Consider the following 115,343-nt stretch of genomic DNA (forward strand, 5'->3'; position numbering starts at 1 on the left):
CATGAACCTTCGGAGGTCGTCCTCCGAAGGGGCCGGGACACGCGTCGGCGCAACGGCTTTGTCCGGAAGTGGGTCGAGGGCATCCGCCACCGCAAGGATCCTGTCCGCCCAGGCGTGAGCCCGCGCTTGATCGTTCGCCTCTCGTGTCGAAGCCAGGCGACGGACCTCTGCCGCGTAGGTCCGCATCTGGCTCGCCTCGTGCCATCGCCGTGACTGATCGCGAGCCTCTTCGTCGATCATGTGCTCTCGGTGGGCCACCGCGGCGCGTTGGCGTGCAATCTGCAGGCGCTGCTGGCGTTCGACTCGTGCTTGCTCTTCCCGCAGTTCTCGTTCGTACTGCTTCTGGCGCAGGTCGGTCAGACTTCCGTGGCGCAGCCGCATTTCCTCCAGCATCTGGGCCAGGTCGTCCTCCAGCCGGTGATCGCTGGTGTCCTTCCACCTGCTTGCCCAGAACTGCCCACCCGGTCCGTCGAGAACGATGCCGAGGTGGTCGTCCGGGACCTCGTCGAAGTCGGGGAACAGGTGACCTCGACGCGCCCTGGCGAGTTCCTGCTCAGTCGGTTCATGGGGGCGTTGCAGCATGGCCTGGGTGAAGCGAAGCTGGAAGCTGTCCTGACCGAGACTGAACACGACCTCGTCCTGAACGCGGTAAGCCGCTCCGTACCCACCTCGGGCCTGCTGTCCGACCGCCACCGTCATCCCGGCTTCGCGTGCGCCGACTACCAGCGCGTCGAGCAACCGGAAAGCACGCTCTCGCGGGTCTCCGACGACAGGGAAGTTCTCTTTCTCCATCAGGGTGCGCACGACATCGCTCGGCTCCGGTAACTCGTGCACGACGTGCAGCGGACCGAGCACCTTCGTCTGCCAGGCGGGCAACGGTTCCAGGGTGAGCGTCAGCTTGGGCCCGTCGTCTTCGTTCACGTGTCCGAAGGTGATGCGGAGGCCGTCCGGAACCCGTTCGAGGTTCTTCGCGATCCCGGCGAGTCTGCGATATCTGCCGGCTTCGGTGTAGGGCACGACCAGCCGCTGATCGGGAGCTTCCGCGAGCGAAGTCATGAGCTCGTCGACAGGACCGTGTTTGCGTGCTTTGGCCGGGCGAGTGGCTTTCGCCAGTCCGCCGTTCTCAATGACGTCAGCCTCGGGAAACTCGCCGTGTTCGAGGTAGTGGGTGCCGCCACTGGTTGTCTGCGCCGACCATGACGCGCCGTGGCCCTTGACCGTGACCAAGCCGCGGTTGTGCAGGGCGCGAGCGACCAGCCGGTGTGCCGTCCCTTCGTAGACACCGTCCGCGCAGCCATCGCTGATCCATCTCAGAACGGCGAGCTGCTTGGGATTCAGTGCCGTTCGCATCTTCGGTGCCCTTCAGAGCGTCCTGTACGAACCGGATGCGCAGTATCAGCTATCCAGCGGAGGCGCGTTGTCGCGACCTCGCGGCGGCGACGAGATGGCCGGCCTTCTCGTAAACCTGGGTAGCTTGCGCGTAGTACCGGCGGGCCGCTGACGGATCTGTGGCGGCGTGCACATCTCCGAGTGCGTCGAGGACCTGAGCGCGGTCGAACTCACGGCCGATCTCGGTCATCAACGCCAGCGCACGGTCGAGGTATGACTTGGCCTCGCTCAGGTCGCCCTGTTCGCCGAACTTGCGTCCCTGCCAGAGCAACACCTTGCCGAGGTTGTGCTGTTCAGGTCGGCCCAGGGCGCGGAATCCGGTCTGTGCTTCGGCAAGCAGCCGCAACGCTTCCTCTGGCCCGGCCGGTTTGGCGGCGTGCATGTACGCCAGGGAGGTCCTGCGCGCGTCGCCGATGCGCTCGGCGAGCTCGACGTTCCGGTTGAGCAGGCGCCGGGCGCCGTCGAGGTCACCGCGATCGAACAGGGCGAGCCCAGCGCCTTCGACCGCCGTCGCCACCAGCTCCGCGCTGCCTTGCGCCTTTGCCAGGACCTCTCCGTCCGCGAGCAGCCGAGCAGCTTCGTCGAACCGCGATCGAGTCCGTTCCGCGTATCCCTGCTGCACCAGCAGGAGCGCCTTCACAGGGAGGTTCCCGAGATGCTCGGCGGCTTGGACACCCAGGACGTGAGTGGCGACGAGGTCGTCGGAACACTTCTCGGACTCGTAGAGCCACCACTGGGCCACGCACAACCGCTGCAACGCCTCCAGCTCGCCGAGGGCGTCCGCGAGCGCTGCCACCGAACGGAGCGTACCGCGTTCAGCGAGCATCCACTCGCGCGGTTGGCGATGCGCCGGATGCTCGGCGTCCACGACAACATCTGGGAACAAACCGCGCACCCACGGCCGGGCCGGTTGCAAGACGGCGTCGGCTGCCAGCGCGCCCTTGACGTACCAGGCTACGAACGCCCGCTTCCTCAGCTCGCAGACGTCAGAACCATCGACGTCGTCGGCGATGTTCCTGGCGTGATCACGCACCAAGGCGTCGAGACGGAACCGTCCATCGATCTTGTCGACCATGCGCTTGCCTTCCACGAGCTCGCGCAGGATCGGTCGCAGCTTGGGCTCAGGCATCTTCAGCACCGCCGCCAGGGCCGCGGTGGACGCGCCCTCTCCCCCGGGATGCAGTCCGAGCGTCCGGTAGACCCGCTGGGCTGATTCGCTCAGACGGCGGTACCCGGCGTCGAGGACCGCGGCGATCGCCGGTTCACCATCGACGGTCACGCGCGTGATACCGCCGCTGAACTCCAGTTCCTCCAGCAGCTCGCTGATCAGCAGGTCCGGGGCCTCGCGCAAAACCCGGCCCACCACGCTCAGCGCGACCGCCCTGCCTCCACACAACTCGACGAGAGCAGCCCTCGCATCGGGTTCAACGTCGACTCGGTCACCGGCGAACGCCCTGAGCAACTCGACAGCCATCTCGTCCTCGAGAGGCTCGACGTCGATGAACGTCGCATCGTTCTCGGCAAGCGCTCCGAACCCACCTTGGCCGGTCACGACCACCATCGAACGACCTAGGCCTGGCAGCAGGGACTTGACCTGCGAAGCGGTGACCGCGTCGTCCAGCAGGATCTGCAGCGACCGGCCCCTCGTGAGCGAGCGGAACAGGTTCACCCGCGACTCCAGGTCGGCAGGGACGTCCGCCTGCTTGACGCCGAGAGACGTGATGAAACCGAGGAGCACCTCGGAGGGCGCCGTCGCGTGATCGGCCCACGCGCCCAGATCGGCGCGCAGCTGCCCGTCTGGAAAGCGTTCGTCGTGGTGCTGCAGCCAGTAGACGGCCGCCGTGGATTTGCCGCTGCCGCGCGCGCCGACGAGCACGACAATCGCCGGCTTGTCGTTGAGCCTGTCCAGGACGTCGTCGAGTGCGTTCAGCACGTGCTTCTGGTTGACCAGCGTGCCGATGGGTCTGGGCAGCTGAGCGGGAATCGGCAGCGCGAACCGGTCCATGTTCAGGTTCATGACACCGATGGACCCGGATTGAACGACGTTCGCCGCAGATCCTTTCACCCGGTTGTCGACGTTGTACCCGTCCTCCACGCTGAGCCTCCCCGCACGCGCATTGGCCAAGACAGCACCCTATCGCCTCCGTCACAACCCTCGCACCGCGTGTGATCGGAGTTAGGATCGCCGCTTGTGTTCAACGTCCAACGACCGGAAGTGCTCGACTCGAATTCGCCTTGGGTGACGTGCCGGGCGGATCGAATGGTGCTGGCCGTCGTGCACAACGTCACCGCCGCCACACGCTTGTTCGACGTACTGCCGATCCTGGCAACAGATCCTCGCATCCAGGTGCACTTCACCTGCCCTGAATCGTCGCCGTTCCACGGACAGATCACCGAGTACCTCGCCGCACGCGAGGTAACCCCGATCACGTGGGAGCTGGCGCTCAGCACTCCGTTCGACCTAGCCATCGCCGCGAGCCACGGCGGGCCGTTGCACGAACTGAAGGCACCATTAATCGTGCTGCCACACGGAATGGGGTATAATAAATACTTGGACCGGAAACCGGAAACCGGAAACCGGAAACCGGAAACCGGAAACCGGAAACCGGAAACCGGAAACCGGAAACCGGAAACCGGAAACCGGAAACCGGGTATTCGGTATGTCGCCGGAATGGCTCATGCACGAAGGCAGGGTCATCGCGACCTCGCTCGTGCTCTCCCACCCGGAGCAGCTCGCCCGGCTTCGGCTGTCGTGCCCGCAAGCCGCCGAGGTAGCCGTTGTCACGGGCGATCCCGCCTTCGACCGAATGCTGGCCAGCATTCCCCTGCGTGACCTGTACCGTGACGCCCTCGGGATCCGCGGTACACAACGACTCGTTCTCGTCTCGTCCACCTGGGGCCCCGCCTCCCTGTACGGCCGCCAGCCGAACCTGGTCCAGCGACTGCGCGCCGCGCTCCCCCTGGACGACTACCAAGTCGCCGTCGCACTCCACCCGAACACGTGGTCCGCCCACTCCCCTTGGCAGATCCGTCGTTGGCTGGAGGCATGCACACGGTCGGGTGTCATCGTGTTCCCGGCAGACGAAGGCTGGCGAGCCGGCCTGGTGGCAGCGGACCTCGTCATCGGCGACCACGGCTCGGTGACCTTCTACGGAGCATCACTCGGCCGGCCAGTGCTCCTCGCAGAATGCCCGAACGACATCGTGGACCCCACTTCCGCGATCGGAAAGTTCCTCGATGTCGCCCCGCTGCTTCATCGCACCGATCCACTGCGCCTTCAGGTCGAGAACGCTCTGGCGAGCGGACTGAGCAGTGAGTTGCAGGAGATCGCCGAGCTCACCACCGTGACTCCTCTCAAGTCCCATTTCCTGTTGCGCACCGAGTTCTACCGACTGTTGAACCTCGCGGAGCCGGGAGCACCCGCAGAAGCCTCAGCCCTGCCCATACCAGCGGTCACCGCAGGAAACGCTGCCACACAATCAGTTCAGGTCACTCTCAACCACGAGGACGGCGCTCTGCGGGCGACCGTCGTCCGACTGCCTGCCGAACTCCTCTTGCGTGGCAGGCCTTCCAACACCAACACGCACCTCGCCGTGAGCACGAACGAGCCTTCCGAGACCGCGCTGCAACTGGCCGACGTCATCGTGCACGAAGAACCCGGCGACACAATGACGTGGATCGCCCGAACTCTCGCGTCTCTGCCAGGCGCCGCAGTGTCGACGAGGCCGTCCATCGACGGGTCGTGGATCATCGGAACCCGCGACGGGCATCGCGTTCAGCTCGACTGCTCAGGCGTGTCCGGCTTTGTCCTGGCATCAACAGCCCTCGCGTGGGTCGCCGCGGGCAACCCGCTCTGTTCACTGCCCGAACACATCGACCTGCTGCTCGGCGGTGCACGCTACGAGATCACAGCAACGATCACCGTCTGCCCGTGAGCGAGCGTTGATCATGCCGATGCCCTCCGGCAGACGATGTCAGCTTCCGTCCTTCCAACGGGTTGTGCCGTACAGCGGCCCCGCGGAGAACAGGAGCTGGTGCCGGCATATTTCTTCCGTGCTTTCGGTTCGGCATGCGGGTCAGGGGCGTCGCCGAAGATCAGCTCATGCAGGCGGCCGATCCCTCCGCTCCTTCCGGCAAGCGGGCCTTTACCAACCACGGATTCATCAGTTCATGCCACGTCGTCAAGTCCAGGCAGGTGCAGCGGCTTGCGGTCCACGGCGGCCGCGCGCGCCTTGACCCGCAACCACTCCGCGAAGTCGCCGTCCCGCTCCAGCAGGTAGACGATCTCACGCAGCTCGGCGAGCACAATCGTCTTCTGCGCCAACGCCTGGCGGCACTGGTCAACGCTCGTGTCAGCGAAGCCCGAAGCCGAGATGATGAGCCCGTGCACGCCCGCGCGGCTGTACACGCGCACCAGGTGCTGCGCGACGCCGTCCACACCAAGCGCGTCCTTCCACCACTTGACCTCGACGAGAAATGGCTGGTTCTCCAACTCGATCAAGCCGTCGATCTGCTCGCCGATCTGCCCGGAATCGGTAGTGAGCGTGAAACTCTCGCGAACGCCCAGTCCGTCCAGCTTGAAGATTCGGTTGAGCAGGCCCTCCAGCTTGAGTCCGCGAAGCCGCGGGGCCTTCATGCCGAACAACGTCACAAGCTCGTCGTAGAGCGCGCGACGAGCCGCTCGCTGACGCGCGGCCTCCTCTACTGCTTCCCGCTGGGGTCGCAGACGCTCTTCACATTCCCGATCACGCTCCTGCTGCATCCGAGCGAAGGCATCCTTCGCGTCAACAAGCTGACGCACCCTGGTTACGTGGCCGCGCGCCGCAGCAGCCTTGTCGGCCCAGCAGGTCGAGAAGTCTTCCCACTCGACCACGCGGCGGATGATCTCGCGACGGGCGCGCAGGCCGGAGTCGCCCTCCTCGTTGACGCGGGCGATGATTGTGCGCGCGATCTCGTACTTGCTGATCGAATTGCGGTCAGCCGCCAACCGGCTCTGAAGGTCCGCCAGGTGAACTTCGGCGATCCCGCACTCGCGGAAGAACACGATCGTGTCGTTCTTCGACCTGCCGAGCAGCGGGATGGTGTCGATCAGCGCACTGATCAGGTCAGGCGGGTAGTGGTACGGATTAGTCGCCATTGGTCGCCGCCTGGACACGGATCGTGGCACCTTCAAGCACCTCTTGTAGATCACCGATGGAGAACCGGTAGGCGTCGAGCCCGAACTCGGCCTTCTGCTTGCGCCGCACGACGGACCGGTAGGCCGCCAGCATTCGTTGGTAAAGAGCAAGCCTTGGCATGTGGGAGTTGCCACGCTCGTTCTCCTTGGCGAAGTGCGGAGCCAAGGTCTCCCAGCGTTCGGTGCCGACCAGGTGCTGTGCGTAACCGAGCAATCGAGACTCACGGGGGTCGCCGGACAATACGAACCGCTCACGGAACCGACCGGTCTGACGCGGATTCACCGCGTAGACCCGATATCCCGCCGCGATGAGCGCTGTGACCCACGGGCCTCGATCAGTCTCGATCGCGATCAACACGTCGTGTGGCGCGACACCGTCGGAGTGGTCGGCGGTCAACTCGTGCAGTCGCGTGATGCCCTCGACGCCCTCCGGCAGGCGAACCGCGGCCAACGTGCGGCCGGTCGCGTCCATGATCTCGATGTCGTGATGACCTTCAACCCAGTCATCGCCGACGAACAACACGTCACGCACCTCCACGCCTCGGCAGCACTTGATCAGCGGGAGAACGCCGGCAGTCAATGGAAACCCAGCAGGTGGAAGAGCAATTGACGGTTGGTCCACCTCGTGCCGTTCGACTTGTGGCGCAGCTCGGCTGTGGTGGCCTGCGCGAGCAGTTCGTGGAACGTCGCTCGCGCTCGATCCAGCTCGTTGTGCACCGCTCCGGTGTCCACACGTTCATTGCGCGCCCGACACGTGCGGAAGCACTACGCAGTCGACTCAGGGCGTGACGCGGGCTTCGTCTGCGCTCGTCTCCGGCTTCCGCACCCTCGGCGACGCCACGCGGACACTGGCCGATCAGCGATCGCTGATCGGGCCCGCGTCGTGCAACTGAGTTGCACGAGGTTTCTGTCCTCTTCGAACGGCGTCACGCACGATCACATACTGCTCGGCCCGTTCGACATCCTTTGGTCGTGGTGCGTCTGGCAGCCGTCGGAGCACCTCTTCTGGCGAGCACACCCGCACCGGCACACCCTCCACCTGTACAGAGCTCGCATCGGGCCTCAGTTCGGCGTAGGTGCCGGTCAGCTTCGGCGTGACATCGACCATTCCCAGGCGGGTCACGAAGAGGTGGTCCAACTGCTCTGCTGTGGGCGGATCGGGCCGCCACTGCAAGCACTCCTGCCGTGTGAGTGCCTTGGACCACGACGGCTCGTGGGCTGGCACAGCCTCCAGCTCGACCAGCAGATCAGCGAGCCGACGCAGATTGCCTGGATCGGGCGAGGGCACCACGTCGAGATCGTTCGGACGCAGGTCCGCACCGTACAGCGCGAGCACAGCCGAACCGCTGAGCACCCAGTCGACGCCGCGGTCGTGCAGCAGGCGCAGCAACGGGATCAACTGCAAGGACGGACGAGTATCTGGATCAAGCACTCGGCCGACGGTACTCCGCGAGCGCTACCCGAACACCCGCGCGAGCAAGAGCGCAGCAGTGCGCTGACGAGTGCGCCGGTGATGACCAGCGCCCGTTCATGCGCGGCCTCGGTTCCGCCCGAAACGGGGCAGGACGAGTTGCCGGTGTGCTCGGCCCGCCATCCACACCGCGGCCATGGCGGAGAGCAATGCGGCGACCAGGTAGAGCAATGCGTTTGCAGCACGGTCGAGGACAGGCCTGGCCGCGGTTCGGGTACGGCGGGCCCCACCGCCGTGTGGCCACCTTGAGTGACCACACGGCCTTCCTACTGACAACCGCGTTCAGGTTAGCTTCGTGTGATCACCTGCTGACGTGAGGCGAGGCGGAGACGACGGCTACGAGTACCGAGAATGATCGCGGCCAGCACGGAGGCGACGGCGGATGCGAGCAGGACCGCGCCTTTTGCGTCGGTCAGGTGTGACTCGGTGGTGAAGGACAGATCGGCGATGAGCAGGGACACCGTGAACCCGATCGCGCCCAGGACTCCGATGCCGGCGATGTCGGCCCAGCCGAGCTGGGGGTTGAGGTGTGCGCCGGTGAAGCGGCTGGTGAGCCACGAAACACCCAGGATGCCCGAGAACTTGCCCAGCAGCAGACCCGCGATCACGCCCCAGGTGATCGTGCTGGTCCAGAACCCGCCCGCACCGGCGAGCGAGACCCCGGCCGAGGTCAGGGCGAACACCGGTAGCGCGATCCCTGCCGAGAACGGGCGCAGCGCCTGTTCGGCCTGGTGCGAAGGCGACATCGACTCGCCGACACGGGAGTGGGTGCGCATGAGCAGGCCCATCGCGACACCAGCGACCGTGGCGTGCACCCCGGAGGCGTGCACCAGCGCCCAGATCACCAAGGCCAGCGGACCGAACAGCACCCACCCCGGAACCCGCGACCGCGTCCAGGTCACCGCCCGGCCACGTCCGTTCTGAAGGTACCCGAACACCGCCAGCCCGATCGCGGCGAAACCCAGAGCGACCAGGTTCAGGCCCGCGGTGTACGCGACGGCGATCACCACCACCGCGCACATGTCGTCCACAGTGGCCAGTGTCAGCAGGAACGTGCGCAGCGGAGCGGGAAGAGACCGGCCGACCACCGCGAGCACGGCCAGCGCGAAGGCGATGTCGGTCGCCATCGGAATGCCCCACCCGCCGGCCGCCTCGCCACCCTCTGCGAGGGTGAAGGCCAGGAACACCAACGCGGGAACTACGACACCGCCGATCGCCGCCGCGATCGGCAGCGCCGCACGCCGCGGATCGCGAAGCTCGCCGTGTACGAGCTCCTGCTTGAGCTCGTTGCCGACGATGAAGAAGAACACCGCGAGAAAGCCATCAGCCGCCCACGTCTCCACCGACAGTTCGAGGTGCAGAGCGTCAGGGCCGAAGCTGAACGAGCGCAACGCCTCGTAGGAGCCGGACAAGGGCGAGTTCGCCCACACCAAAGCCACGATCGCGGCGCCGATCAGCAGCGAACCGCTGACCGCGTCCGAACCCGAGGCAGCGCGAAGCCGCGCAAGAACAGACATGAAGAACGTCTCCAGAAACGGTACGAGAAGCGACTGGGGACACACCGGCACCACCGGCGGCTGGCCTCCGCGCACAGCGGCAGGCTCAACCGGCCTTCGGTGGACAGACGCTCGTAACCGCACCCCGCGTGCTCACATAGCCGTTCGTGCCGATCGGCAGGAACACCAACGGCCGCATCGGGACACACAGCACCGGAGAGACAAGACCATCCGCCACGGACGTCTCCCTTCTCAACACGGCCTGCGATCCCGGACCAGTCTGAACAAAGCACGACCGGAACCTGCTCGCCGCTACACCGCGGAGTGCGTCCGCGGTGATGAGTCTCATCCGCCGTACCCAGTGTTGTGGTCGGGCTCGTCGTGCCCGCACCAGATCGCCCGCGGCGAACGAGCGGGTGCAGATCCTCGGCGCGATCTGTGTAGCGCCAGATGTCCCTTCGCGCTCAGAGGCCAGGTGTCGGGAGAACGTTGCCGTGCGCGGCCGAGGAGGAACGCGAGGGCGGCGCCATTCCGGGCTCACGACAATGATCGCCCGCATACATTACTCTAACGTGAGAGTAGACTCTCTGCGCGAACCTGAACCGGAGATGGCTTTGACCGATGTGCGGACTCAAGACGAAGAACAAGAGCGGGAGCACCTGGCCGCGACGCTACGTCTGCTGACGGAGGAGTTGGAACAGCTCAACGGCTCCATCGACAAGTCCGCCAGGACGATCAAAGAGCAGAAGGAGCACATGTGGACGTATTGGCGGGACATGGACAGCGCCGAGAAGGCGAGCTTCCGCACTGAGATCAACTTGTCGGTCCTTCAGGGCGACCACGCGGTGAGGCGGCGACAGCGGATCGCGAGGCTGCTCGAGTCCCCCTACTTCGGGCGCGTCGACTTCCGCCGCAGCGACGACGACGCGGCCAGGGCCTACTACATCGGCGTGCACAACCTGTCGGAGCCCGGGACCCAGGAGATCGTGGTTCACGACTGGCGTGCACCTGTATCGAGTCTGTACTACGACTTCGAGTCCGGGGAGGCGCGCTTCGAGGCGCCGAAAGGCACGGTGCACGGCGAGATCACCGGCAAGCGCCAGTACAAGATCCAGGGTGGGCGTCTGGAGTTCATGTTCGAAAGCGCGCTCAACATCGGTGACGACGTTCTGCAGCGCGAGTTGGGCCGGTCCGCCGACGACAAGATGAAGAACATCGTCGCGACGATCCAGCGTGAGCAGAACGCGGTGATTCGCAACGAGACCGCGGACGTGCTGATCCTGCAGGGGGTGGCCGGCTCCGGAAAGACGTCGATCGCGCTGCACAGGGTGGCGTTCCTGCTCTACCGCTTCAAGGACACCCTGTCGTCCGACAACGTCATGATCCTGTCCCCCAACAAGGTGTTCGGTGACTACATCGCCGACGTGCTTCCCGAACTGGGCGAGGAGCAGATCAAGGAGATCGACTTCGACAGGATCGCCGGCAGGTTCCTGGCGAAGGTCACCGGGTACGAGACGTTCAGCGAACAGGTGGTGAAGCTGCTCGACCACGCGGACGAGGCCGCCGCCCAACGCATGCGCTACAAGGCAACACCCGAGTTCGTGTCCTGCCTCGACGCCTGGGTCACCTCGCGCGCGGACGAGGAGTTCTTGGCCGCGGACATCGAGTCGAAGGGCACGAGACTCACAGCCGAGTGGGTCGCGGACATGTTCCACGAGTCGCCCGGACTTCCGGTCTTCACCCGACTCGATCGGGTGGCGAACAGTGCTGTTCACCTGCTCAAGCACAAGGTGGTGGACAGGGGCGGCAAGTGGACCGCCGCCGACACAGCGCGCGTTCGCAAGCAGGTCGACGCCATGTTCCCGTACAGGGACGCCTATGCGGTGTACAAGGCGTTCTACGACGATCCGGACCGCAGGGGTCTGTTCAAGCCGCTGGGACGCAAGAGGATCGAGTACACCGATGTCTTCCCGTTGATCTACACGATGATCAGGACGGCCCGGCAGGACACCTACGGTCACATCCGCCACCTGCTGATCGACGAGATGCAGGACTACACGCCCGTTCAGTACGCCGTGGTGCGCGAGTTGTTCTCGTGCAAGATGACGATCCTCGGTGACGCCAACCAGTCGGTGAACCCGTTCAGCTCCTCGTCGCTGCCGACGATCCGCAACATCTTCCCCGAGGCCGACTGCCTGGAGCTGTGCATGAGCTACCGCTCCACCACCGAGATCACCGAGTTCGCTCAGAACATCTCGCGCAACGACAAGTTCGTGCCCATCGAGCGACACGGACCGCCGCCTCAGGTCATCGCCTGCACAGACCAGACGGCACGGATCCTGAAACTGATCGAGGAACACGAGAACAGCGATCACCGCTCGCTCGGCATCATCTGCAAGACGGTCGCTCAAGCGGAGAAGCTCTACGGTGCCTTGTCGAAGGCCGGTGTCGGACTGACTTTCATCGACTACGACAGCACGGCGTTCGCCGGCGGCGTCATCATCACTTCGGCGCACATCTCCAAGGGACTGGAGTTCGACGAGGTGGTCGTCCCGGACGTGGACGACACGAACTACGCCACCGAGATCGACAGGTGCATGCTCTACATTGCCTGCACCAGGGCAATGCACGAGCTTCACCTGACCCTTGCCGGGCCGGTCTCACGCTTCCTGGAGTTCACTTCGCAGTCCCGTGTCGCGTGACGGTGAGCGCCGGGACGTCCACCCGGTACCGATCATCAGGCCCAGCTAAACCTACACTTACGTTAGAGTAATGTGAGGTGGTCGCGGTTCCGCATCCTGCAGGAACTGCGTGTCTCAGCGACCGCGGAACGGATCTCCACGATGACCTCAGCACCTGCTGCTCCCAGCCACGACAAGGCACTCGGGCTGCTGCTCGGTGGCGCGCTGGGCGATGGCCTGGGTGCCCCTTTCGAGGGCCGGGAGGTGGTTGAGGAGACACAACTGGCCGCGTGGGAAGCGGCAGCTACCCCGCTGGTGCACACCGATGACACGGCACTGGCACTGGTCCTTGCCGCACACGTCGCGGAGCGCCGCGACGAACACGGGCTTGATCGTGACGCACTGGCACCCGAGTTCGCGGTGGCGTGGCGTGCCGAGCCCTGGCGTGGCTATGGCTCGGGTACGCCGCACGTGTTCGGCTTGATCGGGGCCGGAGTGCCGTGGCGCAGCGCGGCCCGCGCGACGTTCGGTGGGCAGGGTTCCTACGGCAACGGCGCGGCCATGCGCGTGGCGCCGGTCGCGCTGGTGGCGACCAGCCTGCACCATGCAGCCGAGTTGGGGCGGCAGAGTGCCGAGGTGACGCACGCGCACGAGCACGGCCAAAACGGTGCCGCTTGCCAGGCGGCAGCGGCGTATCTCGCGCTGCGCAGCGATCGCAGGCACCGGCTCGACGCCGTTCGGTTCCTTCAGGACCTGACCAGGGTGGTCCGCTCCCGGCTGTGGCACGAGAAGTTCGACCGCATCGCCGAGCTGATCCGGCACGAAGCTGGGCCTGCGCATGCCGCCCGCGCTCTGGGCAACGACGTGTCCGCACTGGGGTCGGTCCCCTTGGCACTGCTGGCTTTCCTGACGCGGTGCGACGATGCGTCGATGGCGATCCGCTATGCGGTGCTCGGCGGAGGTGACACCGACACCATCGCTTCGATGGCCGGGGCACTCGCGGGTGCGCGCAACGGTGCGCGAGCGTTCCCCGAGGCGTGGACCGCTCGACTCGAGGCAGCCGAGCCGCTGGGCCGTCTGGCGGATCAAGTGACCGGTCCGCTCGCAGCACGGCCTTGACTGCAAGGCGCATCCGGTCATCGGACGAGGAGGATCATGCCGGTTCAGGTGCCGGCGGGGCGCAACGCCGTGCGGTCGCTGGTGGCCTCCGACTGCCGATTCCTGCTGTCGAAGACCGATCCAGCGCGGACGACCGCCAGCACTGTGCTGACGGCCAACGGTGACGATTTCGTGGTCACCGTGTCCAGTGACGACTGCACGGCGGAACTGACATTGCGCTGGGGCAAGCATCTCCTCGAAGAACTCGGCGGGGAACCCACGGTGATGTGCCGTCGGGCCCAGGAGTGGGCGGACGAGCTTGCCCAGGGCCGCATCCCTTAGCGCTTACCCGGCAGGCACTCCAGCCGTCTACACAGGACAGATGTTGCCAGGTGCACAGCGTGGGCGGTGAGCTCGTCCGGCCCTCGACGCACGCGCGCTGCTGACCATCGGTCAGGACACCTGCCTTGCGTCGGCAGGATGTTCACGGCGGCCATCGTCGAGGCTGCCTGCGCCTCCGGCGAAGATGCGGTAGTCGCCGGCCGGGAAGATCTGCGGATGTCCGTCGATGGTTCCGGTCGCAGCTTCTCCCAACCGCAGGCGCAACGCGCCGCTGGTCGCTCCGTCGCCGCAACGTCCGTCGAAGCCGCGCCGGCGCAGCCGCATGTGATCGCCGTGCGGTTCGACGACGAGCAGGCGGGCGCATGCCTCCGGCCCGTCCGCGAGCCGATACTGGATCGCGCCGTCGAACTCGATCCGTTTCACCACATGGTCACGCGTACCGTCGGCGGTCTGGATGCGCAGCGCGGACACCGGCCGGCAAACAGGAGATCATCGCCGCAGCGATCCGGCAGGAGAGCCGCACCGAGTTGGTGAGCGTGCTCGAACGGTTGCCGAACAGGCACTTCGGGCACGTTCGCGACCTGTGGGCCCACCTGCCGGAACTACCCATCGGCGATTGAGCGGACCCAAAGGCCCTGGCAGGCAGCGGCTTTCATGACCGTTGCCCGCCAGGTCGTCCACGGCGTCGAGCCCGCCAGTCCAGTTCAGCACCGCGCAGAACTTCGGCCGCGACGTCGCTGAGCGCCTCCAGGTCACCGCCACCGGCCAGGAACACCTGGACCGGCGAGCAATCCCGACGCTCGCCGTTTATCGGCGTCGAGACGGGTTCGTCGACATCATCCGCGGAACCGGCATCCATCACTCTCGCCTCCTGAGTTCCTCAAGGCCTCGACCGGGGAGTTCCCCGCCTGCCGTCTCAGGCGACCTGGCAGCCGTGATCCATTTCGCCACAGGTTGTTCCACGGCGCGGGTGAGCAGCCAGCCGAGAACGATCGAGACAGCGATCATGACCGCGCATTGGGTCACCGGCGACGCCCCGGCCTGGTGCAGCTGGTACATCACCGTGTAGCCGATGTTGTGGTTGACCAGGTAGACGCCGTAGGAGATGCCGGCCAGCCAGGTGAGTGGACGCAGGGCGGGATGTGACCAGTCCGGGCCGGTCGCGGCGGTGGCGATGAGGCCGCACGCCACACCCAGCGCGAGAGACGAGGGCAGGTCTTCGGTGTGGAAGTGGTGTGCCGCCACGGCTGCGGGATCAGCAGCAGGAGCGCGTGGCCTGCGCGACCGGTGGCCCACAACCACAGTGCGGCGCCTGCGGCGAAAAGGTGCGTGCGGTGCACTCCGAGGTCGCCATGCAGCGCCGCCAGACTCCCGCTGCCGTCCAGCGGAAGCACCACCGCGCTGATCGCGATCGGAGCGATGACGGCCGCCCACAGCACAGCTTGCAGGCACCATCCGTCCCAGGATCGGGTCCGCCACAGCAACGCCGCGGTGATGAACGCCATCACCTGCAGCGGCACGGTCCAGTAACTGGGATCGACGAGGTCGAGATCGACCGAGAGCGCGGGTGGCAGCACCAGCAACGTGGCGACCAGGTCTTCACCGTCGCGGTGCAGAGCGTCAGGCCCGAGCCATCGCGTGACGACGAAGGTGGCCATGGAGGCGACGGCGAACGGCGGCAGCATGCGGCCGAGCCGGTTGCGCAGCAACAACCACGCGCCTGAGGAGCTCAGCGTCTGGCAGATGAAGTAAGCGGAGATGACCATCAGCGCGCTGGCGCCTACCTGGACGCTCATCTCGAAGGGGCGTGCCCCGAGTTCGGGCACCAGCAGCGGACCACCCCACGTCGCGTGTTGCGCGACGACGAACAGGATCGCCACCGCACGCAGCACGTCCCAGCTACTTCGCCGCCGCTTTGTCGTCGGCCTCGCGTCATCGGCCACGCTGACGCCGTACAGCGCCGTGAAATTCGGACATATCAACCATTCTACTCTAACGTTAGATTAGAGTTGCCCCCAGGTCGGAAGCAGGCGGAGCGGGTTCGGCAGGTCGCAGCGCGGGTGGCCGCACGAACAGCGCTACTACCCCGATGAGCACAGGTAGCGGTGCGGAGACCAGCAGCGCCGGGGTGTAGCTCCCGGCGATGTCGTGCAGAACGGCGAACATCAGCGGTCCGAAGGCGGTGGCACCGACGTTCACCGCGGTGACGGTGCCGCGGATGCCGCCGATGTGCAGGGTGCCGAAGTAGCGTGGGAAGGTGGCCGCCTCGAGTGTGCGCATGCCGCCGCTCGCGGCGCCCAGGAGCAGACCGAACAGCACGGCGGACACGCCTGGCGCGATCACGGTGCCGAGCAGCAGGGCGCCGAACAGCGCCGCCATGGACGAGGCCATCAGGACGCGGCTGTCGGCCCGGTCGACGAGCAGGCCCATGGCCAGCGTGGCGACGAGGCTGGCCGCGGTCTGCGGGAGGAAGTTCGCCGCCGCGGCGGTGGCGGTGAGGCCGCGTTCGGTGAGCAGGCTGACCTGGTGGAAGTTGACGGCGGTGCCGAACAGGCCACAAGCGGAGATGCCGGCCGTGACCACCCAGAAGAGCGGGGTGCGCAGCGCAACGGCACGAGTCACTCCCCACTGCGGTGGCGGCGGGGAATCGTGGTCGTGGACGGCTCCGTCAGGATGCTGACCGAGGTCGGCGGGCCGGTCGCGCAGCGCGAACCAGGCGACCGGCAGCACGACGAGCAGCACCAGCACGCCTTCGGCCAGCCACGCACGGCGCCAGCCCCAGCCCGCGATCACCGCCTCCAGCAGCAGTGGCGCCGACGAGATGGCCGCGGTGCCGATCGCGCTCACCAGCCCCAGCGCGGCGCCCCGGCGACGCTCGAACCACAACGCGACCACGGTCGTGGCGGCCAGGCCCAGCGCGCCCTGCCCCGCCATCCGGATCGCGACGAAACCCTCGGTCAGGCCGGCGATCGAGCTCACCGCCGCCAATGCGCACAACGCGGCGCCGAACACCAGCCCGATCACCACGACGACGCGGCGAACACCGAAGCGGTCCAGCGCGCGGCCGACCCACGGCATCGCGGCCGCCCCGGTGAGTGTGCCGACCAGGTAGGCGGTCGAGACCGCCGAGCGGCTCAGGCCGAGTTCGGCGATCATCGGGTCGACGACATCGACACGGCGGCGGTCTGGCCGGGTGCGGTGAATGCGACGAGCAGCGTCGACCAGCCGACGACGTGCCAGCCGTAGAAACCGGACGGCGTGAGCGAGCGGAACGAGATCAGGACTTCTCCCAGTGGCGAGCGGTCAGTCGTCTGCCCCTGCGACGAGGGACTCCAGCCGCACGTCGGGATGCAGGCGCCGCAGTACTCCCAGCGCGGTCGAGTCCACGAACAGCGCGAGGTCGGCGCCGTCGGTACGGGTGAGGACCTCGCTGCGGTTGCCGTCCACGAGCATCCGTTGCGTGGGGTCGGCCAGGCGGCGCACGACGGTGTAAGGCAACGGTTCGAGCCGCACCGGGGACTTGAACTCCGCGTCGAGGCGGTGCGCGGCGACCTCGAACTGCATCGGGCCGACCGCGGCGAACACCGGCGCGCCGTCGCCGCGGCGCAACGACCGCAGCACCTGCACGACACCTTCGGACTCCAGCTGTTCGATGCCCTTGCGGAACTGCTTGGAGCGACTGAGATCCGCGGGCCGCGCGACGGCGAAGTGCGCGGGCGCGAAACTGGGCAGGCCAGGAAACCGCACGGCGGGCTTGCCCGAGTGCAACGTGTCACCAACCCGCAGCGCGGTGGCGTTGACCAGGCCGATCACATCGCCCGGAAAGGCGGTGTCCAATGTGGAACGTTGCTGGCCGAAGACCTGTTGGGCGTACTTGGTCGCGAACGGTTTGCCCGTGGTCGAGTTGGTCGCGATCATGCCGCGTTCGAACATCCCCGAGCACACGCGCGCGAACGCGACCTGGTCGCGGTGCGCGGGATCCATGCCTGTCTGCACCTTGAACACGAACGCCGAGAACGGCGCGTCCAGTTCGCGCGGCGTTCCCTCGACGTCGGGCCGTGCGGTGGGGCGTGGGGCGATTTCGACGAGCAGGTCGAGCAGGTGCCGCACCCCGAAGTTGAGCACTGCGGAACCGAACAGCACCGGTGTCGCCGTGGCGTCGAGGAATCGCGCCGGCTCGAACTCTCCGCCGGACGCGGCGAGCAGTTCGGCCTCCTCGCAGGCCCGTGCCCACTCTGCGCCTTCCTCGGCCTCGGCCTGCCCCGGCGGCAGGTGTTCCTCCGCCGCGGCCGTCGCGCCACCGGCCGTGCGCTGGTAGCGCACGAAGTGCCCGCCGCGTCGGTCGAGCACGCCGCGGAAGTGGCCCGCGTCGCCGACCGGCCAGGTCAGTGGCATCGGTTGCAGTCCGATCCGGTCGACGATCTCGTCGCACAGGTCCAGCGCGTCACGGCCGGGGCGGTCCCACTTGTTGATGAATGTGATCACCGGGATGCCGCGGTAGCGGCAGACGTCGAACAGCTTGAGGGTCTGCGGCTCCAGGCCTTTGGCCGCGTCGAGCAGCATGACCGCGCAGTCCACCGCCGACAGCACCCGGTAGGTGTCCTCGGAGAAGTCCGCGTGCCCAGGAGTGTCCAGCAGGTTGATCACGCAGTCGCGGTAAGAGAACTGCAGTGCCGCCGAGGTGATGGAGATCCCGCGCGCCTTCTCCATCTCCATCCAGTCCGACACCACACCGCGCCGACCGGCCTTACCGTGCACCGCGCCTGCCTCGGAGATCACCTTGGCGTGCAACGCGAGCGCCTCGGTCATGGTCGACTTGCCCGCGTCCGGGTGGCTGATCACCGCGAAGGTGCGCCTGCGTCCCGCTTCCGTGAGCACGGCTGCGGACGAGGCGGTCACCGGGGTGGCGGTGGTCATTCGCGATCCTTCAGGGTCGGCAACATCTCGCCGAACTCTACCCTCACGTCACGGTAAGCTGAGTGTTGGCCTGGCAGCGCGCGTGAGGCAAGGACGCAGGGCGTGATGCCAGAATGACGGGGATCGCGGCGTGGTTCGGGAAGGGATGTTGTGGGCGAGCACATGCAGATCGGTGAGGTGGCGGAGCGGACCGGTCTGTCGTTGCGCACGATCCGGTACTACGAGGAGGTCGACCTGGTGGTGCCGAGCGCACGCACCCAGGGCGGGTTCCGCCTCTACACCGAGCCCGACGTGCAACGCCTCGACGTGGTCAAGCGGATGAAGCCGCTCGGTTTCCAGCTCGAGGAGATGCGGGAGCTGCTCGGCATCCTCGGCGCGTTGTCCAGTGGGGACGATCCCGACCGCGACAAGCACCTCGATCGGCTGTCCGGGTTCTGGACCGCCGCCGACGAACGCTGCCAGCAGCTGCGCGCGCAGCTGCGCATCGCCGAGGACTTCGCCACGACGCTGCGCTCCCACCTGCCCGCGGACTGACGACCGTCATCGCGTGTGGCGTGCGTCGCCGATTTCCCCTCACCGGCAACTCTCACGTAACGTGAGAGTGTGACGATGGCTCGAATCTCCACTCCCCCGCCCGCACTCGCCCCGGATGCCCTGCGGGTCATCGCCCTCGGTGGCCTCGGTGAGATCGGCCGGAACATGACCGTGTTCGAGCACGAGGGCAAGCTGCTCATCGTCGACTGCGGAGTGCTGTTCCCCGAGGAACACCAGCCCGGCGTCGACGTGATCCTCCCGGACTGGAGCTGCCTCCGGGACCGGCTGGCCGACGTGGTCGCCATCGTGCTGACCCACGGCCACGAGGACCACATCGGGGGCGTGCCGTACCTGCTGCGTGAGCGACGTGACATCCCGGTCGTCGGCTCCCGGCTCACGCTGGAGTTCCTGGCCGCCAAGCTGGTCGAGCACCGGATCAAGCCGGTCCTGGTCGAGGTCAAGGAAGGCGAACAGCTCGCTCAGGGTCCGTTCGACCTGGAGTTCCTCGCCGTCAACCACTCCATCCCCGACGGTCTGGCCATCGCCATCCGCACCAGTGCCGGCCTCGTGCTGCACACCGGTGACTTCAAGATGGACCAGTTCCCGCTGGACAAGCGGATCACCGACCTGCGCGGCTTCGCCCGCCTCGGCGAGGAGGGTGTCGACCTGTTCCTGGTCGACTCCACCAACGCCGACGTGCCCGGATTCACCACCTCCGAACGCGATCTCGCCCCCGCGATCGACGAGGTGTTCCGCACCACGCCGCGCCGGGTGATCGTCTCCAGCTTCGCCAGCCACGTGCACCGCATCCAGCAGGTGCTCGACGCCGCGGCCGCACACGGCCGCAAGGTCGCCTTCGTCGGCCGCTCCATGGTCCGCAACATGGGCCTGGCCTCCGAGCTGGAATACCTCAAGGTGCCCGCCGGCCTGGTCATCGACATCAGGGACGCCAACCGGCTGCCCGCCCACAAGGTGACCCTGGTGTGCACCGGGTCACAGGGAGAGCCGATGGCCGCCCTGTCCCGCATGGCCGCCGGCGAGCACGAGATCGTCATCGAGGACGGCGACACCGTCCTGCTGGCCAGCTCGCTGATCCCCGGCAACGAGAACGCCATCTACAGGGTGATCAACGGCCTGACCGACCTGGGCGCCAACGTGGTGCACAAGGGCAACGCCAAGGTCCACGTCTCCGGGCACGCCAGCGCCGGTGAACTGGTCTACTGCTACAACCTGGTGCAACCGGCCAACGTCCTGCCCGTGCACGGCGAGGCACGACACCTGCGCGCCAACGCCGAACTGGCCATCAAGACCGGTGTCGAGCGCGAGCGGGTGCTCGTCGCCGCCAACGGCCACGTCATCGACCTGCACGAGGGCCGGGCCTCGGTCACCGGCCGGGTCGAGGTGCACAACATCTACGTCGACGGCCAGACCGTCGGCGGTGTCACCGAAGACTCCCTGGCACAGCGCCGCACGCTGGGCGAGGAAGGCATGATCACCGTCGTCGCCATCATCGACATCGACACCGGCCGGCTCGACGACGCACCCGACATCATCGCGCACGGCTTCGAACACGACGCCTCGACGTTCCAGCCGGTGATCCCCGCCATCGAGAAAGCCCTCGCGGGCGCGGCGGAGCGGAACGTCACCGACGTGGCGGAGCTCGAACGCCTCATCGCACGGCAGGTGCAGACCTGGGCACAACGCACCTACCGCCGCCGGCCGGTGGTCATCCCGGTCGTCATCGAGGCCTGATCTTCCGGCGGTGACGATCATGAGGAGCAGTCCGCGCGGATTCGAGTCACCAAGCCGGTACAACGCCGCCTACCCCGACTGCGTCCTGCCTGCCGAACCGCTGCGGCTGCGCGGCTATCGCGCCGCGTTGCAAGGCGTCGAGGACGACGTGACGGGTGCGGCGGGCTCGATGACGGTGGAGTTCCTGCCCGGCGGAGCACCCGGCCCTGGGCAACCGGACCGCCTGGGGACGGTGGTGGCGACCCACTGGGGGCAAGGCCCCGTTCTCGTGCTCGCCGAACGAGTCTCGTTGCGCGCGGCGTGGGAGTCGATCGTCCAGCGGTGGCCGGCGCGCCTTTCGGAAGTCCGCGCCGCGCTCGAGCTGACCTGTCACGACCGCGTAAATCCTTAGTGTGAACGTCACGGTCAGGCCAGAGAGCTTGCTCACGATCAAGCCGTTCACGATGAGATCTACAGTGACGTCACGGTAGAGTCCACTGTGGTTGCGCCGGAGATGCCGCGGCCCGTCATGAGACCCCGATCCCCCTGTCACAGGGCGCAGCGGGGTTCACCCGGACTCCGAGAGGCACCCGACGCATGAGTACCGCCGAGGAGGATCGCAGGGCCTAGCACCACGCTCTGCGAACCCTGAACTGTTCGCGGCACCAACCCACGGCACGCCGGCGTCGACGCCGACTCCCTCCCAGCGCGCACCCGAGCGCGCGGGCCCCATTCCTGTTCATCACGCGAGCTTCCTGCCTGCTCGCGCGCACAAATCCTGAGGTGTCGATTGTCCTCACACGTGGCTGCGCCGCGCCCCTCACTGTTGTCGAGGGTCCGCACGACCTGGTTCGCCAACCCCCGCGCTGATCTGATGTCCGGCCTGGTGGTCGCGCTCGCACTGATCCCCGAGGCGTTGTCGTTCTCGATCATCGCCGGCGTCGACCCGAAGGTCGGCCTCTACGCCTCGTTCACCATCGCGATCATCATCGCGTTCTCCGGCGGCCGTCCCGGCATGATCTCGGCCGCGACCGGCGCGATGGCCCTGGTGCTGGTGCCGCTGGTGCGTGACCACGGCGTGGAGTACTTGTTCGCCGCCACCATCCTCACTGGTGCGTTCCAGATCCTGTTCGGCATGGTGGGCGTGCACAAGTTGATGCGATTCGTGCCGCGCACCGTGATGGTCGGCTTCGTCAACGCGCTCGCGATCCTGCTGTTCACCGCCCAGATCCCGCACATCACCAAGGGCGGCTGGCCGGTCATCGCCCTGGTGCTGCTCGGTCTCGGCATCATCTACTTGCTGCCCAGGCTCACCAAGGCGATCCCGGCGCCGCTGGTGGCCATCGTGGTGATCACCGCGCTGACGGTGTTCCTGCACGTCGCCGTGCCCACCGTCGGCGGGATGGGCGAGCTGCCCACCGCGCTGCCCGGCTTCGGCCTGCCGATGGTGCCGTTCACGCTCGAAACCCTCACAATCGTCGCGCCCTACGCACTGACGCTGGCGGTCGTCGGCCTGATCGAGTCACTGCTCACCGCCCAACTGCTCGACGACCTCACCGACACCCCGTCCAAGAAGGGCATGGAGGTCCGCGGACAGGGCATCGCCAACATCGCCACCGGCTTCCTCGGCGGCATGGCCGGATGCGCGATGATCGGCCAGTCCATCATCAACATCAAGTCCGGCGGTCGCACCCGCCTGTCCACCTTGTCCGCAGGTGTCTTCCTGCTGATCCTGGTCTTCACCCTCGGCCCGGTCGTCTCCCTGATCCCGATGGCCGCGCTGGTCGCGGTGATGATCTTCGTGTCGGTCAGCACCTTCGACTGGTCCAGCATCAAGCCGGCCGCGCTGCGCCGCGCACCCAAGAGCGAGACCGCCGTAATGGTCGTAACCGTCGGCACCGTCGTCGCCACCCACAACCTCGCGCTCGGTGTCGTGGCGGGCGCGCTGCTCTCGGCGATCTTCTTCGCCCGCCGAGTGGCGCATCTGGTCGACGTGTCCAGCGTGCTCGACCCCGACGGCACCATCCGCGTCTACGCCGTCACCGGCGAGCTGTTCTTCGCCTCCAGCAACGAACTGATGCACTCCTTCGACTACACCGACACGGTGACGAAGGTGGTCATCGACCTATCCGACGCCCATGTGTGGGACAGCTCCGCGGTCGCCACCCTCGACGCGGTCACCACGAAGTTCACCTCCCGCGGCATCGAGACCGAGATCATCGGCCTCAACCCGCACAGCGAGCAACTGCACACCAAGCTGTCCGGACAGCTCGCCGGATCACACTGACACGCGAAAGGGGCGGCGCCTGCAGGTGCCGCCCCTTTCGCGTTGCCCGTCATGGGCGCCACCCACTCTACACAACACTCACGTTAAGGTAGAGTTAAGGTCATGGAGGTCGTACCGATCAGGCGTGAACCTGTTCTCACGCAGACCGAGATCATCGACTGCGTCGAGGACGCGTTCCTGGCCGGCCCCGCCACCGTGACGGGCCTGCTGGACGCCGCCCTGCGCTGCCAGGCCCGGCCCGCCGTGTTCGCCGCACTGACCCAGCTCCCCGAGCGCTCCTACGTCTCCGTCATGGACGTCCTGTCCAGCCTGCCCGATCTGCCGTACACCGTGGACTGAGCCGCCCGCTTTCCTCATCCGAGCAGGCTTCCCGCGAACGGAGATCCTTGGCGCAGCCCATCACCGAACCCGCGACGGTCGCGACCGTGCGGATGTTGCTCGCCGCCACCGCGGGCCGGCACTCCCCTCCCGCACCGCTGAGCATCGCTCGCGGCGGCGTCATCGCCCTCGTCCGCGGAACCGATTCGGTCAGCCTGGAAGTCCACGAAGCTCTGCGGATCCTGGCCGACGAGGCCGGGATCGACCTTCTCGACATCACGCCGGCTCCCGAGTTCGGGCGGACACCGCCCGCCCGGCGGGTGAAGCTCGTCGTCGCCGCGACCCAGGCCGCGTCGTTCGCGGCCCAGAGGTGTGCCGCCGCCTGGAACGCCCCGGTGATCCTGCCCGGCCTGATCAACCCGGATGAGCCCCTCCGGCTCCTGCTGCGGCCGGAACCGGCGCTGACCGTCGCGTTCGGCGATGGCAGGACCTGCACGGTGCTGCAGGCCGCGCACTTCACCGGCAGCGTGCATTGCGCGACCACCTCCGGCGCCTTCTCGTACGAAGCCCGCGAGCTCGCGGTCAGCCCGATTCCCGGCGGCATGCTGGCCTGCGTGGTGAGCGAGGACGCGAGCCCGGTCCGCCCGCTCCGCGAGCCGCTGAAGCTGCGCCTGACCACCCCGGTCCCGGCGACCGTGGACGGCATCACCGACGTCTTCCCCGCGGGAACGCAGCGGATCGGCCTCGCGCGCACCCTCTATCGAATCGTGCTCCACACCGCCGCACCGAAATCTGGTGATCTTCAATGACCGCTTCCACCACCAACGTCACCCGCACGGACAAATGCCGAGGACTCCTGCTCGGCGCAGGGCTCGGCGACGCACTCGGCGCACCGTTCCAAGGCCGTGCCACCGTGGACGCTGGCACGCTGACCGCCGAGGAACGCGCACCGAGTCTTCTGGTGCACACCGACGACACCGCCCTCGCCATCGTGCTGGCCGAACACCTTGCCGCCCGGCGCGACACCGACCTCCTCGACGAAGACGCGCTGGCCCGCGAGTTCGCCGCGGCGTGGAAACGCGAACCGTGGCGAGGTTTCGAGTCGGGCACACCGCAGGTGTTCGGCCTGCTCCACGCGGGCGTGGCGTGGAGCGCCGCGGCCAAGGCGTTCCTGCAAGCGCAGAATTCCCAGGGCAACGGCGCCGCCGGCCGCGTCGCACCCGTCGCACTGGTGGGCACGAGCGTGCCGCACACCAAGCAACTCGCGCACCGCAGCGCCGCCCTCACCCATGCCCACGCCCACGGCAGACACGGCGCCGAATGCCAGGCCGTCGCCGCCCACCTCGCCCTGCACAGCGACCCCGCCCAGCCCCTGGACGGATACCGGTTCCTCCGCGACATCGCCGAAGTCCTGCAGTCACGGCTGTGGCGCGACAAACTCGACCGTGTCAGTCACCTCGCCGACGGTGCCGACCCCACGCACGCCGCGCACGTCCTGGGCAACGACAGCTCCGCTCTCGGCTCGGTTCCACTCGCACTGCTGGCTTTCCTGCGCAACCCCGACGACCCCGCCGACGCCATCCGCTACGCCGTGCGGGCCGGTGGTGCCACCGACACCATCGCCGGCATGACCGGAGCACTCGCCGGCGCACGCACCGGCACCGGCGCACTGCCCCAGTCCTGGCTGCGGCGGTTCCACCCCACGAGCAAACTGTGCCGGCTCGCCGACCAACTCGCCGGACCCGCCACCACGGAGCTGACCACGAGTTCCTGACGTCCAGCATGTCGTGGGCGGTCTGGGCTCGACTACACGGCACGGGCCGCGCTGGAGAACCCGGACATCGGTTCGCTGCTGCCCGTCGACGCGCTCGGCGAGGTGATCGAATGGCACAGGCAGGGACTCATCCCCGCCGGGACAACGCTGACAACGCCGACTTCTACGAGCCCGAGGGCCTGCCACGCCTCGCCGACCTGCTCCGTCCCGGCGGAGTGTTCGCGCCGTGGTCCAACGGCCCCGCCCGACGACGAGTTCACCGCCACCCTCTCGCCGGTCTTCACCGAAGCCCGCGCTGAGATCGTCGGCTTCCCCAATCCGTCGCAGGACAACGACTCCACGAACACCGTCTACCTCGCGAAACTCGGTTGATCGTCTCCGAACCGCCTGCCAGAGTCGCAGACCGACCCCAGCGCGCCGAGGAGACGAGCATGTCAACAGCCGACCGTCTGCCCGATGTCTCCCGTCCGGATGCCGGGCTGGCCGTGATCAGCCCTATGTACGTCGGCGGGTCGCAGCAGCAGAGCACGGTGGCCGACGAGGCGCTGGCGAGGTGGACGCGAACGCCGGCACCGCAAGGGCTGGTGTCGTTGAACGTGTTCACAAGCCTCGACAACGAAGCACTACTGGCCTACGCGCAATGGACCGACGACGACGAGTACTCCGCCTACATCCGCACAGCGGCGCGCGGGCCACTGGACCTGGTCGACGCGGTCCGCTACCGGCTGTTCCGCAGCATGAGCGACGCCGCCGGCGAACCGGGCTGCGTCATCACCGCCACGTTCGACGTGGACGGCCCCGAGCGGCAGCGGCACATCGTGGACGCGCTCGCCGACGCCGCGTCCCGCGCCGACCCGTTCCCCGGCGCGCTGGCCGCGCACTTCCACCTCAGCGTGGACGGCACCCGCGTGCTCAACTACGCCGAGTGGACCTCGTTGGAGGCGCACGACCGCGCGGTGGACAACGCGGAACTCGACGAGATCTACCGCATCAGCCTGGAGACCCCCGGCGTGCGCGCCACCCGCGGCCGCGCCTACCGCCTCCATGGAGCGCTGCACACGAGCTGACCAGAGTGCTCAGGACCGGCCGAACATCAGGCCGGGGTGCCTGTCCAGGACACGCTGCCAGCTCGCGGGTGAGATAGCCGGATGCGGCATAGGCGGACAACCCCGGGGACCAGGCGAGCAACGCGACGGCGGCCAGTCCGGGATCCCAGGCCCTGCCCCTACGGCGCGGCGAGGGTGAGACTGTCCGGAACCGCGTCGAACGCTTCCTCGACACGATGGATGAGAACCTTGCTGCCGCCGGGCCCTTTCCAGCGGCCCAGCTTCTCCATCGGTGACGGCCCGTCATAACCGCGCCCGGAGATCCAGTTCTTGACGGCGCAACGCCATGCGGCCAAGGACAACTCACCCAGCAGCCGCACCCTCACGTCCTGCCGGCTGTCGACACCGAGCTTCGTCTCCAACTCCGCGACGAGCCTGGATTGGACGGTCACCGAGTGCAGCAGACTGCGGTCCCACAGCACGGGCGTGCGGGCGATGAGACCGCGGGTGGCGAGGAAACTGCGGTCCCACTCCTCACCGAGCCCGGTGACGGCGGCGACCAACGCCTGCTTCAGGAAGTCCAGCACGGGACCGTGGAGCTCGCGTGCGGCGACCTCAGCGACATAGGCGTCCCACAGCTCCAGCTCCGCGGCCATCGCGACGTCCTCTTTGGACTGGAACATGCGGAAGAACGTGCGCTTGGAGACCTCCACCTCCTCGACCAGCTCGTCGAGGGTGGTTTCGTGGAATCCCCTGTCCAGGAACAACCGCAACGCGGTATCCGCCAGAGCCCGGCGAGTCCGCAACTTCTTGCGCTCGCGCAGGGGCAACGCCCGATCACCCGAGACGGCACCCGGCATGGTGGTCATCGCCGGAGTGTAGCCGCCATCTAGAAGCAATTGCCACTAGAGCGATAGTGCCCCTCTCTGTAATCTGCCACTGAGGGGCAGTTTAAGTCGAGGGGGCGGGTCGTGGCGAAGTCCGTGCGCAGTCCGATGGTGCTGGCGGTACTGCTGGCCGGATCCACATTGGGGGTGATGGGAGGCGCCATCCTGGTCTCGGTGCTCGAGGTGATACGCGGCGAGTTCGCGGTCAGCGGCACCGCGGCGGGGTTCATCCTCACCGCACACGGGCTGGCGATCGCGCTGTCGAGCCCGCTGATGGGAAGGCTGGTGGACAGGTGGGGCATCCGCCCACCGCTGATCGGCGGGCTGGTGGTCTACGCGCTCGCCGGGGGCGCGGGACTGGTCGTGACGTCCTATCCGGCATTGATCGTGAGCCGACTGGTGTTCGGGGTCGGCGCGGCGGCGGTGTTCACCTGCACGACCGTCGCGCTGCTCGCCTTCTTCCAGGGGGCGGAGCGAGATCGGGTGATGGGCTGGCGGTCCACCGCGACCAGCGTCGGCGGGCTGGTGTGGCCCCTGCTGGGCGGAGTGCTCGGCGGGCTGTCCTGGCACGCCACGTTCGGCATCTACCTCGTCGGCATTCCACTCGCACTGGCCGCGATGTGGTCACTGCCGAACACCACCCCGCCCGACCGGCACAACCAGACCGGGGCGATCCTGCTGCTGCGGCAACGACCGGCGCTACTGGGCTGGTACGCGATGTGGATCGTGATCGCCGTCCAGATGTACGTGCTGGCGATCTTCCTGCCCCAGCACTTGGCGCGGCTCGGCATCCACGCCCCCGTGCTGGTAGCGATCTACGCAGTCGTCGGCCCTTCGATCACCACCAGCCTGATCGGACTGGTCTACGGCCGCCTGCGGGCACGGTTCGGCTACACAACCCTACTGCGGGTGGCGTTCGCCGCCTCCCTCGCCGGGTTCCTGCTCTACGCCACCGTCACCCAGCCCGTCCTCCTGCTGCTCGCGCCCGCGCTGTTCGGCGTGGGCAACGGCATCCTGTTCCCCATCGCCACCGTTCTGGTCGACCAAGCAGCCGGCGCCGAGCACCGCGGCCGCGCCGCGTCGCTGTCCGGGACCGCGATCTTCTCAGGCCAGTTCATGTCCCCTCTACTGTTCGGCCCCCTCATCGCCGCCACGTCCACCACCACCGGTTTCCTGGTCGCCGCCACGATCTCCGCCACCCTGCTCGTGATCGTTGTGGTTGGGCGTGTTGGAAAACATCGCCTGGACGAGGAAGACCGCGCCGGAGCACTCAACTCGGTTGGGTAACAAGCACCAACGCTCTCCCTCATCATCGACATGGCCCGCTACCGCGGGCATCCGACTGCCGCGCGGTGCTCGCAGTCGTCTATGACCCCGAGGCACACATCTCGAATCCCAGCGGGCTAGCACGATCCCGCGTCATCCAGCGGGAGCGTCCCGCTGCGCCTGGCGGTCGCGCGATAGCGGCTTGCCCGGAGCTGCGATCATGGTCGGCAGGACTGCCTGGGGGGGGTTGGTGTGGGGATTCAGGGGTGCTCGACCGCAGGCTGTGCGAACGCGGCGGTGTTCAAATCGAGAACCAAGCGAACGGTCACCATCCACGCATCAGTCCGCTGACGTATCTCCAGAACGGCTGCCCACTTCACCCAACCAAAACGGACAAACGCTGGCTGGCCGACACGCTGCCGGAGATCGCCTCGCAGTGGCACCCGAGCCTCAACGGCAAGCTGATATCTCAGACCGTGGTGTGGGACTCGAAGCGCACGGTGTGGTGGCGACCGACTGCTACTGCCCGCGTCACGTCCTGCAGAACCCCCGATTGCGAGCCCGATACGGGCCCGAGATCCCCGACCTGCGACGACACCGGATGGCACGGAACAATAGGCTGCACCTCTGCTTCATGGACTTGAGGTGCGGAAACAGCACCCGCTGGCATCACCCGACACCTCCGTCAGGGTCGACCCGAGGACTCTTAATCAGCGGGTCCGGGGTTCGAGTCCCTGGCGGCGTACTCCGGAGAAGCAGGTCGAGATTCGTCTCGACCTGCTTTTTTGCATTCTGCATACTCATCCTCATTCGCCTGCTGGCCGAGAAATGACTGATGGCCGGCCACCGCGGTAGCTGGCCACCGCGGTGGCTGGCCATCACGAACCTCGTCACCACTTGTCGGAGGTGACGATCGCCTTCAGCTGGTCGAGGGCCAGCGGCGACTGCGGCGAGTAGATCCGACCGCCCGGCGACTCGATCGCAGCACCCGACGGGTCCTCCTGGTTGCTGACGCGTAGGAGGACGACCGTCCCGTCGGGCCGCTGGAGGCACGCCATGTACGACACCGCGCCGGGCGCCAGCCGCACGGTCTCGGTCGCCAGCTGGGAGCCGTCGGGCAGCGTGCTGACAAGACAGGCCCAGCACATCACTCACCAGCTCCTCGGCCAGCCACGTCCGGCAGGTCAGGACCGTGGTGAACCGCATCAGCGCGGGACGCTGCCTTGCCACGTACTCAGCGAACTCCACCGGCAACTCCCGATCATCAACTCGACCTCGATTTCGCACCCCCAATGGAGAAGTGACCTCTAACGTTGCATCCGATCTCTCAACAGCCCGAGCAGACTGAGCTGTGACGACACCGACGCTGATCCTCATCGGACAGTTCGAACCGGACCTCGCAGAGGAAGTGGAGACGACGATTGGTATCGCCGCCCGATGAGCTGAGCTACCGGTCGGTGCTGCGACTGCCGGACGTCGGCAGGCTCGTGACCGCGTCCACGGTCTCCCGGCTGGCCGAGCAGACCTTCGCACTGGCGATCGTGCTCTACACGCTCGAACGGTTCCACTCGCCCGCGCTGGCCGGTGTCGTCGCGTTCATCGCGATGGCGCCGGGTCTGGTGCTGAGCCCGATCGCCGGCGCCGTGCTGGACCGGCTCGGCGCCGCCCGTGCGATCACGGTCGACCTGCTGGCGAGCGCGGTGCTGGTGTTCGCCCTCGTCGTCGCCGACCGAACGCACTTCACCAGTTCGTGGCTGCTGATCGTCGTCGCGGGCCTGTACTCGTTGACGAGCCCGCTGCACCTGGCCGGCGTGCGCACGCTGCTCCCCCGGCTCGTGCCCGCGCACGCGCTGCCTCGCGTGAACGCCTTGGACACCAGCACGTTCGCCGTGGTGGACGTGCTCGGGCCGGTGCTCGCGGGCGGGCTGTTCGCGTTGACCGGGTCGTGGGTGACGCTGGCGCTCATCGGCGGGCTGTACGTCGTGGCCGCCGTCCTGCTGGTCCCGCTGGCGCTGCGGACAGCGGAACAGCGCGCCGAACGCCCGCACCTGCTGCGGGAAGCCGCTTCCGGTCTCGGCTATCTGCTGCGCCACCCGACTTTGCGCGCGCTGGCCGGGTCCTACTCGCTGTACCAGGTGAGCTGGGGCGTGCTGGTGGTCGCGGTGCCGGTCACCGTGCAGCGCGAGCTCGCCACCGCCGACGCCGCCGAGGTGGGCACCGGCCTGCTGTGGGCTCTGGTCGGGGTGACCGCCGTCGTGGGTGCGTTGTTCGTCGGGCGGCTCGAGAGCACGAACCGCGAACGCGGCTGGATCATGGCGGGCACCCTCGGCACCGCTGTCGCCGTCTTCCCGATCGCCGGGCTCGGCGGCCTGGTGTGGCTCGCGGTGGGACTGGCGCTGGTGGGTCTGCTGTCCGGACTGGTGGACGTCGGCACGCTGACCCTGCGCCAGCGCCGCACCGACCCCGAGCAGCTGGGCCGGGTGCTGGCGACGTCCATCAGCGCCAACATGTCCGGCCTGCCGCTCGGGTCGCTGATCGGCGGTCTGGTGCTGGCCTGGTCGGTGCCGGCCGCGTTCGCCGTCGGTGCCGCCGCGGCCGCCTGCTCGGCACTGGTGGCGCTCCTGATCTCCCGGTCCAGCTGAGGCCACGGCCTTCGTCAGCTCGGCACCACGCGATACCGCACGTGCGTGACCGCCGGTGAGGACACCGAGAACTCCTGCTCCAGCGCCACGGACACGCCGTCGAACAGCCGCGCGCCGGCGCCGAGCAGCAGCGGCACCAGGTTGAGCTGCACGTGGTCGAGCAGCCCTGCCCGCAGGACCGCCCTGCTGGTCTCGGCTCCCATCACGATCACGTCCCTGCCGCCGGCAACCTCCACGGCCTGCCGCACGGCGGCGGCCACGTCGGTGACGAACGTGAAGGAGGCCGAGCGGGCGGGCAACGGAGGTCGTCCGGTGCGGGTGAGCACGAACGTCGGTACTGGGTAGGGCGTGTCCTCCCAGTGCGGCAGGCCCAGCTCGAACGTGTGGCGGCCGCAGACGACCGCACCCGCCGACGCCGTCATCCAGGCGGCGACCTCCTGGTCGATCGGTGCGGGCGCGCCGAACATCCAGGAGTGCAGCGCCTCGCCGCCCTCCCCCATCGGGTTCTCCATCGAGACGTTCGGTCCGGTGACGTAGCCGTCGAGAGAGATGCTCTTGTGCACGATGACGTTTCCCATGCACAGGCAGACCGGCGAGCGTCCGGAAACTCATCGGTGGACGCCCGCCGTTCCCCTGCTCGGTTACTTCAGGGCGTAGGCGCGGATGATGGTCTGGCTCTGCTTGTTCCCCTCGGCGTCGTGGACGGACGAGCGCAGCGAGACGAACTTCGCGCCGGCCGGGTGGCGGACCGTGACCGTCCACTGTGTACGGTCACGCTGGACCAGCGCCGGAGCCCAGGTCTTGCCGTCGTCGCAGGAGACGTCGACCGTCGGCTTGGAGATCTGGCCGGGGGTGGCGCTTCCGTTGCGCTGCACCGACATCGGGATCCGGAAGAACCTGCCGGCGGGTGCGGCGTTGCGGTCGTCGAGGTCCGGTGCGTACCGCACCCCGAGCAGCGGCAGGAGGGTTGCTTCGAGGGGCCGCTCACCGCGCTGCGAGGTGAACGTCCACTCCGCCTCGTACCGGGTGGTCAGACCCGCGTAGGTGGAGCGGTCCGCGGTGGTGCGGGCGGTGTACGCGGCCCGTTCCGGACCTACGTCGAACACGCCGTAGACCGCCTGGTCGTTTTCGCCGATGACCTTGCCGTCGCGCAGCAGCTCCGTGCGACCGCGCATCGCCTGCGAGCTGTTGCGGCCGGGGTCCTGGTCGGCCAGCGGTGAGATCTGGAAGTGCAGCCGGTCCAGTCCCCGGAACGCCGTGGACCCGACCTCGCCGTCGAACAGGGACGGCCCGAACACGCCGCGGTTCCAGCGGACGGTCGTGGTCTTCCCGCGGGGGTAAACCACCGGCTTGACCTGCACGTGCTCGCCGAGCCACTGGTCGCCGACCACCTCGGTGAAGGTGCGGAAGGCCCACGGCACGTCCGGTGTGTAGTACTCGGTCAGGGTGCCGGGCAACGGGATGGCCACCAGGTCGCGGACACCGGTCGAGCCCGGTGTCGTGCTCGCGTGCTCGGACCGGACCTTCGCGAGGTCGCCCGTCCGATCGTGCCACCTCGGTGTCCTCGGGACGGCGTGGTCGGTGTGCTTCAGGTGGTACAGGTACGGGCTGCCGTCGAACGACCGTCCGTTCCACTTCGCCTTCGTGGTCTGCGTGGTGAAGGTGAACGCGTCGTGCCGGGTGGACGACGGTCGCACTGTCAGCCGCTGGAGCTCCTCTCCGAACGCCAGCACCGACTCCCCGGTGAACCCGTACTCGGTGTTGGTCGTGCGATGGAAGTCGAGCTGGGTGCGGACGTCCCGGGAGGACGGCTCGTCCACCGTGATCCCGACGGGCATCGCCTCGCGGGCGTCGAAGACCAGCGAAGTCTTCTTGCCCACCGTGAACGTCGGTTCGGCCATGTACGCCTTGCGCCCGGTGGCGGCGTCCCGGACGAAGCCGGTGTAGGTGTACTCGCCCGCGGGCAGCCGGACCGTGGTGGGCCCGGTGGCGAAGGCCTTGTAGACGTCCACCCGGCCGATCGGGACGAACCGGTAGCGGTAGTCGGTGCTGGGCGAGCCGTCGTGAGCGATGGCGGTGAGGTCGACGTCGTAGCTCTCGACCTCGCGATGCACCGCGATCGGCGTGCGCACCGCGGTGGTGCCGGCCGTCGCGGTGATGACGCCCGAGACATCACCGGAAGGCCCGTTCACCGCGACGTCGGCGGTGACGGTGACGGTGGCCTGACCACCTGCCGGCACGGTCACCGTCGCCGGGGTGATCGTGAACATGCCCTGCGGTGCGGGAGAACCGTCCTGGTGCTTGACGTCGGCCGAGAGGCTGAAGGTGGCCGGTGCGGTGCCGTGGTTGGTGTAGGTGAGGGTCTTCTTGATCGCGGCCGTGTCCTGGTAGGGCCAGCGCACCTCGCCGAAGTTCAGGCTCGCGGGTGCGGCGGACGTGGTCGCGCCGACCGCTTTGCCGACGTCGACCCGGCCCGCGCCCTGCTGGTGGACCGTCAGTCCGGCCTTCGCGGTGGCGCTGCCCATCAGCGTGGACTTCAGCTGCTCCGCGGTCCAGCCCGGGTGCTGCCCGGCGAGGATCGCCGCCGCGCCCGCGACGTGCGGTGCCGCCATCGACGTGCCCGTCAGCGGCAGGTGGCTCTGGCCGGGCTGCCCGTTCACGCTGTGCGCGGCGCGGGCCGCGGTGATGTCGACGCCGGGCGCGGTGATGTCCGGTTTGACCGCACCGTCGCCGAACCGGGGACCCCGGCCGGAGAACTCGGCCAGGTTGTCCGAGCGGTCGACCGCTCCGACGGTCAGCGCCGCGTCCGCGGTGCCCGGCAGTCCGACGAAGCCCTGGTTGCCCGCGGCGATGACGAACAGCGTCCCGGTTTCGGCGGTGAGCCGGTTCACCGCCTGCGACAACGGATCCGTGCCGTCGCTCGGTTCGCCGCTCAGGCTCATGTTGACCACGTCGGCACCCTGGGCCGCCGCCCACTGCATGCCTTCGATGATCGTCGACACGTGGCCGACACCGTCGTCGCCGAGCACCTTCCCGTTGAGGAGCCTGGTGTCCGGCGCGACTCCCCGGTACCGGGTGTGCTCGCTGGTGATGATCGACGCGACGTGCGTGCCGTGCCCGTGCCGGTCGTCCGGGTTGTCACCGCCGGTGAAGTCGCGGGCGTCCACCACCGCGCCGGCGAGGTCGGGGGGCGTGGCGTCGATCCCGGTGTCCAGCACCGCGACCTTGGTACCCGCACCGGTGTGGCCTGCCTGCCACGCGGCCGGGGCGCCGATCTGCGGCACCGAGTGCTCCAGAGCCACCCGGACCCGTCCGTCGAGCCACACGCGGTCCGCCTTCTGGGCCACCGGCCAGAACGCCGCCGAACGAGCCACGGAGACGGCCGTCGCCCCCATGGCGGGCAGTTCGCGCGTGACCTGGGCGGCGGCAGTGCTCGGCGCCGGTCCGGCGTGGTCGACGATCAGCGGCAGGCGGTCGGCAGAGGCGTCGTCGAACCCGGCGGCGATCAGGTCGGTGACGTTGAACAGCCGCGGGTCGAGAACCCCCTTCTGCAACAGTGCCTGCGCGTCCTCCGGGACGACGTTGAGGTCGCCGTGCTCGTCGGTGTAGGACTCGAACAGGAAGCGCTCACGGCCAGGAGCGGGCCGGACGTTCACCACCCGCTTGTCGCTGACGGTGATCTTGTCCCCGGTCAGCAGTGTCACGGTCGCACCGTTGGCACCGACCGGCGTGATCACGACCGGATCGGCGGCCGCGCTCGGTGCCGCCGACACCACCGTCCCCGCCAGCACGAGTGCCAGCAGCCCCGGCAAGGCTCGTCTGCTTCGCATCAAACATCTCCACAAAGTTGTTGTCGTGGTTCGACTCGCGGACCAAGACACGCCATGTCCTCCTGACCGGGTTGCAACCTCCCGGTGAGGACATGGCGTGACTAACCGCGTGAATGCCGGTGGGGAACGGACAAAGAACGAACGCGAGGACCGGTTCGCGGCGTACTTCGCCGCCAAATCGGGCGCGATGCGCGCGACCGCGTACCTGCTGTGCGGCGACTGGCACCGCGCGGAGGACCTCGTCCAGACCGCGTTCGTGAAGCTGTACCTGGTGTGGCACCGGGTCGGCCACGAGGAAAAGCTGGACTGCTACACGCGCCAGGTTCTGGTGCGGACCTTCCTGGACGAGAAGAGACGCGGGTTCTTCCGGCGCGAGCGGCCGACCTCCGAGATCGGGGACCGCCCGCTGTCCGAACCGGACGACCACGTCGAGAACCGCGTTGTGCTGGTCGAGGCGCTCGCCGCGGTCGCGCCGCGGCAGAGGGCCGCTCTGGTGCTGCGGATCTGGGAGGACCTGTCCGTCGAGGACACCGCGAAGGCGATGGGCTGCAGCACGGGGACGGTCAAGAGCCAGCTGGCCCGCGGCCTCGCGACGATGCGCTCCCTCGTGCCGGTCAGCAGTGCGTGACCTCGTGAAACAGCTGGGTAGTGCGGAACAAGGAGCCCAAGAGATGGATGAGCGTGAACTGCGGACAGCGATGGACGACGCCGTGGCGGTGGCGCCGCCGCCGATGACGGAAGGGCCCGTGCTGATGGCCGGTCGGCAAGCCCTCAAACGACGTCGTGCGCTGCGGGCGAGCACCGCGAGCGCGGCGGTGGTCGCGATCACGGCGGTCGGGGTGGCCGTGCTCGCTTCAGGCCAGGGCCACAACGGTTTCGCTCCGGTCGGCGCGAAGCCGTCGGCAGTGCCGGACACCGTTGCGTCGTCACCGACCGCACGTCCCGACGCGACGGCGACCTCCGGCCCGCACCACGACCGCGCCGCGGCACTGGCGGCCGCGCTGAGCGACCTGGCACCGGACGGGTTCGGGACACCGGACGACCTCAAGGGAACCGGCGACTTCGCCAACCGGCCGTTGAAGAGCCACAAGGCCATGTCGGCCGGCACGGTGAACGGCACCGAGCTGTGGCAGTACGCCGCGGGCACCCCGCTGACCAAGGGCGCGGCTGTCGGAGAGCTGGTCGCCACGGTTCACTCGCCGGGGTCGGCGACGACCGGGGAAGGCTGCGGGCTGAAGCCGACGGCGTGGGACTCCTCCCTCGCTCACTGCACCGAGGTGAACGTCAGCGGCAAGACGGTCGCCGTCGCGTCCGTCACCTACCCGGCCGTGGACGGCCTGCCGCCCTCTCAGTGGGCCGGCTATCGCCACGCCGACGGCACCGTGGTGTTCGTCATGCAGTCCACCGGAATGGCCCGATCGGGCCGCCCCGCCCTGGCCGTGATGCCGATGACCGATCAGCAGCTGGCCGCCCTGGCCGTCGATCCGCGCCTCAGTCCCCGGTGAGGAAGGCCACCGGCACCGCCGATCTGCGGCCCTCCCGCATGACGACGCGTTCGGAGCGGTAGCACCCTCCACTTCGGACAGACCATCGCTGTGGCTCGCCGACACCACGGCGCCCGGCTGCTGGTGTCGTGAGTGCGCGGGAGCGGAGGAGGACCGCTTGTCTAGGCTGAGCCCTCGAAACCGAGGAGTGCTCATGAAGCTCTACGCAGTCGCCGCCGTCGTCGACTCGGTCATGGCGGCCTTGCGCGGCACCGGAAGCGTGCGCAAGGTCACGAAAACCGCGCTGATGCCCGCCCTCGCGCTGACCAGCCCGCCACGCGACCCTGGCATGACGGTGGGCCTGGCCGGATCCTGGGCCGGCGACGTGGCACTGCTCGGCGACTCCGACCGGGCGTTCCGAACCGGACTGTTCAGCTTCCTCGTGGCCCACGTCGGCTACACGGCCGCGCTGGCCCGCCGATCACAGCCCGGCTCACGCGGGGCGGTCCTGCCGATCGTCGCGGCCTCGGCTGCCGGGGCCGCGGTGTTCGCCCGCGCGGCCGGGCCGATGGGGCGACCGGTCGGCCTGTACGCACTGACGCTCGGAACGATGGTCGCCGCCGCGTCGACGGTCCGCGGGCGTGGTGCGCGACGAGTTTTCGGTGGTGCGGCACTGTTCGCGGTGTCGGACGCGCTGCTCGGGGCGAGCCGGTTCGTCCTCGATGGACGGGCGGCGCGGGTCGCCTCGGCCGGTGTGATGCCCACCTACGCGGCCGCGCAGTGGCTGATCCACACCGGGTTCGAGCAGGAGGGCGACCCCGCCTGAAAACCCGTTGGATGCCCTGTGCTAACGTTCTTGGTGTCGGAAAGAGCAAGGCTCCGGCACACAAACAAGCGCCGCTAGCTCAGTTGGTTAGAGCAGCTGACTCTTAATCAGCGGGTCCGGGGTTCGAGTCCCTGGCGGCGTACTCCGGAAAAGCAGGTAGAGATTCGTCTCTGCCTGCTTTTTCGCATTTCCGCCGCTTCCCGTCATCCCGAGGACGACGTCAACACCCGGCAAGCCTGGGCGGTGAGGTCGCCGAGCAAGCGGACGGCCTCTGCGAGTTCGGGCCCGATCTCCAGCTGGATCCACAGGTCCGACGGCGCGTCCCTCGTGTGGCTCGGCCGCGCCGCGGACGGCTCCCCCAGCCGCTTCGTCCTCGACTTCCAGGTGCCCGAGCTGGCCACCGCGGAACCGGGCTGACCTCGCGGTCAACGCGGTTCAGACGGGCGTCGAGCACCCGGCGGACCTCGATGGACAAGGGAGAGCGTTGACTCTCACAGACAGATGGTCGACAATCGACAACCGACACGCCAGCACCAGCACTGGAGGACACCGTGGAGTTCGCGAGCAAGCCGAAGTTCGTCACGTTCGACATGAACGGGACGCTGATCCGCTTCCGCATCAACGACGTGATCCGTCAGGTCCTGGGCGACCGGCTCCCCGCCGAGCTCGCGGACGAGTTCCTGCGGACGGGCAACGAGTTCCGGTACGACGAGACCCTGGGCGACTGGAAGCCGTTCCACCAGATCGTCGCCAACTCGCTGGAGCGCACCATGCGTCACTTCGGCCTGGAGTACCGCGCCGGTGACGGTGAGGCGGTGTACGAGCAGATCCCCACGTTCGGCCCCTACCCCGGTGTCACCGAGGCACTGCGGCGCCTGGCCGAGGAGTACCCGCTGGTCATCGTGACGAACACCGACGACGCCCACGCACCGAGCCTCGTGGAGAACCTCCAGGCTCCGTTCGAGGTCGTCATCACCGCCGAGCAGATGCGCGCCTACAAGCCGCGGCTGCACGCGTTCCAGTACACGCTGGACAAGCTCGGCGCGACGCCCGACGAGATCGTGTGGGTCTCAGCGAGCCCGAAGTACGACCTCCGCTCCGCGACCGTCATGGGCTTCGAGAACAAGGTGTACATGGACCGCGGCTTCGAGCCGGACCACCCGTGGCTCGGCTGCAAGCGGATCACCGACATCGCCGACCTCCCCGTCCTCTTCGGTCTGCCGCGGCCTTGAGGCGCGGACGACCGATCGCAACGGCAGGAGGACAGCGATGAAGTTCACCCCGTACTGGCTGGACACCGCTCCGCAGGGCCCTGACCGGTCGCGCACCGACATCGGCGGCCACGTCGACGTCGCGATCGTGGGAGCCGGCCTCACCGGCCTGTCAGCGGCACTGCACCTGGCCCGCAAGGGCGCCAACGTGCACGTCTTCGAGAAGGAGACGGTGGGCTGGGGTGCGTCGGGCCGCAACGGCGGGATGGCCACGACCGGTCTGTCGATCGGCTTCCGCGACGCGGTCAGCCGCTACGGGCTGGACATCGCGAAGGCGTACCTCCTGGCCTACCACAACGCGGTCGACACCGTGGAGAAGGTCATCAGCGACGAGGGCATCGACTGCGACTTCGCCCGCACCGGCAAGCTGAACCTCGCGTCGAGGCCCGCTCACCTCGACGGCATGCGCAAGACCGCCGAGATGCTGTCCGGGCTTGGTTTCGAGCACCGCCTGGTGGGCAGGAACGAACTCCGCGCGGAGATCGGCTCCGACAAGTTCCACGGTGCGATGGTCGACGCCCGGAGTGCGGGGCTGCACGTCGGCAAGTTCACCAAGGGACTCGCCGAGGCGGCCGTGCGGGCGGGCGCCACGATCCACGAGAAGGCGCCGGTCGAGCAGTTCCGCGGGCTGGGCGGCACGAAGCACGAGCTGGTCACCGCGCGGGGCACCGTCCGTGCCGACCAGGTCCTCGTCGCCACCAGCGGCTACACCGGGCGGCCGTTCCGCTGGCAGCAGGTCAGGATCGCGCCCGTCGGCAGCTTCATCATCGTGACCGAGCCGCTGGGCGAGGACGCCTGCGACGAGCTGCTGCCGACCCGGCGGATGGCGTCGACTTCCAAGAACCTGTTGAACTACTTCAGGATCACGCCGGACCACCGGCTGCTGTTCGGTGGTCGCGCCCGGTTCACCATGTCGAACCCGCAGTCGGACGAGAAGTGCGGGCGCATCCTGCAGCGGGGGATGACCGAGTTCTTCCCACAGCTCGCGAACGCGCGGGTGGACTACTGCTGGGGCGGACTGGTCGACATGAGCATGGACCGCATGGTCCACGCCGGCGAGCGCGACGGACTGTTCTACTCGCTCGGCTACTCCGGCCACGGTGTCCAGATGGCCACGCACATGGGCAAGCAGATGGCCGAGTACCTGAACGGCACCGTGACCGCGAACCCGTGGCGTGACTTGAAGTTCAACCGGATCCCCGGCCACTTCGGCCCGCCCTGGTTCCTGCCTTTCGCGGGTGCCTTCTACAAGTTCAAGGATCTCGTGAAGTAGGCGTTCCGCCACGCCTCAAACCTGCGCACCTTCCCAGTTGATGAAGGACGGCCACCATGCGAGCCTCAACACCCTTGCGTGCCACGATCATCGCGACATCCCTGGCCTTCGCACTCGTCGCGTGCGGGTCGGTCGAAGCAACCCAGCCCGCCGGCTCCGACCAGGTCGAGCACACCGACGACATCTCGGTGGGCGTGCAGCCGGACCCGGCGGTGGTGAAGCTGCTGCCGGAAGCCGTGAAGGCCAAGGGCACGATCTCGGTGGCGATGGACCTGTCGAGTCCGCCCACCACGTTCATGGCGACGGACAACAAGACCCCGATCGGATTCAACCCGGACATGGCGCGGCTGATCGCGGCCAAGCTCGGGGTGAAGCTGCAGATCGACAACGTCAAGTTCGACACCATCATCCCCGGTCTGCAGGGCGGGCGGTTCGACTTCACCGCGACCACCATGGGCGCCACCGCGGAGCGGCTGAAGGTGCTCGACATGATCAACTACTTCCAGAACGGCACCGGGGTCGTCGTACCTCGCGGGAACCCGCAGAAGCTGACCGTCCACGACCTGTGCGGGCGCCGCGTCGGCGTGCAGTCCGGTACCACGGCGGAAATCAAGTGGCTGCCACAGCTGAGCGAGAAGGACTGCACGAGCCAGGGCAAGCAGGCCATCACCGGAGTGACCCTGCCGAGCGTCAACGACTCGCTGACCCAGCTCGCCTCCAAGCGCCTCGACGCGGTGATGTACGACTTCACCTCGCTGTCGTGGGCGGCCAAGCGGCAGCCGAACGTGCTGGAGGTCCTGCCGGAGCGGGTGGTCTCCGCGAAGGTGAACGTCGCACTGCCCAAGGGTTCCGCGCTGACCCCGGCCATCCAGGCGGCCGTGCAGGCCATCATCGACAGTCCCAAGTACGTCGAAGCCCTTGATCGCTGGGGCTTCCAGGGCCTCGGCATCGAGACCGCGGCGATGGCCGTTCCGCTGGGGCAGTGATGTCGACGACCACGACCACTTCTCCGACCGGGAGCCGGCCGTTGCCGGGACTGCTGCCAGAGCACAAGAAGCGGATCACGCCGAAGCGTCCGCACGACTACCTCTGCTGGGCGGCCGCGATCGCGGTCGTCGCCGGCCTGGTCTACACGACGGTGACCAACGAGAACTACCAGTGGCCGGTGGTGTTCAGCTACTTCACCACTCGGTCCATTCTGGACGGTCTGCTCCTCACGCTGGTCCTGACGGTGGTCAGCATGGGCCTGGGCACGCTGCTCGGGTTGCTGCTCGCGATCATGCGGATGTCGCACCAGCCCCCGATCTCCGGTCTGGCCGGGCTGTACATCACGTTCTTCCGCGGCACACCGGTGCTGGTGCAGCTGATCTTCTGGTTCAACATCGCCGCGCTGTACCCGAACGTCTCCCTCGGCATCCCGTTCACCGACATCTCCACCCCGGTGGACGTCAACGCGCTGATGACCCCGCTGACCGCGGCCATCGTGGGCCTGACGCTGAACGAGGCCGCCTACATGGCGGAGATCATCCGCGGCGGCTTCGCGTCGGTGAGCCGGGGCCAGTACGAGGCCGCGGACTCGCTGGGAATGAGCGGTTTCACCAGGCTCCGCCACGTGATCATCCCGCAGACCATGCCCGCGATCATCCCCGCCACCGGCAACCAGGTGATCGGCATGCTCAAGGGCACCTCGCTGGTCAGCGTCCTCGGCGTGGCCGAACTGCTCAACAGCGCGCAGTCCATCTACGCCCGCACCTACCAGACCATTCCGCTGCTGATCGTCGCCAGTCTCTGGTACCTGATCATGACCCTCGCGCTCAGCGTGCCGCAGTCCATGATCGAGCGCCGCTTCTCCCGCTCCACCCGCAGGCAGGCCGCGGTCGCCACCGCGACGAAGGAGTCGTTGCTGTGAAAGCCGACGGAACGATCGTCGCCCGCAAGCTCTGCAAGAGCTTCGGCAGCCACCAGGTGCTGCGCGAGATCGACCTGACGGTGTCCGCCGGGGAGATCTCCTGCATCATCGGGCCCAGCGGATCCGGCAAGTCGACACTGCTCCGCTGCGTCAACGGCCTCGAAACCGTCGACCGCGGCGTGCTGCGGGTCAACGGCGAGGACTTCGGCTACGTCGAGAAGGACAACGCCTACCACGCCGTACGCCCGCAAAGGCTGACTGAGCAGCGTGCCCGCATCGGCATGGTCTTCCAGCAGTTCAACCTGTTCCCCAACATGACCGCGGAAAGCAACGTCATGTCCGGGCCCGTGCTGGTCAAGAAGACCGACCGCAGGACCGCCAGGGAACGGGCCCAGGAACTGCTGGCCCAGGTCGGCCTCAGCGGCTGCGGCCACAAGTACCCCGCCCAACTCTCCGGCGGCCAGCAGCAACGCGTCGCCATCGCCCGCGCCCTCGCCATGGACCCCAGCATCATGCTGTTCGACGAACCCACCAGCGCACTCGACCCCGAACTCGTCGGCGAAGTGCTTGGTGTGATGCGCGACCTGGCCCACAACGGCATGACCATGCTGCTGGTCACCCACGAGATGGGCTTCGCCCGCGACGTCGCCGACGAAGTGCTCTTCATGGACGACGGCATCGCGGTCGAACGCGGCGACGCACGGGAAGTGCTCGCCAACCCGAAGGAGAAGCGGACCCAGGAGTTCCTGGAAAGGGTGCTGTGACGACGATCAATGCGACCGCGCGGGCTTCTGATCGGCTCGAGGCGCTCGGCCTGGAGCTTCCTGCCCTCGGCTTCGGCGCGAGCCCGTACTTCGTGAACCACCGGGCGGTGGACTCCGCCATCCACATCTCGGGCCAGCTGCCGTACCGCGACGGCGAGCTGATGGGCCAGGGCGTCGTCGGCAGGGACGTCGACGTGCCGACGGCGCGAGAACTCGCCCGCCAGACCGCGCTCAACGCGCTCGCGATCGCCGCGGACGCGGTGGGAGATCTGGACCGGGTGCGGATCGTGCAGATGCTGGTGTTCGTGGCCAGCACGCCGGACCTGGGTGAGCAGTCGCGAGTCGCCGACGCGGCCAGTGAGCTCCTCGTCGAGGTACTGGGCGAGAACGGACGGCACGCACGCACCGCGATCGGTGTCGCCGGGCTGCCGCGCAACAGTCCCGTCGAGATCCAGATGATCTGCACCGCGGTTCAGCACGAGGAAACACCGTGAACCGGCTCCAGCGAGCACTCGACGCGCTGAGCGAGCGGATCGACACCCCCGCGCCCATCGTGCTGGCCGACGTCATGCAGAACAACATCGAGCGCATGCAGGACTTCGCCGATCAGCGCGGTCTCGGCGTCAGGCCCCACGTCAAGACGCACAAGTGCGTGGAGATCGGCCGGCGCCAGGTCGCGGCGGGCGCGGCCGGGATCACCGCGGGCAACGTCGGTGAGGCCGAGGTCTTCGCCGCGGCGGGCTTCGAAGACATCTTCCTGGCCTATCCGGTCTGGCCGTCGGGAACGAAGGGCGCGCGGATCCGCCGGCTCGCGGAGTCCGCCCGGCTGCGGGTCGGCGTCGACAACGTGGCGGCGATCGAGGCACTCGCCGACGCCATGGAAGGTGAACCGGACCGCCTGGAGGTCGTGATCGAGGTGGACTGCGGTGCCCGGCGTTCCGGGGCGCCGCCCGAGTTCGCGGGCGACCTCGCACTGGCCGCCCGCAGACGCGGCCTGGTGCCGGTGGGTGTCTTCACGTATCCGGGTCACGGCAGCTCAGGTCCGGACGCTCGCGTGCGCGCCGCGCGGGACCAGGATGCCGCTCTCGTCACCGCGGTGCGCTGCCTCGCCGCCGCCGGGATCACCGCGCAGGTGGTCAGCGCCGGCTCCACACCAACGGTCGAGTTCACCACCAGCAGCGTGATCACCGAGATCCGTCCCGGCGAGTACGTCTTCTGCGACCTCAACAACACCCGGCTCGGCGCCTGCACGGACGACCAGGTCGCGCTGTTCGTCGCCGCCACCGTGGTCAGCGACTGGTTTCCTGACCAGGTCATCGTCGACACCGGCACCAAAGCCCTCAGCCGGGAGGGCAGTCCGGAACGCGGCTACGGCGGTGTCGCCGGCACGAAGGCCGTGCTCGCCAAGCTCAACGAGTACCACGGATTCCTCGCGCTGCCCGGCGGCGAGTCCCGGCCCACCATCGGCGCCGTGCTCCCCGTGGTGCCGAACCACGTCTGCCCGGTCATCCTCAACTTCGAGGAGCTGATCGTCACCGACAGCACCGGCACGTCGCTGGAGCGGTGGCCGGTCGACGCTCGCGGCTTCCTCAGCTGACCTACAGGAGTTGCCCGACATGAGACTCGACAACGTCACGGCCCTGGTGACCGGCGCCGGCAGCGGCATCGGCGAGGCGGTGTGCTCCCACTTCCGCCGTGAGGGCGCACGACTGCTCCTCACCGGCCGCAGGGAGCGGCTCGGCAGCGCTCAGCCGGACGACCTGTACGTCCCGGGCAACCTCAACGACGAGGCGTTCGTCGAAGCACTGGCTCGCCGGGCCGCCGAGTCGTTCGGCACCGTGGACGTCGTCGTACTCAACCACGGTCTGCAGGCGAGCAGTCCGCTCACCGAGATGTCCTATGAGGACGCGAGGAACGTGCTCGAGAGCAACCTGCTCAGCGCGTTCCTGGTGATGAAGCACTTCGCGCCGCTGATGCCCGCCGCGGGAGGCGCGTTCGTCTGCGTCAGCTCACGGCTCGGCATGGTCGGCAAGGCGGGGGAGGTCCTGTACTCCGCGGCCAAAGGCGGCCTCATCATGCTCGCCAAGGGTGCGGCGATCGAATGGGCCTCGCGCAACATCCGCGTCAACGTCGTCGCACCCGGCCTGACCGTCACGCCGATCATCGAGGCGTCGTTCCAGCGCAGTGCCGATCCCGAGGCCCACCGCCGCGAACGCGAGTCACAGATCCCGCTCCAGCGCCTCGCCACCCCGCAGGAGGTCGCCGACGCGGTCCTCTTCCTCGCGTCTGCGGAGTCGTCGTACGTCACCGGGGCGGTCCTGCCGGTCGACGGCGGGTACACCGCGTTCTGAGCATGGCCTCACGCCTGCCGGGGATGAACCTCCGCCTTGCCGCTGAGCCCCGTCTGGAAGTGGGCGGCCAGCTCCTCGCGGAACTCGTCGATGGAGCCCTCCAGCGCGACGGCGGCCAGCCGCTCGTGTTCGACGGCCAGATCGCGCGGGTCGCTGTAGGTCTGGTGATCGACGCTGAGGTAGAGACGCAGCTTGGTCTCCCAGCCGTGCCAGAGGTTCCGCAGAGCGCCGTTCCCCGAGAGGTCGTAGAAGAGCCGGTGGAAGCCGAGGTGCGCGTCGACGCTGGCAGGAATGTCGTTCTTCTCCAGGGCCGCGCGGAGATCCTCGGTGGTCTGGAGCAACCTCGACCGCTCGGAACCGCGCAGCGCCTCGAACGCGAGCTCGGCGGCGTACGGCTCGACGAGCAGGCGGATCGAGTCGATCTCGGCGACGTCCTGGGCGCTCACCTCGGCGACGAACGCACCGCGGTAGGGGATCTTCACGATGAGCCCCTCCTCCTCCAGCTTCGTGAGCGCTTCACGCAGCGGGGACCGGCTGATCCCGAGATCCGCGGCGATGTGCGCCTCACGCAGCTGCCCGCCAGGAGGCACGGTTCCGTCGAGAATGGCGGCACGCAACACCCGGTAGACGCCGTCGGGCGTCGTCGTCCGGTCTTCGAGCCACTTGAACTTGCGGTCCATCCCCGCCGCCTCCCTCGGTCGTTTGTCGACTATATACCGGGAGAGGAGTGGGGAGAGACCGGAGGACCGGTCCCTCCCCACCTGGCGTCACTTCAGCGTGTACGCCTGGAGGATCGTCTGGTCGACGGTCCCGTGCGCGTCACCGGCCTTCGCCTTGAACGACACCGACTTCGCGTTCTTCGGGTGCGGCAGCGCGAGCAGCCACTTGTTCCCCGCCTTGAACACGAGCGTCCGCTGCCAGGTCTTGCCCTCGTCGAAGGAGACCTGGACCTCCGGCGTGCGGACGTCGGTGACGGCCCCGGCGCCGTTGCGCTGCACGGTCACCGGGATCGTGAGCACGCTGCCCGCCCGTGCCTGGTTGTGGTCGTCGAGCCTCGGCGCGAACCGCACCGCGAGCAGCGGCAGCTCCTTCGACCGGTCGCCCGGGACGGTCTCGGACGTGAACGTCCAGTCCGCCGTCACCTTCGACGACAGCGGCGCCCGGTTGCCCTCGGTGTGCAGCTGGTAGGTCGTCTTCGCCGCGGGTACCGGGGTGTACAGCTGGCCCGGCGTCGTGGACTCGGCGACGACCTTGCCGTTCGCGGTCAGCCTGGTGGTGCCGCTGCTGCTGCCGAAGTCGAACGTCGAGTGCTCGCCGGTGCCGTCCGCGAACAGCTGCGCGTTCAGGTACAGCTGGTCGCCCAGGCGCGAGCCCCACGACCCGGCCATCTCGCTCGGGAGCGCGGGGAAAGCCGGGCCGAACACGGCGGTGTTCCACTGCTCGGTGCTCCTTGCACCGCGCCGGAACGTCCTCGGGGTGGCGTCGTCGACGAAGGTCGGCTGCGAGTTCGGGTCGGTCACCTCGATCAGCCACCGGCTCCACGCCACTCCCGGCGTGTAGAACTCGGTCAGCCTGAACGGCAGCGGGCCCTGGACGCCGTTGTTGCGGCCACCCGTCGAGCCGGGGATGCGTGCCTTCATCGTGGCGTCGACCCTGGCCATGTCCCGTTCGCGATCGCTGTGCCTGATCGCGGCGGGCATCCGCTCCTTGCCCGCGGTCTGCGAGTGGAACTGGTACGGGCTGCCGTAGAAGCCGCCCTCGGCGTTCTTCTTGGCGAACACACTGCTCGCGGACCACTCGAAGCCCGAGGCCGACGTCGCGGACGGGTGGACGTGGAAACCCGTCCAGTCACGCATGCCCCAGCCACCGCCGAACCCGAACTCCGGGGTGCTCATCCGCACGGACAACGACCCGCTGGCCTGTGAGGCCTCCTCGCGGTCGACGGTGATCGACGGCTGGGCCGCATTACGGGCGTCGAAGGTGACGGTCTTCTCACCGGTGACCTCAATGGACGGTTCGTACACCACGGTGAGCTTGCCGCGCGTGCCCGGATCCGTCCTGGTCGTCTCGAAGTAGGTGCTCATGAAGTACTTGCCCTTGGGCAACCGGAGCTTCGCCGTGCCGGTCGGTGCCGCACCCTCGAGGACCGTGCTGGCGCCGGCGCCGATCAGCAGGTAACGCAACGCGTTGCCCGGCTTGCCGTCGTGGCCGACGTAGTTGAACGTGACGTCGTAGCTCTCCGGCTCCTTGTGCACGCCGATCGGCACGCGGGCGCCGTTGGAGGCGACGACCGCGGCGCCGTAGAAGCCGTCCGGACCGGCCACGCGGGTGTCGGCGGTGACCGTGGCCTCCGCGGTGCCGCCCGCCGGGACGGTCAGCTTCGCAGGGGACACGCTGAACATGCCGGTCGCCGGGGGTTTCTGCTCGGCGATGCTCAGGTCGAGCGTGAGCGGTTCGCTGCCGGTGTTGCGATAGGTGATCTTCTTGGTGATCGGCTGGTCGTCGTCGTGCGGCCAGCGCGCCGTGCCGAAGCTGACGCTGGCCGGCGTGGCGACCGGGCTCGAAATGACCGCGCGGGCCACGTCGACGCGTCCGGCGCCCTGGTCGAAGACACCGGAGTCGGCGTGGGGCTTGGCGCTGTTCATCAGCGTGGTCTTGATCTCCAGCGGAGACCACGCGGGGTTCTTCGCCGCGAGGATCGCCGCGGCGCCCGCGACGTGCGGTGCCGCCATCGACGTGCCGGACAGGGCGACGTGGCCTTCGCCGACCGGAGTTCCGATGACACCGTGCTTGGCCTTCGCCGCGACGATGTCCACGCCGGGAGCGGTGATGTCCGGTTTGATGGCGCCGTCACCGATGCGCGGGCCACGGCTGGAGAAACCCGCCAGCCTGTCGTCGCGCTCGACCGCGCCGACGGTCAGCGCGGCGTCGGCGGCCGCGGGTGAGGCGACCGGGCGGCCGGAGTTGCCCGCCGAGACCACGAACAACGCACCGTGCTCCGCGGTGAGCCGGTTGACGGCCTGCGACACGAGATCGGTGCCGTCGCTGGGGCTGTTGGTACCCAGGCTCATGTTGACGACCTCGGCCTTGGCCGCTGCCCATTCCATGCCCTCGATGACGCCGGACTCGGTGCCGCTGCCGCTGTCGTCGAGCACTTTGCCGTTGACGAGCTTGGCGTCCGGTGCGATCCCCTTGTACTTGCCGTCACCGGTGATCGTCGAGGCGACGTGGGTGCCGTGGCCGAACTTGTCGTCGGTGGTGGCGGCCGGGGTGAAGTTCTTCTCCTCCACCACGGCGCCCTGCAGGTCGGGGTGCGTGGTGTCGATGCCGGTGTCGAGCACGGCGACCGTGACGCGGGAACCGGTGAAGCCCTGCTGCCAGGCCTGCGGTGCGCCGATCTGCGCGGCGCTGCGGTCAAGCGTGGCGGTGATCTTGCCGTCGAGCCACACCTTGGCCGCGCCGGTCGTCCGCGCCGCCGACCAGAAACCGCCCTTCTTGTCGGCGGTGACGGCGTGGGCGTTCACGCTGGGCAACGATCTCGCGCCGGCCGAGCGCAGGTCGGCGCCGCCCTGGACGATCAGCGGGATCGTGTCGCGGTTCGCGTCGTCGTAGCCGGAGCGCGCGAGCAGCGAGACGTCGAACAGCCGCCGGTCGAGCGTGCCCGCCGAGATCTGCGGCCGCACGTCGTCCGGGACGACGTGGAGGTCGCCCCGCTCGTCGGTGTAGTGGTGGAAGCGGACGTTCTCACGACCACTCGCGGCGCGGGTGCGCACCTCTCCGTTGGCCACGTGCACGAGGTCACCCGTGATCAGCGTGACCGTTGTCGTCAGACCACCCGCGTCGACTCGCTGCGATGCGCTGGTCTCCCCCATGGCCGGGGGCACGGCCGCCGTGGTGACACCCACGGCGGCCGCGAGCCCGGCGGCGAGAATGGATTTCTTCAACGCGAACTCCCCTTGTTCGGCGTCAGAGAAGGCGATGTCGCCCTCCGTGACAGGAATACCGCAGAGAGTTGCGTCGTTGCCTCATTTCAGGGCATCTGCCCGAATGAAGCGTTGCCCCACCGATCCGGCCACATCGCACTACTTCAGGCGATACGCGCGAAGAACCGTCTGGTCAACGGTGTTGCCCTCGCTGTCACGAGCGGCCACGCGCAACGACACGAACCCGCCCGCCTTCCCGCCAGCGGGGACGAGACCGGTGACGGGCACCCAGGTGGTGCCGTCGTCGAACGAGGCGTGGGCGCGCAGCTCACGCACCACGGCCTTGCCCGCACCCGCCTGCCGTGCCGCGGTGAACTTCGCCGGCATCGGCAGGCCCGCCTTCCAGCTGTTGCGCCGGTCGAGCGGCAGCGCGTAGCCGATCTCGAGCAGCGGCAGCTTGCCGTCTGCCGGTGACGCGAACTCCCACGTCGTGCGCACGTCGGTCGACAGATCGACGAAGTTGCGGGTCGCGTGCAGGTCCAACGTGAAGCGGCCGTCCCTCTGGGGTGCGTAGAACCTGCTGTTGTAGAGGAAGTCCGTGCCGAGCGAGACGCCGTCGCGCTTGAGCTCCATGGAGAGGCTGCTGTTGCGCACCCTGCCCTCCACCGCCGTGGCAGTGCCGAACGGCGAGACGTGCGCCTCGACGAACGGGTACTGCCGGGAGACGCCGCCTCCGTTCGGCCACGGCGCGTCCGCCTTGCCGAGCCTCGGCGCGGCGACTCCGCGCAGGATCGAGCGCTCGTACCGGCGGCCCGGCTCGAACTTCTCCACACGCAGGTTCGCCCACGAGTGCGTCAGCGGGTCGACGTCCGCGCCGCTGAAACGGCCGACGGCGCCCTCGTTGTACCAGCTGCCCGGCGAGAAGTGCTCGACGCGGGTGGCGGGTGCGCCGAGTGGTTCCTCTGCATAGAGCTCGGGGTTCACCAAGCCGTCGACGACCGGGTAGTTCCGCGTGGTGACCGCGTTGTCCGCGCCGGAGGTGTGGTAGCGCGACTTCACCTCGGCGAGTGCGGAACGCTTTACCGGGTAGGTCTTCCCGGCCGGTACCGCGCCCTTCTCGCCCTGGTGCACGGTGTACGACACCGGTGACGTCGTCTGCGCGCGAAGCGTCAGCCTCGCGGGCGTCTGGGGCGCGAAATGCTCGGCCAGCATGATCACCGGGAGCGCGGTGGGATCCCACCACGCCATCGGCGCCGGAGCCGCCCACAGCACCGCGGCCGCGCCGGCCTCCTTCAGCTGCCGGGCGACGGTGAACGCCTGCTCGTCGGCGGAACGCACCACCACCATCTTGCCGCGCACGTCACCGCTGTCGCGTTCCACGACGTCGTACGTGTGGTCGCCCTGCGGCAGGTGCGGGCTGTCGTCGAAGTAGTTCACCGGGAACCCTCCGACGACCTCGATCTGCGGCTGGGCGGCGACGAGCACCGTGTCGTAGGCGAGCTCCGGCAGCGGCTCTCCGAACGACAGGCCGTAGACCGGCACCCGTCCGTCGATCCTGGACCAGATGGAGTCGCGGAAGGCGGGGTTCACCGGCACCTTCATGGTGGTCTGCCGGTAGAGCGGAGTGACGCGCTTGTCGTCGAGGTCGAACGCGATCGGCTTGGCCCGGCTCAGGTCCAGGTGCACCGCGACGTCCGACTTCGTCGACACCTTGCCCGCCACGTCGGTCACCGACTTCGGCGCGTACCACGTGCGGCTCTGCGTGCCCTCCGCGAACCGCGCCAGCACGGCGTAGTCCCCGACCGGCAGCCGCGTGGCCACCGAGCCGTCCTGACCGAGCTCCAGCACCGACGAGTCCTTCGTGGCGAGGTCGATCAGCACCACCCAGCCGTTGCCGACCGGCTGGCCGTCACGCCCGGTGACCCGCAACGACAGCTCGTGGCGCTCCGGCTCGACGGCGCCGCCGACCGACGTGGTCAGCTCGACACCGGCGGCACTCGCCCGCAGGCGTCCGGAGAACGCGCCGAGACCCTTGCCGGGATCCAGCACGACCTCGACCGGTGCCGACCCGTGTGCCGGCACGACGACCGATGGCGCCACGGTGAAGCGAGCACCCAGATCATGTTGCAGCGCAAGGGAAACAGGCTGGTCGCTGTCGTTGTGGTAGGTGACCGTCTTCGTGATCGGCCCGGTGTGCGGCCAGTTCACCAGCCCGAACGACAGGCTGCCCGCGTCCGCCCGCACCTGCTGGGTCACCGCGCGGCCGACGTTCAGCAGACCCGTGCCACCGTCGTCGGGCGAGTACGCGAACGTGAACGGCTTCACCGTCGCCATCAGCCGCGCCTTCAGGTCCGCCGCGGTGATGGACGGGTTGCGCTGCAGCAGGATCGCGGCGGCACCCGCCACGTGCGGCGTCGCCATCGAGGTGCCGGACAGCCGCGCGTGCAGGTCGTCGACGGCGGTGTCCGCGAGCGTGCCGGCGGCTCGTGCCGCCGCGATCTCCTCGCCCGGCGCCGCGATGTCCGGCTTCATCGCCAGGTCGCGGACGCGCGGGCCGCGCGACGAGGACTCGTGGACCTCGCCGTGCTTCGTCAGGTTCGCCACCGCCAGCGCGGCGTCGGCCGCGGCAGGCGTGCTGACCTTCTGCCAGCCGCCGTAGTTGCCCGCCGCGATCACGAACAGCGCGCCCGTCTCGGCGGTGAGCTGGTTGACCTTGAGCGACAACGGGTCCGTGCCGTCGCTCTCCAGGCCGCCGAGGCTCACGTTGACCACCTTGGCGCCGACCTCCCGCGTGGCCCACTCCATGCCCGCGATGATCGCGCTCTCGGTGCAACCGTCGATCTCGCACACGCGGCCGACCGCGAGCTTCGCGCCCTTGGCGACGCCTCGGTACTTCTCACCGCGCCCGGCGATCGTGGACGCGACGTGCGTGCCGTGGCCGACGTTGTCCTGGATGCCCTGGCCCGAGAAGTCCTTCGCGACCGCCACCGCGTCCTTGAGCTCGGGGTGCTGCTGGTCGTAGCCGGTGTCGAGCACCGCGACCGTGACGCCGGAGCCGTCGAACCCCGCCTCCCACGCCGAGGGCGCGCCCACCATCGGAACGCTCTGGTCCAGCGATACGCGCGCCTTGCCGTCGAGCCACAGCTTCCCAGCGCTGCGTGCACTCGCACGGCGCTGGGCCCACTGCTGGGCTGCGTCCTTCTTCTGCACGACGCCCACCGCGCGGAAACCGTTGTTCAGCAGCGGGATGCGGTCGATCTTGTCGTCGGTGTACCCGTACGAGTGCAACGCGGTGATGTCGAAGAACCGCTTGTCGATGCGATCCTGCCCCACCGCACCGACAGCGTCAGCCGGCACCACGTACTGGTGACCGTTCTGGACGTACTGGGCGAACGACATCCCCGGCCGGCCCTCGACCCGGACCAGTTCGCCCTTCTCGTTCACCACGACCTCGTCACCGCTGATCAGCGTGATGACCTTGGTCGGTCCTGCCCCGGTTCCGGCGGATCCCGGTTCGGCCTGTGCGATCGCGGCGGGGCTGAGCAGCCCGGCGGCGAGCACGGCGACCGTCAAACAGCGTGCTGTGCGCACGTGTCCTCCCAGATTGAATGAGACGGCGTCAGCCGCTCACTTCCTCGAAACCCCGAACGCGCGCCTGCGGGTTGCATTTGATCAAGCGTTAACAGAACCAGGACGGTGGCTGTCCGCATGCGGTGCCAGGATCCGGCGCATGATCGGACGCTGACACGACGCCCCCGGGCCGCCCCGGCGTGGCGTTCGCGCGGGTCAGCAGCTGGCAGCCGCCGGCGTGGCCGCAGGAGTCGGCGCATCTGCACCTCGACGTGCCGTCGACGACCTGGGCGCGCGCAGGCGGTGGCGAGCGGTTCCACGTCTGCGCGAACCCCGCCGGGCACCCGTTCTGCCTCGTGTCCTGGTAGCCACGCTCGCTTCATCGGGCGTGCACAGCCCTGTCGCCACGACGGGGCATACTGCGCAAATGGCACTCCGGCAGGCGAGCGACTTCGCCCAGTTGTCCACCGAGATCAAGCAGGCGGGCCTGCTGGCTCGGCGTCGCGGCTATTACTACGCCAGGATCACCGCGAACCTGGCGGTCTACGCGGGGGCCTGGGTGGCGTTCGCGCTGCTGGGTGACTCGTGGTGGCAACTGGCGGTGGCGGCCGTGCTGGCGGTCATGACGACGCAGATGGCGTTCATCGGGCACGACGCGGGGCACAAGCAGATCTTCACCTCCAGGAGGTGGAACGAGATCGCCGGGTACGTCCACAGTGGACTTACCGGGGTCAGCTACGACTGGTGGGTCGCCAAGCACAACCGCCACCACGCCAACCCGAACCACGAGGACGAGGACCCGGACGTCGACATCTCGGTGCTGGCGTTCACGCAACGGCAGGCAGCGTCCAAGCGCGGGCCTCTGCGGTGGATCGCCTCGCACCAGGCGGTGTTGTTCTTCCCGTTGCTGCTGCTCGAAGGCTTTGCGCTGCACCTGCACTCGATCAGGCATTCGGGACGCGAACGTCCCCTGATGATCGCGCACGTCGTCGTGTACCTGGCCGTCGTGTTCTGGGTGCTCTCCCCCGTGTACGCGATCGCGTTCGTGGTGGTGCACCAGGGATTGTGGGGCTTCTACATGGGCTGCTCCTTCGCCCCCAACCACAAGGGCATGCCGGTGCTGTCGGCCGGGCACACGCTCGACTTCCTGCGCAAGCAGGTGCTGACGTCGCGCAACATCCGCGGCGGCTGGTTCACCGACTTCCTGCTCGGCGGGCTGAACTACCAGATCGAGCACCACCTGTTCCCGAGCATGCCGCGGCCGCACCTGAAGCACGCGCAGCTGATCGTGAGCGAGTTCTGCCGGCAGCGCGGGATTTCCTACGCGCAGTGCGGGCTGTTCCGTTCGTACGGGTACGTGCTGCAACACCTGCACGAGATGAAATGTCCGAAACCGGACAAAGCCTGACCAAACAGCTCGTCCCCGGCGTGCGGCGCTGGTTTCCTCGGTGCAGACCGAACTGGGGGAACTTCATATGCGCAAACAACTCCTCGGCGTCCTCGCCGCAGGTGTGGCGTTGTCGATCGTCGCGGCGGGCCAGTCCGCCGCCGAGACGCCGCGGCTGAGCCAGCCCGACCCGATGCTCGCGTTCCTGCCGGCCGAGGCCCAGGTCGACTGGGCCGCCGTGCACCGCAACCGGGAAGCCCGCAAGCAGGCGCGCGCGACCGTGCGGAGCGCCGGCCAGCCGCTCGCGTACCACGAGAGGGAGACCGCGCAGGGCACCAACGACACGCCCGCGAAGGCCGAGCACGTAGCTGGGTTCGGCACCGGCAGGGGCAAGAACCCGAAGCTCGCGCTGACCGGTGACCTCGCGGCCGACCCGACGGTGCCCGCGGTGCCGCCGTTCGCCGAGACCAACGACGCGATCCCGCTCGGCAGCAACACCGGCGTACCCGCGCGCGGACGGGCTCTGCACACCAGCGGGACGATCGGTGACGGGCCGCACGGCAGCGGCGGTGACGGCACCGGTGACCACGACTTCTACCGGCTGACCGGCGGCGCGACCGGACTGGTCGCGACAGTCGAGACGCACACGCCGACCGGTGACCTGGACACGTTCCTCGCCGCCTACAGCGCGGACGGCCAGCTGCTCCTGCAGCACGACAACCTCGCGGGCACCACCGACAGCAGGCTGCAGGTCTTCGTGGCGCCGGGAACAGACGTCCACGTCATGGTCGCCGCGGCCGGGCCCGGTTCACTCCCGACCGACCCGATGAAGCCCGGCACCGGCAAGAGGGTCACCACCGAGGGCCCGTACGACCTCACCATCGCGACCGGAGACGGTCAGGTGGACAGGGACCACTTCTCCGTCGACCTGAAGGCCGGCGACGTGCTCGGCGCGTCGGCGGCGGGCAGGGCGACCAGGGTCGTGATCCACGACCCGGCAGGCCGCGAGGTCTTCGGTTCGTCGCAGGACTTCAGCTTCCTGTACTCCGACAACTCGCCGATGCCCGCCGGCGGCAACGCCGTCGCCGACTTCGTGGCGCCGAGGGACGGCCGCTACACCGTCGGCGTCGAGCACGGCGAGGGCCGCTACGACGTCACGGTCGAGGCCTACCGCCCCGGTTCGGAGCTCAACCCGCGGCCCGAGGTGCTGACGATCTTCCTCGACTTCGACGGCGCGCGCGTCAACACCCGCATCTACGGGGCCGAGCCTGGCGGCAACCGGGATCTCTCGCCGCTCAGGAAGTTCCTGCCCGGCTGGGGACTCACCGAAGCCGACGAGAACGCGGTGATCGACTCCGTGATCGCGTCCGTGCGCGAGAACATCGAGCACGACCTGGCCCACAAGGGCACCAACAGGCGGTTCGCCGTGCGGATCCTCAACAGCCGCGACCACGCCGATCCGTGGGGCCGGCCGAACGTCAGCAGGGTGGTCATCGGTGGCTCGATCGCCGAGTCCGGCATCCCCACCGTCGGCATCGCGCAGTCGATCGACGCGGGCAACTTCGGCAAGGAGGAGACCTCGCTGGTGCTGCTGGACGTGCTCAGCTCACCCGCCGGCCAGTCACGCACCTCGCTGAACACCTACATCACCCCGGCCAGCAACCGCACGGCGTTCATCGGCAGGGCGATCGGCAACATCACCGCCCACGAGGCGGGGCACATGTCGGGCAGCTGGCACCAGGACCAGTTCAACGCGCTCGACAGCATCATGGACCAGGGCGGCAACCCGAAGGGGATGTTCGGGGTCGGGCCGGACGGCATCGGCGGCACGGCTGACGACATCGACGTCGACTTCACCGAGGACGTGCTCAACCCCGGCGAGGGTTTCACCGGGATCGAGGACACCGTCAACCGCACCGCGTGGGCGTACACCAGAGGCGCCAACTGACGGTCCGATTCCCGCCAGAACCCATCTGAGCATTCCGCCAGGCTGGTCCACATGGGATCACTTGACGGAAAAGCAGTCCTGATCACGGGCGGCAGCCGCGGGATCGGGGCTGCTGTGGCGGAGAAGCTCGCCGCTCTGGGCGCGCGGGTCGCCGTGACGTACCAGAGCACCAAGCCGGACAACGTGTTCGCGCTCCAGGCGGACAGCGCCGACCCTGAAGCCGTTGTCACGGCGGTGGATGCGGCCGCGACAGAGTTCGGGCGGCTCGACGTGCTCGTCAACAACGCGGCGGTGTTCCAGGTGGGACCGCTGGAGGAGCTGGGGAAGGAAGAGTTCGACCACACGATGGCGGTGAACGTGCGCGCGCCGTATCTCGCGGCACGAGCGGCGGCGCGGCACATGCACGAGGGCGGGCGCATCATCAGCATCGGCAGCAATGTCGCTGTGTACGCACCGTTTCCCGGCTTCGCGCTCTACTCGGCCAGCAAGACCGCGCTCATCGGCATGACGAAGGGTCTTGCGCGGGAGCTGGGGCCGCGAGGCATCACGGCGAACATCGTCAACCCCGGTCCTACCGACACGGACATGAACCCGGCGGACGGGCCGATGGCGGAGACGATCAGCGGGCTGACCGCGCTGGGACGCTACGGGAAACCGGCGGAGATCGCCGAAGTGGTGGCGGCGCTGGCGGGCGATGCCGGTGCGTACGTCACCGGCGCCAGCATCAACGCTGACGGTGGATTCACCGTGTAGAGCCGAGGTTCGCAGAGGCCGGGTGCCCGCGGTGCACCCGGCCTCGTACTACGCCCAGGTGACCGGCAGGGCGTGCACGCCGTAGATGTTCATGTCGGTCCTGAGCTTCACCTCACCGGCAGGAACCGCGAGCCGAAGGCCCGGGAACCGGCGCAGCAGACCCTCGAACCCGGCGCGCATCTCGATGCGGGCCAGCTGCTGACCGAGGCACTGGTGGACGCCGTGCCCGAAGGACAGGTGCCCACGCGCGTTGCGGTGGATGTCCAGCGTGTCGGCGTTCTCGAACTTCCCGGAGTCGTGGTTGCCCGCCAGCAACGAGACGATGACGGTCGATCCCTCGCGGATCGTGTGCCCGCCGAGCTCGATGTCCTCTGCCGCGTAACGGAAGAAGACGTCGGCGACGGCCAGGTAGCGCAGCAGTTCCTCGACGGCGTCCGGGACCAGTTCGGCGTTCGCCCGCAGTTCGGCCATCTGCTCGGGGTGCTCCAGCAGCGCGAAAGTACCCAGTGCCAGCATGTTCGCCGTCGTCTCGTGGCCGGCGAGCAGCAGCAGGAACGCCATGCCGGTGAGTTCCTCGATGCTGAGGTCCTCGTCTCGGGCCAGGTCGGACAGCAGGTCGTCGGCGGGTTCGGCGCGCTTGCCGGTGACGAGCTCGGCCAAGTACGTGTTCAACGCCATGTACGCGGCCATCTTGTCTTCCAGGTTCACGTCCCTCTCCATGAACTTGGAGGAGTTGCTCTGGAACGTTTCCCGTCCTCGTAAGGAACTCCGAGCAGCTCGCAGATCACCAGCGACGGCACCGGCAGCGCGAACTCCCGCACCAGGTCGACCGGCGGCGTGAGCTTCGCCAGCTCGTCCAGCTGCCGTTCGGTGATCTCGATGATCCCCTCTTCCAGCGACTTCATCCGCTTGACGGTGAACGCGCCGGTCAGCTTGCGCCGCAACCGGGTGTGGTCCGGCGGGTCCATGCTGATGAACAGTCCCGGCACCTGCGGTGAGGGTTCGGTCTGCTCCGGCATGCCGGGCGTCGGGTACGGCACGTGCAGGATGCCGAGGTCCTGGCGGTTGCTGAACCTGGTGTCCGCCAGCACCTGCCGGACCTCGTCGTAGCCGGTGACGAGCCAGCCCTCGTGGCCGTCGGGGAAGAGCATCGGGCTGACCGGGCTGGTCCGGCGCAGCTCGGTGATCCTGCTGGGCGGGTCGAACGGGTTGACGTCGCGGTCCATCGGAAGGCCTTGCACGGCAGTCATCGAAAGTCTCCCCAGGGTTTCAGCGGGTGGATTCACGGTTGAAGAGCTTCTTGGACCACAGGTAGCCGCCGAAGCCGATGACGGCGCACCAGCCCAGCGCGATGTAGCCGCTGTTGCCGATCGGCGTGCCCATCAGCAGGCCGCGCAGCGCGTCGATGAACGGCGTGAACGGCTGGTACTCGGCGAACCAGCGCAGCACCGTGGGCATCGAGTCGGTCGGCACGAAACCGTTGCCGAAGAAGGGAAGCAGCATCAGCGGCAGGCCGATGTTGCTCGACCCCTCGACGGTCTTGCTCACCAGCCCGAACGCGGCGGAGAGCCAGATGAGTGCGAAAGCCATGGCCACCAGCAGACCCGCCACCGCGAGCCACTCGACCACGCCCGCCTGCGACCGGAAACCGATCAGCACCGCGACACCGAAGACGAACGCCATGGCGAGGACCGTCTGGATCAGGCTGCCCACCACGTGTCCGGTGAGGACGGACACGCGAGCGATCGCCATGGTGCGGAAGCGATCGACGATTCCCTCGGTCATGTCCAACGCGATCGAGATGGTCGTCCCCTGCACCGCCGCGGTGATCGCGATCAGGATGATCGTCGGCGTGACGTAGTTCAGGTACTCCGCGCGCCCGCCGGAAGGTCCGCCGATGCCGGCGCCGAGCGTGCCGCCGAGGACGTAGACGAACAGCAGCAGGAAGATCACCGGCATGAGCAGGAGCTGGAACGTCATCGACGGGTAGCGGATCATCCGCTTGAGGTTGCGGCGCACCATCGTCGCCGAGTCGCTCAGTGCGTGGGTCATGGGTGGGCCACCGTTTCGGGCTTGCCGGTGAGGGCGAGGAAGACGTCGTCGAGGTCAGGGGTGTGCATGCTGAGCGAGTCGACCAGGACCGAGTGCTCGTCGAGCCGGTCGAGCAGTGCCTTCAGCGCGCCGACGCTGCCGTCGTTCGGCACGCGCAACGCGAGCGCCTCACCGTCACGGGAAGCGTTGCGCACGACCCGCGTGGCGGCTTCGAGGTCGCGGGGATCGCTGAACTGCAGGAGAACGTGTCCGCCGGGAATGCGGCGCTTGAGCTCGTCCGCGGTGCCCTCCGCGACGATCTTCCCGTGGTCCAGCACCGCGATCCGGTCGGCGAGCTCGTCGGCCTCGTCCAGGTACTGGGTGGTGAGGAAGATCGTGACGCCACTGGCCACGAGCCGCCGCACGATGTCCCACATGGCGCGGCGGCTGCGCGGGTCGAGCCCGGTGGTCGGCTCGTCGAGGAAGATCACCTGCGGTGACCCGACCAGCGTCATCGCGAGGTCGAGCCGGCGCCGCATGCCACCGGAGTAGGAGGCCGCGGGCTTGTCGGCCGCGTCGGCGATGTCGAACTGTTCCAGCAGCTGCTCGACCTTGCGCTTGCCGTCGGTGCGGCCGAGGTGGTTCAGGTCGGCCATCAGCTTCAGGTTCTCCCTGCCGGTCAGCAGGTTGTCGACGGCGGAGAACTGGCCGGTGACGCCGATCGCGGCGCGGACGGCCACGGGGTCACTCGCGACGTCGTGACCCGCGACCGACGCGCTGCCGCCGTCGGCCCCGATCAGCGTGGACAGGATCTTGACGGTGGTGGTCTTGCCGGCGCCGTTCGCGCCGAGCAACGAGAAGACGGTGCCGCGCGGAACGTTCAGGTCGACGCCCTTGAGCACGACGTGGTCGCCGTACGAGCGGCGCAGGCCGGCGGCCTTGATGGCGGTCATGGAGGTCCCCTCAGGCACGGCGGACGGTGATGTCGCCGAAGGTCGTGTGGGCGGTGACCTTGACGGTCTCCGCGGAGTTGCCCGGCCCGTCGCTGCCTTCCAGCGAGCTGTGCACGCGGCCGAACCCGGTCTTGACGTCGAGCCACGCGGCGGTGCCCTGGGCGATCCCGATCTCGAGGCTGCCCATCCCGGAGTTGAGCGTGGCGGTGTCGCGCACGACCTCGCCGACGGTGATGGATCCCAGGGCGGTCTTGGCGTCCACCAGCGCACCGACGTGTTCGGCGGTGATGTCGCCGTTGGCCGCGCGCACCCGCAGCTCACCCTCGACCGTGCCGATCTCGCTGCTGCCGTTGGAGTTCTTGACGGTCAGCGAACCGGCGACCGTGCCGACGCGGATGCTTCCGCTGCCGGTCTTGACCTCGGCGTTGCCCGTGACCGCGCCGACGCTGACCTGGCCGACACCCGTGTCCACCTTCAGCGGGCCGGTCCGGTCCACGTGGACGTTCCCCACCGACATGTCGACCTCGAGCTGGCCCAGCACACCGGTGGTGGTGACGCCACCCGCCGTGACGTCGATGTCCACTTTGGACCCGATGGGGAGCTCGATCACCACGTCGATGGACCTGGTCTTCTTGGAGAAGTCGAAGGTGCGCTTCGGCCCGCGCACCATCAACGTGCCGTCGGTGCAGTCGACGCGGGTCTTCTGCGCGGCCTCGACGTCAGAGCTGTCCGACGGGTCGGAGGGCCGTACGTCGACCGTGGTGTCGGCGCGGTCGCTCGCATTGATCTGGACGTAACCCGCGTAGAAGTCGAGCAGGACGGAAATCGGTTCTGGCGTCTCGTATTTGGGCATGGCTGTCCCCTCAGAAGGTGTCGGAAGAACATCCCCGCAGGTCACGCGGGGCGAAGTGAACGGGCTGGGACTAGCGGACCCAGCCGACGAAACGCTGCGAGGCAGGCACCCCGGGCGTTTCGGCCGGGGCGTCGCGCTTCGGTGCCAGCTGGGCCGACGCGGCACGCACCAGCCACGCGTTGACCGAGCGGCCCTCCTTGGCGGCGGCCTCGTCGATCGCGGTCTTGAGCTGTTCGGGCAGGCGGACGTTGATGCGCACGGTGGCGCCGTCCTCGAAGCCGGCCGCCACGTCCTCGGCGGGTGCCGCGACGGGCTCCGGCGTGACGGCGGCCGGCTGCTCCACCGGCCGCCGAGTCACGACGAATTTGGGGTCCCTGCCCCGCAGCAGCACCTGCACCGAGTCCGGCGCCAGGTCCGCGGTGATCTCGTCGGCAGCGGCGGACAGCGCCTCGAGCAGCGCCAGCCGGATCGCCGACTCCATCGACACGGTCAGCCTCTCGACCAGTGCGCTCGCTTCCTCACCGCCGGTCTCGACGGCGGTCAGCAGCTCGCGACCGAGCGAAGCCACGTACGGGGTCAGATCCATGGCATCACTATGGCACACGGTGGCACCACCGGCAAGCAATTCTGGCTCAGCTTGGCATCACTTTGGCTCAGTGCAGGTCAGAGCTTTGCATACACCTCGGCGACAGCACCGAACGCCGCCTTGGGCTCCCAGCGCAGATCGTCGTAGACCTTCACGATCCCGGGGCTCGCCAGGTCGAGGTCACGGCTCGGCTCGTCCGGCCGGTGCGGGTAGTTGCCGAGCGCGAACATGTACACGAACGCGCCGTCCACCCCCTCGGCCTCGAAGATCTCCAGCAGCTCACGCAGATACGCGGCCTGCTCGCCCTCGTCCCGGACGTACCCGTCCTTCACCCGCACCGGCAGCCCCGCCTCGTCGTGCTCGACGATCTCCATGCTGCGCGGCGCGACGGCACCGGAGCCACGCCAGGCAGCTGTGCCGAACCCGGTGATCGCCACCGGCTTTCCCTGCGCCACGAGGCTTCGGACGCTCGCGGCGTACTGGTCGGCGACCTCGGCCGACCGGATCAGCTCGAACGAGCTGATGTCGAACAGACTCCAGTCGATCCGCTCGAACGGGATGCAGGCGTAGGTGATCTTCCCGCCGAACTCCGCGCGAATCGCACTCACCGCCCCTGCCAGGAACTCGCCGAGCCGGGAGCTCGCCTCCTGCAGCCGTTCCGCCCGCCCGTCAGCCTGGCCGAACAGCCGGTTCACCCGGTCCATCACGTCGCCGCCGGGCAGGAACCCGTCGTTCATGATGCTCAGCTCGACGCCCGCGACGAACACGACCTCGGCGCCCTCGACCCGGATCCGCTCGGCCCTGCGCGCACAGTCGATGAACAACTCCAGGATCTCGGGCGGCGACAGCTCCAGCGGGTACGGCGAGAACCAGACTTCCAGCCCCAGCGAGGCCGCGATCCGCGCCGCCTCCTCCAGCCGTTCTGGTGAGCCGCCGACGAGCTGAACCGCGTTGCACTGCAGGTCGTCCCTGACGACCGTCAGGTCACTCCTGATCACGCCAGGATCGAACTTCTCCACGGAGATCTCGCCGTGCCGGACGAAACCGGTGTCGTACGCAATGCCCTTGGCACGCATGGACGTCCCCTTCCACTCTCGGTGTTTTCGAGACTAGAAGGTAAAAGTGCGCGCACGCAAGTTTGCTTATGTGCAAGTTTCAGGTGGGCCAGACCAGCAACACCGGACAGGTCGCGTGATCGACGACGAACCGGGTCGCCGGGCCGAGGCTGCGCGGTCCGGCGTGGCTGATGTCGCCATCCCTGCACAGCACGAGCAGCGAGGCACCCTCAGCCGCGGCAACGACTTCGTGTTCCACCCGCCCCACCCGCGCGGACGTCGCACACGGCGAGCCGAGACGGGCGGCGGCCGCCTCCAGCAACTTGGCGGCGTGGTCAGCGGCCAGGTGGTCCAGCCGGCTGCCGGGGTCGCGCGACGGGGCGCGGCCGAAGAGCCCGGCGAACGCGCCGTGGGCGGCGCCTGGCACGTCGTGGTCGCTGACGTGCAGCAGCAGGAAGTCGGAGCCGTGCTCACGCGCCGCGTCGACGCAGGACTGCCAGGTGTCGTCGGCGATCCACACGACCACCGTCATGGTCATCCTCCGATCACGTGCAGGGACGCCCACAGTGCCACGACCGAACCGGCCAGGGTGGCAGGCACGGCGAGCAGGCCCAGCCTGGTGAACTCCGGCAGGTTCACCTCGGTGTCGTGGTCGTGCACGATCCGCCGCCACAGCAACGTGGCCAGCGAGCCGGCGTAGGTCAGGTTCGGTCCGAGGTTCACGCCGAGCAGCACCGCCAGCACCGCGCCGGAACCGAACGGCACGACCAGCGGCAGCAGCACGAGCACCGCGGGCAGGTTGTTGATCACGTTGGCCAGCACGGCGGCGACCGCGGCCACCCCGAGCAACGCCACCAGCCCGTCGCCGCTCGGGATGACGATCCGCAGAACGTCGTCGAGACCGTTGTCGACCACCGCGCGCACCACGATGCCCAGCCCGAGCACGAAGGCGAGGAACGGCAGCGAAACGGCTTGCACCACCTTGGTCAGCGACGTGCGGCGCCGGGCCAGCGCACGCACCGCCATCGCCACCGCACCCGCGCAGGCAGCCCACGCCGGGTCGATCCCGGTGGCCGAGGCCACCACGAATCCGGCCAGCGTCAGCCCGACCGTGACGAGCGCGAAGACCGGCAGCTCACGTGCGGGAGCGGTGTCCGACGGATGCACCGGCGCGTCGAGATCGGTGCGGAAGAACCGCCGGAACACCACGTATTCGATGGCGATGGCGACCACCCACGGCAACGCCATCAGCGCCGCGAACCGCGTGAAGCTCAGCCCGCTCGACGCGAACGCCAGCAGGTTCGTCAGGTTCGACACCGGCAGCAGCAGCGACGCGCTGTTCGACAGGTGGGTGCACGCGTACACGTGCGGCTTCGGCCGCACACCGAGCTGCGCCGCAGTCGCGAACACCACCGGCGTCAGCAGCACGACGGTCGCGTCCAGGCTGAGCACCGCCGTGATCACCGACGCCGTGACGAACACGCCGCCCAGCAACGTGCGCGGCCGCCCGCGGGAGGCGCGCGCCATCCAGGTGCCGCACGCGTGGAAGAGCCCTTCGTCGTCGCACAGCTGCGCCAGCACCAGGATCGCGGCCAGGAACCCGATCACCGGCCCCAGCCGCACCGCCTCGTCCGCCACGTGGTCGACGGGCAACGCGCCGACCACCACGACGAGGACAGCCGCCGGCACCGCCACGGCCGCCTCGGGCCAGCCCCACGGCCGCACTACCGCACAGACCAGCACGGCCACCAGGAGCAAGATCGAAAGCGCCAGCACGGCCCAACGTTAAGCCCGTTCGGTGGATCACCGTAACTGAGGTTGCATCGGCAACGACTTGCCGAACATGAGGCGATTGGCAGTACTGCTGCTGGCACTTGTCCTGCTCTCTCCCACCCCGGCGTTCGCAGCCGACAACCCTCGAGCCACCCTCTCCTCCCCGAGCGAGGGGGTTTCCGTTCCGCTGAACGAACCGCTGCTCGTCATCGGCGACGCCCACAACGGCGAAGCGGGAGGCGTCATCCAGGTCGACGTCACCACGGACGACGGCGCCACCTGGACGTCCATCGACACGCAGTCCTACTGGTCGCTCGTGATCACGCCGACCACTCCGGGCCCGCTGACGATCAAGGCCCGCGCCCACACCGCGTCGACCGTCGGCCCGGTCCAGTCGTTGCGCACGATCCACGTCGGTGGCACGACGCTGCCACCGCTGTCCGGCGAGACCTTCCTCATGCTCCCGCGCACCCACCAGCCGGTCGTGAAGGACATCGACGACCAGGCCGTCGAACTCGGCCTCCGCATCACCGTGGACCGCCCCGGATCACTGGTCGGCGTGCATCTGCGGCACGGCAACTACACCGGCCCAGTGACCGCACGGGCGTGGTCTTCCAACGGCACGCTGCTGGCCGAACAAGCGGTCCCGGGCGCCGTGTACGGACAACGGGTCACGTTCAACACGCCGGTTCCTGTCGCGCCGGGCAACGAGTACGTCGTCTCCTACTACACGCCGTCAGGTGGTTACGTCTCAACGGAAAACTACTTCACGGGCAACCTCGTGCAGACGCCGTTCCGCACGCCCGTGAACGCCGGCGTGTACCGCTACGGCGGCGGATTCCCCACGGACACGTGGAACTCCAGCAACTACTGGCTGATGCCGATCTTCCAGCCCTAGTCGCCGGGAACCACCCGGCGCTTCAGCACCTTCTCGGTACCCCCGGTCGCGTCGAGCAGCCGGATCAGGGCTCGCTTCGCCACCTCGTCACCGGGCACGTCCAGCTCACGCCGAAGCCGGCGGCTGTCCTCGACCAGCCGCCGGCCCCGGCCGGTGAGCCGGGCGCGGCGCACCCTGCTGTCCGCGGGGTCCGGCACGCGTTCGACGTAGCCGAGGCGTTCCAGTTCGAGCAGCTGCTTCGAGGCGGCCTGCTGGGTGACGCCGAGCAGCTCCCCCAGTTCGGAGACCGTCGGCGCACCCTCGATCAGGTGCTGGATCACGTACCCGTGCGAGACGCGGACACCGGTGTGCCCGATCTCGTGCAGCCGCGCCAGGATCGCGTCGTTCGCGGAGCTGCCCGCCAGATGGGCGAGGGTCGCGAGGTCGAGCCGCATCAGGTCCACGGTCGCATCCTGACATTGACAACCAAGGTTGTACAACTATGGTTGTGGACATGGACACCATCCACGCACTGCACCGAGCGCTCGAGGCAGGACAGTCCGGTGAGGAGCTGCGCCGGTTCTTCACCGCCGACGCCGTGACGGTCGAGCATCCCAACCTGATCAGGCCGACCGGCGCGCGAACACCCCTGGACAAGATGCTCACGGCCTCCGCGGCGGGCGTGGAGTTGTTGTCCAGCCAGAAGTACGACGTGCATTCGACCCTGCGCTCCGGCGACACCACGATCGTCCGGCTGACCTGGACCGGCGTGCTGCGGACGGGTAGCCAGCTCGTCGCCCACATCGCGCAGTTCGTCGAGACGCGCGACGGACTGATCAGCTCCATCGAGACGTTCGACTGCTACGAGCCGTTCTGAGCCACATACCGCTCGCATACCGGCCCTCATACCCCGGCGCTGTTGCCTGTCGTCGTTCCTCGACGAAGGGAGACCGCCGATGACCGGCGAGAAGCAGTACAGCCGCCGTGCGATGGGCAAGCTGGCGGCGGGCGCCATCGCGGCGGCGGGCATGGCGTCGTTGCCGGGCCAGGCCTCGGCGGCACCGCACTACCGGGCGCACGGCCCGTTGCTCACCGACGGCTACCAGACGTGGATCGACGCGATCAACAACCAGGCGGCCAACCTCGCCAAGGTCGTCACCGGCTGGGGCGTGCCGGGGCCCGGCCCGTGGGCGAACTACCCCGACCACGTCTGGACCGCCGCCGGTGCGACGAACTTCCTCATCGTCCGCACGGTCACCGGTGACACCGACAACGTGATCGACCCGAACCGGGCGGTCGCCGAGATCCGCGACTCGCGCTTCTTCGAGTACAAGAGGATCCGCTCCGGCGCGGACAAGTGCATCATCGAGCTGGGCAACGAGCCGAACATCCGGGTGACCGACCCGTGGGTCTACGGCTACAACCTCAGCGTCACGATCGACCGCATCCGGGAGACGTTCCCGGGAGCCAAGATCTGCGGTACGGCGCTCTCGCCGAACAAGGGCACGAACCCCGACACGTGGTACGGCAACCCGAACTTCGTCGACGCCGTCAAGAAGTGCGACTTCGTGGGGGTGCACTTCTACAGCAACCCCGACGACGGCAGCTTCACGCGCCAGGGCGACTGGAACGAGCTCACCTACGCCGAGACGCTGTCGCGGTGCGCCTCGAAGTGGCCGGGCAAGCCGGTGATCGCGACCGAGTACTCGATCAGGACCACCCGCCTCACCCCGTACCAGAAGGGCTACAAGTACGGGAACCTGATCCACTTCGACGACTCGGTGGCCACCAGCCTGTGGGGCGCCTGCTACTACCACGTGCAGACCAACCCCGCGGGCATCGACTTCCACGAGAACGTCGGTTCCGAGGGCGCCCGCGGCTACCGCAAACGCCTGAGCGAAGGTGGCCTCTGAGGGAGACTGGAGGCCGATCTACCTGGGGGTTCACGTGCAACGGCACATCAGATCGGTCGACGACGTCCTCGTTCTGCTAGACGGTCTCCTCGCTCCTGAGGCCGACCGCTGGACCGAGCGGGCGGGTGACTGGTGGGACGCCTTCTACGAGAACCGTGACCGCGATGTCCCGTTCTTCGTGGCCAAACCGGACGAGAACCTGGCCGGCTACCTGGACCGCGGGCTGATCAGGCCGGGCCGGGCGCTCGACGTGGGCTGCGGACCCGGCCGCAACGCGGTCTTCCTGGCGCGCAACGGGTTCCACGTCGACGCCGTGGACCTCTCCGCCACCGCCATCGCGTGGGCGTCGGAGCGCGGCGAGGGCCTGGACATCCGGTTCTGTCAGGGCGACGCGTTCGCCACCGAGGGCTCGTACGACCTGATCTACGACTCCGGCTGCTTCCACCACCTGCCACCGCACCGCCGGATCAGCTATCTCGCGTTGCTGGACCGGGCCCTCAGGCCCGGCGGGCACTTCGCGTTGACCTGCTTCACCGCCGAGGAGGGCACCGCCACGCCGGACGCCGAGCTGTACCGGCAGTCCGGTCTGAACGGCGGCGTCGGGTACCACCCCGACGACCTGCGGTGGATCTTCCAGGACCTCACGGAGGTCGAGCTGCGCCGGATGCGCGAGGGGCCCGCCTCGTCGCCCGTGTTCGGAAAGTCGTTCCTCTGGACGGCGTTGTTCAGAAAGGACTGACGCTCCCAGCGGACGCACGTGTCCGGCAGGCGGAAAAGCGGCGGAACGCCACCTGCGAAAGTAGGGACCACGCCCTGCTCCAGTAGGTGATCTGCGGCACCTACCCGGCAGTATCGTCACCCACGTGAAGCGGGCAGAAGACCTCGCTCTGGTGCTCGCGGCAGCACCAGAGGTCTGGCGCGGCTTCACCCCGCCCGAGGTGGTAATCGCTTTCCTCGGTCTGTGCCTGCTCGCGGTCGCCGGACTGGCCGGCCTCCACCTGGCGACCCGGCGCAGGCTGACGCGAGCCCTCGCCGAACGCGAACGCGAGCTCGCGGCCGAACAGGCCCGCGCCGACGAGCGCACGAGGCTCGCCGCCGAGCTGCACGACGTCGTAACGCACCGCCTGAACCTGATGGTGCTGCACGCCGGTGCGTTGCGAGTGGCGGCCAAGGACGAGAACGCGCGCGGGGCCGCGGAAGAGCTCCGCACCGCGGGCCGTCAGGCGTTGGCGGAAATGCGCGACATGGTCGGTGTGCTCCGCTCCGGCCGCACCGCCCGCATCCCCGACGTGCTGCCCGACCGCCTGGCCAACCTGGTGGCCGACTCCGCCGCCACCGGCCTCGAGGTCACCCTGACCGAGCACGGTGACGCCGACATCGTCTCCCCCGCCGTGCGCCGCACGATGTACCGGGTGGTGCAGGAGTCGCTGACCAACGTGCACAAGCACGCGCCCGGCGCGCACACCGAGATCACCATCCACTGTGGACCGAGCACCGTCCGTGCCGTCATCCGCAACACCGCCCCGTCGTCCACACCGGACACAGCGCTGCCGCGCTCCGGTTCCGGTCTGCTGGGTCTGCGCGGTCGCGTGGAGATGGTCGGCGGCACCCTCACCGCGGGGCCGACGGACGACGGCGGCTTCCAGGTGGACGCGGTCCTGCCGGCGTTCGTGCCGACGTGATCACTCGTCGGACGCGCGCACGGCTCGGCAGGCGAGATGAACGGCCAGTCGCTCGTCCGGGTTCAGCAGACTGACGCCGAGGAGCTGTTCCGCCCGGTTGATCCGCTGCGCCACCGTGTTCCGGTGCACCTTGAGCCGCACGGCCGCCGAGGACGTCACCGACTCCTCGTCCAGGTACACGGCGAGCGTCCGCAGCAGCTGCCCGTCCTCCACTCCGGCGAGCGGCTCCAAAAGCCGGGTCGCCTGCTCCACCAGCGCCGGCGTCTCCGCGGCCATCGACAGCAGCCGCCGCACGCCGAGCTCGTCGATGTGCACGACCTTCGCGGACCCGGTCATCGCCGCCGCCTCGCGCGCCTCTGCCAGCGTCCTGCCGACACCGGAAGAGCCGGGATGCGGACGGCCGACGCCGGCGACGAGGTTGCCGGGACCCAGCGCCTGGGCGAGCCTCGCCGTCAGCTCACGGTGCTGCGACTGCGGCGGCTCCGCGTCGTTGGTGAGCCAGAACGACCAGCCCTCCGCGCCTTCGACGAGCTGCCCGTGCAGGCCGCGCCGGGACAGCTCGACGCGCAGGCGTTCGGTGTGGGCGGCGTCGAAGCAGTTCGGTGACGGCGGGTTCGGCATCGCGTAGACGCCCGTGTGCCAGCCGTCAAGGCGCCATCCCGCGAGAACGGCCTGCTGCACCAGTTGCGGCGGCACGTCGTCACCCGCGGCGAGCAGCTCGGCCAGCAGCGAGCCGCGGGAACGGGCACGGCGTTCGGTCTCGAGGCGTTCGGCGGCCACCCAGTTGCCCAGCGCCCAGGAAGCGACCTGGCTGATCTGCTGGACGGTCTCGGCCCAGCGCTTGTTGCGGCCGCGGGTGTGCGCGACCAGCCACAGGTGGACGTGGCCGGTCCGGTCCGTCTCCACCGGCACGGCCACCGCGACGCCCTCCGGCATCTCGACGGTCGTGGCGACGGAGCCGGCCAGCAGGTCCCGCGGCAGGCCCGGCGGGGAGACGCCCTCGATCGCCGTGCCGTCGGCGCTCATCACGGCGCACGTCACGTGCAGCTCACCGGACAGGATCGTGATCACCGAGCGCGGATCCGGCTTGCTGCGGCCCAGGCGCGCGGTGACGGCGTTGAGCAGCCGAGCCGCGGCCACCTCTGGACGGCGCACGGCCGTGCGCACCGAGTCGGCGACCAGCAGCGGGTCGTCGGCCTTGGTCAGCAGCAGCGGCACGCCCAGCCGGTTGGCGAAGGAGATCGTCGCGGTGGAGGGAGACTGGTAGGAGCCGGTCGACGAGCGCACGAGCACGACGGCCCGCACGTCGGCGCTGTAGGCCCGGCGCAGCGCCACCTCGACGAGGTACGGCTGGTACCCGGTCAGGATCACCAGGTCGCCCGCCGAGCACGCCTCGACGGCCGTCATGTCCGCCGCCAGCCGCACGTCGGCGATCTCGGTGTCGACGCCGCGCTCGCCCGCCAGCAGGCACGCGTCGCCGAGCACGCCGATCTCCAGCACATCGCGCACGGTCAGCGAGTCGGCGTCGTCGATCACGGAACGTCCCGGAACGGCACGTAGTCGAGGTCGTAGCCGAACGCACGCGGGTCGACGCGGCCGAGCATCTCCTGGCGCACCCACTGAGCGGGCGATGGGAGCGCTACCACATCCACGACGGCGCCGTACGTCAGCCGCTCCGTCGACACGGGCTTGCCGGACTCGGCGTCGAAGCAGCACAGCAGATCGGGCGTCGTCACGAGCGGCTCGCCGTCCGCGAGCGCGACGAGGTACTCCCCCTGCATCTCCAGCCGCACGTACGCATCGTCGGTGTCCAGCCGCCGCAGCGCCACCGTTCCGCGAGGAAAGTCCCCAACGGACTCCCGCCAGACTTCGGCGACTTTCCCCCGCGTCACGCGGAAGCCACCGGAGGCCTTCGCCCGTTCGTCGACCGGGACCGTGCGCTGGGACCAGATCTCACCCAGCTCCAGCGCCCGCGAGAGCGAGCCCGGAATGCCTGCTTTGAGGGCGTCCGCGAGTTTCAACGGCTTCGCGACCATCATCGCCCAGCCGCCGAAGTCGACCATCACCGTGCGGGCGAGCTTCTCGATGGCCGTCGCGTCGAGGACCGCACGGTTTCCGCCTGGTTCGGTGATGGCCAGCGGGGTGGTGGGCAGCCCGGCCGCGTCGTAGGTCGTCTGGTCGACGCGTGGGAACGCTCTCCCCATCCCGTCCACGTCGACGTACGGCAGCCCGAGCCGTGCCGCGAGGATCAGCGGCAGCAGCCCGTTGCACCCGCCGACCTCCCACCCGATGACAGCGGTCACAGGGGTGGAGTCGTGCGCCTGCAACGCCTTCAGCGCTTCCTCCGCCTCCTGGCCGGACGGCAGCTTCTCGATCATCACGGTCGGCGCGCCGATCAGCCCGACCCGCGCGCCGTGTCCGTCCGGGTCGGCCTCTTCTGGCGAAAGCACCGTAACTGGACCACTTTGTCGCATTTCGTGCCGGAGCATGGCCGCGAAGGCGTGGGTCTCGTGCTCGCCACCTCCACCGCCGCTGCCGAGCACGACCACACCCAGGGCGAGCTGGTCGACCTCGTCGGGCTGGAGCAGGTGCATGCGCGAGACAGTAGTGCCGGGACCGGCCGGGCGAGAAGGATCGGCCTGCTACACGCCGATCGGCACGTACTCGTGCGAATAGCCGAACGCCGACGGCCCGACCAGGGCGAGGCCCTCCGGCGTGCGCCAGCGCGGGTGGCACGGCGCGCCGACGACCGTGATCCGCTGCCCGTACCGCAACCGCTCGGCCGGCACGGGTTCACCTTCGACGTCCAGCACGCAGATCAGGTCCGGCACGGAGGCGACGATCTCGCCGTCACGCGACGCGACGAGGTGCTCGTTCTGGAACGCGAGCAGGCAGCTCGTCCCGTCTCCCACCAGCCGCGCCTCACCCTTGGCGAACCCGGGATCCCTCGCGCGCATGACGTCGACGACCTTGCCCGCGAGCAACACCCGGCCGCCGAGGAACGACGCGATGGCCTGGCACGGTTCCACGCGCTCCCGGCGGGCCTCCTCCACCAGCCGCCCGAGCCGCGACGCCAGCGTGAGCGTGCCGGGGATCGTGATGTCGCGGGCCTGCCTGCCGGACATGGGAAAGCTGCTCAGCAACGCGGTGCAGCCCATGCGGATCGTGGCCGAGCGCGCGAGCCGTTCCGCCCAGTGGTTGTCGCTGACGTCGACGACGATCGCGTTGTCCTTCTCGTCGGCGACCACCAGCGGCTTGGCCAGCACACCGTCCAAAGTGCACACGACCATCTGCACCATCGGGAACGCGCGCCCCATGCAGTCCGCATCGAGCACCGGCAGGCCGAGCGACGCGGCCACGGGGAACGGCGCGAGCGAGTTCATCCCGCCGACCTCGATCGGCAGCACGTGCGTGATCGGGCGGCCGAGTTCCCGTTGCAGCATGAGGAAAGCCGTGACCGCTTCCTCACCGGCGGGCAGCTTCTCGATCATCACCGTCGGTGCGCCGATCATGCCGATGCCCGCGACCAGCGCGTCGTCCGGTACCTCGCGCAACTCGGCGACGAGCACCGGCCCGCACTCCAGCACGGCCTGCTCCGCGACGAGCCTGCCGATGTACGGGTCACCACCGCCGCCCGCGCCGAGAATCGCTGCGCCGCGGGCGATGTGCCTCAGCTCCTCGGCGCCGATCTCACGCACGGCCCCTCCTCGGGGCCTCCTCCAGCACCAGGTCGCCCACGGCTCTCGCCCGCACCCGGCTCGCGTTGCCCGGCAGGTACGCCAGCGGGATCTCCTCGACCTCGACGATCCGCACGCTGCCGGCCTTCGCGCCCGCCGCGACAGCCTTGTCCACCGCCTCCTGACGTGCGGCGTCGAGCACCTCGTCACGCCGGTTCTGTTCGATCGTGAAGACCCGGTCGACCTCACCGCCGACCTGCGCGATCGCGGCGCCGATGGCGTTGGCGAACGCGTGGTGCTCCGGCCGGATCATGTCCTTGACGCCCTCGATCTCGTCCGGCACCAGCACGCTGCCACCACCGACCAGCACGACGGGCAACGGCGCCGGGCACGTCCGCATGCGGTCGACGTGGGTGGCGATCTGGTCGCAGACGTGGTCGAGCACCGAGCTGACCAGCGTGCGGTCGAGGTTCTTGACGAGCGCCGCGTCTCCGATGTCGGCGAGGCCCGCCGCGACCGCGATGTCCGTGGCGGTGAGCGTGTCGCCGCCGAACACCAAAGCCTGCTCGCCCAACCGGAACCCGACGCTGTCCGGCCCGACCTCGAGACCGTTGGGCGTCTCGCGCACGACGCTGCCACCGCCGAGGCCGACCGACAGCACGTCGGGCATGCGGAAGTTCGTGCGCACCCCGCTGATCAGGACCTCGGACGACGCCTCGCGCGGGAAACCGTTGGTGAGCATGCCGACGTCGGTCGTCGTGCCGCCGACGTCGATCACCGCGCAGTCGTCCAGTCCGGACAGGAAAGCCCCGCCGCGCATGGAGTTCGTCGGTCCGGAGGAGAACGTGGCGACCGGGTAGCAGCGCGCGTACTCCAGGTCCATCAGCGTGCCGTCGTTCTGGCTCAGGTACAGCGGAGCCGCGATGCCATGTGCCGTCAGCGAATCCGTGAGCCCGTCGGCGATCTGCTCGGCGAGCTCGCGCAGCGCGGCGTTGATGATCGTGGCGTTCTCCCGCTCCAGCAGGCCGAGCCGCCCGATCTCGTGCGAGAAGCTGACGAACAGGTCCGGCACCTCTGCCGTCAGGATCTCCGCCGCCTGGCGCTCGAAGTCGCCGTTGACCAACGAGAACACCGAGGAGATGGCGACCGACCGCACGCCCCTCGCCGCGATGTCCCTGGCCACGCCGCGCAGCTCGTCCTCGTCGAGCGGCGAGATGACCCGTCCGTCGTACTCGTGGCCGCCGTGGCAGAGGTAGGAGTGCCCGCCGATGACCTGACGCAGCCGCTGCGGCCAGTCGACGAACGGCGGAAGTGCTTTGGTGGCGGGAAGTCCGAGCCGCACGGCCGCCGTCTGAGCCAGTCCCCTGCCCTCGACGACGGCGTTGACGAAGTGCGTCGTGCCGATCATGACCGCGCTGATGGCGACCGGATCGAAGGAGTGCCCGGCCTGAAGCCCGCTGACGGCCTTGATGATCCCGGTCGTCACGTCGGCCGTCGTCGTGGTCTTGCACTCGGCGAGCACACTCCGTCCCTCGACGAGGACGGCATCGGTGTTCGTGCCGCCGACGTCGATACCGATGTGCATGAACGAAACCACCCCTCAGGCGGCCGACGCTTCCCCGACAACCTTACGGTTGGTGGCCCGCCGCGTCCTCATCCGCAACAGGTCGAGCCTGCCGGCTGAGACGTAGAGGGCGAACGCGAGCACGAGCGAGTTCACACTGGACTGCCCGAACGGCGACAGCTCGCCGAGCACTGCGGCGGCCGGCCAGATGACCACGGTGGCCGGCACCCACGAGGGCGCTGACCTGGGCACGAGCGGCCGCGTGGAGATGATCTCGTTCCGCCACCGCCGCACGACGTAGTACTCGGCGAGCATGATCCCGGTGACGGGCGGGAACACCACCCCGAGCAACACCAGGAAGTGGCTGAACTGGTGCACGATGCCCGTCGCGGCGAGAAAGCTCCCGGCGAACCCGACCATGACGGTCACCTGGGCCCTGCTGATCCGCACCGCGAACACGGCGTCGAAGAAGTTCACGAGCCCGAGAGAGGCCGAGTACAGGTTCCAGTCGTTGATCTTCAGCACGGCGGTGACGACCACCAGCGCCCCGATCCACCCGCTGGACGAGCTGATGACGCCCATGATGTCGGTGGTGCCGAGCCCGTGCGCGATGACCACACCGGCCAAGCTGATGACCCACTCACCGGCCGTGATGCCCACAACCGTCTGCTTGACGACGTCCCACTCGTTGCGGTTGAAGCGAGTCATGTCCGGCGCGATGGCCGCACCGACGATGAAGCTGCCGGTCACCAGCGTCACCGCGGTCATCATGCCGATGGACGGCCCTGGCGCCGGGCTGCTGAGGGTGGCCCCGATGTCGTTGACGTTCGTCAGCACAAGCCACAGGAGAAGCAACAGAAACGCCGGCACCGCCACGTACGCGGTCCACGCCATCCACCGCACCCCATAGGCGGCGATGACCGTGACGACGATGCCGAAGACGAGCGACCACACCGGTGTCGGCAACACCCCGCTGACGTCAGCGAGCGCCGCCCCCGCGAGCCCGGTCTGCACCCCGAACCACCCGGTGCAGGACAACGCGATGATGAGCCCGAGCATCGCACTTCCCGCGTGCCCGAACCCGGTCCAGCGCGTGAGGATCGCCGTCGACAACCCTTCCCGCTGCCCGATCACGCCCACCGCCACCGCGATGACGTTGAGCAGCACCGCCCCGATCGTGAGCGCCAGAAACGCGTCCCAGAACGTCATGCCGAAGCCGAGCGTCGCGCCCAGCAGCAACTGGCTCAGCGCGGTCGTCTGCCCGAAGCGCTGGGTCGCGACTGACAACCAAGGGTGCCGCGCCTGGTCAGGGACACGGCTGAGGGCCTGATCATCACGCCCGAGAAGAGCGGCCACGATCGTCCCTCCGCCCTGTGATCGACAACTCGGACAGTAATGGCCGAGTCACGATCGGGCTACAGACAATGTGCACAGTCGGGCGAATCAACACCTTGCGATTCGCACAGGCCGCTCAATTCATGGCCAGTTTGATCCGCCTCCGAGCCACCAGCCGAGTGTGGTGCACATCCAGCCCAACCCCGAGCCCGGGCCGCCGCTCAAACCGGTCGTAACTGCGGCTGAGCAGCCAATGCGCCGCCTCAGCCGTGATCGACTCCAGCCGAACCTGCCCCTTGAGCCGCTCCAGCGCCTCGTCCACCTGCCGACTGAGGAACGCGTGCCGAGTAAGCCCCCCGCTGATTTCGTCGATCATGAAAACCATCGCGTGCGGCTCATCCCCATACGCATAACTGCACAACAACGCCAGATATCCGGCGTCGATCGACCGGTCACCGATCCAGCACTCCCCAAAGCGCAGCGCCCCCATGTCCCAAGGCGGCGCCCCCTGCTCCAACGCCGCCTCCTCGGCCCACCGCCCAGGCCTACCAGGCAACAAATGCCCCAACGCCGTCAACAGAGCCGCACTACGCCGGCTGGGCACCCCCCTGAGGTGGTGGACGACCACCTCCCACAACTCCTCGTTGTCGGCAAAGGGCCCCACAAACGCACTGACCTGCAACTCGACCTCAAGCGGATCCGTCAGCTGCGGCAACGGCCGCCCGGCATCCACCACCGCCTGCTGCATGGGGGTCAGCCTCGTCCGCACGCGCGGCAGGTTAGCCCGATCGGCGCAACACAACCCCGTCCTTGATCCACGCCACCACGCGGATCACCCCATCGAGGTCACCGCACGCAGCCCGTCGACGTGCAACTCGCCAGGAATCTCGAACCGCACCCCGCCCTGCCCGGTGACCACCAGAGTCACCGGCGAGGCGAGCGCGTCGAGCACCACCGCCAGCTCCGCACCCCGAAACCGTTGCCAGTGCGGCGGCCAGTCCTCCGGCCATGCCCGTTCCGAAGCGAACACTGTTACCGCGGGTTTCCGGCGCCGAGAGCGGCTACCAGCGCGAGCACCTCGCGTCCGGGATCCGGTGCGTTCGCAGCCATTCCTCGCAGCGCGGCAGCCACGGGTAGACGGCTGTCAGTTGCGGTGACCGTTGTGCGATGGCGCGGACCAGGTTGTCGGTGAGCTTGAACAGTCCTGCCGTGTACTTGCTCTCGGGCAGCGCGAAACCCGCGAAGTTCATCCACAGTGGATACCAAAGCGAGCGACGGTTCGGCGGCGGCGCACGTGCTGCATGATCGCGAGCCGCTCACATCCCGGCGCTCCGGTGCTGTCGGCCTGATGGCCGCGCACTGCGTCACCCGAAGGAAGTACGGTGGGCCAGGTGACCACGTTTCCACGGGTGCCCGCGGACCTGTTCCGCTTCACCACAGCCGAGCACGCGGAGCTGCACACCGCAGTGCTGCGCGCATTCGGCGTGGCGAACGAGCGCCTGGAGACGTCACTGACCCTCGACGACGTGCAGCTACGACTGAGGGACGTCGGCTGGTCCGAGCAGGTGACGGACGAAGACCTGACCAAGTCCCTCGCAGCTCTACGGCAGTGGGGCCTGATCGAAACCGCTCAGCACCGGTACGGGCTGACGAAACACGGCGAAGCCGCGTACGCCGGCATCCAGCACGCCCTCGAGACCCTGACCAGCAGCGGCGCGCTGCAGACCGCCGTGCTCGACGCGATCGCGGACCGGCTCGACGAGCTGAGCAAGCCGATGGACGACCGCCGCACCTTCACGGCGCTGCAGGAACTGGAAGGCCACGTGAAAGCGCTGCAGACGGGCACCACGAGGTTCAACAGCGAGCTGCAGCGGCTCTTGAAGGACGACCACGACCTCGCCACGTTCCAGGACGTCAAGCGCACCACGATCACCTACCTGCGCGAATTCATCGCCGACCTGGACGCGCGCAAGCAGCAGATCCGCGAGAAGATCGACAACCTCGATCCCGTCAAACTGCACGAAAACGCGCGAAACGGCGCCGACCTGTACCAGGACGACAACTGGCTGCAGAACCGGGCGAAAGCCTGGGACAGCCTCAAAGCCTGGTTCCACCACACACCTTCGAAGGCCGACGAGCTGCAGGACGTGGCGCGGAAGGCGATCGTGCAGCTCCTCCGCGTCCTCGACCGGATCAGTGAGCAGCGGAAGCGCCCGACCAACACCGCGGCCGACTTCAAGGCGCTGGCCAGGTGGTTCGCCAGAACCACCACCGAGGATGAGGCGCACGAGCTGTTCAACGCCGCGTTCGGGCTGTGGTCCGCGCGGCACGCCCACCTCGCGCACGCCGACGGTGAGCTGATCCCCAGCGCCGAGCCGTGGCACAACACGCCTCCGGTGAAGCTGTCGCCGCAGCTGCGGACGACCGGCAAGCAGGAGCACATCGGCAGCACCGGCAAGATTCGCAACGTCGACGAGGTCCGCCGCAACCGCCGCCGGCAAGCGGAGAAGGAACGCGCGGAGCTCGAGCACGCGTGGCGCCAGATCCAGACCGACGGGCCGATCCGGATCTCCACCCTGACCAACCTCGACCACGACACCTTCCACCGGCTCATCGACCTGGTCGGGCGGGCGCTCGGCAGCGATCCGGACAGCACCGGCACGCGGACGGCCGGCACGACCGACGGGCGGATGCAGATCAACCTGCGCAACGCTCGTGGCTGGGCCACCATCACCACCCAGAAGGGCACGTTGAGCGGGCCCGACTACGTGATCGACGTGCAGAGCCGATGAGCAGGACGGGGAACCAGCTCGCCCGGCTGGAGAGCGAGGAGGTGGCACGCGGTGTCCGGCTGCTGCTCGCTCGTCCGTTGCTGGCCGCCGTGCAGGATCCGGACGGGTTCGACCTCATCAGAAGGCGCCGCGAGCCGATCGTGAAGTGGTTCGACTACTACTGCGGCTGGCGTGTGCACGTTGAGCCACGCGCCGGCTATGCGCGGCTGTTCAAGACGACACAGCGGCCCGATCGCACGCGTCCTGCGCCGAACTTCGACCGGCGGCGGTACATGCTCCTGTGCCTGACGTGCGCGGAGCTGCTGAGCGCACCCACCACGACAACCGAAGCGTTGGCAGACAAGGTGAAACAAGCCGTCAAGCTCGAAGAGCTGCCGTCCTTCGACCCGGACAGGCGCGCCGATCGGTCCGCGTTCGACGACGTGCTGGACTTCCTCGGGCAACTCGGGGCCGTCGAGATCAACGAGACGCACCTCCGCGCGGATCCGGTGATCATCACGCGGCTGCTCGCGGCGCCGGTCTCGCCGTCCATTGTGGACAGAGTCGAGGACCTCACGCACGAGAACCGGTACGAAAACGCTCATCGCAGCCTGTGGCAGCGGCACTCCACCATGCGCAGACTGATCGACGATCCCGTGGTGTACAAGGAAGATCTGACCGCAGGTCAGCTCGCGTTCCTCAGCTCACCCACCGGGCGCAAGATCGTCCAGACGGGTATCGGGCTCGCCGGGTGCACGTTGGAGGAACGTGCCGAGGGTTTTCTCGTGGTTGACGCCGACGCGGTCGCCACGGACACGAGGTTTCCGGACGACGACAGCCACGCGAAGGTCGCCGCGTTGTTGTTGCTCGACCGGTTGGCACGAGGTCCCGCACGGTTCGACGACCTGGTCGAAGAAGCACGCGAGCTGCTCACGAAGTTCCGCAACTGGGCCAAGGCCTACCAGTCGGACGGTGGCGCGGGCAGGCTCGCGGCGGACGGGGTCGCGTTGCTGGAGGCGTTCGGGCTGGCGCGCAACGAGAACGGCACCGTTCGGCGGCTGCCCGCGGCGGCCAGGTACGCGGTGGAGGAGCTGCATGACTGACCGGTGGCAACCCAGTCGCGCCGGGATCATCAACGTCTGGCGCTACTACGACGAGATCTTCACCTTCCACCAGGGCAGACTGCTGCTCAGGGGGCCCAACGGCACGGGCAAGTCGAAGGCGCTCGAGCTGCTGCTGCCGTACCTCTTCGACGCGAACCTGCGCCCGCACCGGCTGTCGACGTTCGGCAGCGCGGACCGCACCATGCACTGGAACCTCATGGGCGAGGGCAACCAGGGCAGCACCCGCGTCGGCTACGTGTGGCTGGAGTTCCAGCACGGCGACGAGTGGTTCACGTGCGGCGCGCGGTTGCAGGCGACCACGAACACGTCCAACGTCACCGCCACGTACTTCACGACGTCCTTGCGCGTCGGCGACCTGGCGCTGGTGAACGAGGCCGGGCGGCCGTTGACCAAGACGGATCTCGTTGCGGCGATTGGCGAGCACGGCGTTGTGCACGCCTCACCGGCCGACTACCGGCACACGGTGCGGACGACGTTGTTCCCCGGCGTCACCGAGCAACGGTACGACTCGCTGATCACCGCGCTGCTGCAGCTGCGGACACCGAAGCTGTCCGAGCGGCTCGACCCGAGCGTGCTGTCCTCATTGCTGTCCAGGGCACTTCCGCCGCTGGACCAGTCGGATCTCACCGAGATCGCCGAGGGTTTCGAACGGCTCGACCGCCAGCGCGAGGAGCTGCGCAGGCTCGACGAGGAGATCATCACCGCCGAGCGTCTCGCGGAGATCCAGCGCACCTACGCGCAACGCGTGCTGGGCGCGGCAGCACACGCGTTGTCGTCTTCTTCTGAGCGACTCGAAGACCTGACACGCGCCGCGCGGATGAGCGAACGGCGTTATCAGCGGCAGGTCACCCTGGCCGACGAGGCCTTCGAGCAACTGGCGGCGTTGGGGCGTGAGGCGAACGCGGTCGACGCGGAGATCGCCGGCATCTCCGACCTGCCCGCCTACCAGGAGGGCAAGCAGCTCGACCTGTTGCGGCAACAGCATTCCGCCGCGGTCCAACGTGCCGCCGAAGCGGCTGCACACGCCGCGAAACTGCGTGCGCGTGCCGTTGCGGACGAGGAACACGCCGCTCAGGCCAAGTCGGACGCGGCGGCACGCGCTGACGACGTGCGGCATTCGGCTCTCGAAGCCCGGGAAGCCGCCGAGCGCGCGGGTATGTCGTCGGTGTTCGAGGAGATCGACGCGACCACTGTAGACACAAAAACAGGCGCGCGGGCGAGCCGGCAGCTGCTCAGCGACGCCGTGGACGCCCGTTCCGCCGAGATCAGCGCGATCATGCGTGCCGTTGCCGTTCACGAGAGGGCCATCGACGCACGGGACGCCGCACGCCAACGGCTCGACGAAACGCACGAAGAGCTCGAACTGGCCACGGATGCCGAAGCGGCGGCGCAGCAGGCGTTCGAGCAAGCGTTTGCGAAGTTCGGGGCCGACTTCGAGACGTGGGCGCACGGCTGCTCCGAGCTGCGCGTATCCGAGCACGGCGAGGTCTCCGAAGCCGCTGCCCTCGCGCGCGAGGAGTTCAGCGCGATCGAGGCACGGCTGCACGAAACGCGCACGGCGTTGAACGGCCAACTCGCGCAGTACAACGCCATCCGCGAGAAGCTCGCCAATCAGGTCGACGTACCACCGCCCGCGCCGTACACCCGCGACGCCGCGTACCGCTCTTCTGCCGTGGGTGCTCCTCTGTGGCGCCTGGTGAACTTCCGTCCCGGCACGCCACCCGACGTGTGCGCCGCCGTCGAAGCCGCCCTGGAAGCCTCGGGACTGCTGGACGCGTGGCTCACGCCGGGCAACTCGTTCGGGCTCTCCGACCAGGACCGCTTCGCCGAACCACTGCTGGCGGCACCCGCTCCCGGCACCACACTGCTCGAAGTACTGGTCACCGACGACGACCGCGCCCATCGGTTCTTGGAAGGCATCGCGTTCGGTGAAACCGCCACGGGTCACACGGCGGCCATCGGCGCGGACGGGACCTGGCGCCTGGCCAACGTCCACGGCAGCTGGACCAAGCCCTTCCCCACCTACATCGGCGCCGACTCCCGCCGACGCGCTCGGGCGGGCCGGATCGCCGAGCTCACCGGCCTGATCGAGCAGCTCGCCACCGACCTGGCCGGTGTCGACGCGGCGCTGTCGCAGATCGCCGTCCGCCGCGCGACCCTGGCCGGCGAGCTCGCCAGGCAGCCGTCGACCGACTCGGTCGAGATCGCGGAGGAACAACGCACCAAGGCGCAGTTGCGTTGCGCGGCAAGGAAAGACGCCGTCGCTTCCGCGACGCGCCAGGTGTCCGAGGCCGAGACCGCCGTGGCAGAGACGCTGCGGATGGTCAACGGCGAGGTCTCCGTGAACCCGCACGCTGTCGCCGCATTCCGCACCGCGGGCCACCGCTGGCTGGACGACCGTCACGACGCCTTCGCCGCGGAAGCCGCTGCTGCCGAAGCGATGAACCGGTCGTCGGTGAGCAACGCCCTGGCCGACGAAGCCGAGGAAGCCGCCTCCGCCCGCCAGCAGGAGGCAGCCGACGTCGCCATCACCCTGGAGACCGTCGAACGTTCCGCGGGCTCCGAGTTCCATGCCCTCGACCAGCAGCTCATCACGTTGCGCGCCAAGGCCCTCGAACTGGCGGAGCAGCGCGAAACGTTGCAGGACAAGCAGACCTCTCTAGCGCGGACCCTCGGTACGTTGGAGGAGAAGCGCAAGGTCGACACATCGCGTGCCACAGAAGCCGCGGCCGTGCGGGACGCGGCCGAGGCCCGCTACCGCCACCTCACCAGTGGCCACCTGCCGGCCGACGCCGGCGACCTGCCAGAGGGCCCGGTGGACGCGCGGCTGATCCGCGACGCCGAGACCCGCCTGGGTCTTGCCGTGCACCAGGCCCAACAACAACTGGCGGGCCGCATCGACCTGTCACTGGAACCCGACGACGATGTCGCTGTCCTGAGCGCAACCCTCGATGGCGCGCGCATGGGCGCACACGCGCTGCTGGTTGCGTTGCAGGCCGAACGCGACCGCATGCGCACACACATCACCGACGCCGAACGCGACCTCTTCGACCAAACCCTCACCGGCGACACCCGAAGGCACATCGCCCAGCGCATCCAGGGCGCCGCCGAACTCGTCGACACGATGAACCAACGCTTGGAGCGCGTCCAAACCGCGTCCGGCATCCGCGTGCAGCTCGTCTGGCAGGTGGATCCCCAACTGCCGCCCGGCACCCGCGAGGCCCGCGACCTGCTGCTGCGCTCAGACCTCGACGCCGAGGAACGCGCTGTGCTGCACCAGTTCTTCCGCGAGCGAGTGGAAGAGGCCCGCGCACACGACACCGCAACGGGCTGGGAACAACAACTCGCCCAGGTCCTGGACTACACGACGTGGCACCAGTTCGTCGTGAAGGTGGACCGCGGCGACGGCTGGGTCCCTGTCACGAAACGCGTCCACGGCGCGTTGTCCGGCGGTGAAAAGGCCATCGTGCTGCACCTGCCGTTGTTCGCCGCGGCGGCCGCGCACTACCAGGCGACGCCCACCGCACCTCGCCTGATCCTGCTGGACGAGGTCTTCGTCGGTGTCGACGCCACGAACCGCGGCCAGTTGCTGGAGCTGCTGGTCGCGTTCGATCTCGACCTCGTGCTCACGTCGGACCACGAGTGGTGCGACTACCGGGAGCTGACCGGCATCGCGATCCACCAGCTCACCACGGGCACCGATGGCGACGACGCGGTGACGACGGTCCGCTTCACGTGGGACGGCCACAGCCTCAAGGCCGATGACTGAACAACGCCAGGAGCTCCCGCTGCTCCAGGGTGAGGACGAAGGCCGGGTTGTGCCGCGGATAGACCTCCGCGGCCTCCCACACGTGCCCGCGCACGCTGGACGCCACACCGATCTTGCGTCCACGCGCCCGAAGATCGGCCACGACGGTCGCGGCGTCGAACAGGTACACGGCGTCGATGGCCAACGGCCGCACCGCGCCGGGTGAGCTCTCCGCCGGCGCCTTCGGACCGGTCAGCACGAGGTAGCAGTCCGGCCCGTCCTCGCGCAGGTCCAGCAGGTTGTCCCGCTTCAGGTACCACCTGATGTTCACGGTCCGGCCGTCCGCGAACCGGCCGTCCACGCCCTTGGCCGTGGTTTGCTGCTCCAGCTCGATCCCGAAGATCCGGGCCGCGATCCAGTCGCCGAGGTGGCCGGGGAGCGCGGGGCGCCGGATGCACGCCGACAGCGCGGCGTCGATGCGGTTGCGCTCCCGGACCAGCTCGGCGACCTGTACCACTTCGTTCACGCGCGCCCTCCCGTGAGCTCACCGAGCAGTCCCGCGAACAGGTCCTCGGAGACGATCGGAATGCCGTAGCTGCGAGCCTTGTCCGCCTTGCCCGACAAGGAATCCGGGTCCGCCGCGATCACCAGCGCCGTCTTCTTGGTGACCCCGCCCTTCACCGACGGACCGGCGGACAACGCCCGGCTCTCCCACACCTCGCGCGGCTCACGCATCTCACCGGTCAAGACCACGAGGTCCCCCAGCCGTGCAGTGCGGAGTGGGCGGTACCCATCGGCACGCCGGCCGGCGAGCAGCACGCGGCGAGCGAACGGAACGAAGCGCCGAGGTACCGGCCCGCGAGCTTCATCGTGCACAGCCCCGTCCGAGCAGCACTTCCTGGCGAAGCTGGTGCGGCTGCTGCCTCCCCGGGAGTTGGTCGATCGGCATCTCTCCGTGGAGGAGCAGGAGGACCTGCTCGACGTCGCTCGTGCGCTCGGCCTGGGGCTGCTGGAGGTTCTGGGCCTGCACCGCGAGTACCTCACCGCGCTGGGCGAGGCCGCTCGGGAGGACGGGGTGGTGACGGCCGACGAGGAGGCCGATCTGCGGCTGGTCGCGTCGCTGCTCGGGGTGGACGTGGTGCCGCGGCGCTCCGTCCGGCTGTCGAGCCGTGCGGCGAGCTCACCGGCGATGCCCGCGAAGTCGGGGGCGCGACGGGCTTCCGCGGCGCTGATGCCGTGCACGTGCTGGGCGCCCAGGTCGCGTCGCGGGTTGACCAGCGGGCACCACTCGTCGGTGCGGCGGCCGGGCACGTCCACGTGGACCACGGCGACCTCGATCACCCGATGGTGGTGGCCCGGTGAGAGTCCGGTGGTTTCCACGTCGACGACCGCATAGCCGTTGCTCATGCCGGGGGTGTCGTTCGGACCCGTGCTTTCTGTTATCTGTTGTCATCCGAAAGGATTAACGCGAGCTCGCCGCGGGTGGCGATGCCGAGCTTCGCGTAGGCGTTCGACAGGTGGTTGTCCACGGTGCGCGCGGAGATCACCAGCAACGAGGCGATCTCCTTGTTCGTCAGGCCACGTGCGGCCAGCACGGCGATTTCGCGCTCGCGACGGGTGAGCGGTGTCGCGGTCATCAGCGCCAACGCCGGAGTGCGCGCGCCCTCGCAGAAGCGCATCAGACGTCCGAACAACGCGCGATTGCCCGACTCCGCGGCCGCTTCCGCCGCGAGCAGCATGTAGCCGCCCTCCTCGAACCGCGCGGCGACCTCCATCAACGCGTCGGAGTCGTTGCGCACCAACGCATCCGCGTGCGCGAAGAACACCGGCTCGAGCAAGCCGGTGTTCGAAGAAGCAAGCTCCCCCAACCGTTCCACAGCATCAGCCGCGTGCCCCAGCCGTACAGCCTCGTGCAACAACAGCGCCTCAACAGCGAACTCACCGTGCGCACGAGCGTCCGCCGCCGCCTCGAACGGTGACGCGCCACCCGCCCAGATGCGAGCGAGCCACAGCCCGAACCGGTAGGGCCGCTGCCCCTTCGGCACCAGCTTCTCCGCCTCGGCCAACACCGAGCGCGCGTCATTGCCCAGCAACGCCTCCACGTGTGCGAGTTCGCACAACTGCGCGAACGGCCGGACAGGCCGTGCCTCGCGCAGCAACCGCCGAGCCTCCAAGAGCCGTCCACCTGCGCGTGCCAGGCCGGCCAGCGACACCGTCCAGAGGGTCCGCATGGAATCCCACTCGGCCTTCTCCCGATGCGCTTGTACGGCAAGACGTTCCGCATTGGCCAGATCGCCGTGCATGGAGTACACGAACACTTCGGCGAACACCGTCGTCTCGAACCCCAGCCCGACGCTGGGATCGAGCGAAATGACCGGGAACGGCCCCACGTAGCGGCCCTGCACCGCGTCGGCCAACGCGAGGATCGCGGCCTCGTCCGGCGAGTCGTACGACAACAGCGCACGGACCTCGTCGTACTTACCCGCGTCGAACAGCAGCACCGACTGTGCGACGTGGTCCTCGAGCAGCGCCGCCGCTTCCTCGCTGCGTCCGAGGCCCCATCCGAGGTTCAGGGCACGCATCGTGCGCACCTCGATCGGGTCGTCATCGGTCGCGACCATCGCGAAGACCTCTTCTGCCTCCTCACCACGATCGGTGAAGATCAGCACCTCGGCCAGCAACCGTCCGGCCTCCACACCACCACCGACGGCCCATGCGGCGCGTGCGAGTCGTTCCGCCAGTGCCACACCACCCGTCGCAGTGGCCAAACGCCCGGCCCTCAGCAGCTCCGCCGGGTCGTCCGCCGTACCGCTGTCCAGCCGCAACACGGCTACGCGCAACGGATCGTCCAGCACCGAAGCCAGATAGCGCTGATGGTTGCGCTTGCGCAGAGGAGGACACTGCGCGCGCAACACCTCGCCGTACAACGGATGCGCGAGCCTCAAACCGTCATCAGAAACGGTGACAAGCCCGTCCAACGCCTCGGAAGCCCCCAGGTCCAGCGGCTCACCGAAAGCGAGCAGCTCCAGCACCCGGCGTTCGTCGGCGGGCACCGCGGCGAGGTGCGCCTCGATCAGCTCCACCAGCCGCGGCGACAGCGGCAACGGCCCGTCCAACGACCAGACACCGCCGTGCGACGTCCACTGCGCCGCGAAGTGCATCTCCCGCAGCAGCAACATGTTGCCGGCCGACGCGGTCCACAACCGGTCGGCCGTAGCGCTGTCGACCGGACCACCGAGCACGGTCTCCAGCACTTCGACCACTGCACTTCGCCCGAGCGGCTCGAGCTCGATGCGCGGCAGCAGTTCATCCTTCCACAGCGCCACAACGGGATCCGGCGCAAGCTCGCCCGAACGCAGTGTCGCCACCACCACGGCCTCGCGATGCTGCACGAGCATGTGCAGCAGGCCTGCTGATGCGTCATCGAGCAGATGCACGTCATCGACCACGACGACGCGACCGGCAACAGCCGTCCGTGCGGCGGTCAGCATCGCCAACGGCGAGGGGTCCACCGACGGCAAGAAGGGTGCCATGACGCCGAGCGGAATCGCCGACATCGCGGACGTCGCGCGCAACCGGACGTCGCACGCCACCTCGTCCAACAGCCGCGTCTTGCCCACACCGGCAGGTCCAGCCACGATCATCCCGCCGCCCCGCACCGCCCGCCGGACCGCGGCGAGCTCGGCGTCCCGCCCCACGAACGGCCACCCCATGCCGTCAGGCTAGGGGATCGGGGCGGTGAAGATGGGTGATCGCCTACTCAGGCCTTCGACCAGCGCAAACACCACCATGAGCGCATGAGCTTCTTCGCAGATCCGACCCCGTACTTCGACCAGTGGCGCGAGCAGGGGCCCGCGCTGATCGATTCTCCGGACGGCCAGAAGACGTGGATGATCAGCCGCTACGACGACGTCGTGCAGGCGCTGAGCCACCCCGGCCTCAGCAGCGCCATCGTCCCTGGCGGCATGCTGAACCACACCGACCCACCGGAGCACACGCAGCTGCGCAAGCCCATCGCGCGCGCGTTCTCCACACGGCGTATGGAGGCGCTACGGCCGCGCATCGAGCGGATCACCAACGACCTGCTCGACGCGTGGGAGACCGAAGAAGAGGTCGACGTGATCGACACCTTCGCGTATCCGCTGCCGATCACGGTCATCTGTGAACTGATGGGTGTGCCCGAAAGTGACAGAAGCGAGGTCCGCACGCTCACCTCCGAGCTGATGGCCCCGGACACCATGGTCGAGGCCTACGGCAAGTTCGCGCTGTACGTGCAGCGCCTCCTGGAGGCCAAGGAGCCCGGTGACGACGTCATCACCGAGCTCCGCGACGAACCGAACCTCGTGCAGAACCTCGTGTTGCTCATCACAGCCGGGCACGAGACGACGGTGCAGCTCATCGGCAACGGTCTGCTCGCGCTGCTGCGCGATCCCGTCATGAAGCAGAGGTTGATCGACGACCCGATCCTCATTCCGGACGCCGTCGACGAGCTTCTGCGCCACGACGGCCCGCTGGCGCTGGGGGTGTCTCGGATCGCCACGTCCGACGTGGTCATCGGAGGGGTCACGATTCCGCAGTCCTCGCAGGTCACCGTCTCACTTGGGGCGGCGAACCGGGATCGGACCCGGTACCCGGATCCGGACGCGTTGCAGCTGGGCCGAGACCCACACGTCTCGTTCGGGCACGGGATCCACTACTGCGTGGGAGCGCGGCTGGCTCGCATGGAGGGCGAGATCGCGTTCGGAACACTTCTGCGGCGTTTCCCGGAACTCGCGCTCGCCGCTGAGCCCGAGTGGCGGGAGGCATTCATCCGAGGCTTGGCGTCATTTCGCGTGCGACCGAAGCCCTGACGGCTGCTCTGGCAGCCGGCAGGTCGTCGACCGCGTAAATCTCCGGACAGGAGGCGATGACGAGATCCTTTTCTGACGCAACAGTCAGCAAAGAAACTTTCTCGGTCAACGACTTGGCTTGCCGGACAACTCCCTTGGCATCGACGCGGATCAACGTGACCCACGTCTCTGACCAGGGAAAGTCCGCGACGGCGCTGGATTTACGCAGGCCTTCCACATCGAACTCGGCAAATCTGGGCATGCCTCCAAGATAACGAGTGAAGGTTGCGGAAAGTCAAAGATCACCCTTTCACCGCAATGCCGCCAGCAGATGAGACAGGTTGACACCAACGGCGTCCGCCAACCGGCGCACGACTTCCGGAGCGGGTGCCAGCGGGTGGGTGTCACGGGTGGCCGGCAGGCCTTCACCGCCGGAAAACTTCGATTGCGGGGTGACCGGCGCGAGGATCGGGTAGACGCGCCAGCGCGGCACCTTCGAGTCCGCCATGGCGAGCGTGTTCTCGTGCCACAGCATCACGGCGGATTGGCGTTCGTTGCGCGCGAGCACGCACCCGTAGCCCGTGAGGGTGATCGCGCGTGCGGCCGCCCGGACGGGGTTGCGGAAGTCGCCGTCCACCACCCACACGCCGTTCATGACCTCGGCGTTGAGACCTTCCGCCTCCAGCGCGGCGAGGGTCTCGGCGTGCTGGTCGTCCGCGGCGGCCGTGGCCAGTTCGACCACCTCCTGCACCTCGGAGGCCGTCACGACGCGTGCACCGGCCTCCGTGGAGGCGTGCAGGAGGCGTTCGACGTGCCGGTCCTCCGCGTAGGCCGCCCACTCCTGGGCCTTCTCCCACGCCGCACGTGCGATGACGTCCGCCTCGGAACCACCGCGCAGCCGTGCGTCCTGCAACAGCTGTGCGAGCACCACGGCGATGACAGAGCTCAACAGGCCGTCGTCACGTGACTCGTCGCCTTCGGGCACGAGAGTGCCCACCAGGTCACGCAGGTCCGCGCGCCAGCTCTCGTCGCCCGCCCACACGCCGATGGCGAGCAGGTTCAGGTAGTGGTCCGCGATGGCCATCCGCACGAGCAACGGCTGAGAGCCCGCCTCCCGCGCGTCACGCCGTGCGGTCGCCTTCATCTGCGGCCGCTCCGCGGGATCGACCACGCTCACGCGGATCTTGTCGAGTTCGTCGAGGAAGTCGTCCCACCGGTTCTCCGAAAACCGGGCGAAGACGTCGTCCACCTCATACCTCCAGCTCAAGTCGAGCGACGGACTCGAGTACTCGTCTTGTGCGCGCCACTTCGTGCGCACGGAACACCGCGGCGCCCGCCACCGCCGCGATCGCAGTCGCGACGAGGGTGCCCTCGACGCGCTCGTGCAGTTCCACGCCGAGGGTCTCCCCGACGAAGTCCTTGTTGGACAACGCCATCAGCACCGGCCACCCGGTCGCCACCAGCTCGTCCGTGTGCCGCACCAGCGCCAGGCTGTGCCATGTGTTCTTGCCGAAGTCGTGTGTGGGGTCGATCAGCACGCTCTTGCGCGGCACACCGAGCGCGACCACTCGCTCAGCGTGCGCGGTCGTCTCCGCGATGACGTCCGCCACGAGGTCCGGATAGCTCACCCTATGCGGGCGCGTCCTGGGCTTCACACCGCCCGTGTGCGAGCAGACGTACCCGGCGCCGTACTCCGCGGCGACCTCGGCCAGCCCGGGGTCCGCGCCCGCCCACGTGTCGTTGAGCAGGTCGGCACCGGCCTCGCAGGCGAGCCTGCCGACGTCCGCCCGCCACGTGTCGCTGCTGATGACCAGGTCCGGATAGGCCTCGCGCACGCGGGCGATGAACGGCACGACGCGGCGCGCTTCCTCGCCGGAGTCGACGACGTCGCCGGGGCCCGCCTTCACGCCACCGATGTCGACGATGTCCGCGCCCTCCTCCACGACGCGGTGCACGGCCTCCATCGCCACGTTCTCGGCGTAGTTGGCGCCCTTGTCGTAGAAGGAGTCCGGGGTGCGGTTGATGATCGCCATCACCAGCGCGCGGTCACGGACGACGGTCCGGCCGCGGAACTGGAGCTCGATCACATCCCGTGTCTACCAGGTGGTCCCCGGCCTTGGCACATGGCGGAGGTCTCATACTGCCTCGCGTGGAACTGGTGAAAGCGGTCGACGCACTTTGGCAGCGGGGCTGGCTGCCGTACGACGTTCGCGAGATGGTGTCGCGTTCACTCGATGAGTCGGCCACCTCTCTCGTGGTCGACGTGATCGCTTTGTCCTGTTCGCCTCATGTCGAGGCGACCGTGCACCCGCGTTGGCGACGTCAGCTGGACGAGATCGGTGCCTCTGTGTGGTGGGAAGGTCCGCTGCTGGAGGCGTGGGCCACACGCCACATCGAGACACTGGCGTATGCGTCTCATACGGCGGCGGAGCTGTTGCGGTTCCTCATGCGGTTCCCGACGTTGCCGCGCATCCTGCCGTTGCCGGGCGCTGGGCTCGTGTCAGCCGTGCGCGCGGGTGTGGACCAGAAGGTGCTCAACCGGGTGCGCGCGCTGCTCGCGAAGGCCGAGTCGACCTCGTTCCCGGAGGAAGCGGAGGCATTGTCGGGCAAGGCGCAGGAGCTGATGAACCGGCACGCGCTGGAACGGGCGATGCTCGACGCGGACCTGCCGGCGCTGGCGACGTCGCGACGGATGTGGCTCGACAAGAGCTACTTCAAGGAGAAGTCGCAGCTCGTGCAGGTGGTGGCGTCGGCTTTCAGGTCCCGCGCGGTCGCTTATGACGGGTTCGGGTTCGTCGCGCTGGTGGGCGACGAGGTGGACCTGGAGAGCGTGGAGCTGCTGTCGACGTCGCTGCTCGTGCAGGCGACGCGGGCGATGGTGGCGGTCGGCGGGCAGGCCGGGAAGGGCAGTGAGGCGCGCTCGCGGCCGTTCCGGAAGTCGTTCCTGGTGGCCTACGCGACGCGGATCGGTGAGCGGCTGACCGAGGCGCCCGCGGTCTCGGACGAGCGGTTGCTGCCGGTGCTGGCCGACCGCAAGAAGGCCGTGGACACGATGTTCGACGAGATGTTCACGCGGACGCGGACCTCGCGCGTGACGGTGCGGTCGGCGGCCGGATGGGGTGCGGGTCTCGCCGCGGCGGACATCGCCGACATCGGTACCGGTCGAAGTTCCGTGACTTCCGGTTAAGCTGACGGCGCCGCCCCGCGACCTAGGGTGGTGCACGTCCTTGTTCGGGAAGTCTCTTGCTGTTGCCGCGGTGCTCGCGGTGACCTTCTCGTCGTCAGCTTCCGCGTCGTTCTCGCTGCTCAGACCACTGACGCGGGGCAACGGTGACTCCACTACACCGGTCATCAGCGCTGATGGGCGCTATGTCGCTTTTCCCTCTCTCGCGTCGAACCTCGTGCGCGGAGACCGCAACGGTGTGTCCGACGTCTTCGTGAAGGATCTGCGCACCGGTGCCGTGCGGTCGGCGTCGCGTGGTGGCGATGGGCCTTCGTTCGATCCGCCCGCGCTGAGCGCGGACGGGCGGTTCGTGGCGTTCGTGTCGTCCGCGGCGAACCTGGTGGCCGGTGACACCAACGGCGTTGACGACGTGTTCGTGACCGACATGGTTTCGGGGCGCGTTGAGCGCGTGAGCGGTGGCAACGGCCCTGCGTTCGGTAGCCCGGCCATCAGTGCTGATGGGCGTTATGTGGCGTTCCGGTCCGAGGCGTCGACATTGGTGGAGGGCGACACCAACGGCGTGGCGGACGTGTTCCTGACGGATCGGGCGTCGGGGAAGGTGACGCGGATCAGCACGTCGGCGTCGGGTGCGCAGGGCGACAAGCTGGTGCACCACGGCCTCGCGATGAGTGCTGACGGCCGGCTCGTCGTCTTCCCCTCCGCCGCAACGAACCTGGTGCCTGATGACACGAACGGCAGTGTCGACATGTTCGTGAAGGACGTCGTTTCCGGTGCGGTGGAACGGGTCAACGTGTCTGCTGATGGCGTGCAAACGTCTTCCTACACGCTGATGCCCGCTATCACGCCCGATGGCTCGCGCGTGTTGTTTGTGGCGTGGGGCGACACTTTGGTGCCCGGTGACACCGAGGACACTCCGGACATCTTCATGAAAGACCTGCGCACCAAGGCGATCACGCGTGTGAACACGCGCGCTGACGGGACGGTGTCGGACGCTCAGCCGTACCAGCCGTCGGTGAGCGCGGACGGCCGTTTCGTCGTGTTCTCGTCGTTGGCGTCAAATCTGGTGCGCCGGGACACCAACAACGTGGACGACGTGTTCCTGAAGGACATGGCTTCGGGGTCGGTGACGCGCCTGAGCGAGCGATTCGGCAAGCAGGGCAACAACTTCTCGCTGGCGCCGACGATCAGTGCCGACGGCCGCTCCGTGGTGTTCTCCTCGAAGGCGACGAACCTGACCCCCACCCCTTCGAGTGAACTCCTTCTGCACAACCGCATCTGAAGGGCCTCCCCGGCAAAAAGAGTCAGACCCCCTCCCTAACGTCAACCCCATGACATCCACCTACCACAACGAGATCAAGCTCGGCGAGGTCAACTACCGGCTGAGCGCGACGACGGACTCCGCGGAGTCCCTGACGCTGGAACTGCTGGGAGCGCTCGACTCGGGAGAGGTGATCGCGGACGGCCGCCTCCGACTGCCGGTCGAGGGCGGCGCCACGATCGGCAAACTCCTGTCGCGCGTCCTGGGCGCCCACACACGCCTGCGTGGCCGCCCGTCCCGCTATTCCAACGCCAACCAGCCCTGGACCGACTCCCTCGACACCGAACTGCGCACCGCCTGGCTCACGCCGACCGACGACCCGGCGCCGGCACTGATCAGGTCCATCGCCGACGACATGCAACGCTCCCCCACCGCCATCCGCGCCCGCCTGGCGCGGGTCGGCTGCGACCCGGACATCCCCGGCCGCGAACTCTCAGCCGCGGCCGCCACCCTGCTGGGGTCGATGTCAGGGACCACTCAGGGAAAGACCTGATTCCCCACACCCGAGCCCGGCGGACCCTGGAGCAGCAGGCACCAGAGTCTCAGGGGGTAACAGTGGAAATCGGCGGCTTGTTCACAGCACTGCTCGTCGGAGCCGTCATCGGCGGCCTGGGCCGCCTGGTGGTCCCCGGCAGGCAGCAGGTCTCACTGCTGGTGACCATCCTGGTGGGCATCGTCGCAGCCCTGCTGGGCACCGCGGCGGCCACGGTGCTGGGCGTGGCCCACACCTCGGGCATCGACTGGATCGAGCTGGCGCTCCAGGTGGGCCTGGCCGGTGCGGGCGTGACCCTCCTGGCCAACCGCTCCAGGCCCAAACTCCCCCGCTGACCGGGCAAGGGCGGCCCCGCGCCGCCCGTCCACCCACCAGGCCGGCCGACCCGAGCCGCCCAGCCCTCCGCCGCTCAAACGCGCGCGGACCGCAAGGCGAACAACGGGTCCCCAGCCCTCCACTCCCACAAGCCGCACCGCACGGGCAGCCAACCGCCGCTCGTCGCCCGTGCCACGCGGTCCACCGCAGCCAACCTGTCAGACCACGGCACCACCAACAGATCCCAGGACTGCGGCAAGGCCTCCAGCCGCCTCGCCTTCCGCCGCTCCACGCGCGCGGACCGCGCGGCCAACAACGGTCGCCGACCCTCACCGCGGCAGGATCGCAGCGCTACCAACGGATCCCGCCCGTGACCCAGGCAGCACTCGGTGCCACATGTGGCATGACCGAGCGCCGCCGTGCCGTCCTGGAAGGAACCCGGATCCGCCGCGTCCGGAACCCGACCGCCGGCCGGATCGAGGCGGCAGTCCTCGGCATGGCTCGCGAGAACGTCGTGGTCCTGTCCGAGGCCGACGACGACCACACCCACGTTTAGGTGTGGCAACGCCCCGGCGGCCTGCACCAGCTCGAGCACCGCGCCGGTTCACCCGTCGAGCACTTCCAGACGATGACGGTGTCGGCGGACAAGGTCCACGCGACCTTCACCGCGTGGCTGCGGCGCGACGAGGGCTGGACCGAACCGTTCACCTGGCGGTCGGTGAGCGAGCTGCTCTAGTCGCCTGGCTGCAACGCGAGGTAGGCCGGGCGAAGCAGATCGACGAGGTTCGAGCGGCGGACCGTGATCGGGACGGCGTCGAGCTGGTCGAGAACGGCGTCCACGCGCACCACCGCCGTGGGGTCGCCGAGGTTGAGGCTCGTCGCGGTCTGCTTCTGCCAGAACGTGTCGAGGCACTTCGTCAGCGGCGGCGCCTCCTCGCGGGCGGCGACGGCACGCGTGCTGGCGCCGCGCAGCATGCGGAGGCGTTCGAGCAGGTCGTCGCGGCTGCGTCCGCGCCAGGCGAAGATCTCGAACGGGTCGCTGTCGAACGACTCGGCGAGCAGGTAGCAGGTGGCGGCGAGGTGTTTGCAGGGCACCTCCCAGTCCGGGCAGGTGCAGTCCATCGTCAGCTCGCGGGAGGAGGACGGGAAGAGCTGAAGGCCGAGATCTGCGAACAGGGTCTCGATGTCCGGCGGCATCTCGCCGGCCAGCAGCTTGGCCGCGTACAGGGCCTTGCCGGCCAGAGCGTGTTCGATGCGTTGCCATTCCGGGGTGGTGAACGCCTTGATGGCGATGCGCACCTTGTACGGGGTGGGGCGTGAGCCCTGCACCAGGGCGATGACCATGCTCGTGGACAGCGAGAGGGAGAGGACCTGGCCCTGGCGCGCGTAGTTGCGGCCTCGGGTCAGGCGGCCGCCCATACCGAACGACTCGAGCACCTCGATGAAGCGGCGCGACCACCAGGTGGCGCCGATGTCACCGCGCTTGCTCTTGGCCTTGAGGCCGTTGTCCACCTTGATGGTCTTGCCGTAGCGGGGGCCTTCGCCGGACCAGTGCTCACTCACCGATGGCCTCCCCGGAAAGCGTCAGCAGATCGCGGAGCTGAGCGGTCGACAGCTCGGTGAGCCAGTTCTCGCCGGCGCCCACGACGAGCTGGGCCAGTGCGCGCTTCTCCTCGATCATGGTGTCGATGCGTTCTTCGAGGGTGCCGATGCAGACGAACTTGCGGACCTGGACGTTGCGGCGCTGGCCGATGCGGAACGCTCGGTCGGTCGCCTGGTCCTCGACCGCGGGGTTCCACCAGCGGTCCAGGTGGATCACGTGGTTGGCGGCCGTGAGGTTGAGGCCGGTGCCGCCTGCCTTCAGCGACAACAGGAAGAGGGACGGGCCGCGCTTTTCCTGGAAGCGCTCGACCATGCGGTCGCGCGCGGCCTTGTTCGTGCCGCCGTGCAGGAACATCACCTCGGTGTCGAAGCGTGCGGCCAGGTAGGGCACGAGCATGCTGCCGAACTCGGTGAACTGCGTGAAGCACAACGCCTTGTCGCCTTCGGCGAGCACTTCCTCCAGCACTTCTTCGAGGCGCGCGAGCTTGCCCGAGCGGCCGGCGACGCGCGAGCCGTCGCCGAGGAAGTGCGCCGGGTGGTTGCAGACCTGCTTGAGCTTCGACATCGTCGCGAGCACCAGGCCCTTGCGGCCGATGCCTTCGGCTTCCTCGATCTTCTCCAGCATGTCGTTGACGACGGCCTGGTAGAGCGAGGCCTGTTCGGTGGTGAGGTTGCACAGCTGGCGCATCTCCACCTTGTCCGGCAGGTCGCTGATGATGCGCGGGTCGGTCTTCACGCGGCGCAGCACGAAGGGATTCGTGATCTTGCGCAGGCGGGCGGCGGCGTCATGGTCGTTGTGGCGCTCCACCGGGACGGCGAAGCGGGCTCGGAACGTGTTGATCGTGCCGAGCACGCCGGGGTTGGCGAAGTCCATGATCGACCACAGCTCGGCCAGCCGGTTCTCCACCGGGGTGCCGGTCAGCGCGACGCGGTGGCGTGCCTTGAGCCCGCGCACCGCCTGGGACTGGCGGGTCGCGCTGTTCTTGATGTTCTGCGCCTCGTCGAGCACCACCCGGTCCCAGGTGAGGTCGCCGAGCGCCTCGGCGTCACGGGCGGCCAGCGCGTACGTCGTGAGCACGAGGTCGTGGCTCTCCACGGCTTCGCGCAACGCGTCGCCGTCCAGGCGGTCCGAGCCGTGGTGGACGTGCACCGAGAGGTCCGGGGTGAACCTGGCCGCCTCGCGCTGCCAGTTGCCGACCACGGACATCGGGCAGATCAGCAACGTCGGCGGCCGCTTGCCGTGGGCGCGGTTCAGCGCTTCCAGTGCCAGCAGTTGAACGGTTTTGCCGAGGCCCATGTCGTCCGCCAGGCAGGCACCCAGGCCGATCTTGTCGAGGAACGCGAGCCACGCGAGGCCGCGCTGCTGGTACGGGCGCAGCTGTGCACCGAAGTTCTGCGGTGGCTCAACGGGTTCGATCTGTTCGTCCGCCTTGCCCGACAACAGGTCCCCGAGCCAGCCGTCGGCCTCGACGGAGGTCAGCGGCAGCGGCAGGCTCTCGTCCTCCTCGGTATGTCCACTGTGGAGCATCACCTCGGCCGCGGTCATCTGGCCGCCACCGCGCTTGAGGAACGCGAGCCCCGCCGCGAGGCGCTTCTGGTCGACCTGCACCCACTGCCCGCGCACCTTCACCAGCGGCACCTTGGCCTTGGCGAGCTCGGCCAGTTCGGCATCGGTGAGCGTGTCCTCGCCGAGTGCGAGCTCCCACTTGTAGTCCACAATGGACTTCAAGCCGATCTCGCTCTCCTTGGCGACGGTTCCGGCCGTGCCACGGCTCTTCGTCGCGAGCTTGAGGCCCAGCCTCACCCGCTGCTGCCACCACGACGGCAGCAACACGCCGAACCCGGCCTGCGCCAGCACCGGTGCCGCCGTCAGGAACCGGTACGCGCCGTCCGCGTCGACCTCCATCTCGGCCGGGTGCGACCCGCGCAACGCCTCGTCGAGGTCGGGGTGCAGCCTGCTCGCCCGCCCGAGGTCGGCCAGCAGGTGCTCCTGCGGTGCCGGGATCCAGCGCCGCAGCACGCCGTCGTCCGCGAACCACACCTGGTGCGCGGGCACCAGCACGCTCGGCTCGTCGACGGCCTGCAGCAGGAACTCGATCGCCCACTCGTCCTCGTCGCGCTGCTCGGGCGAACGCAGCCGGAAGCACGTGCGCACCGGGCTCTCGTTCCCCGCGCTCTGCCGCCACCGGTCCAGCTGCTCGCGCAGTTCGTAGAGCTCGACCGGGTCCGCGTCGAACGCAGGCTCCCCGGTGAGCGCGGCGAGCCAAGCCTCCGCGGTCGTCACCCGGCCGCGATGAGCTGGTGCCAGGCCCATGCCGTGCAAGCGGCTTCTGACCTGCTCGTCGACCGCGGTCGTGAGCGCCGCGCGCACCAGCTCGGCCGGGTCGCTGACGACCTCCTCGCACCGGCACGCGGGCGGCATCGCGGTCTGCAGCGCCGCGAACCGCGCCGAGTCCGTGCCCGACAGCACCGGCACCCACCGCGCGACGGCCTGGTCAGGAGCGACCGCCGGCAGCACGCGACCGCGGTCGACCAGATCGGCGGCGAACGCCGCCACGTCGAACACGAACCGCGCGGAGTCGCTCAGCCGCATCTCGGCGCCGACCTCGGGCTTGGCCGTCAGGCGGATCGTCGGCACGCCCCACTGCCGCAGCTGGACCTTGCCGCGCTGCGCGCGTCCCGTCGCCAGCGGGTCGCGCACCAGCTCCGGCGACGCCATCGGACCCGACGAGAACGACGGCAGCAACAATCCCCGCGTGGTCGTCTTGAGCGCTTCCTGCCCGAGCGCGGCGGCCAGCGACTCGGCCGTCGCGGCGAACGGATGCGGCGCGTCCCGCCGCGTGCTCTCACTGCGCGCGGGCAGCCCGGAGTCCTCGGCCCACAGCGCCAGGACGCCGTCGGTCGTACACAGGCCATGCAGTACGAGCACCGTTGAACCCTATGTGCTCACATTGGGGCCATGGTCGATGACTCCCCTGTCGTGCTGGACGGTCAGTCCCTCGGCGCCGACGACGTGGTGCGCGTCGCGAGGTACCACGCCCCGGTGGCCCTGCACGCCGACGGACTCGACCGCCTCGAAGCGTCATGGCGCGCCAGCCAGCGCCTCGTGGTGCGACGACAGGTCTACGGCCGCACCACCGGCGTCGGCGCGAACCGCGACCAGATCGTCAGCACCGAGGGCTGGGCCGAACACGGCCTGCGCCTGCTGCGCAGCCACGCTGGCGGCCTCGGCGGCATGCTCCCCGAGGAACAGGTGCGCGCCATGATGGTCGTGCGCCTCAACCAGCTCCTCGCGGGCGGCGCCGGCGTGCGCAGATCCGTGACCGACGCCCTGCAGGCCGCCCTGAACAGCAGCTGCTACCCCGGCGTGCACGAGTACGGCGCCATCGGCACCGGCGACCTCACCGCGCTGGCCGAAACCGGCCTGACCCTGCTCGGCGAGCGCTACTGGCTCGGCTCCACGCAGACGCCCGACCCGATCGAGCTCGACTCAGGCGACGCGCTCGCGTTGATCAGCAGCAACGCCCTCACCATCGGCATGGCCGGCCTCGCCTGGCAGGACGCGCACCAGCTGCTCAAGGCCACCCACGTCGTCGCGGCGCTGTCGTTCCTCGCCGTGGACGGAGCCGTCGAGGCCTACGACGAACGCGTCCACCTCGGCCGCCCCCACCCCGGCCAGGTGGCGGTGGCCGCCGAGATGCGCCGCCTGCTCGGCACCCCGTCCCGCCCGGCCGCGCGCATCCAGGACCCGTTCGGCTACCGCTGCTTCCCGCAGATCCACGGCCCGGCCGTCGACGCCGCCACCGACCTCGGCCGAGTCCTCGACGTCGAGTTCAACGCCGCCGCCGAGAACCCGCTGATCGTCGCCGACCACTTCGGACCCGCCGACGACGCCGCGTACCACCACGGCGCCTTCCACAGCGCGTACCTCGGCCAGGCCCTGGACCGCCTGCGGTTGTCGATGCTGCACACCGGCCACCTGTCGACGGCCCGCCTCGCCACCCTGGTCGAGCCGAACTTCACGGGCCTGCGCCCGTTCCTGGCCGAGGGCGTGCCCGGCAGCTCGGGCGTGATGATCCTGGAGTACAGCGCCAACTCCGCGCTGGCGGAGGTCAGGACCCTCGCCGAGCCCGCGAGCATCGGCAACGCCGTGGTGTCGCGCGGCCAGGAGGAGAACTCCAGCTTCGCCTTCCAGTCCGCGTCCCAGGCCCTGCGCTCGCTGGGAGCGTTCCGCCTGGTGCTGGCCTGCGAGATCGTCGCAGCCGTGCGCGCCCTGCGGCTGCGCGGCATCACCCCGGACACCCCGGCGTTGCGCGCCGCTTTCGAGGCAGCCGAGGCGAAGCTCAACCCGGACGTGTCCGACCGCCAGCTGAGCCCGGACGTGGAGGTCGCCTCGGCGCTGCTCGACGACTTCGCCGCCAGCTGAGCGCCTACTTCAGTTGTGTGGGCAAAGCGGCCTCGGGCACCTCCACACGATGTGATGATCTTCTGCATGGGTCTTGCACACGATGAACTCGGCTCCGGCGCACCTCTGCTCGTCGTGCCGGGAGGCCCGCTGCTCGCCCCGTCGTACCTGGGCGACCTCGGCGGCCTCCCCGCGCGCCTGCATCTGCTGCACCTGCGCGGCACCGGCAGGTCCGGCCCAGCCGACCCGGCAGAGCTGCGCTTCGACCTGCACATCGACGACATCGAGGCCTACCGAGCGCAGGCCGGCCTCGACCCGGTGGACCTGCTGGCGCACTCGGCGGGCGCGGCCATCGCCATCCGCTACGCCCTGCGGTACCCGTCGCACGTGCGGCGCCTGGTGCTCGTGACGCCCAGCCTGCGCTCGCTCGGCTTCGGACCGGACCTGGCGAAACTGCGGGCCAGCGCGGAGTCCCGGTCGGACGAACCCTGGTACCCGGCGGTCAAGGACGCGATCGAGGCCGTGCTCGCCGGCAGTGCCGCAGGAAGCGATTGGGCTGCGGTGACTCCTTTCTTCTACGCGCGTTGGGACGACGCGGCACAGGAACACGCCCGCGCATGCGACGCCATGCGACTGCCCAACGCGGCCGCCGACTACTACGCGGCCGGTGCTCCGGTCGCGACGCCGGAGGAGCTGGCCGGGCTGGACGTGCCGGTGTTGCTGCTGGCCGGCGGTGTCGACGCGCTGCCTTCACCTGCGGCGGCGGAGAAGGCGGCTCGGTTGTTCCCGCGCAACAGCGTGGTGGTACAGCCCGGCGCCGCGCACTATCCGTGGCTCGACGACCCGGCGTTCTTCCGGGACGCGGTGGCGGACTTCCTGGCCGACTGACTGCCGGTCGGTGAAGGAACCTGGCGCGGCTGGACTGTGCTGGTTGCTGGTGGAGCTGGCCGCGCTGGACACGAGGGTTGGCGCACGCCGGTGACGCTGGCCGGGCTGGAGCTGCCGCGCGCTGGTTGGCCGAGCCGCACGTGCAGGAAGTGCCGCACGCTGGTGAACCAAGCTGCACGAGCCGGGGTGGCCGCACACCCGTGAAACCCTGGGCGGTTCGCACGAGGCGAAGTCGCCGCACGCCAGTGAAACTGCTGATCCGGACACGCCGGAGTTCCCGCAGACCGACGAAGCCGACGCCCTGCCCTCTCCCACCGCGGCGCGGCAGGCCGCCCGGTTGTTTCCGCCGGAGCAGTGTGGTGGCGATGCAGCCCAGCGCGGGACCAGCCGTGACTGGGCAACCACACGTGGCCCAGGGATGCGATCGCAGGCGGAGCAGCGAGGCGACGCAACCCAGCGCGGCAGGCCACCCCGCTGTTCCCACCGGACCGGCGTGGTGATGCAGCGCAGCCCGGGACCAGCCGTGGCTGGGTGGCCACGCGTGGCTTCTGGACGCGATCGCGGGCGGGGCCGGGTTGCGCCGCCATCCCCGGTGCGGCGCAACCCGGCCTGGGCGTCAGCCGCCTGCCACCGAGGGCAGGATCTGGATCTCGGCGCCGGCTGGGAGCGGGGTGGCTGGGCCGGAGAGGCGGCGGCACTCCTCTCCGTTGACGTAGAAGTTCACGTAGCGGCGCAGGGCTGCGCGTTCGTCGCGCAAGCGGCGGTCCAGGCCCGGGTAGGTGTCGGCCAGGACGTCCAGGGCGGCGCCCAGGGTGGCGGGCTCTGGCACGTCCACGTCGAGGTGGGAGGCGCCGTTCGTCGCGGTGCGGAGGACGCCTGGGATCAGGACCGTCACCCTCACGTCGGGATCACCGCTGCCCGTACCGACATCACGTCCGGCAGGTGGGCGGCCACCAGGTGCCAGGTCTCGCCCTCGTCCGGGCTCGCGTAGACCTCGCCCGAGCGGGAGCCGAAGTAGACGCCGGCGACCTCGGCGTTGTCGGTGCACATGGCGTCGCGCATCACGGCTGTCCAGAAGCTGTCCGGCAGGCCGTTGCCCAGGGCCTCCCACGAAGCACCGGCGTCGCGCGAGCGGTAGACGCGGCACCTGCCCTCCGGTGGGAAGCGGCGGCCGTCCGCCTCGATCGGGAAGGTGAAGATGGTCTGGGGGTCGTGCGGGTGGACGACCATGGCGAAGCCGAAGTCGGTGGGCAGGCCGTCGGCGATGGACTGCCAGGAGTCGCCGCCGTCGTCGCTGCGGTAGACGCCGTGGTGGTTCTGGGCGTAGAAGCGCGAGGGCTCGGACGGGTGCTGGGCGACCTTGTGGACGCACTGGCCGAACTCCGGCCACGGGTCGGGGAAGAAGTACGCCTTGATGCCCTTGTTGCGGGCCTCCCAGGACTTGCCACCGTCGGTCGTGCGGTAGACGCCGCCGGTCGACATCGCCACCAGGACGCGGTCGGGATCGACCGGGTCCGGCACGATCGTGTGGACCGCCTGGCCGCCGAAGCCCGCGTCCCACTCAGGGCGGTGCGGGTGGTTCCACAGGCCCTCCACGAACTCGAACGAACGGCCTCCGTCCGTCGACTTGAACAGGGCGGAGGGCTGGGTGCCCGCCCACACGACGCCCGGCTGCGACGCCGGGGCCGGCTGGAGCTGCCACACGCGTTCCAGAGCCGCGTCGTCCACCGGGAACGCGATCGGCGGCTCGGCGGGCTCCTCCCAGGTGACCCCCAGATCGTCCGAAATGGACACACCCGGCCCGAAGTGCGGTGAGGACACGCCTGTCAGCAGGCGCAGGCCGGAGCGGGTGTCGAAGGCGACCGCGTACACCTCCTGCATCACGTGGTGAGGTCCGTCGACCTGCCAGGTGACCCGATCCTCGCTGCGGGCGAGCCACAGTCCCTTGCGCGTACCGATCGCCACGACCACCGTCATCTCAACACGACCTCCTGGTGAAAGATGTGATGCGGAGCACGTTACGCCGGGGGTCTGACAATTTCTGGGCGTGCGGGAAACCCCACGTAGACCCACAAGTTACTCACTGGTAGCGTCCGAACGGAGACGAAGGAGGCGCCAGTGCTGCTCGACCCGAACCACTACGACCCCGCCCACCTCGACGACGAGACCCGACGCCTGCTCAGGGCGACCGTCGACTGGTTCGAGGCCCGCGGCAAGCGGCAGCTGATCGCCGACGCGCAGGACAAGGTCTGGTACACCGAGTTCCTGGACTTCGTGAAGCGGGAGAAGCTCTTCGCCACCTTCTGCACGCCCGCGAGCGTCGACGGCACCAAGCGCTGGGACGCCGCCCGCAACGCCGCGTTCAGCGAGGTGCTCGGGTTCTACGGCCTGCAGTACTGGTACGCCTGGCAGGTCACCGTCCTCGGCCTCGGCCCGATCTGGATGAGCGGCAACGAGGAGGCCAAGCAGAAGGCGGCCGCCCTCCTCGACAGCGGCGCGATCTTCGCGTTCGGCCTCTCCGAGAAGGAGCACGGCGCCGACGTCTACAGCACCGACATGATCGTCACGAAGACGGAGACCGGCTACAAAGCCAACGGCAGCAAGTACTACATCGGCAACGGCAACGTCGCCGGCATGGTCAGCGTCTTCGGCAAGCTCGGCGACAGCGACGAGTACGTCTTCTTCGCCGTCGACAGCCAGCACGAGAACTTCAAGCTGATCAAGAACGTCGTCGACAGCCAGATGTTCGTGAGCGAGTTCCGCCTCGAGGACTACCCGCTCACCGACGCCGACATCCTGCACCGCGGCCCCGACGCCTTCTCCGCGGCGCTGAACACCGTCAACGTCGGCAAGTTCAACCTCTGCACCGCCAGCATCGGCATCTGCGAGCACTCCTTCTACGAGGCGATCACCCACGCCCACAACCGGATCCTCTACGGCAACCCGGTCACGAACTTCCCGCACGTGCGCCAGAACTTCGTCGACGCGTACGCGCGCCTCACCGCGATGAAGCTCTTCGCGGACCGCAGCGTCGACTACTTCCGAAGCGCCAACGAGAACGACCGCCGCTACCTCCTCTTCAACCCCATCACCAAGATGAAGGTCACGAGCGAGGGCGAGCACGTCATCGACCTGCTCTGGGACGTCATCGCCGCCAAGGGCTTCGAGAAGGACACCTACTTCACCCGCGCCACGGCCGACATCCGCGCGCTGCCCAAACTTGAGGGCACCGTGCATGTCAACCTGGCTCTGGTGCTGAAGTTCATGCCGAACTACCTCTTCAACCCCAAGGCCTACGACGAGGTCCCCACCCGCCACGACGCGACGGACGACGACTTCTTCTGGCACCAGGGCCCCGCGCGCGGCCTCGGCAAGATCCAGTTCCACGACTGGGAGCCGATCTACACCGAGCACGCACACCTGCCGAACGTCGCCCTCTTCCACGAGCAGGCCAAGGCCATCAAGACCCTGCTCACCACCGCCGCGCCGGACGAGAAGCAGCAGCAGGACCTCGACTTCCTGCTGAACCTCGGCCACCTCTTCACCCTGGTCGTCTACGGCCAGCTGGTGCTCGAGCAGGCGAAGATCACCGGCACCGACGCGGCCGTCCTCGACCAGATCTTCGACGTCCTGGTCCGCGACTTCGCCGGGTACGCGACCGCGCTGCACGGCAAGGCCAGCAGCACCGAGGCCCAGCAGCAGTGGGCCGTCGGCCAGATCCGCAAGCCGCACGTCGACCAGGCCCGCTTCGACGCCGTGTGGGAGCAGGTCGCCGCGCTGTCCGGCCGGTACGAGATGCGCCCGTAGCCAGACAAAGGGGGCGAAGCGACAGCTTCGCCCCCTTGACGCGCGTGTTCCACAAACGTTTTCATGAGACGCCGCCGCTCTCCGAAGACAGGAGCGCGTGCACGTGAACCGCAGATGGCACACAGCCGCACTGGCAGCCCTCATCGCCGCTGGCACCCTCATCGCACCTCAGGCAGTGGCCAAGGACGACGGCCTCGCTCTGACGCCGCCGATGGGCTTCAACAACTGGAACACCACGCACTGCCGCGACGACTTCAACGAAGAGATGGTCAAGGGCATCGCGGACATCTTCGTGAGCAAGGGCCTGAAGGACGCCGGCTACGAGTACGTCAACATCGACGACTGCTGGGCCCTCCCCGAACGCGACGCCAACGGCGACCTCGTCCCCCACCCGGTGCGCTTCCCCAACGGCATCAAGCACGTCGCCGACTACGTGCACGCCAAGGGTCTCAAGTTCGGCATCTACACCTCGGCGGGCACCAAGACCTGCAACAACCAGGGCGGCTTTCCCGGCGGCCTCGGCCACGAGGAGCAGGACGCCAAGCTGTTCGCGTCGTGGGGCGTCGACTACCTGAAGTACGACAACTGCAACAACCAGGGCGTCGACGCGAAGCAGCGCTACACCAAGATGCGCGACGCCCTCGAAGCCACCGGCCGCAAGATCGTGTTCTCGATCTGCGAGTGGGGCCAGAACAAGCCGTGGGAGTGGGCGAAGGATGTCGGCCACCTGTGGCGCACGACCGGCGACATCAGCGACAACTGGAACTCCATGGTGTCGATCGCCAAGCGCAACATGGAACTCGCCGACCACGCGGGACCCGGCCACTGGAACGACCCGGACATGCTCGAGGTCGGCAACGGCGGCATGACGGATCTCGAGTACCGCAGCCACTTCAGCCTTTGGTCGATCATGGCCGCGCCCCTGCTGATCGGCGCCGACCTGCGCAAGGTCACGCCGGCGACGTTCGAGATCCTGCAGAACCGCGAGATCATCGCCGTCAACCAGGACAAGCTCGGCGTGCAGGGCAGGGTGGTCCGCAACCAGGGCGGCAACCACGTCCTCGTCAAGCCGCTCAGCAACGGCGACAAGGCGATCCTGCTGTTCAACGAGAACGACAGCGCCGCCAACATCTCCGTGACGGCGCAGGAGCTCGGCCTCACCAGGGCGAGCGGCTACAAGGTCCGCGACCTGTGGGCCAAGACCACGAGCCACACCGCGGGCTCGATCAGCGCCGCACTGCCCCCGCACGGCTCGGCGATGTTCCGCGTCAGCGCGGCGAAGGACTGGTACAACTACCCGCCCGCCATCACCACGGCCGCGGACGGCGATGTCCTCTACCCCGGCGCGTTGCCGATCGTGCAGCCCGGCAAGACCATCACCTACACGACGTCGGTGAGCAACACCGGACGCCTGCCGATCGCCGCGGTCCAGGCCGCGCTGACCGTTCCCCACGGCTGGACCGCGAAGGCGACCTCCAGCAGCTTCAAGCCGATCCTGTCCGGCGAGAAGACGTTCAGGACCACCTGGCAGGTGACCGTGCCAGCCACCGCCGCGCCAGGCCGCTTCCCGATCAGCGCGAGCTTCACCTTCCACAGCCCGCACGAGAACAACCCGGTCACCAGGCAGTACTCCACCGAGGCACTGGTTCCCGGCGCACCGCCGAAGGGCGAGCTGTTCATCAGCGATCTCAAGTGGTTGCGCGCGGCCAACGGCCACGGCCCGGTCGAGGTCGACACCACCAACGGCGAGGCCAAACAGGGTGACGGCGGCCCGATCACCATCCGCGGCAAGGTGTTCGCCAAGGGGCTCGGCACGCACGCCCCCGCGCACATCGAGTACTACACGGGCGGCAGCTGCTCGAAGGTGACCGCGACGATCGGCATCGACGACAAGAAGGTCAACCCGCTGAGCCTCGTGAGCTACGAGGTGTGGGCGGACAACACCAAGGTCTACGACAGCGGGCCGGTCTCCGGCGCCGACGCCGCGAAGTCGTTGGAGGCCAACGTCTCCAGCGCGACCGTCGTGCGCCTGATCGTCCGGGACGGCGGCAACGGCAAGTCCTACGACCACGCCGACTGGGGCGACGTGAGGATCAGCTGCTAGTCCGGCTCCTGGTAACGCTCCAAGGCCGCGATCATGAGTTCGAGCCCGAACTCGAACTCGTGATCGTGGTCGTAGGTCCCCAGCTCGTCGAGCACCTCCGCGGACAGCGGAAACGCCGACGCGTCAACGCCTTCGTACGGTGAGAGCGCGATCCCGCCGAGCTCCGGCGACGTCGCGACCTCCCTCATCAGCGTGCCCAGCAGGTAGGACACCATGGCGCGCATCATCCCCACGGCGACCTTGCCCCGAAAGCCCGCTTTGGCGAGGTTCCTCAACGCGGCCTCGATGGTCCTGAACCCGGCCTCGGTGCTGAGCCGCCGCGTCGCCAGCATGACGAACGCCCTGGGATGCTGCCGTGCCAACGCTCTCACCGCGTGCGCGTGCGCCCTGATGTGATCACGCCAGTCGTCGCCGGCGACGTGGCACGGCCGCGCCTCCGCCATGATCCGCTCGGCGGCCAGGTCCACCAGCAAAGCCTTGCTGGGAACGTGGTTGTACAAAGACATCGTGCCCGCGCCGAGCTCGGCGGCGAGGCGTCTCATCGAGACCGCTTCGACGCCCTCACGTTCGATCAGCCGCACCGCCGCATCCACGATGCGGGCGCGGGTCAACGGTTCACGTGATGAGGCCACTGGCGCAGACCATACGACGTGGAGTAGCTTCCCTGCGACGTACGGCGTACGTAGGAGGGTCGGCCGGCATGACCGAATCCAAGGCGCTCAGAGCGCTGCGCGAGGCGATCGTCCTTGAGCACATGGAGTCGCAGAACGACCACGACTTCAACACCTCCCTGCACACGTTTCCCCACCCCCGGTACGAGATCATGGCGTCCGGCCAGGTGCTCCAGGGCGTGGACGAGGTCCGCGCGTACTGGCAGCGCACCCGCGCGGCGTTCCCCGACCAGCGCAACAAGGTCATCGAGGTGCACCACGCCGACGACGCGGTGATCGTCGAGTTCGAGCTGCAGGGCACACACCTCGGCAGCCTCACCGGCGAGGAGGTCACCGGCCGGTCGTTCAAGGTGAGGATGGTCGGTTTCTTCCTGTTCGACAAGGACGTGCTGGTCTGCGAGCGGGTGTACGGCGACAGCGCGACCGTGATGAACCAGCTCGGCATGCTGGACCTCCCTGGGGCGTTCTAGAACGCCACTCGCACTTCGCCGACGACCTGGCCGCCGCCGAGCACCGGCACGGACAGGTGTTCCTTGGCCGGCGACACGTCGTAACCCAGCGCCGCCAACGCCGTGAGCCCGATCGCCGTGGTGGCACGGGGATTCCCGTCGAGCACCTTCACCGCCACCGCGTGCCCGGCCGCCGTCGCCAGCACCAGCACACCTTCTGCGCCGCCCTTGGCCACCACACCCGGCAGCAACTGCATGACGACGGTGTTCACATGCCCGGTTCCCCCCACGTACTCGGGATGTCTGCGCATCGCGTCGGCGACCGGCGTGCGCACCAGCCCTTGCATCGCGCGCGCCAATCCGTGCAACGACAACACATACACGGGCGCACCACATCCGTCGACCGCCGTGTGCGCAACTGCTTCGCCGGAAAGTTCCTCCATCGTCCGCAACACCATCTGCTGCAACGGATGCGTCGGCTCCAGGTAGGTCTGGGTCGGCCACCGCGCCGCGACGCACGCCGCCAGCATCGCCGCGTGCTTGCCGGAACAGTTCATCCGCACCCGAGACGGCTCCGTCAGCCGTTGCCGCGTCTCCTCGTCCTCCGGCCACGACGGAGGGCAGCGCAGCAATCCCACCGGCAACCCGCCGAGCACCTGCATCACCAGTTCGACGTGCCGGTTCTCCCCCGTGTGCGACCCGGCGGCGATCGCCAGGGCGGGCCCGGCGAGCGGCGCTCCCGCGGACAGGCAGGCCAGCGCCTGGAACGGCTTCATGCACGACCGCGGCAGCACCGGATCCTCAACGGCCCCAACGGAAACCCCGGTCTCCCCTGACGGCAGCAGCCCCACCACGCTCCCGTGGTGCAGGCTTTCCACGAAACCGGACCGGGTGACCTCAGCGAGCAGTGCGGGCACGACCAGCCTCCAGGCGGTGGGCCATCCGGGACAGCGCCAGGTTGACCACCAGGTAGATGAACGCCACGACGATGAACGTCTGGATCAGCAGACCGTTGTAGTTCGCGAGCACCCGCCCGTTGAACAACAACTCCGTGTAGGACACGACATATCCCAGCGAGGTGTCCTTCAACAGGCTGACAGCTTGGGTCACGAGCAACGGCGTCATGTGCCGGACGGCCTGTGGCAGCACGACGAACCGCGTCACCGCGCCGTCCGGCATGCCCAGCGACAGCCCCGCCTCGCGCTGCCCGGGATCGACGGAGTCCACGCCCGCCCGGAAGATCACCGCGTAGGAGGCCGCGTGCGACAACGCCAGCGGCACCACGAGCTTCCAGAACAGCGGCAGGTTCAGGCCGAACGACGGCAGCACGAACAACATCACGTACACCAGCAGCAGCACCGGAACCGTGCGCATGACCTCGGCGTAGGCGCGGGTGAACCGGTTGGGCCGCAACGCGAGCAGCAGCCCACCCACCATCGCCAGCACCCCCGTCGCGCACGCCGCCACCACCGTCGACCACAGGCCTCCGAGCAGATAACGCCACACGGGCCAGGTCAGATACGGCCTCCACCGAACCGGGTCCAGCTGCCCGCCGGCCGCGAACTGCCGCAGCCCCAGCGCGACCAGCCCGGCGAGCACGAGCGCCGACACCACCGAGACCCAGAAGACCCGGCGACGGAAACGTGGTCCAGGAGCGTCGAACATCAGGCCAGCCGCCGTTCCAGCACCCGCGCGCCGAACCCGATCCCCGCGGCCATCACCAGGTAGCACAGCCCGGCACCGGTGAAGACCAGCAACGGCTGGGCGAGCTCGAGGTTGATCCGTTGCGCCGCACGGGTCATGTCCACCACGCCGACGACACCGGCCAGTGCGGTGGCCATCGTCAGCGCGATCGCGATGTTCGCCAACGGCTGCACCACCCGCCGTCCGGCCTGAGGAAGGATCACGTGCCGCAACGACTGCCGGAACGACAGCCCCAGCGCCCGTGCCGCCTCACCCTGTCCGGCAGCCACCGAGCTCACGCCCGACCGCAGCGCCTCCGCCACGAACGCGGCCTCGTACAGCGCGATCGCCGTGAAAGCCGTCCAGAACAACGGCATCTTGACGCCCACCTCGGGCAGCCCGAACACGAACAGCACCAGCCACGCGAGCAACGGGATGTTCCGCCACACCTCGACGTAGACCGCACCGACGCCCTGCAGCAGCGGCACCGGCACGATCCGCAGCACCGCGACCACGAGGCCCACGGCGAGGGCGCCCGCGAACGACAGCAGGGTCAGGGCGACGGTGTTCAGAAAGCCTTCGACGACCAGGCTCATGAGACGATCGCGGGTGGCGACGGCGCGTGGCCGGTGACCACGGTGCCGATCGTCTGCTTCCAGACGTCCTGCCACAGCCCTGACTTGCCGATCTCACGCAGCCAGTCGTCGACGAACTTCTCGAACTCCGCGTCGCCGTGCTTGATGCCGATGCCGTACGGGTCCTCGGTGAACGGCTCGCCGACCAGCTGGAGCTCGCTGTCCTTCGACGCGCCGGCGACCAGGATCGCCTGGTCCTGCACGTAGGCGTCGCCACGGCCCTGCTTCAACGCCGTGAGGCACTCGGGATCGGAGCCGAACTCGACGATCTTCGCGGTGGGCGCGGCGTCCTTCACCGCCTTCACGCCGGGTGTGTTCGCGCCGACGATCACGGTCTTGCCGGCCAGATCCGCGGGCTTGGTGATGCCGGAGGTGCCCTTGCGCACCGCGATAGACTGCCCCGACCGGTAGTACGGGCCTGCGAACGCCACGCGTTCCGCCCGTGCCGGCGTGATCGTGTACGTCTGGATGATCACGTCGACGGTGCCGTTGGCCAGCAACGGTTCGCGGGTCTCCGAGGTCGCGCTGAGCAGCTCGGTCTCCGGCTTGCCGACGATGTAGTGCGCGAGGAGCTTGCCGAGGTAGGCGTCGAAGCCGGTGAGCTCGCCGCTGATGGGGTCGAGCTGCGACAGCAGGGGCGCGTCCTGGGAACCGCCGATGAGCAGCTTGCCGCGCTTCTTGATGCGGTCGACGGCCGAGCCAGGAGTCACCTGACCTGTGTAAACGGGCGCCTTGGCGAGCAGGGCGCCGAACTTGCCGCCACCCGCGCCGGGTACCGCGTTCTCACCGCCGGAGCACCCGGCCACGAAGAGCAACAACGCCGCTACGAACAGTCTCCCCATGCCGCGACGCTACTGATCGCGATCAACCAGGCACAAGACACAACAAAGCCCCTTGTCCGATACCGGACAAGGGGCTCCGCCACAGCTTGCAGGCTGTTGGAGTCGGTCAGACTCAGACGGCGCGAACGCCCTGGGCCTGCGGGCCCTTCTGGCCCTGACCGATCTCGAACTCGACCCGCTGGTTCTCCTCGAGAGCCTTGTAGCCGTTCATCTGGATCTCCGAGTAGTGGACGAACACGTCGGCGCCACCGTTATCGGGGGAGATGAAGCCGAAGCCCTTCTCCGCGTTGAACCACTTGACGGTGCCCTGTACTGCCATCTTGCTACTTCTCCTCTAACAGGTGCCGGATCGCACTCGCGACCACCGGGTCAAGCAGGAACGGCGCTCCCTCCCGAAGCTGGAGAGACCACACGAACACACCCCGTTTTTCGTGACCGTGGCTGGACGAACACGAAAACGTACGACCATGGACAGTCAACCACGGCTCCCCGCTCCCAGTCGAGCCATCGATCTCACTGCTAACGTGAGTGCCCGAACGACCACGCGGAGGTACTCGTGCCCGAGCAGCCGACGATGTCGATCAGGGTCAGGATCGCGCCGCAAGTGGCTGGTGGCCTCACCTTGCTCGTGCGGCAGCTTCTGACCGGCGTCGCCGCCCAGAAGCCTCCGAAGGCCGAACGCAAGGCCCGTACGCCCATCATCAACAGGTCCGAAGGCACCGTCCGCGGCACCCTGTTCCAGATCGGGAACGTAGAGGGAAACGTCACCAACTACGGGGACCGGTAACCTGGAGGGTCGTTGACCCAGGGGGCCGTGCTTGACCAGCAGCGAACGACTGCTCTTCTTCTTCATCGGCTTGGTGACCACGTTCGTGTTCATCCGCATCAGCGTGCGCATGATCCGGGCGAAGGTGCGCTGGTGGCCGCGCAACATCGTGCACGGCGACACGCACGTGCACCACGTCGTGTTCGGCACCGTGCTGCTGCTCCTGTCGAGCGTCACGAGCCTGGTCATCCCCGACGACCTGCACGGCGCCCGGCTGGCGGCCGCGGCGGGCCTCGGGGTGGGCGCGGCGCTGGTGCTGGACGAGTTCGCGCTGATCCTGCACCTGCGGGACGTGTACTGGACCAAGGCCGGCCGGCTGTCCGTCGACGCGGTGTTCCTCGCCATCGGCCTGACAGGCACGTTCCTGCTCGGCGCGCGCCCGCTCGGCTACGACGAGGTGCTGCAGCTCAACCCGGAGACGACACCGAGCGACACGTTCACGCTGAGGCTGCTGACCATCGGCGTGAACCTGTGCTTCGCGATCGTGGCACTGCTGAAGGGCAAGATCTGGACGGGGCTGCTCGGCCTGCTCGTGCCCGTGGTGCCCGCCGTGGGCGCCGTGCGGCTGGCGAGGCCGGGGTCGCCGTGGGCGCGCTGGCGTTATCCGGAGGGCTCGCGCAAGCTCGCGCGGGCGTACCGCCGGGAGGCGCGGATCCGGCAGCCCATCATCCGCGCCAAGATCGCCGTGCAGGAGTTCATCTCGGGGCGTCACGACCTGCCGGATCACGACAGGCCGTGACGAGGCCTTTCGCTACCCTCCGAGGATGTCCTGCTGCGCGCACACCTGAGCGAGGTCGCCGGCGCACAGTTCCTGCGGCTTGACGATGCCCTCGGTCACCAGCGTCCGCACGCTGTCCTTCTTGATCAGCGTCGCGCCGAGCAGCACCGACTTGATGTCGCGCCGCGCGACGGGATCCCGCAGGTTGCCGGTGGCGAGGTCGTCGGCACCCTCCAGGTCACCGCGAGCGATCGCGATGGCCAGCCGCGCCGCGGCCTCCGCCTCGTCCCGCACGGGCTTGTAGACGGTGATGCACTGGTCGCCTCTCAGGACGGCCCGCAGGCCGTCCACAGTGGCGTCCTGCCCGGTGACCGGGACCTTGCCCGCCAGGTTCTTCTTCTTGAGCACACCGATGACCGCGCCGGCCAGGCCGTCGTTGGCCGCGACCACGCCGTCGACCCTGCCGCCGTTCTCGTTCAGGATCTGCTCGAACAGCTGACCGCCGAGGTCGTTGTTCCAGTCGGCGACCGGCTGCGACTTCACGAGCTTGAGCGCGCCGCTGTCGTACTTCGTGGACAGTCGCGACTTCTGACCCTGGGTGAAGAGCGTGGCGTTGTGGTCGGTCGGCGCACCCTCGATCTCGATGATCTGCGCGCCCGGCTTGTCGCCGAGGCACGCGAGCAGGCCGTCCGCCTGGAGCTGGCCGACGTTCACGCTGTCGAAGCCGACGTGGTACTCCGCCTGGCCACCGAGCGTCACGCGGTCGTAGTCGATCACGGGGATGCCGGCGGCTTTCGCCTTCTTCTGCACCGCGAGACCACCCGCCGCGGACAACGGCGTGATCATCAGGACCTTCACCTTGCGACGGATCATCTCGTCGGCGATCTGCGCGAACTTCGCCTCGTCGCCCTCGGCGTTCTCCATGAACGGTTCGATGTCCGCGTAGTTGAACGCCTGGGTGAGCAGTGGGCGATCTTGTTCTTCCCAGCGCGTGGATGTCGTTCGGTCGGGAAGGATTACCCCGACGATTGGTTTGGGACCACGCGCGGGCAGCGTCGGAGCACCCTGACCAGCGTCACCGCAGGCAGTGAGCAGAAAGAGCAGGCACGCCGACGTTGCCATTACCCGTCTTCGCATAATCGCGGATTGCATCGCTTGAATGTTGTTAAGTCAAGATTTGTTTCACACCATCACGCTCCGCTTCCGATCGGCTACAGTTCGATTCCGTACGAAAGGCGCTGATGCGTGGCGAATTTTCGTGCCAGTGTGTCGGACTTGGGCGGCAATCGGGGGCCGCGCCGTGTTGTTGGATCCAGCCCTGACCGGGTGTGAGGAGACAGCTAGGTGAGAACGCGCAGAACCGTGATGGCGGTGGCGGCAACGGTGTCGCTGATCGCCGCGGGTACTTCGGCGGCGGGGGCAGCGCCGGCCTCTACCGCTGGCCAGCAGGACACCGAGTACACGGTCCTCTTGGAGGACCCCGGAAACCGCGACTTCGCGATCGACGCCGTGCGGGCGGCGGGCGGCGAGGTCGTGCGGGACAACAAGGCCGTCGGTCTGCTGACCGTGAAGGCTCCCGCGAACGGGTTCGTGGAGAAGGTTTCCGCTTCGAGCGACATCGTCGGCGCCGCACGGACCAAGCCGATCGGGCACGCTCCTGCGGCGAAGGCCGAGAAGGCCAAGCGCGACAACGTCGAGAAGGAGAACAAGGCCGAGCAGCCGAACAAGGCTCCTGCCGAGTCGAAGTCGACCGCCGGCATGGACCCCCTGGACGGCGACCTGTGGGGCCTGAACCTCGTCCGCTCCAACATCGCGCGGGCCAAGCAGGCCGGTGACAAGCGCGTGTACGTCGGCATTCTGGACACGGGCGTGGACGGCTCGCACCCGGACATCGCGCCGAACTTCAACAACGAGCTGTCGCGCAACTTCACCGTCGACATGCCCAACGACTCCGACGGCGGCGTCTTCGACGGCCCGTGCGAGTTCCGCGGGTGCGTCGACCCGGCGAACTGGGACGACGGCGGCCACGGCACGCACGTCGCCGGCACCATCGGCGCCGCTGCCAACGGCTTCGGCATCTCCGGTGTCGCGCCGAACGTGTCGCTGGTGAACATCCGCGGTGGCCAGGACGCCGGCTCGTTCTTCCTGCAGCCGGTGGTCGACGCCCTGACCTACGGCGCCGACATCGGCCTCGACGTGATCAACATGTCGTTCTACGTCGACCCGTGGTACATGAACTGCATCAACGACTCCACGGCCACGCCGGAGGAGCAGCTGGAGCAGCGCACCATCATTGCGTCCGTGCAGCGCGCGCTGAACTACGCGCACCGCAAGGGCGTCACGCTGATCGGCGCCGGTGGCAACAACCACGAGGACCTCGGCAAGCCGCGCACCGACACGATCAGCCCGAACTACCCGCCGGGCCACAACCGGCCGCGGCCGATCGACAACGCCACCTGCCTCAACCTGCCGACCGAGGGCAACCACGTCATCTCGGTGTCGTCTCTCGGCCCGTCGACCGCCAAGGCCGACTACTCGAACTACGGCCTCGAGCAGACCGCGATCTCGGCTCCCGGCGGCTACTTCCGCGACGGCCTCGGCACGCCGTGGTACCGCACCAACGAGAACATGATCCTCTCGACCTACCCGCGCAACGTCGCTCTCGCCGAGGGCGCGATCGACGAGGCCGGCAACATCACCCCGGCCGGCCAGGCCGCGGGCGTGAAGAAGGCCGTGCAGGGCGACAAGGTCGGCTACTACCAGTTCCTGCAGGGCACCTCGATGGCCGCCCCGCACGCCTCGGGTGTGGCCGCGCTGATCGTCAGCCAGTACGGCAAGAAGGACAAGGGCCGTCCCGGCCTGACCCTGTCCCCGGACAAGGTCGAGAAGGTGCTGTACAAGACCGCGATCCAGCGGGCGTGCCCGAACCCGAGGCTCGTCTCGTACGTCCCGGTCGGACGTTCGCCCGAGTTCGACGCGCTCTGCGAGGGTGACGCGAAGTTCAACGGCTTCTACGGTCACGGCATCGTGGACGCCTACGGCGCGGTGACCCGCGGCGGTCAGTTCCTGTAGTTCTCGCTTGAACCGCAAAGGCTCCCGGTCACGGCCGGGAGCCTTTGCTTTTCAGCAGGCAACCGGCCTTGTTGTGCGAGCGCTCTCACGCTACGGTGCGCCTGTCGCCGCCGATCCCTCACCGGAACGGACCGACATGAAGACGTTTGCAAGACTGGCTGCCACGGTCGTCTGCGCCACCGCCCTCATCACCCCGGCCACGGCGCACGCCGCGGACCTGAACGACCCGCGGCTCAAGGACATCGCCATGCAGCTGGTGTCCAGCGCGGAGAACTCCTCTTTGGACTGGCGCGCCCAGTTCGGATACATCGAGGACATCTGGGACGGCCGCGGCTACACAGCGGGCATCATCGGCTTCTGCAGCGGCACCGGCGACATGCTCGACCTGGTCCGCCTCTACCGCGACTGGAAGCCGGGCAACGTCCTGGAGAAGTACCTCCCGGCCCTGGAGCGCGTGAACGGCAGCCCGTCCCACGACGGCCTCGACCCGACGTTCCAGGACGACTGGCGCAGGGCCGCGCAGGACGGCACGTTCCAGGGCGCGCAGGAGCACGAGCGCGACCGCGTCTACTTCAACCCGGCGGTGAACCGCGCGAAGCAGGACGGCGTGCAGGCGCTGGGCCAGTTCATCTACTACGACGCGATTGTCATGCACGGCGACAACTGGGGCTACACCGACTTCTCCAGCATCCGCCAGCGCGCTCTGGACTCCGGAGCGCGGCCGCCGGCCTGGGGCGGTGACGAGCGGGCGTGGCTGCACGCCTTCCTCGACGCGCGGGTGTGGGCGATGAGGGAAGAACCCGCCCACGAGAACACCACCCGCGTCGACACGGCCCAGCGCCGGTTCCTCAACGAGGGCAAGCTGAACCTCGAAACCCCGCTGCGGTGGCACGTCTACGGGGACTACTACGAGATCTGGTGATGAAGCATCGGTTTCGCATGTTAGTAAAGGTTCTTGCCAATAAAGGTCTGAACCCCTTACCGTTGCTTCATCGCTGCCCGGGACACCCCAACCCCTGCCCCGGAGGACATTTCGTGAAGATCTCTGGTCGCCTCGCGGCCGCGCTGCTGGCGTGCGCCGCTCTCGTCACCACCACAACGGGCACCGCCCAGGCCGCCGACCTGACCGACCCGCGGCTCAAGGACATCGCCATGCAGCTGGTGTCCAGCGCGGAGAACTCCTCTTTGGACTGGCGCGCCCAGTTCGGCTACATCG

At 68.6% G+C, this 115,343-nt stretch carries 109 protein-coding genes, 1 tRNA gene and 2 pseudogenes (2 of these 112 running past the window's edge); 58 read left to right on the plus strand and 54 right to left on the minus strand.

Features of this window, described 5'->3' with window-relative positions:
• Positions 1-1,350, minus strand: the 5' portion of a protein-coding gene (locus C8D87_RS23915; protein WP_112228436.1) for a hypothetical protein. Its footprint begins 9 nt before the window's first position; the window shows 1,350 of its 1,359 coding nt (coding positions 1-1,350); its start codon is at positions 1,348-1,350; its stop codon lies beyond the left edge, outside the window.
• Positions 1,351-1,399: 49 nt separating this feature from the next.
• Positions 1,400-3,514: a tetratricopeptide repeat protein gene (locus C8D87_RS23920; protein WP_146771843.1), complete on the minus strand. Its 2,115-nt coding sequence runs from the start codon at positions 3,512-3,514 to the stop codon at positions 1,400-1,402.
• A 553-nt stretch (positions 3,515-4,067) separates the two neighbouring features.
• On the opposite strand from C8D87_RS23920, the gene C8D87_RS23930 reads away from it, so the two are divergent.
• Positions 4,068-5,324, plus strand: a complete 1,257-nt coding sequence (locus C8D87_RS23930) for a hypothetical protein (protein WP_112228439.1) — start codon at positions 4,068-4,070, stop codon at positions 5,322-5,324.
• A 233-nt stretch (positions 5,325-5,557) separates the two neighbouring features.
• Here the strand turns inward: C8D87_RS23930 and C8D87_RS23935 are convergent, their stop codons facing one another.
• From C8D87_RS23935 to nhaA, 5 genes are all read right to left on the minus strand, one after another.
• On the minus strand, positions 5,558-6,544 hold the full coding sequence (locus tag C8D87_RS23935) for a restriction endonuclease (RefSeq protein WP_170166560.1): 987 nt from the start codon (positions 6,542-6,544) through the stop codon (positions 5,558-5,560).
• Complete coding sequence (locus tag C8D87_RS23940; RefSeq protein WP_146771844.1) at positions 6,516-7,097, minus strand: YfbU family protein; 582 nt, start codon at positions 7,095-7,097, stop codon at positions 6,516-6,518. The genes C8D87_RS23935 and C8D87_RS23940 overlap by 29 nt, the downstream gene beginning before the upstream one ends.
• Before the next feature lie 44 nt (positions 7,098-7,141).
• Positions 7,142-7,297: a DinB family protein gene (locus C8D87_RS46110; protein ID WP_170166561.1), complete on the minus strand. Its 156-nt coding sequence runs from the start codon at positions 7,295-7,297 to the stop codon at positions 7,142-7,144.
• A 124-nt stretch (positions 7,298-7,421) separates the two neighbouring features.
• A complete protein-coding gene (locus C8D87_RS23945) occupies positions 7,422-7,997 on the minus strand; it encodes a hypothetical protein (RefSeq protein ID WP_170166562.1) in 576 nt (191 codons plus the stop codon).
• Positions 7,998-8,323: 326 nt separating this feature from the next.
• On the minus strand, positions 8,324-9,553 hold the full coding sequence (nhaA, locus tag C8D87_RS23950) for a Na+/H+ antiporter NhaA (protein ID WP_112228681.1): 1,230 nt from the start codon (positions 9,551-9,553) through the stop codon (positions 8,324-8,326).
• 395 nt (positions 9,554-9,948) lie between these two features.
• Between nhaA and C8D87_RS23955 the strand changes: the two genes are divergently transcribed.
• The 3 genes from C8D87_RS23955 (at position 9,949) to C8D87_RS23965 (ending at position 13,653) form a co-directional block, all read left to right on the plus strand.
• Positions 9,949-12,234 carry a HelD family protein gene (locus C8D87_RS23955; RefSeq protein ID WP_233442258.1) on the plus strand — a complete coding sequence of 762 codons (2,286 nt, stop codon included), beginning with the start codon at positions 9,949-9,951 and terminating at the stop codon, positions 12,232-12,234.
• Between the two features lie 141 nt (positions 12,235-12,375).
• Positions 12,376-13,332: an ADP-ribosylglycohydrolase family protein gene (locus C8D87_RS23960; protein WP_112228683.1), complete on the plus strand. Its 957-nt coding sequence runs from the start codon at positions 12,376-12,378 to the stop codon at positions 13,330-13,332.
• Between the two features lie 36 nt (positions 13,333-13,368).
• On the plus strand, positions 13,369-13,653 hold the full coding sequence (locus tag C8D87_RS23965) for a hypothetical protein (RefSeq protein ID WP_112228443.1): 285 nt from the start codon (positions 13,369-13,371) through the stop codon (positions 13,651-13,653).
• Positions 13,654-13,764: 111 nt separating this feature from the next.
• On the opposite strand, the gene C8D87_RS46115 is transcribed toward C8D87_RS23965, so the two are convergent.
• Positions 13,765-14,124, minus strand: coding sequence for a hypothetical protein (locus C8D87_RS46115; protein WP_170166544.1), 360 nt, complete (start codon positions 14,122-14,124; stop codon positions 13,765-13,767).
• On the opposite strand from C8D87_RS46115, the gene C8D87_RS49240 reads away from it, so the two are divergent.
• Complete coding sequence (locus tag C8D87_RS49240; protein ID WP_112228445.1) at positions 14,016-14,273, plus strand: DUF2795 domain-containing protein; 258 nt, start codon at positions 14,016-14,018, stop codon at positions 14,271-14,273. The genes C8D87_RS46115 and C8D87_RS49240 overlap by 109 nt on opposite strands.
• Before the next feature lie 32 nt (positions 14,274-14,305).
• Here the strand turns inward: C8D87_RS49240 and C8D87_RS45265 are convergent, their stop codons facing one another.
• The 4 genes from C8D87_RS45265 to C8D87_RS23995 all read right to left on the minus strand — a co-directional run bounded on the left by C8D87_RS45265 (position 14,306) and on the right by C8D87_RS23995 (position 18,570).
• Positions 14,306-14,515 (minus strand): hypothetical protein, encoded by a 210-nt coding sequence (locus tag C8D87_RS45265; RefSeq protein ID WP_146771846.1) that lies wholly within the window; start codon positions 14,513-14,515, stop codon positions 14,306-14,308.
• A gap of 196 nt (positions 14,516-14,711) precedes the next feature.
• The gene (locus C8D87_RS23985) at positions 14,712-15,545 is read right to left on the minus strand and encodes an acyltransferase family protein (protein WP_170166563.1); all 834 of its coding nucleotides are present in this window, start codon (positions 15,543-15,545) and stop codon (positions 14,712-14,714) included.
• 106 nt (positions 15,546-15,651) lie between these two features.
• Positions 15,652-16,809, minus strand: coding sequence for an MFS transporter (locus C8D87_RS23990; protein ID WP_112228448.1), 1,158 nt, complete (start codon positions 16,807-16,809; stop codon positions 15,652-15,654).
• Positions 16,810-16,956: 147 nt separating this feature from the next.
• On the minus strand, positions 16,957-18,570 hold the full coding sequence (locus C8D87_RS23995) for a peptide chain release factor 3 (protein ID WP_112228449.1): 1,614 nt from the start codon (positions 18,568-18,570) through the stop codon (positions 16,957-16,959).
• A 162-nt stretch (positions 18,571-18,732) separates the two neighbouring features.
• Between C8D87_RS23995 and C8D87_RS24000 the strand changes: the two genes are divergently transcribed.
• The 9 genes from C8D87_RS24000 (at position 18,733) to C8D87_RS24040 (ending at position 26,281) form a co-directional block, all read left to right on the plus strand.
• Positions 18,733-19,104 carry a MerR family transcriptional regulator gene (locus C8D87_RS24000; RefSeq protein ID WP_112228684.1) on the plus strand — a complete coding sequence of 124 codons (372 nt, stop codon included), beginning with the start codon at positions 18,733-18,735 and terminating at the stop codon, positions 19,102-19,104.
• A gap of 75 nt (positions 19,105-19,179) precedes the next feature.
• Positions 19,180-20,856, plus strand: a complete 1,677-nt coding sequence (locus C8D87_RS24005) for a ribonuclease J (protein WP_112228685.1) — start codon at positions 19,180-19,182, stop codon at positions 20,854-20,856.
• A gap of 19 nt (positions 20,857-20,875) precedes the next feature.
• Positions 20,876-21,247: a hypothetical protein gene (locus C8D87_RS24010; RefSeq protein ID WP_112228686.1), complete on the plus strand. Its 372-nt coding sequence runs from the start codon at positions 20,876-20,878 to the stop codon at positions 21,245-21,247.
• A 462-nt stretch (positions 21,248-21,709) separates the two neighbouring features.
• On the plus strand, positions 21,710-23,122 hold the full coding sequence (locus C8D87_RS24015; RefSeq protein WP_112228450.1) for a SulP family inorganic anion transporter: 1,413 nt from the start codon (positions 21,710-21,712) through the stop codon (positions 23,120-23,122).
• A 102-nt stretch (positions 23,123-23,224) separates the two neighbouring features.
• Positions 23,225-23,461: a hypothetical protein gene (locus tag C8D87_RS24020; protein WP_112228451.1), complete on the plus strand. Its 237-nt coding sequence runs from the start codon at positions 23,225-23,227 to the stop codon at positions 23,459-23,461.
• Between the two features lie 47 nt (positions 23,462-23,508).
• Positions 23,509-24,249 (plus strand): hypothetical protein, encoded by a 741-nt coding sequence (locus C8D87_RS24025; RefSeq protein WP_112228452.1) that lies wholly within the window; start codon positions 23,509-23,511, stop codon positions 24,247-24,249.
• Positions 24,246-25,214 carry an ADP-ribosylglycohydrolase family protein gene (locus tag C8D87_RS24030; protein WP_112228453.1) on the plus strand — a complete coding sequence of 323 codons (969 nt, stop codon included), beginning with the start codon at positions 24,246-24,248 and terminating at the stop codon, positions 25,212-25,214. The genes C8D87_RS24025 and C8D87_RS24030 overlap by 4 nt, the downstream gene beginning before the upstream one ends.
• A 102-nt stretch (positions 25,215-25,316) precedes the next feature.
• Positions 25,317-25,586: a hypothetical protein gene (locus C8D87_RS45270; protein WP_146771847.1), complete on the plus strand. Its 270-nt coding sequence runs from the start codon at positions 25,317-25,319 to the stop codon at positions 25,584-25,586.
• Positions 25,587-25,645: 59 nt separating this feature from the next.
• A complete protein-coding gene (locus tag C8D87_RS24040) occupies positions 25,646-26,281 on the plus strand; it encodes an antibiotic biosynthesis monooxygenase (RefSeq protein WP_112228455.1) in 636 nt (211 codons plus the stop codon).
• 158 nt (positions 26,282-26,439) lie between these two features.
• Here C8D87_RS24040 and C8D87_RS24045 read toward each other — a convergent pair whose 3' ends face one another.
• Positions 26,440-27,129: a TetR family transcriptional regulator gene (locus C8D87_RS24045; RefSeq protein ID WP_215732459.1), complete on the minus strand. Its 690-nt coding sequence runs from the start codon at positions 27,127-27,129 to the stop codon at positions 26,440-26,442.
• A 102-nt stretch (positions 27,130-27,231) separates the two neighbouring features.
• On the opposite strand from C8D87_RS24045, the gene C8D87_RS24050 reads away from it, so the two are divergent.
• Entirely contained in the window at positions 27,232-28,434 is a 1,203-nt protein-coding gene (locus C8D87_RS24050; RefSeq protein ID WP_112228457.1) for an MFS transporter, read from the plus strand.
• A gap of 869 nt (positions 28,435-29,303) precedes the next feature.
• Here C8D87_RS24050 and C8D87_RS24055 read toward each other — a convergent pair.
• Entirely contained in the window at positions 29,304-29,564 is a 261-nt protein-coding gene (locus tag C8D87_RS24055) for a hypothetical protein (RefSeq protein ID WP_146771848.1), read from the minus strand.
• Between the two features lie 270 nt (positions 29,565-29,834).
• Between C8D87_RS24055 and C8D87_RS24060 the strand changes: the two genes are divergently transcribed.
• Entirely contained in the window at positions 29,835-31,055 is a 1,221-nt protein-coding gene (locus C8D87_RS24060; protein WP_112228458.1) for an MFS transporter, read from the plus strand.
• A 14-nt stretch (positions 31,056-31,069) separates the two neighbouring features.
• Here the strand turns inward: C8D87_RS24060 and C8D87_RS24065 are convergent, their stop codons facing one another.
• Positions 31,070-31,633, minus strand: coding sequence for a dihydrofolate reductase family protein (locus C8D87_RS24065; protein WP_112228459.1), 564 nt, complete (start codon positions 31,631-31,633; stop codon positions 31,070-31,072).
• 63 nt (positions 31,634-31,696) lie between these two features.
• Positions 31,697-34,885 carry a S8 family serine peptidase gene (locus C8D87_RS24070; RefSeq protein ID WP_112228460.1) on the minus strand — a complete coding sequence of 1,063 codons (3,189 nt, stop codon included), beginning with the start codon at positions 34,883-34,885 and terminating at the stop codon, positions 31,697-31,699.
• Positions 34,886-34,982: 97 nt separating this feature from the next.
• On the opposite strand from C8D87_RS24070, the gene C8D87_RS24075 reads away from it, so the two are divergent.
• The 13 genes from C8D87_RS24075 (at position 34,983) to C8D87_RS24135 (ending at position 44,763) form a co-directional block, all read left to right on the plus strand.
• Complete coding sequence (locus C8D87_RS24075) at positions 34,983-35,513, plus strand: SigE family RNA polymerase sigma factor (RefSeq protein WP_267899883.1); 531 nt, start codon at positions 34,983-34,985, stop codon at positions 35,511-35,513.
• 43 nt (positions 35,514-35,556) lie between these two features.
• Positions 35,557-36,390 carry a hypothetical protein gene (locus tag C8D87_RS24080; protein ID WP_146771850.1) on the plus strand — a complete coding sequence of 278 codons (834 nt, stop codon included), beginning with the start codon at positions 35,557-35,559 and terminating at the stop codon, positions 36,388-36,390.
• 193 nt (positions 36,391-36,583) lie between these two features.
• Positions 36,584-37,195 carry a lysoplasmalogenase gene (locus C8D87_RS24085; RefSeq protein ID WP_112228462.1) on the plus strand — a complete coding sequence of 204 codons (612 nt, stop codon included), beginning with the start codon at positions 36,584-36,586 and terminating at the stop codon, positions 37,193-37,195.
• Between the two features lie 68 nt (positions 37,196-37,263).
• Positions 37,264-37,337 (plus strand) — tRNA-Lys (locus C8D87_RS24090).
• A gap of 101 nt (positions 37,338-37,438) precedes the next feature.
• Positions 37,439-37,612 (plus strand): hypothetical protein, encoded by a 174-nt coding sequence (locus C8D87_RS46120; protein ID WP_170166564.1) that lies wholly within the window; start codon positions 37,439-37,441, stop codon positions 37,610-37,612.
• A 134-nt stretch (positions 37,613-37,746) separates the two neighbouring features.
• Complete coding sequence (locus tag C8D87_RS24100; protein ID WP_109642170.1) at positions 37,747-38,427, plus strand: haloacid dehalogenase type II; 681 nt, start codon at positions 37,747-37,749, stop codon at positions 38,425-38,427.
• Between the two features lie 37 nt (positions 38,428-38,464).
• Positions 38,465-39,739, plus strand: a complete 1,275-nt coding sequence (locus C8D87_RS24105; protein ID WP_112228464.1) for an NAD(P)/FAD-dependent oxidoreductase — start codon at positions 38,465-38,467, stop codon at positions 39,737-39,739.
• A 56-nt stretch (positions 39,740-39,795) separates the two neighbouring features.
• Positions 39,796-40,725 (plus strand): ABC transporter substrate-binding protein, encoded by a 930-nt coding sequence (locus tag C8D87_RS24110; protein WP_112228465.1) that lies wholly within the window; start codon positions 39,796-39,798, stop codon positions 40,723-40,725.
• Entirely contained in the window at positions 40,725-41,648 is a 924-nt protein-coding gene (locus tag C8D87_RS24115; protein ID WP_112228466.1) for an amino acid ABC transporter permease, read from the plus strand. Before C8D87_RS24110 ends, C8D87_RS24115 begins: the two co-directional genes overlap by 1 nt.
• The gene (locus tag C8D87_RS24120; RefSeq protein WP_112228467.1) at positions 41,645-42,412 is read left to right on the plus strand and encodes an amino acid ABC transporter ATP-binding protein; all 768 of its coding nucleotides are present in this window, start codon (positions 41,645-41,647) and stop codon (positions 42,410-42,412) included. Before C8D87_RS24115 ends, C8D87_RS24120 begins: the two co-directional genes overlap by 4 nt.
• Entirely contained in the window at positions 42,409-42,906 is a 498-nt protein-coding gene (locus C8D87_RS24125) for a RidA family protein (RefSeq protein WP_233442259.1), read from the plus strand. The genes C8D87_RS24120 and C8D87_RS24125 overlap by 4 nt, the downstream gene beginning before the upstream one ends.
• Positions 42,903-44,009 carry an alanine racemase gene (locus C8D87_RS24130; RefSeq protein ID WP_112228468.1) on the plus strand — a complete coding sequence of 369 codons (1,107 nt, stop codon included), beginning with the start codon at positions 42,903-42,905 and terminating at the stop codon, positions 44,007-44,009. Before C8D87_RS24125 ends, C8D87_RS24130 begins: the two co-directional genes overlap by 4 nt.
• Positions 44,010-44,028: 19 nt before the next feature.
• Positions 44,029-44,763, plus strand: a complete 735-nt coding sequence (locus tag C8D87_RS24135; RefSeq protein WP_112228469.1) for an SDR family NAD(P)-dependent oxidoreductase — start codon at positions 44,029-44,031, stop codon at positions 44,761-44,763.
• Between the two features lie 8 nt (positions 44,764-44,771).
• Here C8D87_RS24135 and C8D87_RS24140 read toward each other — a convergent pair whose 3' ends face one another.
• The 3 genes from C8D87_RS24140 to C8D87_RS24150 all read right to left on the minus strand — a co-directional run bounded on the left by C8D87_RS24140 (position 44,772) and on the right by C8D87_RS24150 (position 52,277).
• Positions 44,772-45,443: a GntR family transcriptional regulator gene (locus tag C8D87_RS24140; protein WP_112228470.1), complete on the minus strand. Its 672-nt coding sequence runs from the start codon at positions 45,441-45,443 to the stop codon at positions 44,772-44,774.
• Positions 45,444-45,530: 87 nt separating this feature from the next.
• Entirely contained in the window at positions 45,531-48,707 is a 3,177-nt protein-coding gene (locus C8D87_RS24145; protein ID WP_146771851.1) for a S8 family serine peptidase, read from the minus strand.
• Positions 48,708-48,845: 138 nt separating this feature from the next.
• The gene (locus tag C8D87_RS24150; RefSeq protein ID WP_146771852.1) at positions 48,846-52,277 is read right to left on the minus strand and encodes a S8 family peptidase; all 3,432 of its coding nucleotides are present in this window, start codon (positions 52,275-52,277) and stop codon (positions 48,846-48,848) included.
• A 179-nt stretch (positions 52,278-52,456) separates the two neighbouring features.
• Here C8D87_RS24150 and C8D87_RS46125 point away from each other — a divergent pair, with 179 nt between their 5' ends.
• The 4 genes from C8D87_RS46125 to C8D87_RS24165 all read left to right on the plus strand — a co-directional run bounded on the left by C8D87_RS46125 (position 52,457) and on the right by C8D87_RS24165 (position 56,344).
• On the plus strand, positions 52,457-52,624 hold the full coding sequence (locus tag C8D87_RS46125; RefSeq protein WP_170166565.1) for a hypothetical protein: 168 nt from the start codon (positions 52,457-52,459) through the stop codon (positions 52,622-52,624).
• A 59-nt stretch (positions 52,625-52,683) separates the two neighbouring features.
• Positions 52,684-53,664 carry a fatty acid desaturase family protein gene (locus tag C8D87_RS24155; protein WP_112228473.1) on the plus strand — a complete coding sequence of 327 codons (981 nt, stop codon included), beginning with the start codon at positions 52,684-52,686 and terminating at the stop codon, positions 53,662-53,664.
• Positions 53,665-53,731: 67 nt separating this feature from the next.
• Entirely contained in the window at positions 53,732-55,591 is a 1,860-nt protein-coding gene (locus tag C8D87_RS24160; protein ID WP_112228474.1) for a hypothetical protein, read from the plus strand.
• Positions 55,592-55,642: 51 nt separating this feature from the next.
• Positions 55,643-56,344: an SDR family NAD(P)-dependent oxidoreductase gene (locus C8D87_RS24165; protein ID WP_112228475.1), complete on the plus strand. Its 702-nt coding sequence runs from the start codon at positions 55,643-55,645 to the stop codon at positions 56,342-56,344.
• Between the two features lie 48 nt (positions 56,345-56,392).
• On the opposite strand, the pseudogene C8D87_RS24170 reads toward C8D87_RS24165, so the two are convergent.
• The 8 genes and pseudogenes from C8D87_RS24170 to C8D87_RS24205 form a co-directional block, all read right to left on the minus strand.
• Positions 56,393-57,594 (minus strand): annotated as a pseudogene (locus tag C8D87_RS24170) (cytochrome P450).
• 19 nt (positions 57,595-57,613) lie between these two features.
• On the minus strand, positions 57,614-58,396 hold the full coding sequence (locus C8D87_RS24175) for an ABC transporter permease (RefSeq protein ID WP_109642141.1): 783 nt from the start codon (positions 58,394-58,396) through the stop codon (positions 57,614-57,616).
• The gene (locus C8D87_RS24180) at positions 58,393-59,328 is read right to left on the minus strand and encodes an ATP-binding cassette domain-containing protein (protein ID WP_112228476.1); all 936 of its coding nucleotides are present in this window, start codon (positions 59,326-59,328) and stop codon (positions 58,393-58,395) included. Before C8D87_RS24180 ends, C8D87_RS24175 begins: the two co-directional genes overlap by 4 nt.
• A gap of 10 nt (positions 59,329-59,338) precedes the next feature.
• On the minus strand, positions 59,339-60,181 hold the full coding sequence (locus C8D87_RS24185) for a DUF4097 family beta strand repeat-containing protein (protein ID WP_112228477.1): 843 nt from the start codon (positions 60,179-60,181) through the stop codon (positions 59,339-59,341).
• A gap of 70 nt (positions 60,182-60,251) precedes the next feature.
• Entirely contained in the window at positions 60,252-60,767 is a 516-nt protein-coding gene (locus C8D87_RS24190; RefSeq protein WP_112228478.1) for a ribbon-helix-helix protein, CopG family, read from the minus strand.
• A 77-nt stretch (positions 60,768-60,844) separates the two neighbouring features.
• Entirely contained in the window at positions 60,845-61,843 is a 999-nt protein-coding gene (locus C8D87_RS24195) for a hypothetical protein (RefSeq protein WP_112228479.1), read from the minus strand.
• Between the two features lie 79 nt (positions 61,844-61,922).
• Positions 61,923-62,354 carry a universal stress protein gene (locus tag C8D87_RS24200; protein WP_112228480.1) on the minus strand — a complete coding sequence of 144 codons (432 nt, stop codon included), beginning with the start codon at positions 62,352-62,354 and terminating at the stop codon, positions 61,923-61,925.
• Between the two features lie 2 nt (positions 62,355-62,356).
• Positions 62,357-63,598: an SLC13 family permease gene (locus C8D87_RS24205; RefSeq protein WP_112228481.1), complete on the minus strand. Its 1,242-nt coding sequence runs from the start codon at positions 63,596-63,598 to the stop codon at positions 62,357-62,359.
• A 76-nt stretch (positions 63,599-63,674) separates the two neighbouring features.
• Between C8D87_RS24205 and C8D87_RS24210 the strand changes: the two genes are divergently transcribed.
• Positions 63,675-64,493 (plus strand): DUF4082 domain-containing protein, encoded by an 819-nt coding sequence (locus tag C8D87_RS24210; protein WP_112228482.1) that lies wholly within the window; start codon positions 63,675-63,677, stop codon positions 64,491-64,493.
• On the opposite strand, the gene C8D87_RS24215 is transcribed toward C8D87_RS24210, so the two are convergent.
• On the minus strand, positions 64,490-64,927 hold the full coding sequence (locus tag C8D87_RS24215; RefSeq protein ID WP_112228688.1) for a MarR family winged helix-turn-helix transcriptional regulator: 438 nt from the start codon (positions 64,925-64,927) through the stop codon (positions 64,490-64,492). The genes C8D87_RS24210 and C8D87_RS24215 overlap by 4 nt on opposite strands.
• 59 nt (positions 64,928-64,986) lie before the next feature.
• Between C8D87_RS24215 and C8D87_RS24220 the strand changes: the two genes are divergently transcribed.
• The 4 genes from C8D87_RS24220 (at position 64,987) to C8D87_RS24240 (ending at position 68,067) form a co-directional block, all read left to right on the plus strand.
• The gene (locus C8D87_RS24220) at positions 64,987-65,349 is read left to right on the plus strand and encodes a nuclear transport factor 2 family protein (protein WP_170166566.1); all 363 of its coding nucleotides are present in this window, start codon (positions 64,987-64,989) and stop codon (positions 65,347-65,349) included.
• A gap of 79 nt (positions 65,350-65,428) precedes the next feature.
• On the plus strand, positions 65,429-66,385 hold the full coding sequence (locus C8D87_RS46130) for a hypothetical protein (RefSeq protein ID WP_170166567.1): 957 nt from the start codon (positions 65,429-65,431) through the stop codon (positions 66,383-66,385).
• Positions 66,386-66,419: 34 nt separating this feature from the next.
• Positions 66,420-67,124, plus strand: coding sequence for a class I SAM-dependent methyltransferase (locus C8D87_RS24235; RefSeq protein ID WP_112228689.1), 705 nt, complete (start codon positions 66,420-66,422; stop codon positions 67,122-67,124).
• 124 nt (positions 67,125-67,248) lie between these two features.
• Positions 67,249-68,067, plus strand: a complete 819-nt coding sequence (locus tag C8D87_RS24240) for a sensor histidine kinase (RefSeq protein ID WP_233442260.1) — start codon at positions 67,249-67,251, stop codon at positions 68,065-68,067.
• Here the strand turns inward: C8D87_RS24240 and C8D87_RS24245 are convergent, their stop codons facing one another.
• The 8 genes from C8D87_RS24245 to C8D87_RS24280 form a co-directional block, all read right to left on the minus strand.
• Entirely contained in the window at positions 68,068-69,603 is a 1,536-nt protein-coding gene (locus tag C8D87_RS24245; RefSeq protein ID WP_112228487.1) for a helix-turn-helix domain-containing protein, read from the minus strand.
• On the minus strand, positions 69,600-70,661 hold the full coding sequence (locus C8D87_RS24250) for a DUF917 domain-containing protein (RefSeq protein WP_112228488.1): 1,062 nt from the start codon (positions 70,659-70,661) through the stop codon (positions 69,600-69,602). Before C8D87_RS24250 ends, C8D87_RS24245 begins: the two co-directional genes overlap by 4 nt.
• A 48-nt stretch (positions 70,662-70,709) precedes the next feature.
• Entirely contained in the window at positions 70,710-71,765 is a 1,056-nt protein-coding gene (locus C8D87_RS24255; RefSeq protein ID WP_112228489.1) for a DUF917 domain-containing protein, read from the minus strand.
• On the minus strand, positions 71,758-73,329 hold the full coding sequence (locus C8D87_RS24260) for a hydantoinase/oxoprolinase family protein (RefSeq protein WP_112228690.1): 1,572 nt from the start codon (positions 73,327-73,329) through the stop codon (positions 71,758-71,760). Before C8D87_RS24260 ends, C8D87_RS24255 begins: the two co-directional genes overlap by 8 nt.
• A gap of 15 nt (positions 73,330-73,344) precedes the next feature.
• Complete coding sequence (locus C8D87_RS24265; protein WP_233442261.1) at positions 73,345-74,595, minus strand: purine-cytosine permease family protein; 1,251 nt, start codon at positions 74,593-74,595, stop codon at positions 73,345-73,347.
• A 184-nt stretch (positions 74,596-74,779) separates the two neighbouring features.
• Positions 74,780-75,391, minus strand: a complete 612-nt coding sequence (locus C8D87_RS24270) for a hypothetical protein (RefSeq protein ID WP_109642104.1) — start codon at positions 75,389-75,391, stop codon at positions 74,780-74,782.
• Between the two features lie 84 nt (positions 75,392-75,475).
• Complete coding sequence (locus tag C8D87_RS24275; protein WP_112228491.1) at positions 75,476-75,673, minus strand: hypothetical protein; 198 nt, start codon at positions 75,671-75,673, stop codon at positions 75,476-75,478.
• Between the two features lie 31 nt (positions 75,674-75,704).
• On the minus strand, positions 75,705-75,893 hold the full coding sequence (locus C8D87_RS24280) for a hypothetical protein (RefSeq protein ID WP_112228492.1): 189 nt from the start codon (positions 75,891-75,893) through the stop codon (positions 75,705-75,707).
• A gap of 141 nt (positions 75,894-76,034) precedes the next feature.
• Here C8D87_RS24280 and C8D87_RS24285 point away from each other — a divergent pair, with 141 nt between their 5' ends.
• Genes C8D87_RS24285 through C8D87_RS24295 form a run of 3 tightly spaced genes read left to right on the plus strand, consistent with a single transcriptional unit; the run spans position 76,035 to position 82,307 of the window.
• Positions 76,035-77,435: a TIGR02677 family protein gene (locus C8D87_RS24285; protein ID WP_233442262.1), complete on the plus strand. Its 1,401-nt coding sequence runs from the start codon at positions 76,035-76,037 to the stop codon at positions 77,433-77,435.
• Entirely contained in the window at positions 77,432-78,517 is a 1,086-nt protein-coding gene (locus tag C8D87_RS24290) for a TIGR02678 family protein (RefSeq protein WP_112228493.1), read from the plus strand. Before C8D87_RS24285 ends, C8D87_RS24290 begins: the two co-directional genes overlap by 4 nt.
• Positions 78,510-82,307: a TIGR02680 family protein gene (locus tag C8D87_RS24295; protein WP_112228494.1), complete on the plus strand. Its 3,798-nt coding sequence runs from the start codon at positions 78,510-78,512 to the stop codon at positions 82,305-82,307. Before C8D87_RS24290 ends, C8D87_RS24295 begins: the two co-directional genes overlap by 8 nt.
• Here C8D87_RS24295 and C8D87_RS24300 read toward each other — a convergent pair.
• The 4 genes and pseudogenes from C8D87_RS24300 to C8D87_RS48960 all read right to left on the minus strand — a co-directional run bounded on the left by C8D87_RS24300 (position 82,291) and on the right by C8D87_RS48960 (position 85,999).
• The gene (locus C8D87_RS24300) at positions 82,291-82,812 is read right to left on the minus strand and encodes a hypothetical protein (RefSeq protein ID WP_112228495.1); all 522 of its coding nucleotides are present in this window, start codon (positions 82,810-82,812) and stop codon (positions 82,291-82,293) included. The genes C8D87_RS24295 and C8D87_RS24300 overlap by 17 nt on opposite strands.
• Positions 82,809-83,039, minus strand: a complete 231-nt coding sequence (locus C8D87_RS47895; protein WP_233442284.1) for a BRCT domain-containing protein — start codon at positions 83,037-83,039, stop codon at positions 82,809-82,811. Before C8D87_RS47895 ends, C8D87_RS24300 begins: the two co-directional genes overlap by 4 nt.
• A 477-nt stretch (positions 83,040-83,516) precedes the next feature.
• Positions 83,517-83,693: pseudogene (locus tag C8D87_RS47900) on the minus strand (exonuclease domain-containing protein); the annotation flags it as partial.
• A gap of 32 nt (positions 83,694-83,725) precedes the next feature.
• Positions 83,726-85,999, minus strand: a complete 2,274-nt coding sequence (locus C8D87_RS48960; RefSeq protein WP_112228496.1) for a LuxR family transcriptional regulator — start codon at positions 85,997-85,999, stop codon at positions 83,726-83,728.
• An 84-nt stretch (positions 86,000-86,083) separates the two neighbouring features.
• Here C8D87_RS48960 and C8D87_RS24320 point away from each other — a divergent pair, with 84 nt between their 5' ends.
• The gene (locus C8D87_RS24320; RefSeq protein ID WP_112228497.1) at positions 86,084-87,136 is read left to right on the plus strand and encodes a cytochrome P450 family protein; all 1,053 of its coding nucleotides are present in this window, start codon (positions 86,084-86,086) and stop codon (positions 87,134-87,136) included.
• Here the strand turns inward: C8D87_RS24320 and C8D87_RS24325 are convergent.
• The 3 genes from C8D87_RS24325 to folP are packed head-to-tail and all read right to left on the minus strand — an operon-like array spanning position 87,093 to position 89,202.
• Positions 87,093-87,377, minus strand: coding sequence for a hypothetical protein (locus C8D87_RS24325; protein ID WP_112228498.1), 285 nt, complete (start codon positions 87,375-87,377; stop codon positions 87,093-87,095). The two genes, C8D87_RS24320 and C8D87_RS24325, sit on opposite strands and share 44 nt — an antisense overlap.
• 48 nt (positions 87,378-87,425) lie before the next feature.
• Positions 87,426-88,364, minus strand: coding sequence for a hypothetical protein (locus C8D87_RS24330; protein ID WP_112228499.1), 939 nt, complete (start codon positions 88,362-88,364; stop codon positions 87,426-87,428).
• Position 88,365: 1 nt separating this feature from the next.
• The gene (folP, locus tag C8D87_RS24335; RefSeq protein WP_112228500.1) at positions 88,366-89,202 is read right to left on the minus strand and encodes a dihydropteroate synthase; all 837 of its coding nucleotides are present in this window, start codon (positions 89,200-89,202) and stop codon (positions 88,366-88,368) included.
• A 62-nt stretch (positions 89,203-89,264) separates the two neighbouring features.
• On the opposite strand from folP, the gene C8D87_RS24340 reads away from it, so the two are divergent.
• The 6 genes from C8D87_RS24340 (at position 89,265) to C8D87_RS24365 (ending at position 93,161) form a co-directional block, all read left to right on the plus strand.
• Positions 89,265-90,302, plus strand: coding sequence for a DUF2786 domain-containing protein (locus C8D87_RS24340; protein ID WP_112228501.1), 1,038 nt, complete (start codon positions 89,265-89,267; stop codon positions 90,300-90,302).
• A gap of 40 nt (positions 90,303-90,342) precedes the next feature.
• Positions 90,343-91,578: a TolB family protein gene (locus tag C8D87_RS24345; RefSeq protein WP_112228502.1), complete on the plus strand. Its 1,236-nt coding sequence runs from the start codon at positions 90,343-90,345 to the stop codon at positions 91,576-91,578.
• Between the two features lie 49 nt (positions 91,579-91,627).
• A complete protein-coding gene (locus tag C8D87_RS24350; RefSeq protein WP_112228503.1) occupies positions 91,628-92,110 on the plus strand; it encodes a hypothetical protein in 483 nt (160 codons plus the stop codon).
• Positions 92,111-92,187: 77 nt separating this feature from the next.
• Positions 92,188-92,445 (plus strand): GlsB/YeaQ/YmgE family stress response membrane protein, encoded by a 258-nt coding sequence (locus C8D87_RS24355; protein ID WP_411711457.1) that lies wholly within the window; start codon positions 92,188-92,190, stop codon positions 92,443-92,445.
• Positions 92,446-92,795: 350 nt separating this feature from the next.
• A complete protein-coding gene (locus C8D87_RS45280; RefSeq protein WP_146771854.1) occupies positions 92,796-92,981 on the plus strand; it encodes a hypothetical protein in 186 nt (61 codons plus the stop codon).
• Complete coding sequence (locus C8D87_RS24365) at positions 92,982-93,161, plus strand: hypothetical protein (RefSeq protein ID WP_112228505.1); 180 nt, start codon at positions 92,982-92,984, stop codon at positions 93,159-93,161.
• On the opposite strand, the gene C8D87_RS24370 is transcribed toward C8D87_RS24365, so the two are convergent.
• Complete coding sequence (locus C8D87_RS24370) at positions 93,158-93,988, minus strand: SWIM zinc finger family protein (protein WP_109642069.1); 831 nt, start codon at positions 93,986-93,988, stop codon at positions 93,158-93,160. The two genes, C8D87_RS24365 and C8D87_RS24370, sit on opposite strands and share 4 nt — an antisense overlap.
• Positions 93,981-96,956, minus strand: a complete 2,976-nt coding sequence (locus C8D87_RS24375) for a DEAD/DEAH box helicase (protein WP_112228506.1) — start codon at positions 96,954-96,956, stop codon at positions 93,981-93,983. The genes C8D87_RS24370 and C8D87_RS24375 overlap by 8 nt, the downstream gene beginning before the upstream one ends.
• Before the next feature lie 30 nt (positions 96,957-96,986).
• Here C8D87_RS24375 and C8D87_RS24380 point away from each other — a divergent pair, with 30 nt between their 5' ends.
• On the plus strand, positions 96,987-98,453 hold the full coding sequence (locus C8D87_RS24380) for an aromatic amino acid ammonia-lyase (RefSeq protein ID WP_112228507.1): 1,467 nt from the start codon (positions 96,987-96,989) through the stop codon (positions 98,451-98,453).
• A 66-nt stretch (positions 98,454-98,519) separates the two neighbouring features.
• Positions 98,520-99,320, plus strand: a complete 801-nt coding sequence (locus C8D87_RS24385; RefSeq protein WP_215732462.1) for an alpha/beta fold hydrolase — start codon at positions 98,520-98,522, stop codon at positions 99,318-99,320.
• Between the two features lie 616 nt (positions 99,321-99,936).
• Here the strand turns inward: C8D87_RS24385 and C8D87_RS24390 are convergent.
• Both C8D87_RS24390 and C8D87_RS24395 read right to left on the minus strand, forming a co-directional pair.
• Positions 99,937-100,221 (minus strand): MoaD/ThiS family protein, encoded by a 285-nt coding sequence (locus C8D87_RS24390; RefSeq protein ID WP_112228509.1) that lies wholly within the window; start codon positions 100,219-100,221, stop codon positions 99,937-99,939.
• Positions 100,218-101,297: a WD40/YVTN/BNR-like repeat-containing protein gene (locus tag C8D87_RS24395; protein WP_112228510.1), complete on the minus strand. Its 1,080-nt coding sequence runs from the start codon at positions 101,295-101,297 to the stop codon at positions 100,218-100,220. The genes C8D87_RS24390 and C8D87_RS24395 overlap by 4 nt, the downstream gene beginning before the upstream one ends.
• Positions 101,298-101,438: 141 nt before the next feature.
• Here C8D87_RS24395 and C8D87_RS24400 point away from each other — a divergent pair, with 141 nt between their 5' ends.
• A complete protein-coding gene (locus C8D87_RS24400; RefSeq protein ID WP_112228511.1) occupies positions 101,439-103,127 on the plus strand; it encodes an acyl-CoA dehydrogenase family protein in 1,689 nt (562 codons plus the stop codon).
• A gap of 103 nt (positions 103,128-103,230) precedes the next feature.
• Positions 103,231-105,231: an NPCBM/NEW2 domain-containing protein gene (locus C8D87_RS24405; RefSeq protein ID WP_233442263.1), complete on the plus strand. Its 2,001-nt coding sequence runs from the start codon at positions 103,231-103,233 to the stop codon at positions 105,229-105,231.
• On the opposite strand, the gene C8D87_RS47905 is transcribed toward C8D87_RS24405, so the two are convergent.
• Positions 105,228-105,863, minus strand: a complete 636-nt coding sequence (locus C8D87_RS47905) for a TetR/AcrR family transcriptional regulator C-terminal domain-containing protein (protein WP_109642054.1) — start codon at positions 105,861-105,863, stop codon at positions 105,228-105,230. The genes C8D87_RS24405 and C8D87_RS47905 overlap by 4 nt on opposite strands.
• 68 nt (positions 105,864-105,931) lie before the next feature.
• On the opposite strand from C8D87_RS47905, the gene C8D87_RS24415 reads away from it, so the two are divergent.
• Positions 105,932-106,372: an ester cyclase gene (locus C8D87_RS24415; protein ID WP_215732464.1), complete on the plus strand. Its 441-nt coding sequence runs from the start codon at positions 105,932-105,934 to the stop codon at positions 106,370-106,372.
• Here C8D87_RS24415 and C8D87_RS24420 read toward each other — a convergent pair.
• The 5 genes from C8D87_RS24420 to C8D87_RS24440 form a co-directional block, all read right to left on the minus strand.
• On the minus strand, positions 106,369-107,268 hold the full coding sequence (locus C8D87_RS24420) for an asparaginase (RefSeq protein WP_233442264.1): 900 nt from the start codon (positions 107,266-107,268) through the stop codon (positions 106,369-106,371). The two genes, C8D87_RS24415 and C8D87_RS24420, sit on opposite strands and share 4 nt — an antisense overlap.
• The gene (locus tag C8D87_RS24425) at positions 107,249-108,016 is read right to left on the minus strand and encodes an amino acid ABC transporter permease (RefSeq protein WP_112228513.1); all 768 of its coding nucleotides are present in this window, start codon (positions 108,014-108,016) and stop codon (positions 107,249-107,251) included. The genes C8D87_RS24420 and C8D87_RS24425 overlap by 20 nt, the downstream gene beginning before the upstream one ends.
• Positions 108,016-108,630, minus strand: coding sequence for an amino acid ABC transporter permease (locus C8D87_RS24430; protein ID WP_112228514.1), 615 nt, complete (start codon positions 108,628-108,630; stop codon positions 108,016-108,018). The genes C8D87_RS24425 and C8D87_RS24430 overlap by 1 nt, the downstream gene beginning before the upstream one ends.
• Positions 108,627-109,511 (minus strand): glutamate ABC transporter substrate-binding protein, encoded by an 885-nt coding sequence (locus tag C8D87_RS24435; RefSeq protein WP_112228515.1) that lies wholly within the window; start codon positions 109,509-109,511, stop codon positions 108,627-108,629. Before C8D87_RS24435 ends, C8D87_RS24430 begins: the two co-directional genes overlap by 4 nt.
• A gap of 112 nt (positions 109,512-109,623) precedes the next feature.
• Complete coding sequence (locus tag C8D87_RS24440) at positions 109,624-109,830, minus strand: cold-shock protein (protein WP_030468404.1); 207 nt, start codon at positions 109,828-109,830, stop codon at positions 109,624-109,626.
• Between the two features lie 237 nt (positions 109,831-110,067).
• On the opposite strand from C8D87_RS24440, the gene C8D87_RS24445 reads away from it, so the two are divergent.
• The gene (locus C8D87_RS24445; protein ID WP_109642041.1) at positions 110,068-110,298 is read left to right on the plus strand and encodes a hypothetical protein; all 231 of its coding nucleotides are present in this window, start codon (positions 110,068-110,070) and stop codon (positions 110,296-110,298) included.
• A 31-nt stretch (positions 110,299-110,329) separates the two neighbouring features.
• Positions 110,330-111,076: a hypothetical protein gene (locus C8D87_RS24450; RefSeq protein WP_112228516.1), complete on the plus strand. Its 747-nt coding sequence runs from the start codon at positions 110,330-110,332 to the stop codon at positions 111,074-111,076.
• A 12-nt stretch (positions 111,077-111,088) separates the two neighbouring features.
• On the opposite strand, the gene C8D87_RS24455 is transcribed toward C8D87_RS24450, so the two are convergent.
• Positions 111,089-112,207, minus strand: a complete 1,119-nt coding sequence (locus C8D87_RS24455; RefSeq protein WP_325049709.1) for a sugar ABC transporter substrate-binding protein — start codon at positions 112,205-112,207, stop codon at positions 111,089-111,091.
• Positions 112,208-112,420: 213 nt separating this feature from the next.
• Here C8D87_RS24455 and C8D87_RS24460 point away from each other — a divergent pair, with 213 nt between their 5' ends.
• The 3 genes from C8D87_RS24460 to C8D87_RS24470 form a co-directional block, all read left to right on the plus strand.
• Positions 112,421-114,127, plus strand: a complete 1,707-nt coding sequence (locus tag C8D87_RS24460; RefSeq protein WP_112228518.1) for a S8 family peptidase — start codon at positions 112,421-112,423, stop codon at positions 114,125-114,127.
• Between the two features lie 136 nt (positions 114,128-114,263).
• The gene (locus C8D87_RS24465; RefSeq protein ID WP_109642213.1) at positions 114,264-115,049 is read left to right on the plus strand and encodes a chitosanase; all 786 of its coding nucleotides are present in this window, start codon (positions 114,264-114,266) and stop codon (positions 115,047-115,049) included.
• 113 nt (positions 115,050-115,162) lie between these two features.
• A protein-coding gene (locus C8D87_RS24470; RefSeq protein ID WP_233442265.1) for a chitosanase crosses the window boundary here: on the plus strand, positions 115,163-115,343 show its 5' portion. The gene runs 608 nt beyond the window's last position; the window shows 181 of its 789 coding nt (coding positions 1-181); the start codon lies at positions 115,163-115,165; its stop codon lies beyond the right edge, outside the window.

Source organism: Lentzea atacamensis, assembly GCF_003269295.1.
GTDB lineage: Bacteria > Actinomycetota > Actinomycetes > Mycobacteriales > Pseudonocardiaceae > Lentzea > Lentzea atacamensis.

What these genes read in the sequence shown, in the direction of transcription:
- C8D87_RS23930 (WP_112228439.1), top strand. Translation starts at nt 4,068, where the DNA reads ATGCACGAAGGCAGGGTCATCGCGACCTCGCTCGTGCTCTCCCACCCG.
- nhaA (WP_112228681.1), bottom strand. Translation starts at nt 9,553, where the DNA reads ATGTCTGTTCTTGCGCGGCTTCGCGCTGCCTCGGGTTCGGACGCGGTC.
- C8D87_RS23960 (WP_112228683.1), top strand. Translation starts at nt 12,376, where the DNA reads ATGACCTCAGCACCTGCTGCTCCCAGCCACGACAAGGCACTCGGGCTG.
- C8D87_RS23965 (WP_112228443.1), top strand. Translation starts at nt 13,369, where the DNA reads ATGCCGGTTCAGGTGCCGGCGGGGCGCAACGCCGTGCGGTCGCTGGTG.
- C8D87_RS49240 (WP_112228445.1), top strand. Translation starts at nt 14,016, where the DNA reads ATGCCTCCGGCCCGTCCGCGAGCCGATACTGGATCGCGCCGTCGAACT.
- C8D87_RS23990 (WP_112228448.1), bottom strand. Translation starts at nt 16,809, where the DNA reads ATGATCGCCGAACTCGGCCTGAGCCGCTCGGCGGTCTCGACCGCCTAC.
- C8D87_RS23995 (WP_112228449.1), bottom strand. Translation starts at nt 18,570, where the DNA reads ATGACCACCGCCACCCCGGTGACCGCCTCGTCCGCAGCCGTGCTCACG.
- C8D87_RS24000 (WP_112228684.1), top strand. Translation starts at nt 18,733, where the DNA reads ATGCAGATCGGTGAGGTGGCGGAGCGGACCGGTCTGTCGTTGCGCACG.
- C8D87_RS24005 (WP_112228685.1), top strand. Translation starts at nt 19,180, where the DNA reads ATGGCTCGAATCTCCACTCCCCCGCCCGCACTCGCCCCGGATGCCCTG.
- C8D87_RS24010 (WP_112228686.1), top strand. Translation starts at nt 20,876, where the DNA reads ATGAGGAGCAGTCCGCGCGGATTCGAGTCACCAAGCCGGTACAACGCC.
- C8D87_RS24015 (WP_112228450.1), top strand. Translation starts at nt 21,710, where the DNA reads ATGTCCGGCCTGGTGGTCGCGCTCGCACTGATCCCCGAGGCGTTGTCG.
- C8D87_RS24020 (WP_112228451.1), top strand. Translation starts at nt 23,225, where the DNA reads ATGGAGGTCGTACCGATCAGGCGTGAACCTGTTCTCACGCAGACCGAG.
- C8D87_RS24030 (WP_112228453.1), top strand. Translation starts at nt 24,246, where the DNA reads ATGACCGCTTCCACCACCAACGTCACCCGCACGGACAAATGCCGAGGA.
- C8D87_RS24040 (WP_112228455.1), top strand. Translation starts at nt 25,646, where the DNA reads ATGTCAACAGCCGACCGTCTGCCCGATGTCTCCCGTCCGGATGCCGGG.
- C8D87_RS24045 (WP_215732459.1), bottom strand. Translation starts at nt 27,129, where the DNA reads ATGACCACCATGCCGGGTGCCGTCTCGGGTGATCGGGCGTTGCCCCTG.
- C8D87_RS24065 (WP_112228459.1), bottom strand. Translation starts at nt 31,633, where the DNA reads ATGGGAAACGTCATCGTGCACAAGAGCATCTCTCTCGACGGCTACGTC.
- C8D87_RS24070 (WP_112228460.1), bottom strand. Translation starts at nt 34,885, where the DNA reads ATGCGAAGCAGACGAGCCTTGCCGGGGCTGCTGGCACTCGTGCTGGCG.
- C8D87_RS24080 (WP_146771850.1), top strand. Translation starts at nt 35,557, where the DNA reads ATGGATGAGCGTGAACTGCGGACAGCGATGGACGACGCCGTGGCGGTG.
- C8D87_RS24085 (WP_112228462.1), top strand. Translation starts at nt 36,584, where the DNA reads ATGAAGCTCTACGCAGTCGCCGCCGTCGTCGACTCGGTCATGGCGGCC.
- C8D87_RS24105 (WP_112228464.1), top strand. Translation starts at nt 38,465, where the DNA reads ATGAAGTTCACCCCGTACTGGCTGGACACCGCTCCGCAGGGCCCTGAC.
- C8D87_RS24110 (WP_112228465.1), top strand. Translation starts at nt 39,796, where the DNA reads ATGCGAGCCTCAACACCCTTGCGTGCCACGATCATCGCGACATCCCTG.
- C8D87_RS24115 (WP_112228466.1), top strand. Translation starts at nt 40,725, where the DNA reads ATGTCGACGACCACGACCACTTCTCCGACCGGGAGCCGGCCGTTGCCG.
- C8D87_RS24135 (WP_112228469.1), top strand. Translation starts at nt 44,029, where the DNA reads ATGAGACTCGACAACGTCACGGCCCTGGTGACCGGCGCCGGCAGCGGC.
- C8D87_RS24140 (WP_112228470.1), bottom strand. Translation starts at nt 45,443, where the DNA reads ATGGACCGCAAGTTCAAGTGGCTCGAAGACCGGACGACGACGCCCGAC.
- C8D87_RS24155 (WP_112228473.1), top strand. Translation starts at nt 52,684, where the DNA reads ATGGCACTCCGGCAGGCGAGCGACTTCGCCCAGTTGTCCACCGAGATC.
- C8D87_RS24160 (WP_112228474.1), top strand. Translation starts at nt 53,732, where the DNA reads ATGCGCAAACAACTCCTCGGCGTCCTCGCCGCAGGTGTGGCGTTGTCG.
- C8D87_RS24165 (WP_112228475.1), top strand. Translation starts at nt 55,643, where the DNA reads ATGGGATCACTTGACGGAAAAGCAGTCCTGATCACGGGCGGCAGCCGC.
- C8D87_RS24175 (WP_109642141.1), bottom strand. Translation starts at nt 58,396, where the DNA reads ATGACCCACGCACTGAGCGACTCGGCGACGATGGTGCGCCGCAACCTC.
- C8D87_RS24180 (WP_112228476.1), bottom strand. Translation starts at nt 59,328, where the DNA reads ATGACCGCCATCAAGGCCGCCGGCCTGCGCCGCTCGTACGGCGACCAC.
- C8D87_RS24185 (WP_112228477.1), bottom strand. Translation starts at nt 60,181, where the DNA reads ATGCCCAAATACGAGACGCCAGAACCGATTTCCGTCCTGCTCGACTTC.
- C8D87_RS24190 (WP_112228478.1), bottom strand. Translation starts at nt 60,767, where the DNA reads ATGGATCTGACCCCGTACGTGGCTTCGCTCGGTCGCGAGCTGCTGACC.
- C8D87_RS24195 (WP_112228479.1), bottom strand. Translation starts at nt 61,843, where the DNA reads ATGCGTGCCAAGGGCATTGCGTACGACACCGGTTTCGTCCGGCACGGC.
- C8D87_RS24200 (WP_112228480.1), bottom strand. Translation starts at nt 62,354, where the DNA reads ATGACGGTGGTCGTGTGGATCGCCGACGACACCTGGCAGTCCTGCGTC.
- C8D87_RS24215 (WP_112228688.1), bottom strand. Translation starts at nt 64,927, where the DNA reads ATGCGGCTCGACCTCGCGACCCTCGCCCATCTGGCGGGCAGCTCCGCG.
- C8D87_RS24220 (WP_170166566.1), top strand. Translation starts at nt 64,987, where the DNA reads ATGGACACCATCCACGCACTGCACCGAGCGCTCGAGGCAGGACAGTCC.
- C8D87_RS46130 (WP_170166567.1), top strand. Translation starts at nt 65,429, where the DNA reads ATGACCGGCGAGAAGCAGTACAGCCGCCGTGCGATGGGCAAGCTGGCG.
- C8D87_RS24250 (WP_112228488.1), bottom strand. Translation starts at nt 70,661, where the DNA reads ATGCACCTGCTCCAGCCCGACGAGGTCGACCAGCTCGCCCTGGGTGTG.
- C8D87_RS24260 (WP_112228690.1), bottom strand. Translation starts at nt 73,329, where the DNA reads ATGCACATCGGTATCGACGTCGGCGGCACGAACACCGATGCCGTCCTC.
- C8D87_RS24270 (WP_109642104.1), bottom strand. Translation starts at nt 75,391, where the DNA reads ATGCAGCAGGCGGTGGTGGATGCCGGGCGGCCGTTGCCGCAGCTGACG.
- C8D87_RS24280 (WP_112228492.1), bottom strand. Translation starts at nt 75,893, where the DNA reads ATGAACTTCGCGGGTTTCGCGCTGCCCGAGAGCAAGTACACGGCAGGA.
- C8D87_RS24290 (WP_112228493.1), top strand. Translation starts at nt 77,432, where the DNA reads ATGAGCAGGACGGGGAACCAGCTCGCCCGGCTGGAGAGCGAGGAGGTG.
- C8D87_RS24295 (WP_112228494.1), top strand. Translation starts at nt 78,510, where the DNA reads ATGACTGACCGGTGGCAACCCAGTCGCGCCGGGATCATCAACGTCTGG.
- C8D87_RS48960 (WP_112228496.1), bottom strand. Translation starts at nt 85,999, where the DNA reads ATGGGGTGGCCGTTCGTGGGGCGGGACGCCGAGCTCGCCGCGGTCCGG.
- C8D87_RS24320 (WP_112228497.1), top strand. Translation starts at nt 86,084, where the DNA reads ATGAGCTTCTTCGCAGATCCGACCCCGTACTTCGACCAGTGGCGCGAG.
- C8D87_RS24325 (WP_112228498.1), bottom strand. Translation starts at nt 87,377, where the DNA reads ATGCCCAGATTTGCCGAGTTCGATGTGGAAGGCCTGCGTAAATCCAGC.
- C8D87_RS24350 (WP_112228503.1), top strand. Translation starts at nt 91,628, where the DNA reads ATGACATCCACCTACCACAACGAGATCAAGCTCGGCGAGGTCAACTAC.
- C8D87_RS24380 (WP_112228507.1), top strand. Translation starts at nt 96,987, where the DNA reads ATGGTCGATGACTCCCCTGTCGTGCTGGACGGTCAGTCCCTCGGCGCC.
- C8D87_RS24385 (WP_215732462.1), top strand. Translation starts at nt 98,520, where the DNA reads ATGGGTCTTGCACACGATGAACTCGGCTCCGGCGCACCTCTGCTCGTC.
- C8D87_RS24395 (WP_112228510.1), bottom strand. Translation starts at nt 101,297, where the DNA reads ATGACGGTGGTCGTGGCGATCGGTACGCGCAAGGGACTGTGGCTCGCC.
- C8D87_RS24415 (WP_215732464.1), top strand. Translation starts at nt 105,932, where the DNA reads ATGACCGAATCCAAGGCGCTCAGAGCGCTGCGCGAGGCGATCGTCCTT.
- C8D87_RS24425 (WP_112228513.1), bottom strand. Translation starts at nt 108,016, where the DNA reads ATGTTCGACGCTCCTGGACCACGTTTCCGTCGCCGGGTCTTCTGGGTC.
- C8D87_RS24430 (WP_112228514.1), bottom strand. Translation starts at nt 108,630, where the DNA reads ATGAGCCTGGTCGTCGAAGGCTTTCTGAACACCGTCGCCCTGACCCTG.
- C8D87_RS24435 (WP_112228515.1), bottom strand. Translation starts at nt 109,511, where the DNA reads ATGGGGAGACTGTTCGTAGCGGCGTTGTTGCTCTTCGTGGCCGGGTGC.
- C8D87_RS24440 (WP_030468404.1), bottom strand. Translation starts at nt 109,830, where the DNA reads ATGGCAGTACAGGGCACCGTCAAGTGGTTCAACGCGGAGAAGGGCTTC.
- C8D87_RS24455 (WP_325049709.1), bottom strand. Translation starts at nt 112,207, where the DNA reads ATGCAATCCGCGATTATGCGAAGACGGGTAATGGCAACGTCGGCGTGC.
- C8D87_RS24460 (WP_112228518.1), top strand. Translation starts at nt 112,421, where the DNA reads ATGGCGGTGGCGGCAACGGTGTCGCTGATCGCCGCGGGTACTTCGGCG.
- C8D87_RS24465 (WP_109642213.1), top strand. Translation starts at nt 114,264, where the DNA reads ATGAAGACGTTTGCAAGACTGGCTGCCACGGTCGTCTGCGCCACCGCC.